The following is a 115,343-nucleotide window of genomic DNA, read 5'->3' on the forward strand; positions in this document are numbered from 1 at the left end:
ACAGCGCTTTCCGGGAATGACCCCGGCCGCCATCGCCCGCTATGCTCGCCGCTGGCAGCCGATGCGATCTTATGCGCTGTTGCATATCTGGTATACCGATGACTGGGCGCCGGCGGCGGAATAGCCGTCCGGGGCGCATACCACTGGTATCGGGGCGCTGAAATCCCTATAATTGCCGCGTTTGGCGGTCCGCCGCCACCCTCCATCTCTATCCAGGTTAATCAGGTCGCAAAAATTTATGACTGATATGTCCCATCAGTGCGTCATTGTAGGCATCGCCGGCGCATCGGCTTCTGGCAAAAGTCTTATTGCCAGTACTCTCTATCGCGAATTGCGTGAACAAGTTGGCGACGAACATATTGGCGTCATTCCGGAAGACAGCTATTACAAAGATCAAAGTCATCTGTCGATGGAAGAGCGCGTCAAAACTAACTATGACCACCCGAGCTCAATGGACCACAGTCTGTTGTTCCAGCACCTGCAGATGCTGAAAAGCGGCCAGCCGATTGAACTGCCGGTCTACAGCTACGTCGAGCATACCCGCACGCCGAACACCATTCACGTCGAGCCGAAGAAGGTGATTATTCTTGAAGGGATCCTGCTGCTGACCGATGCGCGCCTGCGTAACGAGCTCAACTTCTCTATTTTCGTCGACACCCCGCTCGATATTTGCCTGATGCGCCGCATTAAGCGCGACGTTAACGAGCGCGGCCGCTCCATGGACTCGGTGATGGCCCAGTATCAGAAGACCGTGCGTCCGATGTTCCTGCAGTTTATTGAGCCGTCGAAGCAGTATGCCGACATCATCGTGCCGCGCGGCGGCAAAAACCGCATCGCGATTGATATTCTGAAGGCCAAAATCAGTCAGTTCTTTGAATAACCTGGCCGAATTGTGTAACGTGCAAAGAGTAGCCCTGTTGCCCTCTCCGCCGCGAAGCGTGCGGGAAACAGCCTTATAAGGAGAAAGCCCATGCGTCTGTGTGACCGAGATATCGAAGCCTGGTTGGATGAAGGGCGACTGGCCATCAATCCGCGCCCGCCCGTTGAGCGTATTAATGGCGCGACGGTTGATGTACGGCTGGGTAATAAATTCCGCACCTTCCGCGGCCACACGGCGCCGTTTATCGATTTAAGCGGCCCGAAGGCCGAGGTGAGCGCCGCGCTGGACCGCGTGATGAGCGAAGAGATCGTTCTGCCGGAAGGGGAGGCCTTTTTCCTGCATCCGGGCGAACTGGCGCTGGCGGTGACCTATGAGTCGGTCACCCTGCCTGCCGACCTGGTGGGCTGGCTTGACGGGCGCTCCTCGCTGGCGCGCCTGGGGCTGATGGTGCATGTGACCGCGCACCGCATCGACCCGGGCTGGTCCGGCTGCATCGTGCTGGAATTCTACAACTCCGGCAAGCTGCCGCTGGCGCTGCGGCCGGGGATGCCCATCGGCGCGCTGAGCTTTGAACCATTATCGGGCCCGGCGGCCCGACCGTATAACCGCCGTGAAGACGCCAAATATCGCGACCAGCAGGGCGCGGTGGCGAGCCGAATCGACAAGGATTGATAACGTCAACGGGGTGTTGCTGAGGGTGCCATGAGACGAATACTGACAACGCTGATGATCCTGCTGGCGGTCATTGTCGCCGGGCTTACCTCGTTGGTATTGCTGGTCAATCCCAACGATTTTCGCGCCTATATGGTGCATGAGGTGGCAGAGCGCAGCGGTTATCAGCTTGAACTCGATGGCCCGCTGCGCTGGCACGTCTGGCCGCAGCTCAGCATTCTCAGCGGGCGCATGACGCTGACCGCCAGAGGCGCTGAAGAGCCGGTGATCCGCGCCGACAACATGCGCCTCGACGTGGCGCTGCTGCCGCTGCTTTCGCACCAGCTGCAGGTGAAGCAGGTGATGCTCAAGGGGGCGGTGATCCAGCTGACCCCGAAAACCGAGGCGGTTCGCGACAGCGCGGCGCCGGTGGTGCCGCATGACAACACCCTGCCGCTGGCCCCGGAGGACCGCGGATGGTCCTACGACGTGCGACAGCTGCAGGTGGCCGACAGCGTGCTCTTCTTCCAGCATGAAAACGGCGAGCAGGTGACCGTGCGCGATATCCGCCTGCAGATGGAGCAGGATGAGAACCACCGGGCCACCGTCGATTTCTCCGGCCGCGTCAACCGCGACCAGCGCGACCTGGCGCTGAACTTCTCCGCCATCGTGCAGGGCGGCGACTATCCGCATTCGTTAAAAGCCGACTTTAGCCAGCTCAGCTGGCAGCTGCGCGGCGCTGAGCTGCCCCCCGACGGCATCAATGGTCAGGGGAGCCTGCAGGCCAGCTGGCAGGAAGATAGCAAAACCCTGCGCTTTGATAATCTGAACCTGATGGCCAGCGGCAGCACCCTCACCGGCAACGGCAGCGTGGTGCTGGGAGAGCGCCCGGACTGGTCATTGGATCTGCACGCCACCACCTTGAATCTCGACAGTCTGCTGGCGTCCTCTTCGCCGGCGACCGACAGCAGCGCCAGCCAGCAGGGCCAGAGCCAGACGCGCCCGCTGCGTCCGGTGATCGCCGACAGCGATGAGCGCGAAGATTACCAGAGCCTGCGCGGCTTTACCGGCCGGATGGCCCTGAGCGCCGACCAGCTGCAGTGGCGCGGCCTGAACTTCACCCAGGTGCAGAGCGAGATCAGCAATAAGCAGGGGCTGCTGACGGTCAGCAAAATGCAGGGCAGCCTCGACGGCGGCCAGCTTTCCCTCCCCGGCACCCTTGATGCCCGCGGCGACACGCCGCAGGCGACGTTCCAGCCGGCGCTGCAGAACGTGGAGATCGGTTCGCTGATCAAAGCCTTCAACTATTCCTTAAGCCTGACCGGCAAGCTGTCGCTGACCGGCAAGTTTTCCGGAGCGCGCATTGACGCGGATGATTTCCGCCGTCGCTGGCAGGGCCAGGCGCAGATCCAGATGACGGATACCCGTACCGAAGGACTTAACTTCCAGCAGCTGGTGCAGCAGGCCGTGGAGCGCAGCACCAACGTCCGGTCGCAGGAAAACTATGACAACGCCACCCGACTGGATGCCGTGAGCAGCCAGCTGACGCTGGATAACGGGCTGGTGACGCTGAACCGCGTGCAGGGGCAGTCCGACGTGATGGCGATGACCGGCGAAGGACAGCTCGATCTGCAGAAAGAAAACTGCGATATGCGCTTTAACGTGCGCGTGCTCGGCGGCTGGAAAGGTGAGGGCAAGCTTATCGACCGCCTGAAGCAGACCGCCATCCCGCTGCGCATCTATGGCGACTGGCAGTCGCTGAGCTACAGCCTGCAGGTGGACCAGATCCTGCGTAAACAGCTGCAGGATGAAGCGAAGCAGCGCCTCAACGACTGGGTCGAACGTAATAAAGGCAGCAAAGAGAGCAAAGACGCTAAAAAGCTGCTCGATAAGCTGTAATCGTCCAGACCAGCAGCCCGGGACTTCCGGGCTGTGAGCATGTCGTCAAAGTGTGAAGTCACGTTGATGCCGGGCGGCGGCTACGCCTGACCCCCCCTGGGTTGTGCGGCGGGGGTAATCCCCCGGTTTGCGTCGCCATCCCGTAGGCCTGATAAGCGAAGCGCCATCAGGCAGTGTGGCGGCTGTAGAGCATCAATTCCCTGTGATGTGAGCATGTCGTCAAAGTATGATGTCACGTGGATGCCGGGCGGCGGCTACGCCTGACCCCGCCTAGGTTGTGCGGCAGGGGTAATTCCCCTGTTTGCGTCGCTATCCTGTAGGCCTGATAAGCGAAGCGCCATCAGGCATGGGTTTGATTAGCCTTCTCACCGCCCGGGATACCCCGGGCCGTTTTATGCCTGACGATTACACCTCATAATCCAGCTCATCCTGCTTTGCCGGCGGAACGATCTGCACCTTCTGCACCCGATGGCTGTCGACCTGCAGCGTGCGCAGGGTATAACCGTCAATCTTAATGGTTTCTCCCACCTGCGGCACATGCTGCAGATACTCCATCAGCAGACCGGCAACAGTGTGGTACTCACGTTTATCATCCAGCGGTAGCGGAACATACTGCACCAGGTCCTCCAGCGGCATATGGCCGTTGACCGTCCACGAACCGTCCGGATGGTGCTGAATATCGTGCCGGGCGTCGATCTCCTCCACCTCGTTGGGCAGATTGCCGGCAATGGTCTCCATCACGTCGCTGAGGGTCACAATCCCCTCGACGGAGCCAAACTCATCCACCACAAAGGCAAAATGGGTGCGGGCCTGACGAAACTGCTCAAGGGCGGAGAGGAGCGGTAACCCCTCCGGAAAGACCAGCGGCTGGCGCACCAGCGCCTGCAGATCCAGCGGCTCCTGGCGCAGGGACTGCTGGAGCAGGTCGATAACATGCACCACCCCCAGCAGGTCTTCATTATCCTTTCCGCCGGTGACCACCAGGCGGGTGTGCTGATTTTTTTCCACCAGGCTGCGGATCTCTTCCTCCGGTGCGCTAAGGTCGATGCGCTCGATATCATGGCGGGAGGTCATAATACTGCTGACGCTGCGCTGATTCAGGTTCAGCACCCGCTCAATCATCAGCCGTTCCTGCGGATTAAACAGCGGATGATGATCCTGATCGGCGACCAGCGACGCCGTGTCAGCATCCAGTTCAGCTTTTTCTTTCTGCCCGCTCAAAAGATTCATTACCGCCTCGGTAGTGCGCTGACGCAGCGTCATATTGGCGGAGAGAAAGCGACGGCGGTTAAACAGCGCCAGCTGGTTAAGGGCTTCAATCATCACCGAGAAGCCAATTGCCGCATATAAATAGCCTTTCGGAATAATAAAGCTGAAGCCTTCAGCAATCAGGCTGAAGCCGATCATTAGCAGGAAGCTCAGACAGAGGATCACGATGGTCGGGTGGCTGTTAACGAAGCGCGTCAGCGCCTTGCTGGCCATCAGCATCAGGCTGATAGCGATGATCACGGCGGCCATCATCACCGCCAGGTGATCGACCATGCCGACCGCGGTGATCACCGAGTCGAGCGAGAAGATGGCGTCAAGCACCACGATCTGCGCCACCACGGCCCAGAATTTGGCCCCTCTGCGCTGGGTGGGGTTATCGCTGTCTTTTCCCTCCAGCCGCTCATTAAGCTCAACGGTTGCTTTAAACAGCAGGAACAAGCCGCCGAACAGCATAATTAAATCGCGGGCGCTGAAGCTGAAGTCGTGAAAAACAATCAGCGGTTTGGTCAGGGTGACGAGCCAGGAGATAGAGGCCAGCAGCAGGAGACGCATCACCATCGCCAGCATCAGGCCAGTGATCCGCGCGCGGTCGCGCTGGGAGGGCGGGAGCTTCTCAGCGAGGATAGCGATAAAGACCAGGTTATCGATACCTAACACCAGTTCGATAACGACCAGCGTGACGAGACCTGCCCAGATTGACGGATCGGCAATCCATTCCATATGTATTAAAACCTGTACGACTGCGGTATGTGTTACCCCGATCATGGATAAGATGGGTATAAAATGCAATAACGACGCGGATAACGCCCTGCCATGGGTGGATATATTTCCAGCAGATTAAGCGAACCGATAAGAATTATGTTCCGGTAAAGAACAGTGAAAAAATAACACTATGGCGGTTGCCTGGAATAAGCGGGCCAATATCAGAACGTCTGCCGCTGGGTTTCCGCCAGGGCGCAAAAGCGGCGCTGTGACACCGCTCGTCGTAGCGATAGGTGATGCCCACGCTATGGGGGAAGAGCGTAATCCCTCGCAAAATCGGCATAATTCAGCTCATAAAGGGGGCGCAGAATAGGGCGGCTCCTGGTTTTATTCCGCCGATTATGGCTTGTATGGCTACCTGTCCAGCGGTAAATGCTGAAATATATTGCCTGGATAAATTTATTATCTATACCTATTCTTTGCGGGCATAGGTGCGGCACGGCAGCCCTGGCGTGCTGGCGCGCCCTGTGGACGGGGATTTCGGCCACTTTGCACGGCGCAGAGAAATGCGCCGCTGAATAACCTGATCGAGAATAAGATTATTCTCACTTCTAACTGTTGGTAAAAGGGAGTTATGTGTATTCTTTTACGTGACAGTGAATTTAAGAATTTGGCGGGCAGATGCCCGGGCAGTATCCGTGTATTATCAGTTTCAATGGATTTGTGACATGTACAATTTTGCAAAACCGCGTGTTTTGCAACCAAACAGGTGAAGATGAATATGGCGAATTTGAAAGCGGTTATTCCGGTCGCAGGACTAGGCATGCATATGCTGCCGGCCACAAAGGCAATTCCAAAGGAGATGCTGCCGATCGTTGATAAGCCAATGATTCAGTACATTGTTGACGAAATCGTCGCCGCCGGGATCAAAGAGATTGTTCTGGTGACGCACTCCTCGAAGAACGCGGTGGAAAACCACTTTGATACCTCCTACGAGCTGGAAGCCCTGCTTGAGCAGCGCGTGAAGCGCCAGCTGTTGGCGGAAGTCCAGGCCATTTGTCCGCCGGGCGTAACCATCATGAACGTGCGCCAGGCGCAGCCGCTGGGTCTGGGCCACTCTATCCTCTGCGCCCGCCCGGTCGTCGGGGATAACCCGTTTGTGGTGGTGCTGCCGGATATCATCCTCGACGGCGGTACTGCGGACCCGCTGCGCTATAACCTCGCCGCCATGGTCGCCCGCTTTAACGAGACCGGCCGCAGCCAGGTGCTGGCGAAACGCATGCCGGGGGATCTCTCCGAATACTCCGTGATCCAGACCAAAGAGCCGATGGTGGCGGAAGGGCAGGTCGCACGTATCGTCGAGTTTATTGAAAAACCGGACGAACCGCAGACTCTGGACTCCGACCTGATGGCGGTGGGCCGCTACGTACTGTCGGCAGATATCTGGGCCGAACTGGAGCGCACCGAGCCGGGCGCCTGGGGGCGTATCCAGCTGACCGACGCCATTGCCGAGCTGGCGAAGAAGCAGTCTGTCGACGCGATGCTGATGACTGGCGAAAGCTATGACTGCGGTAAGAAAATGGGCTATATGCAGGCCTTCGTCACCTACGGAATGCGTAACCTGAAAGAGGGCGCCAAATTCCGCGAAAGCATCAAAAAACTGCTGGCCTGAACGCCAGCCTGAGACCGAGCGGCAGGCTCTGAACATCCGTCCTGCCGCTCATAACGTTATGCAGAATTTATTCATAACGTGAATGTTATAACGATTGTAAAGAAACGTATGGCTTCGGAGACTTCTGGTAGTTTGTCTCTGGCCTCTGTGGTGCAATGGTCGGAGTAGCGGCAATAATGCTTTATGAATAGTCACTTAGTGCGACAATTCCTAAAGTGCAGGGAAAGCGGTCAACGTCAGCCAAAAATAAAACTTGACTGCGATCATGTTTCCGCTTTAAACATCTCACTTGCATGCATAAAAATGTGAAATGAATTGGCATGCGAGCTGGTACAGACATTATGGATAATCCCTGAGCACGGCAGTGGACATCATCGAAGGATCACAGGTATATGAACTGGCAACTCATCTCATTTTTTGGCGATAGCACCGTTTTGCTGCCCAGCGCAGCGGCGCTGTTTATTGTCCTGATGCTGCGTAAAACGTCGCGGTTGCTGGCGTGGCAGTGGAGTTTGCTGTTCGGCATCACCGGCGCCATCGTCTGCGCCTCCAAACTGGCCTTTATGGGCTGGGGACTGGGTATTCGCGAGCTGGATTATACCGGCTTCAGCGGCCACTCAGCGCTCTCCGCAGCCTTCTGGCCTATCTTCTTATGGCTGCTTAGCGCCCGTTTTTCGGCGGGTGTGCAAAGAGCAGCGGTCGCCACAGGCTATGTTTTAGCCGCAGTGGTGGGGTATTCACGACTGGTCATCCATGCGCATTCCGTCTCGGAAGTGATCGCTGGCCTGCTGCTGGGTGCTGCCGGCAGCGCACTATTCTTACTACTACAAAAGCGCACTACTCATTCCGAATATATGTATATTCCCTGGGGAGGACTTGCATGTTTGGTGATGGTTCCGCTTATCCTGTTACATAGCGGCAGTAAAGCGCCGACTCAGTCGCTGCTGGGGCAGATCGCCACTACAATTGGTCCGTTGGACAAGCCCTTTACCCGCAACGATCTGCACAAGCAGGCTTGGTAATTGCCATTTGTTTTACAGGGGAAATTAAGTTTTCGCTGGTTAATTAGTCAAATAAGAAAATAATCTACTATATGCCGGGCAATTGATAATTCATATTTATGAAATAATGAAGTGCTACTACATTGATATTGCATATTTGTCTGGATATAGCCGTGATCAGACGTTTCTTAAATGCGCTGAGCCAGGAGCTGGAGCATGTCTACTGAATATTCCGTTACCAGGAAACTATTAGAAATTGTAGTTGACTTAGACGCCATCATCTGATTTTTGAATGACGCAACCTTAACATAAAAGATCTTGTTTTACAGATGGTTAGCTTCAATCTTGATAGGTTTGCAACAACGGGGCACTGTCTGGCCGTTTAACTTAGTGAATAATCTTAAGTGTTGATCTCTTATTTTTGCCAATAAAAGGGCAGGCGGTATTAATTGGCAGATATTCGGTAACAAGACTCCCAATTGTGACCGAAATCCCGTAAACTTAACGCCGCAAAAAATAAAGGCCTGACCAATTATTCATCCACAGGTCGATAAAATAAGTCGTTCAGGTAGTCAGTGCGCTGGTAGCTGTTAAGCCAGGGGCGGTAGCGTAGCTGAATCCACCAACTGCAACACAAAACACCTTTCTTGAACAACTATAAAAATCGACGCACGCTGGGTGATTAACACCATAGGATATCCCAGATATCCGCATAAATGGGTCAGGAGCGGCTGCTAAAATCGCCTGTATACCAACTTTCCCGTCTCATCGATAGCCTGTACGGTAAAATTCGCCTACATTGTGAGCTGGGTGGATGTGATAATGGTTACGAGCAGCTTAGGGTAACTGTACTTGCCTCGCCGGTGTTGCACAGTGAAGTCAGCTGGTGCCGCGAGCGCTTTCTATCTTGCTATTCCCCTCATTCTCATTGAGATACGACAGCGGGGCTGAAAATGGATCTTGTACAATGATAAAAATTGCGCGCATTGCCGTGACGCTGGGTTTACTTTCCTCACTGGGAGCCCAGGCTTTCGCGGCCGGGTTAGTGGTAAATGATAACGATCTGCGTAACGACCTTGCCTGGCTTTCCGATCGCGGGGTCATCCATCTGAGCCTGTCGACCTGGCCGCTGAGTCAGGAAGAGATCGCCCGGGCGCTAAAAAAGGCCAAACCGTCCTATTCTTCTGAGCAAGTGGTTCTGGCTCGTATCAACCAGAGACTGTCTGCTTTAAAAGCCGATTTCCGGGTCACCGGCTACACTTCGACCGACCAGCCGGGTACCCCGCAGGGGTTTGGTCAGACGCAGCCGGCAGATAACTCGTTAGGTTTGGCGTTCAATAACAGCGGCGAGTGGTGGGATGTCCACCTCCAGGGCAACGTTGAAGGGGGAGAGCGGATCAGTAACGGATCACGCTTCAACGCCAACGGCGCCTATGGCGCGGTGAAGTTCTGGAACCAGTGGCTCTCCTTTGGCCAGGTACCGCAGTGGTGGGGGCCGGGCTATGAAGGCAGCCTAATTCGTGGGGATGCCATGCGGCCGATGACCGGCTTCCTGATGCAGCGAGCAGAGCAGGCGGCGCCAGAGACCTGGTGGTTACGCTGGATAGGCCCATGGCAGTACCAGATCTCTGCCAGCCAAATGAATCAGTACACTGCTGTCCCACACACTAAAATTATCGGCGGTCGTTTCACCTTTACGCCGTTCCAGTCATTGGAATTAGGTGCATCGCGGATAATGCAGTGGGGAGGGGAAGGGCGACCGCAATCCCTTAGCAGCTTCTGGGATGGTTTTACTGGGCAGGATAATACCGGTACCGATAATGAGCCGGGGAACCAGCTGGCCGGATTTGATTTTAAATTTAAACTCGAACCAACTCTCGGCTGGCCGGTCAGTTTCTACGGGCAAATGATCGGTGAAGATGAGGCTGGTTACCTGCCATCGGCAAATATGTTCCTCGGCGGGATTGAAGGGCACCACGGCTGGGGAAAAGATGCCGTAAACTGGTACCTGGAAGCGCATGATACGCGTACAAATATGAGCCGGACCAATTACAGCTATACCCACCACATCTATAAAGACGGTTACTACCAACAAGGGTATCCGCTGGGTGATGCGATGGGGGGGGATGGTCAATTGTTCGCTGGCAAGGTTGAACTGATTACTGAGGATAACCAACGCTGGAGCACACGTCTGGTTTATGCCAAAGTCAATCCTAAAGAGCAAACAATTAACAAAGCATTTCCTCATTCTGACACGCTTAAAGGTGTTCAGCTTGGTTGGAGTGGAGACGTTTATCAGTCGGTACGTCTGAATACCTCCCTGTGGTACACCAACGCTAACAACAGTGACAGCGACGACGTTGGGGCCAGTGCAGGGATAGAGATACCGTTTAGTTTATAAGGCTGAATGCTGAAAACAGGGGAGAGGGAGTGGTAGCGCTGCAGGATGCAGTCAGCTTTTTTCTCTCCATAAGCCGGCACGGAAGCAACGGCGATGACAGCTGCTCAGGAATTGGCAAATCTTGTTTTACTGATGATGTGACATTATGAAGAAAAAACTTGTTAGATTTTCGGCATTAGCGTTGGCAATTGGGTTTTTATCGGGTTGTACCATTATTCCAGGACAAGGATTAAATAGCCTGCGTAAGAATGTGGTTGAGCTTCCGGACAGTGACTACGATCTGGATAAACTGGTCAATGTGTATCCTATGACTCCGGGGCTGATCGATCAGCTTCGTCCAGAGACCGTTCTTGCTCGTCCAAACCCACAATTGGATAATTTACTGCGCAGTTATGAATATCGCATTGGTGTTGGCGATGTATTGATGGTTACTGTTTGGGATCACCCGGAGCTGACAACGCCTGCAGGGCAATACCGTAGCGCCAGCGACACTGGTAACTGGGTCAACTCCGATGGCACCATTTTCTACCCATATATCGGTAAGGTGCAGGTGGCGGGGAAAACACTGAGCCAGGTACGCCAGGATATCGCAAGCCGGTTGACCACCTATATTGAAAGTCCGCAGGTGGATGTAAGCGTTGCCGCGTTTCGGTCCCAGAAAGTATACGTTACAGGAGAGGTTGCAAAATCAGGACAGCAGCCTATTACCAACATCCCATTAACTGTGATGGATGCGATTAATGCTGCAGGTGGTCTCGCTCCTGATGCCGACTGGAGAAATGTTGTATTAACGCATAACGGAAAAGACACTAAAGTCTCATTGTATGCATTAATGCAAAAAGGGGATTTAAGCGAGAATCATTTACTTTACCCTGGGGATATACTTTTCGTACCACGTAATGATGATCTTAAAGTATTTGTTATGGGCGAGGTTGGTAAACAAAGTACATTGAAAATGGATCGCAGCGGAATGACTGTTGCTGAAGCTTTGGGAAATGCTGAAGGTATTTCTCAAGAAATGAGTGATGCAACTGGTATATTTGTGATTCGACAATTGAAAGATGATAAACAAGGTAAAATTGCTAATATCTATCAATTAAATGCACAGGATGCATCTGCCATGGTTCTAGGAACAGAGTTCCAATTACAACCATATGATATTGTATATGTAACAACTGCACCTATCGTTAGGTGGAATCGCGTGATTTCGCAATTGGTTCCAACAATTACCGGAGTTCATGATATTACTGAAACTGGAAAATTTATTAGGACTTGGTGATATATATGTTTGAATCTATATTGGTGGTTTGTACAGGAAATATTTGTCGTTCGCCGATAGCAGAAAGACTTTTAAGAAATCATTTGCCATTAAAAAAAGTTGACTCTGCTGGTACTGGCGCTCTTGTCGGGCACGAAGCAGATGAAACAGCAGCTTTGATCTGCGAAAAAAATGGCTTTACATTAGATGGGCATAAAGGACAGCAATTTACATCGTCTCTTGCTAGGAAATATGATCTTATTCTCGTAATGGAAAAAGAACATATCGAGAAAATTTCTGAAATTGCACCCGAAGCAAGAGGTAAGACAATGTTACTAGGATATTGGATTGGGCAGAAGGAGATCCCTGATCCATATCGTAAAAGTTATGAAGCATTTGAATCTGTCTTTGGAACTATCAATCACGCTTGTAAAAGCTGGATTGATAAACTGAATAAATGATCAGGATATAAAGTATGGGATCCGAGGTAAAGAAGAATAATCTATTCTCTGACACAGATGAACTCAATATTGGGCGTCTGATTGGAGAACTAATCGATCATACGAAAATCATTATAGCTATAGTATCTTTTACAACGCTTCTGGCTGTGATGTACGTATTTTTTTCCACTCCTATATACCAAGCTAGTTCGTTGATCCAAGTGGAACAAAAGCAGGGAAATAGTATATTAAATAGTCTAAGTCAAGTGCTACCCGATACAGCACCTCAATCAGCTCCAGAAATTTCATTATTACAGTCAAGAATGATACTTGGTAAAACTGTTGATGATTTGAATCTGCAGTTAATTGTAAAAAGGAAATATTTTCCACTTTTTGGAAAGGGATGGGCGCGGCTAACAGGCGGAAATGAAGGGAAAATTTCTGTCAGTAATTTGAATTTTTTGAACCAAAGCGATGATCCAAATATAATTTCAGTTACAGTATTGTCTGAAAGTGCTTTTAGAGTCGAAGGTGAGGGGTTTGAATATGAAGGTCACGTCGGCAAGCCTTTAAATAACAACAATATTCAGTTATTGATTTCTGGAATTGAAGCAGAACCTGGTTCTGTATTTGACGTCCAAAAGGTATCAAAACTAGAAGCGATAAATAATTTGTCAAAAGCTTTTGCTGTGAATGAGCAAGGCAAAGATACAGGTATGTTAAGTCTAACTTTGATTGGTGAAAACCCTAAGTTAATCACTGATATACTTGATAAAATTAGTGATAATTATCTACGCCAAAATATTGATAGGCAGGCTGCTCAAGATGCAAAAAGCTTAGATTTTCTTAATCGCCAATTACCGATTGTAAGAGAAGACCTTGATTCTGCTGAAGATAAGTTAAATGCTTATAGAAGGCAAAAAGATTCAGTGGATTTGTCTTTGGAAGCTAAGTCTGTATTAGATCAAATAGTCAATGTTGATAATCAGCTTAATGAATTGACTTTCAAAGAAGCAGAGATCTCACAACTTTATAAGAAAGAGCATCCAACTTATAAAGCGCTACTTGAGAAACGAAATACCTTAGAAAAAGAAAAAGGGCGTCTGAACAAACAGGTTTCAGCAATGCCATCTACTCAACAAGAGATATTAAAGCTCAGTAGGGATGTGGAATCTGGTCGTGCTGTCTATATGCAGTTATTAAATAGGCAACAAGAATTAAGCATTGCCAAGTCGAGTGCAATCGGTAACGTAAGAATTATTGACCAAGCTGTAACAGAACCAAAACCGGTACAACCTAGAAAATTATTAGGGATTTTAATTGGTATATTGTCCGGTGCGTTCTTATCAGTTGCATTAATAATTCTTAAAATCTCATTGCGCAGAGGCATAGAATCTCCAGAAGATTTAGAGAACATCGGTATTAATGTTTATGCTAATGTGCCTGTTTCTGAATGGTTGAATAAAAAATCTTTCAAAAATACAACATCTATTGATGGAAATTCGAAAAATACACTTTTATCATTAACTAATCCCGCTGATATATCTATTGAAGCTATACGCGGATTAAGAACAAGTTTACATTTTGCAATGATGGAAGCACAAAATAAAGTGCTAATGATTACTGGTGCAAGTCCGAACGCAGGTAAAACATTTATAAGTTCTAACCTTTCAGCGATTATTGCTAATTCAGGAAAGAAAGTTTTATATATTGATGCCGACATGCGTAAAGGGTACGTGCATAAGGTATTCGGTATTTCAATTAATAATGGTCTTTCTGATTATTTATCTGGGAAAAGTACAAAAGAAGATGTTGTAAAGAAAATTGATGAAGCTGGTTTTGACTTTATATCTAGAGGCCAGATCCCACCTAATCCTGCAGAATTATTGATGCATCCACGGATGCAAGAATTGTTGACATGGGCCGATCGCTTTTATGATCTAATAATCATTGACACACCACCGGTGTTAGCAGTAACGGACCCGGTAATTGTCGGTTCATATGCGGGTACTACATTATTAGTCGCACGATTTGAAGAGAATACCGCTAAAGAAATTGAAGTAAGTATACGCCGGCTTGAACAAAGTAATGTAAAAGTTAAAGGATGTGTACTAAATGGAGTGGTAAGAAGAGCAAGTAGCCAATATGGGTATGGTTATAACCACTATGGTTATTCATATACTGAAAAAAATTAATTGTTTTAATTATAAGGCCGGCTTTTTAGCCGGCTAAGAAATCATATGATAAAATTCAAAATTAAAATAGATGAGTTAGTCTGGTTTACCTTTCATTTATTTATATTTGTTAAAGCTTTTACGGGGCCATTGACACTTTATCTTGCATATATCCGATTCGCACCTATAGCTTTGATGATATTATTAGTAGGCTATAAATTATGTATAATAATTCCTAAGAAATTAAGTTATATATTACTAATGGTCTTTCTATCAATCTATGTTCTAATTGGTATAAATAACAATTCATTAGTTAGTTCTGTTTTCGGTATTTATATTTTTATTCCATTTTTATTCGCGTTTTTGTATTCAACAGAATTGTATCAAAGGATATTTGTAAATAATTTTAAGTTCAATTTGTTTTATTTCCTTAGTTGTGCAATAGGTATTTTTTATGTAAATCAATTTGGGGCAGAATGGATAGGTGCGGAACAGGAGATAGCTGGGGTTACGAAAGTTGTTTCGCGTGATTGGATCTCCGATGGAATGATGCGAAACCCTGGATTTACGGGGACATCGGTTAGTTCCGCTACGTTAGTAATTATCACTTGTACATTTTTGGGATATACGCTTCTTGAAAAAAGAAGGTTTATCAGTCTGTTAGTGATTTTTGCAGTTTCTGCATATTTGATATACCTAACAACAACTAAGACAACGATGGTAACGTTAGGTTTTGTGTTTATTTTGATATTTTGTTCATCGTTTATAACAAAATATATTGTGAAAACAATCTTTTTATTCCTGACGTTGTTCTCATATTATTGCATGTTCAATATTAGTAACGTATCAACGGGGATGTTGACAAATACAATGCTAATAAGAATGTATCAAACATGGCCAAATGCAATGTTGTTACTTGAAACACCTCTGCAATATTTTTTCGGGAAAGGCTTTGGTTCAATAGGCGTTCCAACATATTACTTCACGCCAGCATTGGCAAATTCAGCCGATAATATGTATGTATATTTGTATGTCATATTTGGTGTATTTAGTATTTTGTTCTCATTCTTTTTTATAATGAAGTTTTTAAGCTTTGGATTAACCCTGTCAAAATCGACAAAACAATTCTTAATAATATCGTTAGTTATTTTAACAGGTGGTATAACTTCTAATCTCTTTGAAGCATCTTTTTATTCAGTATATGGTGGTGTTATTATAGGCATGATAGTTTCTGAAAAAAAAGAACGAGATATTAAGTTAAATCCTAACTATCAATAATATACTTAGGAGGTGTTATGAAAAAAAGAAAAACATTAATCTCATTAATTTATTGTTTCGCTTTTTTTTATACAAATGCTTTTGCAAGTGAACAAACAATTGGTATTGGAATCCATGCAAATAAGTATGACTTAGAAAATGACAATCTTCTTCAGCTTATAAAAAAAAGTGGTTTTGACTCATTTAGACAGGATTTAACGTGGGATTCTGTAGAAAGAACTAAAGGTGTATATGCCATACCGCCAAAGCTCAAACTAGTTGATGAAATAATTCGTGAAGCGAAAAAATATAATATATCCCCTCTGGTTATTCTTGACTATGGAAATAAAAATTACAATAACGGTGGGTATCCTACTAATGAACAAGACATTGCAGCTTTTGCCAAATATGCAAAATGGGTCGCCTCAAATTATAAGGGGCAGGTCAAGTATTATGAGATTTGGAATGAATGGACGGTTGGAACTGGAATGAAAGGGAAGGGGGAGATACCTCCACCGCAAATATATTTAGAGTTGGTAAAGAAAACAAGTCAGGCGATTAAATCTGTAGATCCTTCTGCAATCATACTCGCTGGGTCATTTAATCCTCTAAGTCCGACAGGAAGACGCTTAAATATATCTGATAGTGATTGGTTCATGATTCTTATAAACGAGGGCATATTAAATTATATCGATGGTATTTCAATACATCCATATTCATTTCTAAATGCAAATAAGAAATTAAGAAATCCTGAATATAATATTAATAAAATTGATCAATTTTATAACAAAATTAAAGACCAAAATATTAAAAAGGTTCCTCTTTATATTACAGAGATCGGAATTCCAACACACGCTGGTCTAGGTGGAGTAGATCCAGTTGAAGCCGCTGATTACGTTGTTAAATATTCCTTATTGGCTAAAAGTAAAAGCTATATAAAAGGTATATGGTGGTATGATTTAAGCAACGATGGTGGGGATATGAAAAACCAAGAGCATAACTTTGGTTTCTATGATTCTAATTTCAATCCAAAACCAGCAGCGAAGGCATTTATAAATTTACAAAAATTTTTAAACAATAAAAGAATTGACAAAATATCGACAACTAACACTAACAACGCACAGCAATTTAACATAGAAGTAAAAGATTCACTAACACAAAAAGATTATACAATTCATTGGAATGAAAAACAGCTTGAGCAAAATGGACGAATACCATATTTAGCAATAAAAAAACTTAGTACACAGAATTCAGAAAATTTTGATCAAAATAATTTAAGTCGAGACGTTTCTGTAAAATAAAATGGTATATTTATGAAAAATCTCTATATAGTGGTGCGTTCTATATCCTTCGGAAAAGGTGTTGGGGGTATGGAAAAAGCTGCTGAACAGCATATTTATGAAATGCACAGTAAAGGATACTGTATTCATCTAGTAGCACCTAAGACAAGAGTTGTGGGTAATATACCATCATTTATAAAGCATATTGATGTTCCATGGCCAATTTGGGATAAATATAAAGTACTCATGACTATGGGGGCTGCATACTATATCTGGTGTAAGAAGGTAGCTAAAAAATTAGTTGTATATAGTAATAATATTGATATTATACACTTTCATGGGGCATCGGCTGGCGTTTTAGCTTCGCTAAACACAGAGCTTATTAAAAATAAGGCTACGATTGTTAATCCACATGGTATGGAAGAATTTGGCACAGGTTCCATTCTACGTATAATTAATCGTGGATTCACTAAACATTTACTGCGCAAGGCCTATTTAGCAGATACCGTTATAGCCACGGATAAAAAGTTGGTTGAAATAGTTAGAAAAAATTTAAACACAGAAAAAATAACTGTAATTCCAAACACTATTGACATAAATACTTTAAGACGGTTAGTAAAGGAAAAAAAACAAGCGACGGATTATAAAATAGTGAGTGTTGGGAGAATTGAATATAACAAAGGCTATGATATTCTTGCTGAAGCACTTGCTAATTTAACGAAAAAAGAGTGGTCTAAAATTAAATTTTCTTGGGATCACTATGGGCGTGGAAAAAATAAAATTGATATTGAAAATTTTTGTAGAAAAAACAACGTCAAACTTAATATCATTTCCGCAGCATCTGATGAAGAAGTACAAACTGCAATAGCATGTTCCAGTTTGTTTGTTCAACCCTCCCGCTATGAGGGCAGCAGTTTAACGACATTAGAAGCGATGACGCATGGTGCTCTTATAGTTGCAATGCCTGTTGGTGGTATACCTGATAAAATTTTCGATAAATATACAGGTTTTTTATGTAAAGAAGTTAGTAGCCTTGCTTTAGAGAAGAGTTTGATAGAAGCAATGGAATCAGAAGAACCAGAAGTGATCCGGAAAAACGCTAGGCACTATGTAGAAGAGAATTTTGACATCCATATTTCAACTGAAAAATATGATTGTATATATAAAAAATTTTTAGCTGAAAAGGAAATCAAATGATTTTTTACTGTGAGGCAAGAATCTTTAGTGGGCAAGAACGCATGTATTTAATTGCTGCATGTGCAATGTCTTATGCCGAAAAGTCCATTATCATTATTAATGAATCAAACTTTATTGCAATAGATTATTGTAAAGAAAATGGAAACTTCTCAGAAATTATTACCATCAAAGATTTCGATCCAAAATTTTCATCATTATATGTTTGGTTTCGATGGAAAAGAATATATTCATTTATTAAACTGCTTAAAGCCAAACACCCTGTTTATAAGACTCTATGCGTATCTCAAGGTAGAATTGAATCTGGGAACATAGCTATAATAGCTGCAAGGTTATTAAGAAAAAAAATTATCTCTTACATTCCTATGGTCCATTATCATTTTCAAATGGAGCAAAGGAGCATATCCACGATGATCAAAGATATGTTATGTGTTCCTCTTTATAAATTACCTAATTCTTTTATTACTATAAGCAATGCCGTTGCTAATGATCTTAAGAAGAAGACTTCTGCAAATGTGCTAGTAGTTGAAAATTTCATTGATAAGAAGAATTATCAAAAAATTGACAACCCGCCCCCTTCATTTAATGAAAAAAATGTTATTAAAATAGTATTGCCAGGCAGGTTATTAAACAAACAAAAAGGTCAATTAGATTTCGTTGAAGCTATTAATTATCTTAAAAACGAAAATTTCAAAGATATTGTTTGTTATATTGTTGGTGAAGGTCCGGACAAGAAAATCATTAATGAACACATTAAACAATATAAACTTAGTGAGACAATTCACCTATTAGGCAACCGTAACGACCTAGTAAGTATTATGGATGGATGTGATTTAGTAGTACTACCTTCAAGATTTGAAGGTGTTCCTCTCGTATTGCTAGAAGCAGCTCTACTACAAAAACATATTATTGCATCTGACATAGTTGGCTTTAATGATTATTTGCATTCTGGATGTTTATTTAAACCATCGAACCCTATAAGTTTAGCAAATAAAATCAAAGAATATATTAAATCTGATGGTAAATCCACATGCTATAAAGCAACTTTGGGTAATGTGTTAATGCGTGATGAAAATCAGTTTAAAAATGATTTCATCACCGCTTTGAAAAAATTATCTTAATAAAACTTACAAGCTAAAAAGGGTTACTAATGGAAAACAAAGATATCGTATTATTATCTACTGCCGACTGGGATAATCCTTTCTGGACAAACAAACAACATGTTGCGGTAGAATTATCCAGACTTGGCTATAAAGTATTTTATATTGATTCCCTTGGTCTTAGAGCTCCTTCGCTTAATAAAAAAGATTTAACTCGAGCAATAAAACGAATATTCAAGATGTTTAAAGCTCCACGCCATGTACGAGAAAATCTATGGGTTTGGTCGCCAGTAACTCTCCCATGGAATAAGTATAAACTAATCAGGGGTTTTAATAGACTATATTTGAAAGGGATGATAGGTTTTTGGACAAAGTATCTTAAATTCAGAGATAAGGTTTTATGGACGTATAATCCACTTACTAAAAGACTACTTAATTTAAAAGATTATAGTTATGTTGTTTATCATTGCGTTGATGAGATTAAGGCTCAACCAGGAATGCCGGTTTCAATTTTAGAAGAATCAGAAAATGAGTTAATAGTTAATTCTGATATAGTATTTGTCACTGCCCCGAAGTTATATGAATCTCGTAAGTTATTAAACGACAACACCTATTATCACTCAAACGTAGCTGATTTTAATCATTTCAATACGAGCATTACTGAAGGTTACGAGAGACCAAAAGATTTGAAAAATATTGAAGGACCGATTCTTGGATTTATCGGTGCAATTAGTAGTTATAAAGTTAATTTCGAATTACTATCTTCGCTGGCAAAAAACAGACCACAATATCATATTGTACTAATAGGTTTGGTTGGAGAGGGTGATCCTAATACAAGTGTTTCAATTTTAGAAAATCATAAGAATATTCACCTCTTAGGACCAAAGGAATATGATGAGTTGCCATCATATCTGAAGTATTTTGATGTTGCACTTTTACCTAATATGATTAATTCTTACACAGATAACATGTTTCCAATGAAGTTTTTTGAGTATCTTGCAGCAGGTAGAAAAGTTGTATCAGTTAATTTAAAGGCTATTCAAGAATTTAAGGACTATGTTTATATTAGTACCACGAATGAAGAATTTATAGAAAGTGTTGATAAAGCTTTAGACGGTGATGCTATTCCATTAGAGAAAAGATTAGAACTAGCTCGACAATATACATATCAATCGAGAACAAAAAAAATGCTAGATTTAATTGAGAATAACGATAATTCTATTTATAAAGGATAAATAAATTGTCGACAGATAAAAATAAACGTATAGCAAAAAACACTATAATGCTATACTCGCGGATGATCATGATTATGATCGTTTCGCTATATACATCAAGAATTTTACTACAAGCTTTAGGTGTTAAAGATCTAGGTATATATAGTATTATCGCAGGAGTAATTGTACTTTTTGGGTTTATTCAAAATGTTACTACTCTCGCAACTCAAAGATTTCTATCAATGGGATTGGGGCGAAACGATTATGTTTGGACAAACAGAGCATTTAATACAAGTGTCGTAGTGCATTTTGGTATAGCAATTATTATTTTATTTTTAGGTGAAACAATTGGCCTTTGGTTTGTAAATTCACATTTAAGTATTCCTTCTGATCGGGTAAAAGATGTAGCATGGATTTTCCATTTCTCACTTTTAGCTCTATCTGTACAAATATTACAAACACCTTTTATTGCGTCAATAATAGCCTGTGAAAGGATGGAGGTTTATGCAAAGATTGGTGTATTGGATGCTTTTCAACGATGGTTCATTGTTTTTCTTTTAGGAGCATTTAGTTTTAATGACAATTTAAAGGCATATGCTGTTCTAGTATTATGTGGGTATTTGTTTATTTTTCTTTGTTATTTTTTATTTTGCATTATTAAGTTCGAAATATGCAAAATGGATTTGAAAGTTGATAAAAAAATACTTATTGAGATGTTTTCGTTTTCCGGTTGGACACTTCTCGGTTCAATTAGTGTTGTTGCATTGTCTCAAGGAATTGCGATATTAGTAAATATATTCTTTGGTGTTGTTGCTAATGCATCTCTTGGTTTATCAGATCAAGTATTGGCTGCTATTAATAGAGTTACTGGAAATTTTCAAACTGCATTTAATCCTCAGATAATTAAATCTTATGCTGCGGGTGATTTATCTTATCTTAATAAATTACTCACACAAGCAAGCAAATTATCGTTTGGACTTGTTTTACTTGCAGTAGTTCCATTATTCACGGACACCCATTTTATTTTATCAATTTGGTTGAATACTGTACCCGAGTATTTAGTTTCACTTGTAAAAATTGTAGTGTTATATGTCTTGATTGATTGTCTTTCTGGACCTTTTGTAACAGTAATCTACGCTGTTGGAAAACTAAAACGTTATCAAATAACAATCAGTTGTATCATTCTTCTCAATTTACTTTTTGCAGTTGTTTTGGTATATAGCCGATTGCCATTATATGTTGTCGTATTTGCTCGTGTAAGCTCTACTTTATTATTATTATTCTATCGGATGAAAATTGTAAGTGGTGTAATAGATTATGACATAAGAGGGTATATATTAAATGTTTTGATAAAGTTATTCATCGTTGCAACCGTTTCTTTTATAAGTGCTTATTGGATTGATATATTCCTTCCCGAAACATATATTGGACTATTGGCTTTAACTTTACTATCAAGTTTGTTTGTTTTGATTCTTTTTTACTTTTTTGTATTATCAAAAGATGAGAAAAACTTTTGCAATCAGAAAGGTAAGAAAATTTACAGTAAGATATTTAATTGATTTTTAAGGTGAGAACATGAGTAAGTATGGTGTTATCGTTTATGAGGGTGGGAAATTTGAAGAGCAAAATCTCCTTAACCTGGGTGACTATGTTCAAAGTACAGCGGCTAAACAATTTCTACCTTCAGTAGATCATTACATCACGCGTGAAGGAATGCATCAATACAACGATGAAACTGTAAAGATGATAATGAATGCGTGGTATATGGCCAATCCAGAGAATTTTCCCCCATCAACAAAAATAGAACCATTATATGTATCAGTGCATCTGAATTCTTCAATAGTAGACAGAATTTTTAGACCAGAAGTTATTGAACATTTTAAAAAGCATGAACCAATTGGTTGTAGAGATAATCATACTAGAGATCTACTATTAGCTAAAGGAATTGATGCCTACTATTCAGGATGTATGACTTTAACACTTGGCCATTCATATAAACGTACAAAAATTACCGATGAAGTAATTTTTGTCGATATCATGCATGACTCATTATCAATGAAGCAGTTAATCAAACAACCACTTCGTTTAGGAAAAAGAATCCTTAATGGAAGGATTAAAGAGCTTGCGATCAAAAGAGATATTCTCCAAAAATATTTTGAAGAGGATGTTTTAGACAATGCTGTCTATATTGATCAAATGGTTCCTTATATTTCTGCTGAAGTTGGATTCCAAAAAGCTGACGCTTATTTGAAACGATTATCTGCTGCACGCTTTGTTGTAACATCGAGAATCCATACTGCCCTGCCTTGTTTGGCAATGGGCACACCAGTTATTTTTGTTAATGGTGGATTCAAAACTAAAGTTGATAATTGTAGATTTGATGGACTATTTGATTTCTTTAACCGTATCGATGTTGAAGCATCTGGTAAATCTCATTGTAACTTCAATTTCGATGGAAATAAAATTGGTATGTATACTACTCTTACCAATAAAGATTTACATGTCCCATATGCTAATGATCTAATTGAGAAGTGTCTCTCCTTTGTTAAGGATTGAATATAACCTTATATAATGCTGCCGGCTACTAGCCGGCAAAATAAATTATTAAGCATATCGATGAAATTAATTTTTAAAAAAGAACATTTTATTAAACAAACAATAGCAATGGTTTACCAAAAGTAATTTTAACTTTGACGATTGTACTAAGTAAAATTTTAAGGGATAAATTATGTCGCAGGATATTAATGTTGGTATTGTAGCTGATTGGCTAGTAACATATGCTGGCGCAGAGCGAGTTATTAAAGAATTCATTGAACTCTTTCCAAGTTCTGAATTATACGCTCTTGTCGAATATCTTTCAGATGAAGATAGAATTTTTTTTCAAGGAAAAAAAGCTACCACTAGCTTCGTCCAAAATTTACCCTTTGCAAAAAAGAAATATCAAAAATATTTACCATTCATGCCTTTTGCGGTAGAGCAATTAGATGTGACCAAGCATAATGTTGTTATTTCTAGTAGTCATGCCGTTGCAAAAGGTGTATTGACGGGACCAGATCAGTTGCATATTAGTTACGTACACTCGCCAATTAGATATGCTTGGGATATGCAATTTCAGTATCTTAAAGAGTCTGGTCTTGATAAAGGTATCAAAGGATTGTTAGCTAAATGGATTCTTCATAATATCCGCATGTGGGATTATCGAACTTCTAATGGTGTAGATCATTTTATTGCTAACTCTCATTTTATTGCCCGTCGTATCATGAAGGTATATGGAAGGCAAGCTGATGTAATTTATCCTCCTGTTGATGTTCATCGTTTTGAGTTAGTAGAGCAGAAAGAAGATTTTTATCTCACAGCATCGCGATTAGTTCCTTACAAAAGAATCGACTTGATTGTTGAGGCATTTAGCAAAATGCCCAATAAGAAATTAGTTGTTATTGGTGATGGTAGTGAAATGATAAAAATAAAAAATAAAGCTAAAGGTAACGTGGAGATATTAGGATATCAGCCGAATAGTGTCATGGAGGATTATATGAAAAAAGCGAAAGCTTTTGTTTTTGCTGCAGAAGAGGATTTTGGAATTACTCCAGTTGAAGCTCAAGCATGTGGTACTCCTGTAATTGCTTTTGGTAAAGGCGGTTCACTGGAAACGGTCAGGCCATATGGTGTAGCTCAAGCAACCGGTTTCTTTTTTGAACAACAAACAATAAGTTCTTTGATCAATGCCGTAAATAGTTTCGAAGAAAATTCTCATAATATTAACCCTAGTGATTGTCGAAACAACGCCTTAAAATTTTCTGCAGAAAGATTTCGCGAAGAATTTAATTCTTATGTATCAACAAAATGGTTGGATTTTAATATCTCAAAAAGTATTGAGTATTAATTATGTTGTTTTTATCAACTGTAACATACGTTTGTATTTATTGTTGTTAGTCAGTTGTGAATATGAGTAAAATACATATGATAACATTTTCCCATCGTGTTCGTGCGAATGCTAATGCATCAATAATCTCTTTAGTGCAAAGGTTTTCTGATATTGCTATTATTTTTTTAGGTTTGTATACAACTTGCTTGTTTTATAATTTCAATATTTCTTATAAAGCAAATTTAATCGGTCTAACGGCTCTTGTTGTATTTCAAATGATCGGCGGAATTACTGATTTCTATCGCTCATGGAGAGGTGTGAAGATCTCTGCCGAACTTATTATGATAATCAAAAACTGGACACTAAGTATAATACTTACATCTGGATTAATTTCACTTTTCCCAGATTTCGATATTAGTGTGAAAGTGTTTATATTTTGGTATTTCTTTGTTGTGTTGGGTTTCATTTTTTGCCGTACTTTTATACGTCTTGGTGCTGGAGTGTTACGCAAGTTAGGTTACAATACACGGCGAGTTGCTGTCGTCGGCTCTTCCCCTGCTGCTATTAGTTTACTTCAGAGTTTTTTAGAGGAACCGTGGTTAGGGTTCGTTGTTAAAGGTATTTATGATGATAAGCCACAGATCGAATATGGTAATGTACCTTATGGTGGTTCGTTGTCTACATTAATAGCCCAAGCTAGGGCAGGTGAAATTGATCGTATATATATTGCACTGAGTATGAAAGATGAGCAAATTATAAAAGATCTTGTGTCAAAACTTACAGATACTACCTGTTCAGTGTTACTTATACCGGATGTGTTTACGTTTAATATTTTGCAATCTCGAACTGAAGAAATCAATGGCGTACCTGTAGTACCTCTTTTTGATACGCCATTGAGCGGTATTAATATGTTGTTTAAGAGGTTAGAAGACATTGTTGTCTCTAGTATTATTTTAGTACTAATTTCTCCTGTGCTTATTGGTATTGCTTTAGCAGTAAAATTTTCTTCACCTGGTCCAATTATTTTTCGCCAAATACGATATGGTATGGATGGTAAACCTATTAAGGTTTGGAAATTCCGTTCGATGACTGTTATGGAAAATGACGATAAAGTAATACAAGCTACAAAAAATGATGTACGAGTGACAAAGGTTGGACGTTTCCTTAGAAGTACCTCACTAGATGAGTTACCTCAGTTTTTTAATGTATTATTTGGTCAGATGTCTGTTGTTGGCCCACGCCCGCATGCTGTTTCTCATAATGAACAATATAGATCTCTTATTCAAGGTTATATGCTTCGACATAAGGTTAAACCGGGTATTACTGGTTTAGCTCAAATCAACGGTTGGCGTGGAGAGACAGATACATTAGAGAAAATGGAGAAGCGAATTGAATACGATTTGCTATACATTCGTGGTTGGAGTATATGGCTAGATTTGAAAATTATTTTCCTTACTATCTTCAAAGGCTTTATCAATAAGTCAGCTTATTAAGTAATATCTACCTTAACCTGCTATGTATTCTAAGTCTTACATGATGTTTTATAATATTTAAATTGAGGTCTAAATGGCTAATGATATTGGCTTTAACAAAAACTCTAGAATCCAAACACTGCGCGGTATAGCTGCGCTTTCAGTTGTTGTGGATCATACATTAACTCAATTTAATATATATTACCATCTTGAAGGAATAACCGGGGGAATATTACGTAATTTGCAGGGGGTTGGCACTATAGGTGTTTATGTGTTCTTTATTGTTAGTGGATATATAATGTCCTTAACGACTTTTAATAAAACATGGGATAAAAAAGCTTCTTCTGTTTTTTTAAAGAAAAGAATTATTCGTATCTATCCTATTTATTGGTTCTGGCTGACATTACTTCTCGTTGCTTGGTTTGCAGGCTTTGCTTTGAAACAACATCATTATTCCTTTGAGAAAATAGTTTCATCTTATTTGCTTTTACCATATTCCGATGAAGAACCCAGCAAAATAAACCCAGTCCTTGGCCAAGGGTGGACTCTTATATATGAAATGTTTTTTTATATTTTCTTTTCTATTTTGATTTTAATGAATATACCTAAGCGCAAGGTGTTAATTGTTTCCTTTTTGTTTTTTTCTTTAATAATAGTACTAGGCAAAGGCTCGATAACAGGAATTCCATATATCGATTTTTTTATATCATCAAAGTTATTTTATTTTTTTGTTTTCGGTATTTTTATTTATAATTATTGCGATAAGATTATTAATCTATTCTCTTCTGTTATTTCTGTGTGTTTAAGTTTATTAACTTGCTTTGTATTGTTTTTTGTTATCGCTTTGGGTGCTGTGCCCGAAGAGTTTAGTAAAGTGGCAATGGTCTTTTTTGCAATTATTTTCTTTCTTGTATGGTTTTCCAAAGGCTCATGCAATAAGTACTTAGTTATTTTAGGTGACTCCTCTTACTCTCTATATCTATGCCATACTTTTATTGTTATGGGATTTGGTGTTGTTTGTAAGAAATTTGACCTTTCAATGATAATGCTTTCTATAATAGGAACGTTAACTATCATTTTATCGGTCATTGTAGGGTTATTTAGTTACTTCTTACTTGAAAAGAAATTACATGCATTATTTATTCAAAAAAAAACTACAGCTAACAATGCCTTCTAAAGGCTTGTTTTAATAAAGGCTATTTTGCTTGTCTTTGTTACGCACCATTTTACCCTATGCACATAAGCACCATTGCGCTAATATGAACATCAAAATTAAGCTGCGAGTATGTCGCAGTGACCACACCTGACAGGAGTATGTAATGTCCAAGCAACAGATCGGGGTTGTCGGTATGGCTGTGATGGGGCGTAACCTTGCGCTGAACATCGAAAGCCGTGGTTATACCGTCTCCGTTTTCAACCGCTCCCGTGAAAAGACCGAAGAAGTGATTGCCGAAAACCCAGGCAAGAAACTGGTTCCTTACTACACAGTACAAGAGTTTGTTGAATCCCTTGAAACACCACGTCGTATCCTGTTGATGGTGAAGGCCGGGGCTGGCACCGACAGCGCCATCGATTCCCTGAAGCCTTACCTCGATAAAGGCGACATCATCATTGATGGCGGCAACACCTTCTTCCAGGACACCATCCGTCGTAACCGTGAGTTGTCTGCCGAAGGTTTTAACTTTATCGGTACCGGTGTTTCCGGTGGTGAAGAGGGGGCTCTGAAAGGGCCTTCCATCATGCCTGGTGGGCAGAAAGAAGCCTATGAGCTGGTTGCTCCTATTCTGAAGCAGATTGCTGCGGTTGCTGAAGACGGTGAGCCGTGTGTGACCTATATCGGTGCTGACGGTGCTGGTCATTATGTGAAGATGGTTCATAACGGCATCGAGTATGGCGACATGCAGCTGATTGCTGAAGCTTATGCGCTGTTGAAAGGCGGTCTGGCACTTTCCAACGAAGAGCTGGCGCAAACCTTCACCGAATGGAACGAAGGTGAACTGAGCAGTTACCTGATCGACATTACCAAAGATATCTTCACCAAGAAGGATGAAGAAGGTAAATACCTCGTTGATGTCATTCTTGATGAAGCTGCAAACAAAGGTACCGGTAAGTGGACCAGCCAGAGCTCACTGGATCTCGGCGAACCTCTGTCTCTGATCACCGAGTCCGTATTTGCTCGTTACATCTCATCGCTTAAAGACCAGCGTGTAGCTGCTTCGAAAGTGCTGAGTGGACCCCAGGCTCAGCCAGCTGGCGATAAAGCGGAATTTGTTGAGAAAGTGCGTCGTGCATTGTACCTCGGTAAAATCGTTTCCTATGCTCAGGGCTTCTCACAGCTGCGTGCTGCTTCAGACGAGTACAACTGGGATCTGAACTACGGTGAGATCGCTAAGATTTTCCGCGCTGGCTGCATCATTCGTGCGCAGTTCCTGCAGAAGATCACTGATGCTTATGCGCAAAACGCTGGCATTGCTAACCTGTTGCTGGCCCCGTACTTCAAACAGATCGCTGATGACTATCAGCAGGCGCTGCGTGATGTCGTTGCTTATGCCGTGCAGAATGGTATTCCGGTACCGACATTCTCTGCAGCAATTGCCTACTACGACAGCTACCGTTCCGCAGTTCTGCCAGCTAACCTGATTCAGGCTCAGCGTGATTACTTTGGTGCGCACACCTATAAGCGTACAGATAAAGACGGTGTGTTCCACACAGAGTGGTTGGAATAATTTTCTTCACACAGTCAGGCCATTTGGCCTGACTGTTTTAATTTTATATTTAATGTTGCAACCTGACTTTAAGCATTTCCTTTCTACAAATATTTCAAATATCTAATTTTTAACCTTTTTAAGAATTTGCCATATTTATTATCTTGTACACCTATATTAGTCTGCTTCTGGCCTCAGTGATTTACTGGGTGTTAAATAACAGGGTTTTAATTAAAGGATATTAATATGTTACTTCCTGTGATAATGGCTGGCGGTACCGGCAGTCGTCTCTGGCCGATGTCTCGCGAGCTTTACCCGAAACAGTTCCTCCGGCTGTTCGGGCAGAACTCCATGCTGCAGGAAACCATCACCCGACTCTCGGGCCTTGAAATCCATGAACCGATGGTCATCTGTAACGAAGAGCACCGCTTCCTGGTGGCCGAACAGCTGCGCCAGCTCAACAAGCTGTCCAACAACATTATTCTTGAGCCGGTCGGGCGCAACACCGCCCCGGCCATTGCTCTGGCGGCCCTTCAGGCCACCCGGCACGGTGACGACCCGCTGATGCTGGTCCTCGCCGCCGACCATATCATCAATAACCAGCCGGTCTTCCACGACGCCATCCGCGTCGCCGAGCAGTATGCTGATGAAGGCCACCTGGTCACCTTCGGTATCGTGCCGAACGCCCCGGAAACCGGCTACGGCTACATCCAGCGCGGCGTGGCCCTCACCGACAGCGCCCACACCCCGTACCAGGTGGCCCGCTTCGTGGAGAAGCCGGACCGCGAGCGCGCTGAGGCCTACCTCGCCTCCGGGGAGTACTACTGGAACAGCGGCATGTTTATGTTCCGCGCCAAAAAATACCTCTCCGAGCTGGCCAAATTCCGCCCGGATATCCTCGAAGCCTGCCAGGCCGCGGTGAACGCCGCCGACAACGGCAGCGACTTCATCAGCATCCCGCATGACATTTTCTGCGAGTGCCCGGACGAGTCCGTGGACTACGCGGTGATGGAGAAAACCGCCGACGCGGTGGTGGTCGGTCTCGATGCCGACTGGAGCGACGTCGGCTCCTGGTCCGCCCTGTGGGAGGTCAGCCCGAAAGATGAGCAGGGCAACGTCCTCAGCGGCGACGCGTGGGTGCACAACAGCGAAAACTGCTACATCAACAGCGACGAGAAGCTGGTGGCGGCCATCGGCGTGGAGAATCTGGTGATTGTCAGCACCAAGGACGCCGTGCTGGTGATGAACCGCGAACGTTCCCAGGACGTGAAGAAGGCGGTCGAGTTCCTCAAGCAGAACCAGCGCAGCGAGTACAAGCGCCACCGCGAGATTTACCGTCCCTGGGGCCGCTGCGACGTGGTGGTCCAGACCCCGCGCTTCAACGTCAACCGTATCACCGTGAAACCGGGCGGCGCCTTCTCGATGCAGATGCACCACCACCGCGCCGAGCACTGGGTCATTCTCGCCGGCACCGGTCAGGTGACGGTCAACGGCAAACAGTTCCTGCTGACCGAGAACCAGTCCACCTTTATTCCGATTGGCGCCGAGCACAGCCTGGAAAACCCGGGCCGCATTCCGCTGGAAGTGCTGGAGATCCAGTCGGGGTCGTACCTCGGCGAGGACGACATTATTCGTATTAAAGACCAGTATGGTCGTTGCTAATTTTTTCGGGACAAAACGCAGAATGACACAGTTAACATGCTTTAAGGCTTATGACATCCGTGGTGAACTGGGCGAGGAGCTGAACGAGGACATCGCCTACCGTATCGGCCGCGCCTACGGCGAATTTCTGAAACCCGGGAAGATAGTGGTGGGGGGCGATGTGCGCCTCACCAGCGAATCGCTGAAGCTGGCGCTGGCCCGCGGGCTGATGGACGCCGGCACCGACGTGCTGGATATCGGCCTGAGCGGTACCGAAGAGATTTACTTCGCCACTTTCCACCTCGGGGTGGACGGCGGTATCGAGGTGACGGCCAGCCACAACCCGATGAACTACAACGGCATGAAGCTGGTGCGCGAGAACGCGAAGCCCATCAGCGGCGACACCGGCCTGCGTGACATCCAGCGCCTGGCGGAGGAAAACCAGTTCCCGCCGGTGGACCCGGCGCGTCGCGGGACCCTGCGCCAGATTTCGGTGCTGAAGGAGTACGTTGACCATCTGATGGGCTACGTGGACCTGGCGAACTTCACCCGTCCGCTGAAGCTGGTGGTGAACTCCGGCAACGGGGCGGCGGGGCACGTGATTGATGAGGTGGAGAAACGCTTTGCGGCGGCCGGGGCGCCGGTGACCTTTATCAAGGTGCATCATCAGCCGGACGGCCATTTCCCGAACGGTATCCCGAACCCGCTGCTGCCGGAGTGCCGCCAGGACACCGCCGACGCGGTGCGTGCGCATCAGGCGGACATGGGGATCGCCTTTGACGGCGACTTCGACCGCTGCTTCCTGTTCGATGACGAGGCGTCGTTTATCGAGGGATACTACATTGTCGGCCTGCTGGCGGAAGCGTTCCTGCAGAAGCAGCCGGGGGCGAAAATCATTCACGACCCGCGCCTGACGTGGAACACGGTGGACATCGTGACCCGCAGCGGCGGGCAGCCGGTGATGTCGAAGACCGGGCATGCGTTCATCAAGGAGCGGATGCGCCAGGAAGACGCCATCTACGGCGGGGAGATGAGCGCGCACCATTACTTCCGCGACTTCGCCTACTGCGACAGCGGGATGATCCCGTGGCTGCTGGTGGCGGAGCTGCTGTGCCTGAAGAACAGCTCGCTGAAATCGCTGGTGGCGGACCGCCAGGCGGCGTTCCCGGCGTCGGGGGAGATCAACCGCAAGCTGGGTAATGCGGCGGAGGCGATCGCGCGCATCCGGGCGCAGTATGAGCCGGCGGCCGCACACATCGACACAACGGACGGTATCAGTATTGAATACCCTGAGTGGCGCTTTAACCTGCGCACATCCAACACGGAGCCGGTGGTGCGCCTGAACGTGGAGTCCAGAGCGGATACGGCGTTGATGAATGCAAAAACCAAAGAGATTTTAGCTCTTCTCAAGTAATGCATTATCCATAATGGAAGCCATAGGGTCAGATTTTAATCGTATTATTGACCTTATGGCTTATTCTTGACATCCCACTGGTCAAAGCGTAAAACCGCCCACAGCATTATTTAATTTCGTGGCTATCCGCCATTACCCAGTTAACTGATTAAAGTGTAATCGAATGAAAATTACTATTTCCGGTACAGGTTATGTTGGTTTATCGAACGGTATCCTGATTGCGCAAAACCACGAAGTGGTGGCCCTGGATATCGTACAGGCCAAAGTGGATATGCTTAACCAGAAGATCTCTCCGATTGTCGATAAAGAGATTCAGGAATATCTGGCAGAAAAACCGTTAAATTTCCGCGCCACCACGGACAAGCACGACGCGTACCGTAATGCCGACTACGTGATCATTGCGACGCCGACCGATTATGATCCCAAAACTAACTACTTCAACACCTCTACGGTGGAAGCGGTTATTCGCGATGTCACCGAGATCAACCCGAATGCGGTGATGATCATTAAATCGACCATCCCGGTGGGGTTCACCCGTGACATCAAAGAACGTTTAGGGATTGATAATGTTATTTTCTCTCCTGAGTTCCTGCGTGAAGGCCGTGCGCTGTACGACAACCTGCACCCGTCGCGTATTGTCATCGGTGAGCGCTCTGCGCGTGCCGAACGTTTCGCAAACCTGCTGAAAGAAGGTGCGATCAAGCAGGATATTCCGACCCTGTTTACCGACTCCACTGAAGCGGAAGCGATCAAACTGTTCGCGAATACCTATCTGGCGCTGCGCGTTGCCTATTTCAACGAACTCGACAGCTATGCTGAAAGCCAGGGGCTGAACAGCAAGCAGATTATCGAAGGGGTATGCCTGGATCCGCGGATCGGCAACCACTATAACAACCCGTCCTTTGGCTACGGCGGCTACTGTCTGCCGAAAGATACCAAGCAGCTGCTGGCGAACTACGAATCGGTCCCGAACAACATTATCGCGGCTATCGTCGATGCCAACCGTACCCGTAAAGATTTTATTGCGGATTCTATTCTCGCCCGTAAGCCAAAAGTGGTGGGTGTGTATCGCCTGATCATGAAGAGCGGGTCAGACAACTTCCGTGCCTCTTCTATTCAGGGCATTATGAAGCGCATCAAGGCAAAAGGTATTCCGGTTATTATCTATGAACCGGTGATGCAGGAAGATGAGTTCTTCAACTCCCGCGTCGTGCGTGACCTGGATGCCTTCAAACAAGAGGCGGATGTGATCATTTCTAACCGTATGGCGGAAGAGCTGGCGGATGTCGCCGATAAGGTTTATACCCGCGATCTGTTTGGCAACGATTAATTCTGCCTGTCTGACACTGGCGGCTCCCCGCCGCCAGTATGCTTCTTTATCTCCCCGCTATATCCCTCACTGCGCGTATTTCTCGCACATTCAGATTAACCTCAATAAATTGTGATGGACATTACGATCCTGCTCAAAACCCGTTGCGGGTTGAAAACAGGTCCGATAAGTTAAACTTACCTTGTGAAGAGCTACCGTCACTGTGATGTAGATGCCGGAGATAAGCGCCGGGAGGTAAAACGAAGCCTGCAACGCAGGCTTTTGTTATTTATGCCCTGAGGAAATATCTGGAACAGGGCGCGAGTAACGTTATTTTTTTCTTGCCTTAAGGCCACGCCAAAACGCAGAATGAGCGGTCATTCTGTCATATCATTTTTTTATCTCTTAATATAATCTTAATCTAAATGCAATATGGAGCGAGTCTTACCACTTGCGTTTATTAAACGTCAGTTTTGTTTTTTTTCTGTCTTTCAGATATGAAATTAAAAAGAAAACCGACACAGCAAGTAGTATGGCAGCGACCACTAAGAAAAATAGGTTTTCCATAATATCTACCACAGCTTTTTGTTGGTTGAATCATTAGCATGTTAAGCAACACGGCAGGCCGAAAGCGCTGAATTGCGATCTCTAACATATCCTGTTCTTAAGAAAATTCCTACAGAAAGTAATGTCTTTTATTTATCAGGAGAAAATGCTGAAGGATCCATTAAAAATAGTATTGAAAAGAGTGACAGCAGGTGACCAGGCTTAAAGTTGTTGGCTTTTTCGCTGGCGGGCAGATGAAACTGGTTTCAGCACCGTCGTTAAAACCAGTAAAAATTATTCTTTAGCACAAAAAAGTATAGCCTGTGCCAGGCTCGGGTAAAGAAATGAATGATAAAGGAAGACAATGCGGGATGCTTATCCGTTGCCGCAATCAGCGGATTGCGGCAGGGCAGAGACAGGTTAGATCTGATAGTAATCCTTATACCACTCCACGAAGTTCTTCACGCCTTCTTTCACTGATGTCTGTGGCTTAAAGCCCACCAGGTCATACAGCGGCTGGGTGTCTGCACTGGTGTCCAGCACATCGCCCGGCTGGATCGGCATCATATTCTTCTTCGCTTCCATCCCCAGGGCTTCTTCCAGGGCGGTGATATAATCCATCAGTTCCACCGGCGAGCTGTTGCCAATGTTATAGACCCGGTACGGCGCGGAGCTGGTGGCCGGGGAACCGCTCTCAACGGTCCAGTCGGCATTGGCCTGCGGGATCACATCCTGAACGCGCACCACCGCCTCGACGATATCGTCGATATAGGTGAAATCGCGCTTCATCTTGCCGTAGTTGTAAACGTCGATACTTTTCCCTGCCAGCATCGCTTTCGTGAACTTGAACAGCGCCATATCCGGGCGGCCCCACGGACCATAGACCGTAAAGAAGCGCAGCCCGGTGGTCGGGATGCCGTACAGATGGGAATAGGTATGCGCCATCAGCTCATTGGCTTTCTTGGTGGCGGCGTACAGGGAGACCGGATGATCGACGGAATCCTCCGTGGAGAACGGCATTTTGCGATTTAGGCCGTAAACCGAGCTGGAGGAGGCGTATACCAGGTGTTTCACTTTGGTATGGCGGCAGCCTTCCAGAATATTCAGGTACCCCATCAGGTTTGCGTCGGCGTAGGCATACGGGTTTTCCAGCGAATAGCGCACGCCGGCCTGGGCCGCCAGGTGGATCACGCGGTCAAACTGTTCTGCGGCGAACAGCGTCGCCATACCCTCACGGTCGGCAAGATCCAGCTGCTGGAAATGGAATGCCGGAGAGGACAGGCGATCCAGACGGGCCTGCTTCAGGCTGACGTCATAATAGTCGTTCATGTTGTCGATCCCGACAACGTCATGCCCTTCATTCAGCAGGCGCTGCGCGATATGAAAGCCGATAAAACCTGCGGCACCAGTGACCAAAAACTTCATATTTTTCCTCCGGGGTGTGGATATCCCGTTCTACATAAGGGCCGATTTTACACTGGCTTGCGGTTGGGATCACTTGCTTTGCCGCGTCTTATCCGCCAGGCGTGAAGTGAAGGGCGCTTTTATCTGGCAAAATCGTGGTGGCAAAGGCTGATAAATAACAACGTTTCTCATTTGACTGTTAGCTGTCGAATAATAACCTTGTGACCTGTCAGCGGTTTAGCGATTCATGGCGCAATCATAAAGGTCGCCAATCCCCCCGGTATGGCGTAATTTTGTTTAAAGATATATTTTCGTCAGCGGCTGATTTAGCAAATGGGCAAAATCTCTGTAGTGTTTTCTCTGGTTTTTTGATGAATATCAATGGATTAGATTGGTTTTGTTTGTTTAGTGAATGTTTATAATGTGTATTATTTGAGTAATCCATTAATCAGTAGGCTTTTTTATTTTTATTCCCCGCGACCAGCGCTATAATCTGCGGACGATTTTCTTTGTGGAATGTGCAGTGTAGAGCATGAGTCGTTTATCCCTCCTGTCGGAACAAAGCGCCGTCGCCATGTGCAAAGGGCCATCAAGCCTGGCCGCGCGTTGTCTCCCTGGCGGCGATAGCGATGTCTCTTCTTATCTTTCCCCGCATCGTGGACGCTCCTTTCTGACGCTTGCTGACACCGGCAGGCCGCCCGTTTCTCTTTCGTCGGTGGCGGAAAGCGCACGCGTGATACCCTGCGTAAATGAGAAAGTCCTGATGGTTAACCCGGCGGCAAATGCGGAAAGTGTGGGGCATTTCGCGGCCAGGTGAGGACAGATGCATATTAAAAGCAGAGATATGTCTCAGGACATATCTCTGCTTTTAGGTTTTCAGGACACCCGTTCCGTCAGGCTGGCTTTTCAGGCCGCTGAGTGAACGTTCTGCCGATAGCCTGAAGCGAAAGAGGGTGGCGTTTAGCCTGAAACACGGGAGCAGTACGTATTTTGGTTGCGACAGCCAATGGCGGTAGCGTGCCTGAAAAAGGCCATTCCACCCGACGGTCGATTGATTGATAGTAAAATAAAGCAATTATTTATTTAAGGATTTCATTATGTTACTTCCTGTAATTATGGCTGGTGGTACCGGCAGTCGTCTCTGGCCGATGTCTCGCGAGCTTTACCCGAAACAGTTCCTCCGGCTGTTCGGGCAGAACTCCATGCTGCAGGAAACCATCACCCGACTCTCGGGCCTTGAAATCCATGAACCGATGGTCATCTGTAACGAAGAGCACCGCTTCCTGGTGGCCGAACAGCTGCGCCAGCTCAACAAGCTGTCCAACAACATTATTCTTGAGCCGGTCGGGCGCAACACCGCCCCGGCCATTGCTCTGGCGGCCCTTCAGGCCACCCGGCACGGTGACGACCCGCTGATGCTGGTCCTCGCCGCCGACCATATCATCAATAACCAGCCGGTCTTCCACGACGCCATCCGCGTCGCCGAGCAGTATGCTGATGAAGGCCACCTGGTCACCTTCGGTATCGTGCCGAACGCCCCGGAAACCGGCTACGGCTACATCCAGCGCGGCGTGGCCCTCACCGACAGCGCCCACACCCCGTACCAGGTGGCCCGCTTCGTGGAGAAGCCGGACCGCGAGCGCGCTGAGGCCTACCTCGCCTCCGGGGAGTACTACTGGAACAGCGGCATGTTTATGTTCCGCGCCAAAAAATACCTCTCCGAGCTGGCCAAATTCCGCCCGGATATCCTCGAAGCCTGCCAGGCCGCGGTGAACGCCGCCGACAACGGCAGCGACTTCATCAGCATCCCGCATGACATTTTCTGCGAGTGCCCGGACGAGTCCGTGGACTACGCGGTGATGGAGAAAACCGCCGACGCGGTGGTGGTCGGTCTCGATGCCGACTGGAGCGACGTCGGCTCCTGGTCCGCCCTGTGGGAGGTCAGCCCGAAAGATGAGCAGGGCAACGTCCTCAGCGGCGACGCGTGGGTGCACAACAGCGAAAACTGCTACATCAACAGCGACGAGAAGCTGGTGGCGGCCATCGGCGTGGAGAATCTGGTGATTGTCAGCACCAAGGACGCCGTGCTGGTGATGAACCGCGAACGTTCCCAGGACGTGAAGAAGGCGGTCGAGTTCCTCAAGCAGAACCAGCGCAGCGAGTACAAGCGCCACCGCGAGATTTACCGTCCCTGGGGCCGCTGCGACGTGGTGGTCCAGACCCCGCGCTTCAACGTCAACCGTATCACCGTGAAACCGGGCGGCGCCTTCTCGATGCAGATGCACCACCACCGCGCCGAGCACTGGGTCATTCTCGCCGGCACCGGTCAGGTGACGGTCAACGGCAAACAGTTCCTGCTGACCGAGAACCAGTCCACCTTTATTCCGATTGGCGCCGAGCACAGCCTGGAAAACCCGGGCCGCATTCCGCTGGAAGTGCTGGAGATCCAGTCGGGGTCGTACCTCGGCGAGGACGACATTATTCGTATTAAAGACCAGTATGGTCGTTGCTAATTTTTTCGGGACAAAACGCAGAATGACACAGTTAACATGCTTTAAGGCTTATGACATCCGTGGTGAACTGGGCGAGGAGCTGAACGAGGACATCGCCTACCGTATCGGCCGCGCCTACGGCGAATTTCTGAAACCCGGGAAGATAGTGGTGGGGGGCGATGTGCGCCTCACCAGCGAATCGCTGAAGCTGGCGCTGGCCCGCGGGCTGATGGACGCCGGCACCGACGTGCTGGATATCGGCCTGAGCGGTACCGAAGAGATTTACTTCGCCACTTTCCACCTCGGGGTGGACGGCGGTATCGAGGTGACGGCCAGCCACAACCCGATGAACTACAACGGCATGAAGCTGGTGCGCGAGAACGCGAAGCCCATCAGCGGCGACACCGGCCTGCGTGACATCCAGCGCCTGGCGGAGGAAAACCAGTTCCCGCCGGTGGACCCGGCGCGTCGCGGGACCCTGCGCCAGATTTCGGTGCTGAAGGAGTACGTTGACCATCTGATGGGCTACGTGGACCTGGCGAACTTCACCCGTCCGCTGAAGCTGGTGGTGAACTCCGGCAACGGGGCGGCGGGGCACGTGATTGATGAGGTGGAGAAACGCTTTGCGGCGGCCGGGGCGCCGGTGACCTTTATCAAGGTGCATCATCAGCCGGACGGCCATTTCCCGAACGGTATCCCGAACCCGCTGCTGCCGGAGTGCCGCCAGGACACCGCCGACGCGGTGCGTGCGCATCAGGCGGACATGGGGATCGCCTTTGACGGCGACTTCGACCGCTGCTTCCTGTTCGATGACGAGGCGTCGTTTATCGAGGGATACTACATTGTCGGCCTGCTGGCGGAAGCGTTCCTGCAGAAGCAGCCGGGGGCGAAAATCATTCACGACCCGCGCCTGACGTGGAACACGGTGGACATCGTGACCCGCAGCGGCGGGCAGCCGGTGATGTCGAAGACCGGGCATGCGTTCATCAAGGAGCGGATGCGCCAGGAAGACGCCATCTACGGCGGGGAGATGAGCGCGCACCACTACTTCCGTGACTTCGCCTACTGCGACAGCGGGATGATCCCGTGGCTGCTGGTGGCGGAGCTGCTGTGCCTGAAGAACAGCTCGCTGAAATCGCTGGTGGCGGACCGCCAGGCGGCGTTCCCGGCGTCGGGAGAGATCAACCGCAAGCTGGGAAATGCGGCGGAGGCGATCGCGCGCATCCGGGCGCAGTATGAGCCGGCGGCCGCACACATCGACACAACGGACGGTATCAGTATTGAATACCCTGAGTGGCGCTTTAACCTGCGCACGTCCAACACGGAGCCGGTGGTGCGCCTGAACGTTGAGTCCAGAGCGGATACGGCGTTGATGAACGAGAAAACCGCCGAGCTGCTCAACCTGTTAAAAGAGGAATCGCTTTGAGTCCTATGTTTTCAGCGATCTATCGCTACCGTGGCTTTATTATTGACAGCGTTAAACGGGACTTTCAGTCCCGTTACCAGACCAGCTTTTTAGGCGCGGCATGGCTGATCTTGCAGCCGATCGCCATGATTTCCGTCTATACATTAATCTTTTCTGAATTAATGCGTGCCCGCCTGGCGGGCATGGACGGCCCTTTTGCCTATAGCATCTACCTCTGTTCCGGGGTGTTAACCTGGGGGCTGTTCACGGAAACGCTTAACAGTCTGGTCAACGTTTTTCTTACCAACGCCAACATTCTTAAAAAGCTCAGCTTTCCGCGGATCTGTTTACCGATCATTGTCACCGCTTCGGCGTTCATTAACTTTCTGATCATTTTCGGTCTGTTTGTGCTGTTTCTGATCGTCACGGGGAATTTCCCGGGCATGATTTTCTTTGAAATCATTCCGGTGCTGATCGTCCAGATGCTGTTCACCCTGGGCCTGGGGATTATCCTCGGCGTGCTGAACGTTTTTGTCCGCGACATCGGCCAGTTCGTCAATATTCTGCTGCAGTTTTGGTTCTGGTTTACGCCTATTGTTTACGTGTCCAAAACGCTGCCGGAATGGGTTTCAGGCCTGCTGGCCTATAACCCGATGGCGACCATTATCGGTTCCTACCAGAATGTGATGCTCTATCACCAGAGCCCAGACTGGATGGCGCTGCTTCCGGTCACGGTGGTGTCGGTCATTCTGTTTTTATTTGCCTGGCGTTTATTTAAAAAACATGCCGCTGATATTGTGGACGAGATTTAATCATGAGTATCAAAGTTCAGCACGTCGGCAAGGCGTATAAATATTACCCATCCAAATGGAACCGGGTCATTGAGAAACTGCTGCCGGGCAATAAGCCGCGGCACAGCAAAAAATGGGTGTTAAAAGACATCAATTTCAGCATTGAACCCGGTGAAGCAGTCGGTATTGTCGGGGTGAACGGCGCAGGTAAAAGTACGTTGCTGAAGCTGCTGACCGGCACCACCCAGCCCACCAAAGGCAGCATTGAGATCCAGGGGCGCGTCGCTGCGCTGCTGGAGCTGGGCATGGGGTTCCATCCCGACTTTACCGGCCGGCAGAACGTGTATATGTCCGGGCTGATGATGGGCCTGAGCCGGGAAGAGATCGAGCGCTTAATGCCTGAGATCGAAGCCTTTGCGGATATCGGCGACTACATTGAAGAGCCGGTGCGCATCTATTCCAGCGGCATGCAAATGCGCCTGGCGTTCGCCGTGGCCACCGCTTCTCGCCCGGATATTCTGATCGTCGATGAAGCGCTCTCCGTTGGCGACTCCCGCTTTCAGGCGAAGTGCTATGCCCGTATTGCGGACTTCAAAAAGCAGGGCACCACGCTGCTGCTGGTTTCCCACAGCGCCGGGGATATCGTCAAACACTGCGACCGCGCCATCTTCCTCAAAAATGGTGACATCTGCATGGACGGCACCGCCCGTGACGTGACCAACCGTTACCTGGATGAGCTGTTTGGCAAACCTGATAAAGACAGCGCCAAGAAAAGCGAAACGGCTACCTCGTCAGCCAGTGGCGAAAGCCAGATGTCGCTCGATGAGATTGAAGATGTGTACCACACGCGACCAGGCTACCGTCCGGAAGAGTACCGCTGGGGGCAGGGGGGCGCGAAAATCATCGATTACCATATTCAGAGCGCCGGGGTTGATTTTCCGCCTTCGCTGACGGGCAATCAGCAGACCGATTTTCTGATGAAGGTCGTGTTTGAATACGATTTTGATTGCGTGGTGCCAGGCATCCTGATTAAGACCCTCGATGGCTTATTCCTCTACGGAACCAACTCTTTCCTCGCCTCAGAAGGGCGCGAGAATATTTCGGTTTCCCGCGGCGATGTTCGGGTGTTTAAATTTAGCCTTCCGGTGGATTTAAACAGTGGCGATTACCTGCTGTCATTTGGTATCTCTGCCGGCAACCCGCAGACAGATATGACGCCGCTGGACAGACGTTACGACTCCATTATTTTACATGTGACCAAGAGCATGGATTTTTGGGGTGTCATCGATCTTAAGTCGTCCTTTACTAGCTACCAATGACGTTGAGAAAAACGATTCCATGACTAAAAACTTAAACACGCTGGTTAGCGAATTACCTGAGATTTATCAAACTATTTTTGGCCATCCCGAGTGGGATGGCGACGCCGCTCGCGATTGTAATCAACGTCTCGATTTGATTACCGAACAGTACGATAACTTATCCCGCGCGCTGGGCCGCCCGCTTAAAGTTCTCGATCTGGGCTGCGCTCAGGGCTTTTTCAGCCTGAGCCTGGCAAGCAAAGGCGCGACTATCGTTGGTATCGATTTCCAGCAGGAAAACATTAACGTGTGCCGCGCGCTGGCCGAAGAAAACCCCGACTTTGCCGCCGAATTCCGGGTAGGCAGAATTGAAGAGGTGATCGCCGCGCTGGAAGAGGGCGAGTTTGATCTGGCCATTGGCTTAAGCGTGTTTCACCATATTGTTCATCTTCATGGTATCGATGAAGTTAAACGTCTGCTTTCGCGCCTGGCGGATGTCACCCAGGCGGTGATCCTTGAGCTGGCGGTGAAAGAAGAACCGCTCTACTGGGGCGTTTCTCAGCCGGACGATCCACGCGAACTGATTGAGCAGTGCGCGTTTTATCGCCTGATTGGCGAGTTTGATACCCATTTATCCCCCGTTCCGCGCCCGATGTACCTGGTCAGCAACCACCGGGTGCTGCTCAACGATTTTAATCAGCCGTTCCAGCACTGGCAAAATCAGCCCTATGCCGGGGCCGGCCTGGCGCATAAGCGCAGCCGTCGCTACTTCTTTGGCGAAGATTATGTGTGCAAGTTTTTCTATTACGACATACCCCACGGCATCCTGACGGCGGAAGAGAGCCAGCGTAATAAACATGAACTGCATAATGAAATAAAGTTCCTGGCGCAACCGCCAGCGGGCTTTGACGCGCCGGCATTACTGGCCCACGGCGAAAACGCCCAGTCTGGCTGGCTGGTGATGGAAAAGCTCCCGGGTAGCTTGCTGAGCGATATGCTGGCGGCCGGGGAAGAGATCGATCGTGAAAAAATCCTTGGCACCTTACTCCGTTCCTTAGCGGCGCTGGAGAAGCAAGGGTTCTGGCATGACGATGTGCGCCCATGGAACGTGATGGTCGATGCCCGGCAGCATGCCCGTTTAATCGACTTCGGCTCTATCGTCACCACCCCACAGGACTGCAGCTGGCCGACAAACCTTGTCCAGTCGTTTTTCGTGTTTGTGAACGAGCTGTTTGCCGAAAACAATAACATAAACGGTTTCTGGCGCTCGGCGCCCGTGCATCCGTTCAACCTGCCGCAGCCGTGGTCAAACTGGCTGTATGCGGTCTGGCAGGAGCCGGTTGACAGCTGGAACTTTGCCCTGCTGTTAGCGCTGTTCGACAAGAAAGCGAAACTGCCGTCAGCTGAACAGCAGCGTGGGGCGACGGAGCAGTGGATCATCGCTCAGGAGACGGTGCTGCTGGAGCTCCAGTCCCGGGTGCGCAATGAAAGCGCCGGCTCGGAGGCGATGCGTGGGGAAATCCATGCCCTGGAGCAACAGATCGTTCAGCTGCAGGCGGCACAGGATGCGTTAGTCGAGAAAGCGCAACAGCCAGTGGAAGTCAGCCATGAGCTGAGCTGGCTGACTGAGAATATGGCGCAGCTGACCGCGCTGCTGGAGTCGGCACAAGCGCACGCCCAGGCTGACATTCAGCCCGAGCTGCCGCCGGAAACCGCTGAGCTCCTCCAGCGACTGGAAGCCGCTAACCGGGAGATTCACCATTTACATAACGAAAACCAGCAGCTTCGCCAGGAAATTGAAAAAATCCATCGCAGCCGTTCCTGGAGAATGACCAAGGGTTATCGTTATCTGGGACTGCAGATCCATTTGCTGAGGCAGTATGGTTTCGTGCAGCGTTGTAAACATTTTATTAAACGCGTCCTGCGGTTTGTTTTCTCGTTTATGAGAAAACATCCGAAGGTAAAACATACCGCGGTAAATGGGTTACATAAGCTGGGCCTTTATCAGCCGGCCTATCGTTTGTATCGTCGTATGAATCCGCTGCCGCACAGCCAGTATCAGGCTGATGCGCAAATTTTATCGCAGACTGAGCTGCAAGTGATGCATCCGGAGCTTTTACCTCCGGAGGTTTATGAAATTTATCTCAAACTAACGAAAAATAAATAAGGAGATTAACTTGCATATTTTGATTGATGTCCAGGGTTACCAGTCGGAAAGTAAATTCCGCGGTATCGGTCGCAGTACCCTGGCCATGAGCCGCGCCATTATTGAAAATGCCGGCGAGCATCGCGTCAGTATTCTGATCAATGGTATGTATCCCATTGACAATATTAATGATGTAAAAATGGCCTATCGGGACCTGCTGGCGGACGAGGATATGTTCATCTTCTCCGCCGTTGCGCCAACGGCCTATTGCAATATTGATAACCACGGCCGTAGCAAAGCCGCCCAGGCGGCCCGCGATATCGCTATCGCCAATATCGCGCCTGATATTGTCTATGTTATTAGCTTCTTCGAAGGCCATGGGGATAGTTATACCGTGTCCATTCCGGCGGACAATGTGCCGTGGAAGACAGTGTGCGTATGCCACGATCTGATCCCGCTGTTAAATAAAGAGCGTTATCTCGGCGATCCGAATTTCCGCGAGTTTTATATGAACAAGCTGGCGGAGTTTGAGCGGGCGGACGCGATCTTCGCTATTTCGCAGTCGGCGGCCCAGGAAGTGATCGAATATACCGACATCGCCAGCGATCGAGTGCTGAACATCTCCTCGGCGGTGGGTGAAGAGTTTGCGGTTATCGACTATTCCGCCGAGCGTATTCAGTCTTTAAAAGACAAATACAGCCTGCCCGATGAGTTTATTCTGACGCTGGCGATGATCGAGCCGCGGAAAAACATCGAAGCGCTTATTCACGCCTACAGCATGCTGCCTGCCGAATTGCAGCAGCGCTATCCGATGGTGCTGGCGTATAAGGTGCACCCGGAGGATCTGGAGCGGATTCTGCGTCTGGCGGAAAGCTATGGCCTGTCACGCAGCCAGCTTATCTTTACCGGCTTCCTGACCGACGACGATCTGATTGCTCTGTACAACCTGTGCAAACTGTTTGTGTTCCCGTCGCTGCATGAAGGTTTCGGCCTGCCGCCGCTGGAAGCGATGCGCTGCGGGGCGGCGACCTTAGGTTCAAACATTACCAGCCTGCCGGAAGTCATTGGCTGGGAAGATGCCATGTTCAATCCGCATGACGTGCAGGATATTCGCCGGGTGATGGAGAAGGCGCTGACCGATGAGGCGTTTTACCGTGAGCTGAAGGCGCATGCTCTGACGCAGTCGGCCAAATTCTCCTGGGCCAACACCGCCCATCTGGCGATCGATGGTTTCACTCGCCTGCTGCAGTCGTCCAAAGAGGCGCATGCCGGGCAGGCGGAAGGCGTGACCGCCTCGCGCATTCAGACGATGCAGAAAATTGATGCGCTGAGCGAAGTCGACCGTCTGGGGCTGGCGTGGGCGGTTGCGCGCAACGGCTTTAAGCGCCATATCCGCAAGCTGCTGGTGGATATTTCGGTTCTGGCGAAGCATGACGCGAAGACCGGGATCCAGCGCGTCTCGCGCAGTATTCTTAGCGAATTACTGAAATCCGGCGTGCCGGGTTATGAGGTTTCCGCCGTCTACTACACCCCAGGCGAGTGTTATCGCTACGCCAACCAATATCTGTCCAGTAACTTCCCGGGCGAATATGGTGCCGACGAGCCGGTGCTGTTCAGCAAAGATGATATTCTGATCGCCACCGATCTGACCGCGCATCTCTTCCCGGAGGTGGTGACGCAAATTGACAGCATGCGCGCCGCCGGGGCGTTCGCCTGCTTCGTGGTGCATGATATTTTGCCATTACGTCGCCCGGAGTGGAGTATCGAAGGCATTCAGCGTGAATTCCCGATCTGGCTGTCCTGCCTCGCAGAGCATGCCGACCGGCTGATCTGCGTCTCTGCCAGCGTCGCCGAGGATGTGAAAGCGTGGATTGCGGAAAATAGCCATTGGGTGAAACCGAATCCGCTGCTGACCGTCAGCAACTTCCATCTGGGCGCCGACCTCGATGCCAGTGTACCGTCCACTGGTATGCCGGACAATGCACAGGCGCTGTTAGCCACGATGGCCGCAGCCCCGTCATTTATCATGGTTGGCACCATGGAGCCGCGCAAAGGCCACGCCCAGACGCTGGCCGCCTTCGAGGAGCTGTGGCGCGAGGGCAAAGAGTACAACTTGTTTATCGTCGGCAAACAGGGCTGGAACGTTGACAGCTTGTGCGAAAAATTACGCCATCATCCGCAGCTGAACAAAAAGCTGTTCTGGCTGCAGAATATCAGCGACGAGTTTTTGGCCGAGCTATATGCTCGTTCACGCGCACTGATCTTTGCCTCGCAGGGCGAGGGCTTTGGCCTGCCGTTGATTGAAGCGGCGCAGAAAAAGCTGCCGGTGATTATCCGCGATATCCCGGTGTTTAAAGAGATTGCTCAGGAACATGCCTGGTATTTCTCCGGGGAAGCGCCGGCCGACATCGCGAAGGCCGTCGAAGACTGGTTAGCCCTGTATGAGCAAAACGCGCATCCTCGCTCAGAAAATATCAACTGGTTAACCTGGAAGCAGAGCGCGGAATTTCTCCTGAAAAACCTGCCGATTATCGCGCCAGCCGCGAAGCAATAATCGCTATCAACAGGGCCGCCCCGGTGGCCCTTGTGATGAGTTCGTTATGAAAATTATTTTTGCTACTGAGCCAATTAAATACCCATTAACGGGCATCGGTCGGTATTCCCTGGAGCTGGTTAAGCGGCTGGCGGTCGCTCGCGAAATCGAAGAGCTGAAGCTGTTTCACGGCGCGTCGTTTATCGATCAGCTCCCCCAGGTTGAGAATAAAAGCGATACCAAAGCCAGCAATCATGGTCGTCTGTCAGCGTTTCTGCGCCGCCAGCCGCTGCTGATTGAGGCGTATCGCCTGCTGCACCCGCGGCGCCAGGCATGGGCATTGCGCGACTATAAAGATTACATCTACCATGGTCCCAATTTTTATCTGCCGCATCGCCTGGAACGCGCCGTGACCACGTTTCATGACATCTCCATTTTTACCTGCCCGGAATATCATCCAAAAGATCGGGTTCGCTATATGGAGAAGTCCCTGCACGAGAGCCTCGATTCGGCAAAGCTGATCCTGACCGTCTCTGACTTCTCGCGCAGTGAAATCATCCGCCTGTTCAACTATCCGGCGGATCGGATCGTCACCACCAAGCTGGCCTGCAGCAGCGACTATATTCCGCGCAGCCCGGCGGAGTGCCTGCCGGTCCTGCAAAAATATCAGCTGGCGTGGCAGGGCTACGCGTTGTATATCGGCACCATGGAGCCGCGTAAGAATATCCGCGGTTTGCTGCAGGCCTATCAGCTGCTGCCGATGGAGACCCGCATGCGCTACCCGCTGATCCTCAGCGGTTATCGCGGCTGGGAAGACGATGTGCTGTGGCAGTTAGTCGAGCGCGGTACGCGAGAAGGGTGGATCCGTTACCTGGGCTATGTCCCGGATGAAGACCTGCCTTATCTGTACGCGGCGGCCAGAACCTTTGTTTATCCCTCCTTCTATGAGGGATTCGGTTTACCTATTCTTGAAGCGATGTCTTGCGGTGTGCCGGTAGTATGTTCCAATGTCACTTCTTTGCCTGAGGTGGCTGGCGATGCCGGCCTCGTTGCCGATCCTAATGATGTAGACGCGATTAGCGCGCATATTTTGCAGAGCCTGCAGGATGATAGCTGGCGGGAAATCGCCACCGCGCGCGGTCTTGCCCAGGCGAAACAGTTTTCGTGGGAGAACTGTACGACCCAGACCATTAACGCCTATAAATTACTCTAAGGGTGTCAGTTGAGAGTTCTACACGTCTATAAGACCTACTATCCCGATACCTACGGCGGTATTGAGCAGGTCATTTATCAGCTCAGTCAGGGCTGCGCCCGCCGGGGAATCGCAGCCGATGTATTTACTTTTAGCCCGGACAAAGAGACAGGACCTGTCGCCTACGAAGACCATCGGGTCATTTATAATAAGCAGCTTTTTGAAATTGCCTCCACGCCGTTTTCGCTGAGAGCGTTAAAGCGTTTTAAGCAGATTAAAGACGATTACGACATCATCAACTACCATTTTCCGTTTCCATTCATGGATATGTTGCATCTCTCGGCGCGGCCTGACGCCAGAACGGTGGTGACCTATCACTCTGATATTGTGAAACAAAAACGGTTGATGAAGCTGTACCAGCCGCTGCAGGAGCGATTCCTCGCCAGCGTAGACTGCATTGTCGCCTCGTCGCCCAACTACGTGGCCTCCAGCCAGACCCTGAAAAAATATCAGGATAAAACCGTGGTGATCCCGTTTGGTCTGGAGCAGCACGACGTGCAGCACGATCCGCAGCGGGTGGCGCACTGGCGGGAAACCGTCGGCGATAACTTCTTCCTTTTCGTCGGCGCTTTCCGCTACTACAAAGGGCTGCACATTCTGCTGGATGCCGCCGAGCGTAGCCGGCTGCCGGTGGTGATTGTCGGGGGCGGGCCGCTGGAGGCGGAAGTGCGTCGTGAAGCGCAGCAGCGTGGGCTGAGCAATGTGGTATTTACCGGCATGCTCAACGACGAAGATAAATACATTCTCTTCCAGCTCTGCCGTGGCGTGGTCTTCCCCTCGCATCTGCGCTCCGAGGCGTTTGGCATTACGTTACTGGAAGGCGCGCGCTTCGCCAGGCCGCTGATCTCCTGCGAGATCGGCACCGGGACCTCGTTCATTAACCAGGACAAAGTGAATGGCTGCGTGATCCCGCCGAATGACAGTCAGGCGCTGGTGGAGGCGATGAATGAGCTCTGGCATAACGATGAAACCGCCAGCCGCTATGGCGAAAACTCGCGTCGTCGCTTTGAAGAGATGTTTACTGCCGACCATATGATTGACGCTTACGTCAATCTCTACACTACGCTGCTGGAAAGCAAATCCTGAGGCCAGCTACCCCCGCCGTTGCGGCGGGGGTCAACGCGTTAGTGACGACTCTTCAGATTATCAATCACTTCCCCGAGATCCAGCCCCTGGTCCTGCAGCAGCACCAGCAGGTGATACATCAGGTCCGACGCCTCATTCTTCAGCTCGAAGCGGTCGTTCACCGTGGCGGCCAGCGCGGTCTCCACGCCTTCTTCCCCCACTTTCTGCGCAATACGCTTGGTACCGCTGGCATACAGCTTCGCCGTGTAGGAGCTCTCCGGGTCGGCGTGCTTACGCTCGGCCAGCAGCTGCTCCAGCTGATAGAGGAACAGCCACTGGTGGCCGGCGTCGCCGAAGCAGCTGGTGGTGCCTTTGTGGCAGGTCGGCCCGATCGGATTCACCAGCACCAGCAGCGTATCGTTGTCGCAGTCCGGCGTGATGCTCACTACGTTGAGGACATGGCCCGAGGTTTCACCCTTGGTCCACAGCCGCTGTTTGGTGCGTGAGTAAAAGGTGACCTTGCCGGTGGCTTCGGTTTTCTCCAGCGCCTCCTTGTTCATGTAGCCCAGCATCAGCACTTCGCCGGATACGGCGTGCTGCACGATGGCCGGCATCATGCCGTCCGTTTTTTCCCAGTCCAGCTGTTCAGTCAACATACCCTTATCTCCACGCCCTGTGCCGCCAGGTACGCTTTCAGTTCGCCAATATTAATAATCTGTTTGTGGAATACCGAGGCCGCCAGCGCGCCGTCAACGTTGGCGTCGCGGAAGGCTTCGAGGAAGTGTTCCATGGTGCCCGCGCCGCCGGAGGCGATCAGCGGCACATGGCACACCGCGCGAACCTTCGCCAGCTGCTGCAGATCGTAGCCGTTGCGCACCCCGTCCTGGTTCATCATATTGAGGACGATCTCGCCCGCGCCGCGCTTCTGCACTTCCTCCACCCAGTCGAGGGTTTCCCACTGCGTCACCCGGGTGCGGCTCTCGTCGCCGGTGTACTGATTGACGTGATATTTGCCGGTCTCTGCATCAAACCAGGTATCAATCCCCACCACAATGCACTGCACGCCAAAGCGGTCGGCAAGGCGGGTGATCAGCGTCGGGTCGGCGAGGGCAGGGGAGTTAATCGAGATCTTATCGGCGCCAAAGGAGAGGATCTGCGCCGCGTCTTCCAGCGACTTGATCCCGCCCGCCACGCAGAAAGGAATATCAATCACTTCCGCCACCCGCGACACCCAGCTCTTGTCGACCACCCGGCCGTCGCTGGAGGCGGTGATATCATAGAACACCAGCTCGTCGGCGCCTTCGTCGGCATAGCGCTTGGCCAGCGGGACGATATCGCCGATGATCTCGTGATTACGGAACTGCACGCCTTTCACTACCTGGCCGTCGCGGACGTCGAGGCAGGGGATTATCCGTTTTGCCAGCATTGAATGGCCTCCGTTACGTTGAATTTACCTTCCAGCAGCGCGCGACCGACAATCACGCCGCGCACCCCGGTGCCGCGCAGGGCGGCAATATCATTGAGATCGCCGATGCCGCCGGATGACTGAAACGCCACCTGCGGGTAGCGGGCGCAGACTTCCTCATACAGCGAGACGTTGGAGCCCGCCAGCGTGCCGTCACGGGAGATATCGGTGCACAGCACATGCTGCAGGCCGACCGGCAGATAGCTCTCCACCAGCTCCTCCAGGGTCACGCCGGAGTTCTCCTGCCAGCCGCTGACCGCCACCTGCTTATTGCCGTCGGCGTCGATACGCACGTCGAGCGCCAGCACCAGCCGTTCAGGGCCAAAGCGTTTAAACCAGCCTTTCACTTCCTCCGGGGATTTCACCGCGGTGGAGCCGACCACCACGCGGGCGACGCCGGCGTCAAGCAGGGCCGCGACATCCGCCTCGGTCCGCACGCCGCCGCCGACCTGCACCGGGACGTCAACGCCGGCGACCAGCGATTTCAGCAGCGGGATCTGGCGCTTCGCCGGATCCTTCGCCCCGGTCAGGTCGACCAGGTGCAGGACTTCCGCCCCCTGAGCGGCATAGGACTGCAGGCGCGGCAGCGGATCGCTGCCGTAGTCGCGCTGCTGGCCGTAATCGCCCTGGTGGAGACGAACGACGGTGCCGTCGATTAAATCTAACGCAGGAATAATCATCACATCTCCAGGAAGTTTTTCAGCAGCTGCGCCCCGGCGCTCCCGGAGCGCTCCGGGTGGAACTGCACGCCAAAGAAGTTATCTTTCTGCACCGCGGCGGTAAACGCCTCGCCGTAATTGCACTGGGCGATGGTGTACGGGTTGACCGGCATGGCGTAGCTGTGGACGAAGTAGAAATACGCGCCTTCTTCAATGCCGCGGAACAGACGATCGCCCGCTTTGGCATACACCCGGTTCCAGCCCATGTGCGGCAGCGGCAGGCCGTGGTCGGTCATCTTCGGCACCTCTTCCTCGATAATGCCCAGCAGATCGACGCCGTTGTTCTCTTCGCTGCGCTTGCCGAGCAGTTGCATGCCCAGGCAGATACCCAGCACCGGCTGGGTACAGGCTTTGATCAGATCGATCAGCTCGCGGTCGCGCAGCTGGTCCATCGCCGCCTGGGCGGTGCCGACGCCGGGAAGAAACAGTTTATCGGCACGCAATACCACCTCTGGATCGCGGCTGACCACCGGCTCATAGCCGTGGCGGCCAATCGCCGATTTCACCGAATTGAGGTTGGCGCACCCGGTATCAAGGATCACCACATTCATTACAGCACCCCTTTGGAAGACGGCAGGGCATCGCCCTGGACGCGGATCGCCTGGCGCAGCGTACGGCCAAAGGCTTTGAACAGGCTCTCCACGCGGTGGTGATCGTTCTTGCCCTTGGTTTTCAGGTGCAGCGTCACCGCCATGGTGTAAGAGAGCGAGCGGAAGAAGTGTTCCACCATCTCGGTGCTCAGATCGCCGACGCGCTGGTAGGTGAAGTCCGCCTTATACTCCAGGTGCGGACGGCCGGAGATATCCAGCGCGCAGCGGGCGAGACACTCGTCCATCGGCAGCACGAAGCCGAAGCGGTTGATGCCGCGCTTGTCGCCGAGCGCCAGCTTCAGGGCTTCGCCGAGGGCCAGGCCGGTATCTTCCACCGTGTGGTGATCGTCGATGTACAGATCGCCGCCGACGTTGACCTCCATGCGGAAGCCGCCATGGGTGGCGATTTGGTCGAGCATATGGTCAAAAAAGCCGACGCCGGTGTGGATCTTGCTGCCGCCTTCGCGGTCCAGCCACACTTTCACATCCACCTGGGTCTCTTTGGTGATGCGCTCGACGTGGGCATAGCGGTCGCGGCGGGTCAGCTGCTCGCAGATGGTCGGCCAGTTCAGGGTCTCGCGGTCATAGCGCAGACCGATAATCCCCATGTTATCCGCCAGCTCAAGGTCGGTGGCCCGGTCGCCAATCACGTAGCTGTGGGCTTTATCCAGCACGCCTTCTTCCAGCCACGGCAGTACCAGCTGGGTTTTCGGCTTGCGGCAGGCGCAGTTGTCGCCCGGGAAGTGCGGACAAATCAGCACTTCCTCAAAGTTAACGCCCTGCGAGGCGAAGATCTGCATCATCAGGTTGTGTGGGCCATCAAACGCCTCCTGCGGCAGGCTGTCGGTACCCAGACCGTCCTGGTTGGTGATCATCACCAGCTTATAGCCTTCCTGCTGCAGCTTCAGCAGCGCCGGGATCACCTGCGGCTCGAACGCCAGCTTGTCGAAACGGTCCACCTGGAAATCTACCGGCGGTTCGGAAATCAGGGTGCCGTCACGGTCAATAAAGAGATACTTCTGGGTCATACATTCTCCGCAGTCAAGGCGTCAATCACGCGCTGGCTCTCGGCACGGGTACCGATAGTGATACGCAAACAGCCGCTCAATGAAGGTTGTTTATTCTGGTCACGTAAGATAATGCCCTGATCCCACAAAGATTTAAACACTGCGCTGGAGGCGGTTATCCGCGCCAGGACGTAGTTGGTCTCGGAATCGAAGACCTGCTCCACGCAGGCGATGCCGCGCAGCTGTTCCACCAGGTAGCGGCGCTCGTCGAGGATCTGCGCCACGCGCTGACGCATCGCGGCGATCCCTTCCGCGCTCAGCGCCTGGGCGGCGATATCGGCCACCGGCGTGGAGAGCGGGTACGGCGCGATCACTTTCAGCAGCACGTTAATCACCTCGGCGTTGGCGAGGGTGAAGCCGCAGCGCAGGCCGGCGAGGGCAAAGGCTTTGGACAGCGTGCGCAGCACCACCAGGTGCGGGTAGTCGCTGAGCCAGCCGGCGAGCGTCGCCTGCGGGCAGAATTCAATATAGGCTTCGTCGGCCACCACGATGGCTTTGCCGCGGGTCATCTCCAGCAGGTCGCGCATCGACTGCGGGTCGATAATCTGCCCGGTCGGGTTGTTCGGGCTGCAGACGAAGACCACTTTCACCCCGTCCAGCTTTGCCTCAATGCCCGGCAGGTCGAGCTGCCAGTCGGCCAGCGTCGGCACGGTGCGGCATTCGACGCCGATGGTCTCGGCGCTGACGCTGTACATGCCGTAGGTGGGCGGGCAGTAGAGCACCGCGTCTTCGCCTGGCTCGCAGAAGGCGCGGATCAGCAGCTCAATGCCTTCGTCGGCGCCGCGGCTGACCAGCACCTGCTCCGGTTTAACCCCGGCGTAGCGGGCGTAGTTCTCAATCACCGCCTTCGGCTGCGGCTCCGGATAGCGGTTCATCGTTTGCTCGGTCAGCTGGAAAGCCACGGCGGTCGGGAATTCGTTGGCGTTCAGCCAGACGTCGCCTTTGCCGCCCAGACGGCGAGCGGATTGATACGGGGTCAGCGCACGGACGTTGGCGCGGGCTAAATCTTCAATGCTCATGCTTGCTCCTTCAGGGCGGCAACGCGCAGCGTTACGGCGTTTTTGTGGGCGTCAAGGCGCTCGGCGGCGGCCAGAATCTCAATCGTCGAAGCGAGGGCGGCAAAGCCGTCGCGCGACAGCTCCTGCACGGTCATCCGCTTCTGGAAGTCGGCCAGGCCGAGGCTCGAACAGGTGGCGGTATAGCCATAGGTCGGCAGGACGTGGTTGGTGCCCGAGGCGTAGTCGCCCGCGGATTCCGGCGACCAGTCGCCAAGGAAAACCGAACCGGCGCTGGTGATGCTGTCCACCAGCTCTCGGGCCTGACGGGTCTGAATGATCAGGTGTTCCGGGCCATACTGGTTGGAGATAGCCACGCACTGCGCCAGGTCGCGGGCCACGATGATGCGGCTGGCGGAGAGCGCCACGCGGGCGGTTTCGGCGCGCGGCAGGGCGGCCAGCTGGCGCTCCACGGCCTCGGCGACGCGGCTGCCCATCCCGGCGTCCGGGGTCAGGAGGATCACCTGCGAGTCCGGGCCGTGTTCCGCCTGGGACAGCAGGTCAGAGGCGACAAAGTCCGGGTTGGCGCCGCTGTCGGCGATCACCAGCACTTCCGACGGGCCGGCCGGCATGTCGATGGCCGCGCCGTCCAGACGCTGGCTGACCTGGCGTTTGGCTTCCGTGACGTAAGCGTTACCCGGGCCAAAGATTTTATCCACCTTCGGCACCGACTCGGTACCGAGGGCGAGGGCGGCGATGGCCTGCGCGCCGCCGACGTTAAAGATGGTTTTCACGCCGCACAGCTGCGCGGCGTAGAGGATCTCATCGGCGATCGGCGGCGGCGAGCAGAGCACCACCTGCTGACAGCCGGCGATGCGCGCCGGCGTCGCCAGCATCAGCACCGTGGAGAACAGCGGCGCCGAGCCGCCCGGAATATACAGCCCGACGGAGGCGATAGGGCGGGTCACCTGCTGGCAGCGCACCCCCGGCAGCGTTTCGACATCCACCGCCTGCAGCTGTTGCGCGTTGTGGAAGGTCTCGATGTTTTGCACCGCCACCGCCATCGCCTGCTTCAGCTCGTCGCTGAGGCGCTCGCCGGCGGCGGCGATCTCCGCCTCGCTCACCTGCAGCGCGGCGACGGTGGTTTTATCAAACTTCGCGCTGTATTCGCGCAGCGCCGCGTCGCCGTTGGCTTTGACGTTATCGAGGATCGCCGCCACCGTTTTACTGATGCTGTCGGAGGCGGAAATCGCCGGGCGCGTTAAGAGTTGTTGCTGTTGGTCTGCGCTACAGCCGTTCCAGTCGATGATTGTGTTGAAGCTCATGATTGTTTTCCCCTGTGTGTCCCGTGACCGGCTGGCCGATTACTCCATCATCTTCTCAATCGGCAGCACCAGAATGGAGCTGGCGCCCAGCGCCTTCAGTTTTTCCATGGTCTCCCAGAACAGGGTTTCGCTGCTGACCATGTGCATCGCCACGCGCTGCTTGTCGCCCGCCAGCGGCAGAATGGTCGGCCGCTCGGCGCCCGGCAGCAGGGCAACCACTTCTTCCAGACGTTCGGTCGGGGCGTGCATCATGATGTATTTCGACTCGCGGGCCTGGATCACGCCCTGAATACGGGTCAGCAGGCGGTCAATCAGCTGCTGTTTGGCGTCGTCCATTTCGCCGTCGCGCTGGATCAGGCAGGCTTTGGAGCGGTAGATCACTTCCACTTCACGCAGGCCGTTGGCTTCCAGGGTGGCGCCGGTGGAGACGAGGTCGCAGATGGCATCGGCGAGGCCGGCGCGCGGCGCCACTTCCACGGAGCCGTTCAGCAGACAGGATTTAAAGGAGATACCTTTTTGATCGAGGTAACGCTTCAGCAGGTGCGGGTAAGAGGTGGCGATACGTTTGCCGTCCAGCGCCGCCGGGCCGTTCCAGGCTTCATCCACCGGTGTCGCCAGCGACAGGCGGCAGCCGCCGAAGTCCAGACGACGCAGGGTGAAATAGCGCGGGTCTTCGCCCTGGGCGCGGCGGCTGAGCAGCTCTTCTTCCAGCACGTTTTCGCCGATAATGCCGAGGTCGACAACACCGTCCATCACCAGGCCCGGGATATCGTCATCACGCACGCGCAGAATGTCGATTGGCATATTTTCCGCCAGCGCAATCAGACGCTGGGTGTGCAAATTGACTTTAATGCCGCAGCGGCTGAGTAATTCGCGTGAATCTTCGCTTAAACGGCCTGATTTCTGAATAGCTATGCGTAAACGGGTGTTGTCTAACATTGTTCTTTTCCTCTGAATACCTGTCTGAATCTGTCCGAATTTGGTCCAAAAAAAAGCCCCCGGAAGTGAATCTTCCGGGGGCTCTCTGCGCGTTCATACACCACTGGAAGATCCAAATGTCTTCCAGCACACATCGCCTGAAAGACTAGTCAGGATGATGGTGATGATGGTGGTGTTTAAATTGAACGCGGTTCATAAAAATTCTCTGTGAATGACTATGCATTTGATGTCCTTTAACCTAAACCACTTTCGCCGCAGAAAGCAAGGGCTTTTTTCTATCATTAATTCATTTCACATTGAGCGAAGAAATTGTCAGTTGCCGCTGGCTGGCGTAGCCTGTAATCAGCACAGCGAAAGAGTCAGGAGCCTGGGATGAAAAAGGTCGCGATAGTCGGTTTGGGATGGCTGGGGATGCCGCTGGCGCTGTCGTTGACGGCGCGAGGCTGGCAGGTCACCGGCAGTAAAACCACGCAGGATGGCGTGGAGGCGGCGCGGATGTGCGGGATCGACAGCTATCCGCTGCGCCTGGAGCCGCAGCTGGTCTGTGATACCGAGGACCTCGACGCGCTGATGAACGTCGATGCGCTGGTGATCACGCTGCCGGCCCGGCGGACCGGGGCGGGGGAAGGGTTTTATCTGCAGGCGGTGCAGGAGATCGTCGATACCGCGCTGGCGTACCATATTCCGCGGATCGTCTTCACCAGCTCCACCTCGGTGTATGGCAACGTCAACGGTACGGTGAAAGAGAACTCCCCGCGCCTGCCGCAAACCGCCAGCGGGCAGGTGCTCAAGGAGCTGGAGGACTGGCTGCACAATCTGCCGGGGACCTCGGTGGATATTCTGCGCCTGGCCGGGCTGGTGGGGCCGTCCCGCCATCCGGGGCGTTTTTTCGCCGGCAAGTCGGCGCCGGATGGCCAGCACGTGGTCAACCTGGTGCATTTGCAGGATGTGGTGGCCGCCATCGAACTGCTGCTGCAGGCTCCGAAGGGCGGGCACATCTATAATCTATGTGCGCCCCGCCATCCGGCGCGCGGCCTCTTTTATCCGCAGATGGCCCGCGAGCTGGGGCTGCCGCCGCCGGTCTTCAGCGACAGCCCGGACGGCGGCCAGGGCAAGATTGTGGATGGCAATCGTATCTGCAATGAGCTGGGGTTTGAGTACCAGTACCCCGATCCGCTGGTGATGCCGATGGAGTGATCCGCCAGCGGTGATTCGCATACCGTAAGGGGGTAGCGATGAAACCACTGCTGGATGTCCTCGTGATCCTCGACGCGCTGGAAAAAGAAGGGAGCTTTGCCGCGGCGTCGGCAAAGCTCTTTAAAACGCCCTCGGCGCTGAGCTACACCATTCACCGGCTGGAAAGCGATCTCAATATTCAACTGCTCGACCGCAGCGGCCACCGCGCGCGCTTTACCCCCACCGGACAGATGCTGCTGGAGAAAGGGCGGGAAGTGTTGCACATCGCCCGCGAACTGGAGATCCGGGCGGTTAAGCTGCAGCAGGGGTGGGAACATACCCTCCGCCTGGCGGTGGACAGCACCTTTCCCGTGGCGCAACTCTCGCCGCTGATCGCCGCCTTTTATCAACAGCAGCCGCTGACCCGGCTGCGCTTCACGCTGACCCCCTCGCTGCTGGACTGGCGGCCCTTGACGGAAGGGCAGGCCGATCTCCTGCTGGGGGCGCTCGGCGAGCCGCCGCCGCTGAGCGGCTATGATTATCTTCCCCTTGGCGAGCTGGAGCTGCTGCTGGTGGTCTCCCCGCAGCATCCTCTGGCGGCGCGCCGCGCCCCGTTGAGCTGGCGAACCCTGCGGCGTTACCGCGCGGTGGCCACCGGCGAGGGTGGGGCGCTGCTCGCCGATCAGGAGACCCTGACGGTGTGTGACGCCGCGGGGCAGCTGGCGCTGCTGCGCATGGGGCTGGGGTGGGGTTGCCTGCCGCGTTATCAGGTGCAGGGGCTGCTGGAGAGCGGCGAGCTGGTCAGCCTGGCCGTGCGCGGGCTGTCGCCTCGTCAGCGCGCGTGGATCGCCTGGAATGACGCCGCCTGCGGTTTGGCCGGGAAATGGTGGCGCGAAGCGCTATTAGCAAATAGTGCTATTTTTACAATTTATCATACAGAAATCGTATAGATATTAGCATGTTAAAAATTATGCTCACGCAATGAACTTCATAACATCTTGTCAACGCCGTTGATATTGTTGCAAAATATGCGGCCTGAAAACCAGAGACTAGCCGACGCTTTTTTTAAAGTGTCGGTTATTTTTTTGGTCGAAAGACACATCATTCAATACCAAGAGGCCGGGCTTCGTACCGGATAGATATTTACTAAAAACCGACAGTCGTTGTCGCTGAGGAATAGAAAGAAATGGGGCAATTTTTTGCTTACGCGCTGGCGTTCACCGTAAAAGGGGATAACTATGTCGCATAACGCTACTCCAAATACCTCTCGCGTGGAATTACGTAAAACACTTACGTTAGTTCCGGTTGTAATGATGGGCCTGGCCTATATGCAGCCGATGACGCTGTTCGATACGTTTGGTATCGTCTCTGGTATGACCGACGGTCACGTGCCGACGGCCTACGCCTTTGCGTTAATCGCTATCCTGTTTACTGCCCTGAGCTATGGCAAGCTGGTACGTCGTTACCCGTCCGCCGGCTCGGCGTATACCTATGCGCAGAAATCCATCAGCCCGACCGTTGGCTTTATGGTGGGTTGGTCCTCGCTGCTCGACTACCTGTTCGCGCCGATGATCAACATTCTGCTGGCGAAAATCTATTTTGAAGCGCTGGTGCCTTCGATTCCGTCGTGGGTGTTTGTTATCGCGCTGGTCGCCTTTATGACCGCCTTTAACCTGCGCAGCATTAAATCCGTAGCCAACTTCAACACCGTGATCGTGGTGCTGCAGGTGGTGCTGATTGCCGTTATCCTCGGCATGGTGATTTATGGCGTGTTTGGCGGCGAAGGCGCCGGTACGCTGGCCAGCAGCCGTCCGTTCTGGTCCGGTGACGCGCACGTGATCCCGATGATTACCGGGGCGACGATCCTGTGCTTCTCGTTTACCGGCTTCGACGGCATCAGCAACCTGTCTGAAGAGACCAAAGATGCAGAGCGCGTCATTCCGCGCGCGATCTTCCTGACCGCGCTGATCGGCGGCCTGATCTTCATCTTTGCCACCTACTTCCTGCAGCTGTACTTCCCGGATATCTCGCGCTTTAAAGATCCGGATGCGTCACAGCCGGAAATTATGCTCTACGTGGCAGGTAAAGCCTTCCAGGTTGGCGCGCTGATCTTCTCCACCATTACCGTACTGGCGTCCGGTATGGCGGCGCACGCTGGCGTGGCGCGTCTGATGTACGTGATGGGCCGTGACGGCGTGTTCCCGAAAAGCTTCTTCGGCTATGTGCACCCGACCTGGCGCACCCCGGCGATGAACATCATCCTGGTCGGCGCTATCGCCCTGCTGGCGATTAACTTCGACCTGGTGATGGCGACGGCGCTGATTAACTTTGGTGCGCTGGTGGCGTTTACCTTCGTTAACCTGTCGGTGATTTCGCAGTTCTGGATCCGTGAGAAACGCAACAAGACGCTGAAAGACCACTTCCAGTATCTGTTCCTGCCGATGTGCGGCGCCCTGACCGTCGGCGCGCTGTGGGTCAACCTGGAAGAGAGCTCGATGATTCTGGGCCTGATCTGGGCCGGTATCGGTCTGGTCTATCTGGCCTGCGTGACCAAAAGCTTCCGCAACCCGGTGCCGCAGTACGAAGACGTGGCGTAAGGCGTAGCGTGATGTGAATGAGAAAAGCCGGAGGGAAACCTCCGGTTTTTTTTCGTCTGCTGTCTGCGTCTGGGGCTGCTTTTTTGCCCGGCGGCGCGGCGCTTGCGCGGGCCTACGGTGATGGTTAACCTTCTGAAATTTAATGGTTATGTAGGCCGGGTAAGCGAAGCGCCACCCGGCAACATATTGGGCACGGAGCCTGATGTATTGCCCGGCGGCGGTGGAGACTGTTATCGGTTTACCACGTTCTCAGACTCCGTAGGCCGGGTCAGGCGCAGCCGCCACCCGGCAATATGTTGGCCACGGAAACGATGGCCGGACAGTTCCGTCTCCCTTGGGGAGAGGGCCAGGGTGAGGGGAAGCAACGCCGTGTGGTCATTTATGTTATCTGTGGCTTCAGCGCACATTGCGCTCCCGGTTAATTTTCTGCGTTATGTCTCTTACGGCGCAGGGAGCGCACAGGGGGCGGCCAGTCGCCGCCGCCCCCTGTACCCCCGGGCTCCGGCCAGCAAAATCGCCGCTACGCGGTCCCTTCGACTTATCCCTGCAGGCTTCGGGTCGGGCCGAGGCAGCGTCCGTGCAAAACACGGCCCTCAGCCCGCATCCATGCGGGCTGCCCCGGCCTTCCGGGAACGTCTCAGCGATTTTGAGGCCGCCAGCACCGGCAGTTTCAGCAAGGCTGGTGAAAAAATTAACGACAGGTCGCACGAACTCCAGGCCGGGTAAGGCGTAGCCGCCACCCGGCACACAAGCGGCTCCGCGCCCGCTGTCCTTGCCCGGCGGCGCGGCGCTTGCCGGACCAGGGGTGTTGAGTAACCTTCTAATAGGTAGATGACTTTGTAGGCCGGGTAAGCGAAGCGCCACCCGGCACACAAGCGGCACTGCGCCCGCTGTCCTTGCCCGGCGGCGCGGCGCTTGCCGGACCTGGGGTGTTGAGTAACCTTCTGATAGGTAGATGACTTTGTAGGCCGGGTAAGCGAAGCGCCACCCGGCACACAAGCGGCTCCGCGCCCGCTGTCCTTGCCCGGCGGCGCGGCGCTTGCCGGACCTGGGGTGTTGAGTAGCCTTCTGATAGGTAAATGACTTTGTAGGCCGGGTAAGCGAAGCGCCACCCGGCACAGAAGCGGCTCCGCGCCCGCTGTCCTTGCCCGGCGGCGCGGCGCTTGCCGGACCTGGGATGTTGAGTAACCTTCTGATAGGTAGATGACTTTGTAGGCCGGGTAAGCGAAGCGCCACCCGGCAGAAATCCGCGTAAAGCGGTTAAACAGGGGCATTTTTGGGGCAGCCGCAGGGGCACCTGCGGGGTGTTTATTGCGGTGGCGGTTCGAAGCAGAGGCTACGCTCCAGGCATTCGTCGCAGCTCGGCGAGCGGCAGACGATCTCACCCTGCGACTGCAGGCAGCGCTGGCGATAAAAGAACTTCTTCCAGCGCATATGATGGACATTCTGCGCCACCAGCTGCGGAAAGCAGTCGCTCATCAGCCGGCCCAGTTCCGCCCGCGAATCCAGACCCAGATCCTCCCATAGATGATTAAACGCCAGCGCCGCCCCGGCGACGATCGGCGCCATCGGTTCGGCTCCCGGCGCGATCCACTCCGCCAGCCATCGCGCCAGCTGGCGGCGCTCTTCGTCGCGGGTGGCATTCAGCTCCGTCATCAGCCGGCGACGGCTCAGCGCCTCGCTGTCCAGCGGCGTCGCCACCTCGCCCAGCCGCTGCTGCAGGGCCAGCCACGCCTCGACGCTCAGCCCCATGCGCAGCGGAAAGCAGCCTTTTCCGGCGTGATACCGTCGCCACAGGCGGGTCAACCAGTCGACCGGCGCCATCAGGCGACCCCCTGACGCAGGCGCGATGCCGCCAGGCTCTGTCGTCGCCGCTGCCACCAGGCGGGCAGCACCTCGGCGACCGACCGCCACGCGCCGTCCACCTGCGGCTCAATGCCCTGTCGCTCGAGCTGTTGCCATGGCGTATGGCCGATACGCACGCAGAACACCGCTTTCACGTCGGCGAGCAGCGCGAGAAGCGCCGCCAGTCTGGCTTCGTTCTCCTGCGGCCCGCACTCCTCCGCGCCGCGGCAATATTTTGGCGTAAAGCGCTCGCCCACCAGCACCATGCCGGCGGCAGACAGGCTGTAGATCGAGAAGCGGTCGGCATGGCCAAAATGACAATCAATCACCTCGCCGCGGCTGGAGGCCACTGCCACCAGACAGGCATCATCGGCCTCCGACTCTCCCCGGGTGGCGAGGCTGGCATGAAGTTCGGCGCGCTGATGGAGGATGGGCAGCCAGTCGGGGAGGCTGTCCGGGTCCGGCAGCTGGGTAAACTGCTGGCTGCGGTCTTCGCCCAGCATGCCGATGGCGTCGGCGCGGCACTGGTGGCAATGCGTCATCTGCGGCATCGCGGCCCCGCACTGGCTGCGGATCGCGGCGAGCATCCCGGCGTCCGGCTCTGGCTGGCCGTTGAGGCCAAAGACCGTGCCGTGCTCCGGTCTGGCAATCAGCGGCATAATATTGTGAATAAACGCGCCGCTTTCCCGCAAACAACGGCTGACCTCGGCCATGCCGCTGTCGTTGATCCCCGGGATCAGCACCGAGTTTATCTTGACCAGCACCCCGGCGTTGGTCAGCCTGCGGACCCCCTCCAGCTGGCGGGCTATCAGGATCTCCCCGGCTTCCCGCCCGCGGTAGCGTTCGCCGTCGAGCCACAGCCAGGCGTAGATTTGTCCGGCGATGCCGGCATCCAGCGTATTGATGGTCACCGTAACGTGATCCACACCGACCTCCAGCAGGCGATCCACCGCGTCGGGCAGCATCAGCCCGTTGGTCGACAGGCATAATTTCAGGTCCGGAAGCTGATCGCGGACCAGCTCCAGGGTGCGGAAGGTGCGGGTCATATTGGCCAGCGGATCGCCGGGCCCGGCAATGCCGACCACCGACAGCTGCGGGATGGCCTGGGCCACCTGGCGCACTTTCAGCACCGCCTGCTCGGGGGTCAGCAGCGTCGAAGACACCCCGGGGCGGGATTCATTGCTGCAGTCGAATTTACGGTTGCAGTAGTTGCACTGCAGATTGCAGGCCGGAGCGACCGGGAGATGCATCCGGGCGAAACGGTGGTGCCCGCTGCGGGAGTAGCAGGGGTGCGCGGCGACCTTATCGGCCACCCGCGGCGCTAACGCGCTGGCGTCCGCCGACTGACAGGCGTTGCCGCCGGAAAAAGAAGAGCAGGAAGTCATGGTCGTACCTTCTTGGTTGGGCGATACCTTCCTGCTGCAAAGGGCATACCAGAGAGGGATTTTTTATCATGCTGAAAAGAAAGGTGTTATTCCGCATCCCTGCGGCAAAATATTGTCGCGTTCCCGCCGCGCAGGCGACAATGTCCTGAACCTGACACCGTGGCTTACAGACGCGGCAGGGTGATATCCATGATCTGGATCCGGTAGGCGACCTGGCGCGGCGTCATCCCCAGCAGCCGCGCTGCCTTGGCCTGCACCCAGCCGGCTTTTTCCAGCGCGGCGATCAGCCGCTGGCGTTCGTCCAGGCTGTTGTCCAGCCAGCTGTCTTCCGCCGGCCCGCTGGCGGGCAGGGCTTTGGCCGGACGTTCCTGGTGGGTGAAGAGGATCACGTCGCGATCGATCAGGCCGCTCTCGGACATCACCGCCGATCGTTCGAGGCAGTTCTCCAGTTCGCGAACATTGCCCGGCCAGCTGTACTCCATCAGCAGACGGATCGCCCCCTCGCTGATCCGCAGCGTGCGCCCCTGATGCTGGCCAATTTTGCGCACCAGAAAGTGCGCCAGCTCGGCGATGTCCTCCTGACGCTCGCGCAGCGGGGGCAGGGCGATGGGCATCACGTTCAGGCGATAGTAAAGATCCTCGCGGAAGTGGCCCAACCGGACCTCCTCCTCCAGGTGGCGGTTGGTGGCGGCGATGATGCGGACATTCACCCGCAGGGTCTCATCGCCGCCGACCCGCTCCATCTCTCCCTCCTGCAGGATGCGCAGCAGCTTAGCCTGGAACGAGGCGCTGCTTTCGCCAATCTCGTCGAGGAACAGGGTGCCGCCATCCGCCAGCTCAAAACGCCCCTTACGCTGGCGCACCGCGCCGGTAAAGGCGCCTTTTTCATGGCCGAACAGTTCGCTTTCCAGCAGGTTGTCCGGCAGCGCCGCGCAGTTAAATTTGACGAAGGCGGCGCCAGCCCGCGGGGAATGGTGGTGGATGGCATTGGCGATCAGCTCTTTCCCGGTGCCGCTTTCGCCGCGTACCAGCACAGTGGTGTCCCAGCGCGAAACCTGGCGGATCACCTCCACGATCTGGCGCATCGCCGGGCTCTTGCCGACCATATTGTCAAGGCCCACCCCGCGCGACGACGAGCAGGCCGGCGGCCGTTCCACCTTCGGCGGCTGGCGGCCCGGCAGGGTGGCGGAGGCCGGGAGGATCATCAGCCGGATGGTCTGGGCGATGAGGTTGGCGACGGTTTCGAGAAAGCGGGTGCAGGCCGGCAGCCGCTCTTCCTGGCGCGCCATCGGCTGGGCCGCCAGCACTCCCATGGGCCGGGCGTTGGGCCCCATTAGCGGCACGGCGATAAACGGCAGCTCGTAATCGTAGAGGCTCAGGCGGTCGAGAAAACGCTGATCGTCGGCGACCCGGGGCAGCACCAGCGATTGCCCCTGGGCCAGCACCGTCCCCACCAGCCCCTCGCCGGGACGATAGCGGATCTGCGCGCTGCCGGGGAGAGTCTGCTGCTCGGTTTGCTGCAGCGCTTCGATACTGAGGATCTCCTGCTCGCTGTCGTACAGACAGATCATCCCGTGCTGCATAAAGGCATCGTTGTGCAATACGCTGAGCACCTCCTGCAGCGTTTTGCTGGCCTCGGTGGCGCGGCTCAGCACCACGCTTATCCGCTGCATGGCGGTGAACTGCTGAGAGAGGTCGAAGCGTCTGACGGTGGTGTCCGGGTCGGATTCGGGGATCATGCTTCACCTCCGGTCAGGGTGTTAAACAGCGGGAAACGCAGGGTCAGGCAGGTGCCGCCCTGCGGCCGGGAAGTCAGCTCGATGGCCCCGCGATGGTGCGCCACCAGGGTCTGGATCAGCCGCAGCTCCATGCCTTTGCCCGGCGAGTTCAGCGCGTCGGGGGAGTGGGCGTAGCGCACCTGCAGCAGCGGCACGTTGTCGGTCAGGTACAGCGCCAGCCAGCCGTCGTTTTCCTCGGCATAGAGCTGCATCGCCAGCGGGACGGAAGGCAGCTCGGCGGCGAGGGCCAGGGTGCGGTCGAACCACAGGCTTAAGCACGCCAGCAGCTGAGTGCGCTGGCCAAAGCCGATCAGATGCGGCGAGGCCATGTCCAGCTGCAGCCCCTCGGCATCGAAGCGGGTGCGGTAGAGGGCGCACAGGTCGTCGAAAAAGGGCTGCAGCGGCCAGACGGCGGGGTTTTCGAGATCCAGCGACGGACGACAGCGCTGGAGCCGGGCCATCGCCTCTTCCCCTTCGCGCCAGGCGGCCTCCAGCGCCACGTTGCCGCTGCTCTCGCCGTTCAGCCGACGGGCCGCCGCCAGCATGTTAATCGGGCAGTTCAGCTGGATCAGCGCGGCGTCCAGCGACTCGCGGATCGCCGCCAGCAGCTTGCCGGCGGTCATTTGCTGCTTCAGCCGGTCGAGGCGGCCCTGCTCCTGCTGCTGGCGCTGCTGGGTACAGTCGGCGATCACCACCAGGGTTCGCGCCAGCGCGCTGTCGATAAAGTAGCGGCTGGCCTCTTCGCTGACGCCGGGCAGCGGCCAGCAGGTCACCGACAGCCAGCGCGCGGCCCCGCGGATCGCCACCGGCAGGATCTGCTCCACGCCGGGCGTCATCCGGCCTGGGGAGACCTGCAGCTCGGTGAGCAGCTCCCGGCCGCCGCAGTCGGCGCAGAAGGTTTTATAGGCAAGGTTGTCCATCACCACCCGATCCTGCTCGTCCACTACCACCACGGCGGCGGGAATATTATTCAGCACCGCCTCCATCAGGGTCATATGGTTGCGCAGCCGCTGCTCCAGGGTATAGCTGACGCTGATATCCCGCTGCATCGCCAGATAATGCTCCAGTTCCCCTTGCGGACTGAGCACCGGAGTGATGTCAATCTCCACCAGGTACAGGCCGCCGTCCCGCCGCTGGTTAATCAGCTGGCCGCGCCACGGCTGACGCTGGAGCAGGGTATGCCACATCTCCTGATAGATCTCGCGCGGCGTCTGGCTGCTGGCCAGCAGGCGCGGGTTCTGATTTAACAATTGCGCCAGCGAATAGCCGGTCTGGCGGCAAAACGCCGGGTTGGCGTAGATGATCCTGGCGCTGGCGTCGGTGAGGGAAATCGCCACTGAGGCCTGTTCCACCATGGTAAAAAACAGCCCCGGATGTTGTTGAGTCAGCGCGCCGGCGATGGCTTCCGGCGCGGCGTTATCGAGCATCATATTCAGGGTCATCGCAAACTCCTGTGTCGCAGTTATGACAAATTGTCCGACACCCTGCGCGGATCGCGGCGGGCTGAGCCGAACCCGGATAACCATGCAAACGGTGCGCCCTTATCGAAACGACCGAACGAAACATTGATCCGACAGGGGGAAAATCCGCTGATTTTTACCTTTCGGCCCGCCGGGGGCGCCTTGCGCGGGCGCTGCGGCGGCGGGAAGCGATCCTGATGGGGCAGGGATGAGCCGTCACGGTGCAGGGCAACCTGGCACAGCCTTCGCAATACCCCTGCGGTAATCCCTATTTCCGACACCATTCCGACAGGAGCGTACTATGGCGAACATTGGCATTTTCTTTGGCACCGATACCGGTAAAACCCGCAAGATCGCGAAACTGATCCACAAGCAGCTGGGGGAGGCCGCCGCTGCCCCGGTCAATATTAACCGCGCCACGCTGGCGGACCTGCTGGCCTACCCGGCCCTGCTGCTGGGCACGCCGACGCTGGGCGACGGCCAGCTGCCTGGCCTTGAGGCCGGGGGCGAGAGCGAGTCGTGGGCCGAGTTTATCCGCAACCTCGGCGACGTCAGCCTGCAGGGAAAAACGGTGGCGCTGTTTGGCCTCGGCGATCAGCGCGGCTATCCCGATAACTTCGCCAGCGGGCTGCGGCCGCTGTACGACGCCCTGCGCGCCCGCGGGGCGACGATGATCGGCAGCTGGCCGAACGAGGGGTATGAGTTCAGCGCCTCATCGGCGCTGGAGGGGGAGCGGTTTGTCGGGCTGGTGCTGGACCAGGATAACCAGTTCGACGAGACCGAAACGCGTCTGGCGACCTGGCTTGAGGAGATCAAACCGCAACTGCTGTAGACGCTGGCGGGTGGCCTGTCGGCTACCCGCATAGCCCCGGCTGGCGCGCTAACATCTCAGCCAGCCACTGGCGCTGGTGGCGGCGCTGGCTCTGTTGAATAAGGTAATCGCGGGCGCTTTCCAGCGCCTGTTCAGGCGTCATCGGCGCGGCGGGGCGGATGGCTTCGCACCATACCAGGTGCCAGCCCAGCTCGCTGGCCACCGGCGCGCTCAGCGCATTTTCCGTCAGCGCAAACAGGGCCTCCTCCAGCTGCGGATAGAGCAACCCCCGCCCGATCCACCCCAGTCGCCCGCCGTCCAGCGCGCTCGGGCAGTGGGAGTGTCGCTGGGCCAGCGGCGCAAACGCCTCGCGGGAGGCCGCGATTTGCCCATGAAGCGCCTGGATGCGCGAGTAAACCGCCTGCTCATCGCCATCGACGGTGAGCAGCAGATGGCGGGTCAACCGCTGTTCCGGGCGCATAAACTGCGCCTGATGCCGCAGATACCAGGCCTGCACCGCGGCGGGATCCGGCTGCGGCGCCTGGCTGGCAATCCCGGCGAAGGCGGTTTCCAGCCGGGCATGATGCAGGACGATCGCCGCCCGCTCCGGCGGCGTAAATCCGCCCTCATCCAGCCAGAGGCGCAGCGAAGCGGCGAGGCCTTCCCGTAGCGCGGCGGGGATCGTCTCCGCCGCGACCTCGGCGATCAGCGCCTGCTCCACGCGGGCCTGACGCTGCCAGGCCGCCTCGAAGGCCTCCCGGTCCGCCGCGGCGATGGCCGACGGTTCGCAGTTCCAGCGGCTCTGCGCCAGCCGCCGCCGGCCAAATCGTTGCCATGGCTGCATTATTCTTCCTCCTCTGCCAGGGCCAGCGCGGTCACCGGAACCTGGAACCAGCGGCCGCCGAAGTCGACGATATAGCCGTCCCCGCGCTCGCCCCGATCGGTGGCCTCAATACGCCCCTGCTGACCGACGTTGACCACCACTTCGCCCTGCAACGTCAGCGCCGTCTGGCAGGTGACGTTATCGCCATACTGCAGATTCCCCGCCAGCCAGGGACGATCGCCGGCAATCAGCTCCTGTTCGCGGCAGCCGACGATCCGGTCGCTCTCCGGGAAGTGGACCTGGTAGATGACCTGGTCCTGCAAGAATACCCCCCAGTCGCGGACATAGCCGATGCTGCCCCGGCGCACCAACAGGGCGCCGGACGGCAGGCCCGCATAGGTGCCATCGTTACGGATGGCGCGCACGACGCGGACCGCTTCGCTAAAGGTAAATGTGGGTCTCATGGCGTGTTCTCCTCGAACTGCTGCTGATAACTCTCCGCCAGCAGCCGGCGCGCCAGCAGCCAGTGCGCGCGCGGGTTCTCCTCCAGCTGGTTGAGCAGGGGCACTTCCGCCCGTAGCTTGCGGTGAAAGGCGGCCAGCACCGGCAGGCTGCAATGGGCCAGACGCTCGGGCTGGTAGGGAACGGCGAAAAACTGAAAGAAGGCGTCGGCGGAGCGCAGGTCGTCTACGCCGGGGATCTGATAAAACCACTCCATGCTTACCCCCTGGCCTGCAGCGTTTCGGCGCCGCAGAGCGCGTGATAGATTGCCGCCAGCTCATCATCCCGCGGGCTGCGTTTGCCGGTTTCCGCAAAGTGGCGGAGCGCCGGCAGCAGCTGGTCAATTTGCGCTGACGTCAGGTGATAGCCCATCCGGTCGAAGACGCCGTTAACCGCCTGGCGACCGGAGTGTTTGCCCAGCACCAGCCGATAGCCGCGGCCCAGCAGGGCGGGGTCGATCGCCTGATAGCTCTCGCTGTCGCGCAGTAGCGCCGCGACGTGCACGCCGGACTCATGGGTAAAAACCAGCTCGCCCACCAGCGGCTGCTGGGGATCGACAGGGCGGCGGGTGGCGAGGGCCACCTGTTCGCACAGCGCCGGCAGGGCGGTGAAACGCACCCCGGTCTCGACGCCCAGGCAGCGCTCCAGCCCAAGCGCCACCGTTTCCAGCGCCGCGTTGCCCGCCCGTTCGCCCAGGCCCAGCACGGTGGTGTTCACGCTGGTGGCCCCGGCGCGTACCGCCGCGAGGGTGTTGGCGGTGGCCAGCCCGAGATCGTTATGGGCGTGCATCTCGAGTTCGCCGGGCCAGACGTTACGCAGGGCGGCGATCTGCGCCGCGGTGGTAAACGGGTCGAGGATACCGACGGTGTCGGCATAGCGCAGACGGGCAGCCCCCGCCTCGCCGGCCTGCCGGGCAATATCCCGTAGCGTCGCGTCGCTGGCCCGCGAGGCGTCCTCACAGCCAATGCAGACCTTCAGGCCAAGGGTATGGGCGAGGTGGATCAGACCCGTCAGCCGCTCCAGCAGCAGCGGTAAGCTCTCGCGCAGTTTGTACTGCCGCAGCTTGTCGGAGGCGGGGATGGAGATATCCACCCAGTCCATGCCCAGCTCGGCGCTCAGGCGAATTTCGCCGGCCTGCATCCGGCACCAGGTCATCAGCGTGGCGCCAGGGAGCTGACGGCGCACCAGCCGGATACGGGCGCACTCCTCCTCGCCCATCGCCGGGGTGCCGACCTCCAGCGCCTCTATCCCCGCCGCGTACAGCGCCTCGGCGATGGCGATTTTTTCGCTGGCCTGGAAGGCCACGCCGGGACTCTGTTCGCCATCGCGCAGGGTGGTGTCATTGATCAGTACGCGTCCCATTGTCGTCTCTCCGTCTTAACCGAAGACCGGCGCGAAGGCGCCATCCTGCAGGAGCGGCTGGCCGTTTCGCCAGTAGGGCGACAGGGCGCGCAGCCGGTCGATAACAGGAGGCAGGGCGGCGATGACGTAGTCGATCTCTTTTTCCCGGGTGTAGCGCGAGAGGGAGAAGCGAACGGTGCCGTGGGCCGCGGTGTAAGGAATATTCATCGCCCGCATGACGTGCGACGGCTCCAGCGAGCCGGAGGTGCAGGCGCTGCCGCTGGAGGCGGCGATCCCGGCCTGATTCATCAGCAGCAGGATCGCCTCGCCTTCAATGCACTCGAAGGCCAGATTAAGCGTGCCGGGCACCCGCGGCTGGCTGCCGCCCATCACCGTTACCGCCGGAATGGCGCTCAGGAGATGATGTTCAAGGCGATCGCGCAGCTGGCTAATCTGCGCCATGCCCGGAAGGTGGACCTGCGCCAGCTCGCTGGCGGCGCCCATGCCGACAATGCCGCTGATATTTTCCGTCCCGGCCCGCCGGCCATGCGCCTGGTGGCCGCCGCGCAGCAGCGGGCGAAAACGCGTTCCCCGCCGCAGCCAGAGGCAGCCCACCCCTTTGGGGCCGTGGAATTTATGCGCCGAGCAGGAGAGCATATCGATCCGCGTCTGGCTGAGCGCCATCGGGATTTTGCCCACCACCTGCACGGCGTCGCAGTGAAACAGCGCGCCCTGCTCATGGGCCAGCTCCGCCAGCTCGGGCACCGGGAACATGACGCCGGTTTCGTTATTGGCCCACATGATGCTGACCAGCGCCACGCGTGGGCTAAGCGCCGCCCGAAACTGCGCCATATCCAGAGCGCCCTGCCGATCCACGGCGATACGGTGGATCAGGTATCCCTGGCGCTCCAGCTGTTCGCACACCGCCAGGGTGGCGGGATGTTCGACCGCGCTGGTGATGATCTCGCGCCGCTCCGGCATCAGGGCCACCGCTGAGGCGATGGCGGTGGTCGTGGCCTCGGTGGCGCAGGAGGTAAAAATGATCTCGCTGGGGTAGTCGGCCCCGAGCAGAGCGGCCACCTGCTGGTGCGCCCGTTCAAGGGCGGCCTGCGCCGGCAGACCAAAATCGTGAATCGACGAGGGATTGCCGTAAAAGTCGGTCAAAAAGGGCATCATCGCGTCGAGAACCATCGGGTCGAGACGGGTGGTGGCGTTGTTATCGAGATAAACAGGTTTCATTGTGTCCCCCTGGGGTTAGTTAACCGCGGCCGGGGCCGCCACCACGTCCATGTAACTTCCGGTGCGCTCCATCAGCTTTTGCTGCAGCCAGGCGAGGGTCATGTCGGTCATCATGCAGCCGCTGCAGCTGCCGGAGAGGCTGACGGTGACCTGGCGCGGGGTGACGCTCACCAGCGTCATGTCGCCGCCGTCGGCCTGAATGTGCGGGCGCAGCTCGTTGATGGTATCGACCACGCTTTGCCACTGCGCATCGTGGGCCGTCTCCGCCGGCAGGGGGGCGGGCGGCTGTTGGGCGAGGATCGCCGCCAGCGCCAGCTCAATTTTTTCATGGCAGGCGGTACAGCCCCCGCCGGCCTTGGTGTAGTTGATCACCTCCTCGAGGGTGGTCAGGCCGTTGTTCACCACGGCCCGGCGAATATGTCCTTCGTCGACGCCGAAGCATTTACAGATCAGCTTGCCCTCCTCATGCTCCTCCTCAAGGCTTTCGCCGCGAAAATGGGCGATAGCCGCACGCAGCGCCTCCTGGCCCATCACCGAGCAGTGCATTTTCTCCGGCGGCAGGCCGTCGAGGTAGTCGGCGATCTGCTGGTTGGTGATCTGCCCGGCTTCGGTCAGGGTGTGGCCGATAATCAGCTCCGTCAGCGCGGAAGAGGAGGCGATGGCGCTGCCGCAGCCGAAGGTCTGGAAGCCGGCCTCCTCGATGATCTCGGTGTGCGGATCAACCCGCAGCATCAGGCGCAGCGCATCGCCGCAGCTTAATGAACCCACATCGCCCACCGCGTTGGCGTTGTCGACCACGCGCGCGTTGCGGGGATGAAAAAAATGGTCTTTCACTTTCTCGGAGTAGTTCCACATGCTGTCAGCTCCAGGGATGATGACGAAAACGCCGGGGCGCGGTGCACCGCAGACTGGCGGTGGTACTGTTCCCCAAGCAATTGCGGTACCAACGCATAAAAACCTTATTTGTTAATGACCTGGCGGGTTAACCGCCCCCGACAGAGCCGACACTGTTGTGGCGTTTTGTGGGCTTTGTCACATAAACGACAGGCTCAGGGCTGCGGGTCGGGCTCCTCCCGCCACGTCTGCTCTTCCAGCAGGCGGTTAAAGCGCTGCGGATCGCGTTGCCGAGCGCTGCGGCGCTGCGCTTTTTCATACCAGGAGAGCTGGATCTCCTGCAGTAAGCCGAGGATGGTGGTCTGATCGGGAACCCGTTCGGCGCGGACGCCCACCTGCAGCAGCTGGCGAAAAACCGCCTCGCCAATCGCCACGCAGAACAGGGTGACGCAATCCTCCAGGGCGTGGATGCGCTCGGCAATTTTCTCGGTCTGATGGCCGCTGACGACCGGGAACTCCACCACCCGCAGCAGGGTGACCCGATCCGCCTTGACGCCGTAGACCACCAGCCGCGGCGTGGCGCCAAAATGCTGATCGACATGGCGGTAATCGGAGCTGGCGAAGGCGACTTTCATCGACCACTCGTCGGCGTGGACCATCTCAAACTGACGGTTAATGGGCGGCATAATCGTCTCCTGAAGCTTGCTGGGGGTCGGCGCCCTGGCGAAGCGGCGATCGGTAGAGGGCGGTGTGGTGATGGCGGTCGCGCAGCAGATTGGCCAGCTCAAACAGCGTGTCGCGCATGCCGGCGTACCCCTGGCGAACCCGGCGAAACTCGCCGAGCCGATCGAAAAGAGGAAAGCCGACGCGGATCAGCGGCAGGGCAAACTGCTCCGCCAGATCGCGGGCGTGTGAGTTAGCCACCAGCAGATCGGCGGGTTGCTGGCTCAGCAGCTGCTGGAGATCCTCCAGATCCCCCGGCACCACCTGCTCGACCGGCAGCTGGCGCAGGCTGGGGTGGCTGGTGGGGGCGACCAGCGGGCCGGGCTGTATCCCCTGGCTGCGGGCGAAATCACACCAGGCCGCCAGCAGGTCGCCCTCCGCGGCCATCGCCATGCGCTGGCCCTGCAGCCACATATGGCAGTCGATCATCGCGTCCTGCAGCTGGCCGCGCTGGCGCTCAATCCAGGCCGGTACGCGGCGCCCGGACAGCTTCGCCAGCTGATGAATAAAGGTATCGCAGTGGCCGAGGGTCATCAGGTGCGGCAGGGCGATCACCTCTCCGCGGCTGCGCTGGCTCAGCAGCGATGCCGCCCGCTGCAGCGACACGCCGATGGCGAAGCTGCCCAGACTCTGGCCCATCTGCGCAATCTGGCGCAGCGAGGCGCCGCCCTGGGTCAGGGGCGTAAAATCCCCCTGACCCAGGTGGCCATCCATCGACAGGGAGAGGTCCGGCAGGACCACCGGCTGCAGGCCAAAGGCCTCCACGCAGCGGCTCAGCCATTCGATATCCCCTGGCGAACAGAGGTGGCTGACCAGCAGGTTGACCCGCCGGGGCCGCTGCCCCGGACGCGGCGTCGGCGCCACCCACTGCTCGATGATGCTCTCGATCACCGCGCTGTAGCCGTTTTCCATGGAGCCAAAAAAATCCGGGGTGTTGACGGTGAGGATCGCCACGCCGTTATGGCGGGGATGCGCCTCGCGAAACTGGCGTACCACCCGGGCGATATCGCTGCCCTGCGCCTCCGCCAGTCCGGTGCTGAGCAGCACAATGGCCTGCGGACTGTGGCGCTGGCAGAGGGTGTCGAGCGCGGTGAAGATATTGCCGTCGGCGCCCATGATCGTGGCGGTCGGATCCATGGCCGTCGACTGCAGGGGCACCGGGTCATGAAAATGCTGAATAAAGAAAACTTTGGCGAAGGCGCTGCAGCCCTGGGCGCCATGGACCAGCGGGATGGCCTGGGCCAGCCCAAGGCTGGCGAGGATCGCCCCGAGCGGTTGCCCGGTTTTAATCGGGCTCACCGCCAGCGGTTTTTCGCTACGGATAAGGTCTGCCATGGTGTTCTCCTAGCGCCACGGGGCGCGGGCATGCGTTTGCGGCCAGACGGGGCTGGCGAGGGTCAGACAGAGCTGGCGGGCGAGGGTGATGATGCCCTGGTAGCCAGCGTAGGCGTGCTCCCGCTCCTGATTGATATCGAGGAACGGCAGCCGGGCTTTCCAGGCGGTGTACATATTGCGTCCGCCGGCGATCATCAGATCCGCCTGATAGCGGTACACCACGTCGAGCAGGGTGCGGGCGTTGCCCTCCTCAAGCATCACCGCCTCGTCGCCCATCAGCTCCCGGATCCGCTGTTTGTCCTCCTCGGTGGATTTCCGCGTGCCGGTGGCCACCACGGTCATGCCGAGATCCTGCAGGGCCGAGACCACCGACCAGGATTTCACGCCGCCGGTGTAGAGCAGCACTTTGCGCCCGCGGAGCTGCTCGCGCCACGGCGCTAGCGCCTGCTCCGCTGCTCGCTCCTCGCGGGCGATCAGTGCCTCGGTGCGGCGGCACAGGTCGTCATCCCCCAGCAGCGCCGCCAGCTGGCGCAAGGCGTCGGAGGTGGCGCGGATCCCGTAGAAGCTGCCCTCAAACCACGGCGTGCCGTAGCGTAGCTCCAGCCCCCGGGCGACGTTGATCAGCGCTCGCGAGCACACCAGCATATTGGCCTGCGCCCGGTGCAGGGTCTGGATCTCGGCAAAGCGGCCGTCGCCGGAGAGGCTGCCGAGGACGCGGATCCCCAGCTCGTCGAGCAGCGGCTGGACCTGCCAGAACTCGCCGGCGATATTGAATTCGCCAATCAGGCCGATATCGTGGCGCTGGGCCGGGGCAAAGGGCGTGTTATCCGGCCATGGGGCGGGTTCGCGCTGGCCAATCACCTGCCTGAGCATTACGTCGCCCGCTATCCGGTTGCCAAGATTTTTGCTGCCGTAGAAGCCGGCGGCGTCAATGGCGATGACCGGGACGCCGGTGGCGGTCTGCGCGGCCTGGCACACCGCCTCAATGTCATCGCCTTCCATCGCCGGTACGCAGGTGTTGTAGATAAAGACCGCCGCCGGGCGATAGCGGTCGACGATGTGACGCACGGCATGGAACAGGCGGCGTTCGCCGCGGCCCATAATCACATCCTGTTCGTTGAGATCGGTGGTAAAGCCGAGCCGGTTGAGGGCCGGGCCGGCGCTGACGCTGCCGCGGTTATCCCACGAGCTTCCCGCGCAGCCGATAGGGCCGTGCACCAGGTGCGCGACATCGGCGATGGGCAGGAGCGTTATCTGCGCGCCGTCGAAGGCGCAGCCGCCGGCGGTGGCGCCGGGCTTAGGGGCGCTGCAGCCGGATTTTTGCTTCTGGTTGTGCTCGCAGGCGGGTTCGTCCAGCAGCGCCAGAATTTCCTTTCCCTTCATAGTGACCTCGTTGACGGTGGGAGACCGGGGAGGTGATGCAATTCGCGCTCCAGGGAGAGGGGGGTTGATTTTTAAGGAAAAAGGGTTGTGGGCTTTGCGACAAAGGCAACAATCAAACAGGGGGAAGGCGTGGATTATCCCCTGATGACTGGATTTACCGTGACAGTATTGCCGCATATTGGCGAATGACGGGAAGCGTCGATAAGGTGGAATATTCCGTTCACCAACCTTCCTCTCTATTTCATCGCGCCCTCTGCGGGTGAACGGCATGGGGGGCGTTTCGCCCGCCCCCCATGACCCCCCGCATGGCGCTGAAAATTGCCGCTGCGCGGTCCGCTCCACTCCGGCTTCATCTGGCGGAACGGGCGGACTCGACATCCCTGTCTCGACCGCCCTCTGGCCGCCGTCCTGGCGGCCAGTCCTGGATGCGCGCCTGCGTTCTCGCCAATTTTCCTGATGCGCCTAACCCCCCGCTGTCACTTTTGTCCCTGTCCTGCGGCGCTTGCCTTGCTGAAAGAAAGGATGTCCCTGTCCTCAGGCGCTTGCCTGGCTGAAAGAAAGGATGTCACCTGCAGGGGCAAAAAAAGGCCCGCGGGGTCGGCGGGCAACAAGCACAACACAACGATTAAAAAACACGTTCCTCCAGAGGGTTATCCCGGTTGAGGTGCTTCGCCAGCCACGGCGGCAAACGGCCGGCCAGCAGCGTATTGATCGCCTCGCACTGGGCCTGGATCGTCGTGCCCGGCGGCGCTTTCATCGGGTGGATCCGGTGGCGGATCAGCCGGGCGGCGGCGGGCCCGCCGATCTCCTGGCAAAACAGCAGCTGACAGTCCTCTATAAGCCGGGCGCGCACTTCGTTGGCCTCCTGCTGGTGGGGCGCGGAGGGGTAGCGGCGCAGATCCGCCAGCCAGCCGCCCTGGTCATCGAAGGCATAGATAAAAAACAGCCGGTTCTGGCCAAAATGACCATTGATGACCAGGCCATCCTGCGAACAGAAGGCGACCCGCAGCTGCGGCGTCCGCTGGGGTGACCGGGCGATGCGCAAATGGCCGGGCAGCGCCCCCTGCAGGCAGGCGATGACCCGCGCCCAGCGGGCCGGGGACATCACCGCCGTCGCCGAAGGAAAGCTGGCGGCCAGCTGAGGCTGCGTCAGGGTGGTTAACCGTGCCGGGGTCAGGGTTTCGCCGCACTCCTGCGCCAGCCAGTCGACGACTTGCACCGGCTGCAGCTCCGGCAGCGTCTGGAATAGCGCCAGCAGACGCCAGAAAAGGGTATCGTTATCGGACATTTCCAGCTCCTTATAGCAGCGTGCTGCGGGTGGCGCGCAGGCTTATCGGAAAGACCGGCCGCCCCGGCTGCGGATTGACGTAGTAGCGACGTCCCCCTTCAAGGGCAATCGCGCCGCCCCAGCGGTCCGTCTCGTCATGTTCGACCTGAAGCACCCGGGCCTCCAGATCCTGTTTGGCGATATAGGCATACAGCGCCTCGCCGCGCTCACGGAAAATCACGATGGGCATACTCCCTCCTGGCCCCGCCTGCGGCGGGGCGCCTGATGGTTAACGAACGAGGTCGAAGCTGTAATCGGTTTTGCCCAGCTGGCTGGTGTCGTGGTCCAGTTTTTCCAGCACGGCGTTCACCAGCGTCGTGACGATGTTCATCGCGCCTTCATAGCCCCAGGTGGTCTGGCGGTGCAGATGATGGCGGTCGAACAGCGGAAAGCCGAGACGGATCAGCGGCACTTCGAAGGCTTTGCCCTTCGCCAGGGTATCGCGCTGGATAAACTTGCCGTAGGAGTTACCGATCATAAAGTCCGGCTGACGGGTGAACATCAGCGACCGGAAGTGCCACAGGTCGCAGTTGATGAACACTTCGCTGTCCTGGCCGTAGGGCGAGGCGTCGAGCATTTTCTTCATCGCCTTTTGCCAGCGTTTATTGGCGTTATGGCTGAGGATCACCGTCGGCTCGCAGCCCAGCTCCAGCAGGAAGCGCGTCAGGCCCATCACGAAATCCGGATCGCCGTAGAGGCCGAATTTTTTGCCGTGCAGCCAGGTGTGGGAGTCCAGCATCATGTCCACCAGCCGGCCGCGCTCAAGGGTCAGGGCGTCGGCGATCGGTTTGCCGGTCAGCTGACTGACGGTCATCAGCAGCGCGTCGGTAGCGGCCAGACCCAACGGAACGGCCACCTCCGTGGCGGGCTGATTCCACATCTCCTGAACCACCTTTTTGCTTTTCACCAGCTGCCATGGCTGCAGCAGCAGGGTGTCAATGGCGTCCGGCGCGGTTTTGATCTCCTGCTGGCTGGTGCCGCCGGCGTACATCCGGTAATGGCCGTCGGCGGGGGTGTCGAGCACCTCTGAAGGGTCGGAGAGCAGGCTGCAGGGGACATCCATCTGCGCCATCATCCGCTTCAGCACGCGGAAGTTGCCGAGATAGGTCTCAAATCCGGTCACCAGATTGAGCTTTTGCAGTTTGCCCGGCTGCCCGGCGTAGTCAGCGGTAAAGGTCTTCGCGAACCCTTCGAACATATTGTCCCAGCCGGTGACATGGCTGCCGATAAAGCTGGGGGTATGGGCGTAAGGAATGGCGATACTGTCGTCAACAAATCCCTCTTTTTTGGCGTTGGCGATAAACGCCTGCAGATCGTCGCCGATCACCTCGGCCATGCAGGTGGTGGAGACGGCGATAATCTCGGGTTTATACAACGCGCTGGCATTCTGCAGGCCCAGATTCATGTTGTTGTTGCCGCCGAACACCGCCGCGTCCTCGGTCATCGAGTCGGAGACGCAAGCCACCGGCTCCTTAAAATGGCGGTTAAAGTAGGTGCGGAAATAGGCGACGCAGCCCTGAGAGCCGTGGACGTAGGGCAGGGTGCCGGCGAACCCCAGCGCGCAGAGTACGGCCCCGAGCGGCTGGCAGGCTTTGGCCGGGTCGACGGTCAAAGCCTCGCGCTGGAAGTTCAGCGCTTCATACTCGGCGGTGGTGGTCCAGGCAAATACCTCCTGGACGCGCTGCGCGTCGTGCGCCTCTTCAAGGCTCTTTTTGTTCTGGAACAGGGTCTGGTATTCATCCTGTTCAAACAGCGGATAACAGCTGTGAATTTTATCGATCGTTTGGCTCATGGTGTTCTCCTCCCGCGCCACAAATCGGTGGACTGACGGGACAGTGAAGGGGCAATCACGCAGACTTCAGCCACGGGGCAGTCAGTTCGTTCCACGCCGGATTGTTCAGGGTCATATCCATATCGCGGGCAAAGATGGCGAAGCCGTCATAGCCGTGATAGGGGCCGGAATAGTCCCAGGAGTGCATCTGGCGGAACGGCACCCCCATTTTCTGGAAGATATATTTCTCTTTGATCCCGGAGCCGATGAGGTCGGGCTTCAGCGCTTTGACGAAGGCCTCCAGCTCATAGCTGCTGGCATCGTCAAACAGCAGAGTGCCCTCTTTCAGGTCCGGCAGGGTGCGGTCGTAATCATCGTTATGGGCAAACTCGTAGCCGGCGGCGATGATCTCCATCCCGAGATCCTCATAGGCGCCGATGACGTGGCGCGGCCGCAGCCCCCCCATGTACAGCAGCACTTTGCGCCCCTCCAGCCGCGGGCGATATTTGGCGATGATGGCCGCCATCTGCCCCTCATATTTGGCGATCACCGCTTCCGCATTGGCGCGAATGGCGTCATCAAATTGATCGGCGATTTTGCGCAGCGATTCGGCGATTTTGGTCGGGCCGAAGAAGTTATATTCCATCCACGGGATCTGATGTTTCTCCTCCATATGGCGGGCGATATAGTTCATCGAGCGGTAGCAGTGGACGAGGTTTAGCTTAACGAACGGGGTGTTCTCCATCTCCACCAGGGTGCCGTCGCCGGACCACTGCGCCACTACCCGCAGCCCCATCTCTTCCAGCAGAATGCGCGAGGCCCAGGCGTCGCCGCCGATGTTGTAATCGCCAATGATGGCGACATCATACGGGGTGCTGGCAAACGGCTGCCCTTCGCGGTTGTTCAGCACCCAGTCGCGCACCACGTCGTTGGCGATATGGTGGCCCAGCGACTGCGAGACGCCGCGAAAGCCTTCGCAGCGCACCGGGATCACCGGTTTATCCAGCGCCTTGCTGCTGGCGTTGGCCACGGCGCTGATGTCATCGCCGATCAGGCCCACCGGACACTCCGACTGGATAGTGATCCCTTTGGTCAGCGGGAACAGCAGCTCCATCTCTTCAATCAGTTTGCTCAGCTTTTTATCGCCGCCGAAGACAATATCGCGCTCCTGAAAATCTGAGGTGAAGTTCAGGGTGCCGAAGCTGTCGACGCCGCTAACGCCGGTATAGTAGTTGCGCCGTCCGGCGCGCGAGTACTGGCCGCAGCCGATGGGGCCGTGCGAGATATGGGCCATGTCTTTAATCGGCCCAAACACCACCCCTTTCGAGCCGGCGTAGGCGCAGCCGCGCACGGTCATCACCCCGGGCTGCGATTTACGGTTCGAGATAATGCACTTGCCGACGCTCTCCATCTGCGGATCGCTGATCATCATGTGCTTTCTGCGCTCTTTGCGCGCGGTTTCGGGAAACACCTCCAGGACTTCCTGGATGAGCGCAAGGTTACGTTCGCCTGTTGCGTTGGTCATGGTGAGGATCCTGTGCTCAGGCCGCGTTTTCTTCAGCGGCGGTTTTACCAATGATGCTGGTGTCTTCTTCTTCCATGATGCCGAACTCCATCAGCAGCGACTCCAGCTCGTCCATGGTGCAGGGGGTCGGCACCACTTTTTTGGTGTTATTGACGATCTTCTGCGCCAGCTGACGATATTCGTTGGCCTGCTGACAGGTCGGGTCGTACTCGATCACCGTCATCCGGCGGATCTCTGCGCGCTGCACAATATTGTCGCGGGGAACAAAGTGGATCATCTGGGTGCCGAGCTTCTCCGCCAGGGCGATGATCAGCTCGTCTTCGCGGTCGGTTTTGCGCGAGTTACAGATCAGGCCGCCGAGGCGTACCTTGCCGGATTTGGCGTACTTCACGATCCCCTTGGAGATATTGTTGGCGGCATACATCGCCATCATCTCCCCGGAGCAGACGATGTAGATCTCCTGGGCTTTGTTTTCGCGGATCGGCATGGCGAAGCCGCCGCAGACCACGTCGCCGAGGACGTCATAGAAGACGAAATCCAGATCTTCTTCATAGGCGCCTTCTTCCTCGAGGAAGTTGATGGCGGTGATCACCCCGCGCCCGGCACAGCCGACGCCTGGCTCCGGGCCGCCGGATTCGGCGCAACGTACATCGCCATAGCCGATTTGCAGCACGTCTTCGAGCTCCAGATCCTCGACCGAGCCCACTTCCGCCGCCATCTCCATAATGGTGTTCTGGGCTTTCGCGTGGAGGATCAGACGGGTGGAGTCCGCCTTCGGATCGCAGCCGACGATCATCACTTTCTTACCCATCTCGGCGAGGGCCGCGACGAGATTCTGGGTGGTGGTGGATTTACCGATACCGCCTTTACCGTAGATAGCGCATTGACGCATGGTCATGGTGACTTCTCCTGTTGTTGAGTGTTTGCCAGCAGAGAAGTGCAGGGAACATACCAGCTGTGATTTTTTATTCAGTCTTTTGATAAATAAGTGTTTTCTGTAAACCGGCCGCGCCGGGGGCCTGCGCAAACGGCACAATAACGCCACCAAATGTGCGAAACAGAACAATTTCCCGCCACCGGCCCGGCGCGGCGATTTGTCGCCTGTTCAACAGCTTGTCGCGCCCTGTGTCTTATTCCCCGCAATTCCGCCGGACGGACCTGCGCCTTTCTTCCCTTAACCTGTTGAATTAATAAGCGACAGGCGGCAATCCGCGAGCTGGCACAGGCTGTGCTTGAAGAGGAAACAGGGTTTGCCGCGGGCTGTCGCGGTAAAGAGAACGCTCACCTTCGAGGATTGAACGATGTCCGGAAACATGAAAACAATGGATGGCAACGCGGCGGCGGCCTGGATCTCCTACGCCTTTACCGACGTGGCGGCCATCTATCCCATTACCCCCTCCACCCCGATGGCGGAGAATGTCGATGAATGGGCCGCTAAGGGGAAAAAGAACCTCTTTGGTCGGCCGGTGCGCCTGATGGAGATGCAGTCTGAAGCCGGCGCCGCCGGGGCGGTGCACGGCGCGCTGCAGGCGGGGGCGCTCACCACCACCTACACCGCGTCGCAGGGACTGCTGCTGATGATCCCCAATTTGTACAAAATTGCCGGGGAGCTGCTGCCGGGCGTCTTTCACGTTAGCGCCCGGGCGCTGGCGACCAATTCGCTGAATATTTTTGGCGATCATCAGGATGTGATGGCGGTGCGCCAGACCGGCTGCGCCATGCTGGTGGAGAATAACGTTCAGCAGGTGATGGACCTGTCGGCGGTGGCGCATCTGGCGGCGATCGCCGGGCGGATACCCTTTATCAACTTCTTCGACGGCTTTCGCACTTCGCACGAAATACAGAAGATCGAGGTGCTGGAGTATGAGCAACTGGCGGCGCTGCTGGACCGCCCGGCGCTGGAGCGCTTTCGTCGTCAGGCGCTGCATCCGGATCACCCGGTGATCCGCGGCACCGCGCAAAACCCGGATATCTACTTCCAGGAGCGGGAGGCCGGTAACCGCTTCTACCTCGCGCTGCCCGATCTGGTGGAAAGCTATATGGCGAAGATCACCGCGCTCACCGGGCGGGAATATCACCTGTTTAATTACCACGGCGCGCCGGACGCCGAGCGGGTGATTATCGCCATGGGCTCAGTGTGCGACACCGTCCAGGAGGTGGTGGATGCGCTGAATGCGGCGGGGGAGAAGGTGGGGCTGCTCAGCGTTCATCTCTATCGCCCGTTCTCGCTGGCGCACTTTTTCGCGCAACTGCCCGCCAGCGTGCAGCGCATTGCCGTCCTTGACCGCACCAAAGAGCCGGGGGCGCAGGCGGAACCGCTGTGCCTCGACGTCAAAAACGCTTTCTATCAACGCGACGATGCGCCGCTGATTGTCGGCGGCCGCTACGCCCTCGGCGGTAAGGATGTACTGCCCAACGATATCGCCGCGGTGTTTGACAATCTTCGGCAGCCGCTGCCGAAGGACGGGTTTACCCTGGGCATTGTCGATGACGTCACCTTTACCTCGCTGCCCGCCCGGCAGGTGCCGCTGGCGGTCTCCCACGCCGGGATCACCGCCTGCAAATTCTGGGGCATGGGCTCGGATGGCACCGTCGGGGCGAACAAAAGCGCCATTAAGATCATCGGCGATAACACGCCGCTCTATGCTCAGGCCTACTTTTCCTACGACTCGAAAAAGTCGGGGGGGATCACCGTCTCGCACCTGCGCTTTGGCGACCGGCCAATCACCTCGCCCTACCTGATCCACCGGGCCGATTTTATCGCCTGCTCTCAGCAATCCTATGTCGACCGCTACGACCTGCTGGAGGGGCTGAAGCCGGGAGGCACCTTTTTGCTCAACTGCAGCTGGTCCGAGGCGGAGCTGGAGCAGCACCTGCCGGTCAGCGTCCGGCGCTATCTGGCGCAGGAAAAGATCGACTTTTATACCCTCAACGCGGTGGACATCGCCCGCGAGCTGGGCCTCGGCGGGCGCTTTAACATGCTGATGCAGGCGGCGTTCTTTAAGCTGACGGCGATTATCGATCCGCAAACCGCGGCGGACTATCTCAAACAGGCGGTGGAGAAAAGCTATGGCAGCAAAGGGGCGAGCGTCATTGAGATGAACCAGCGGGCGATCGAGCTGGGGATGGCGGCGCTGCGTCGGGTGACGGTTCCCGCCCACTGGGCGACCCTCGAGGCGCCGGCGCCGCAGGCGACAACCCTGATGCCGGACTTCATCCGCGATATTCTGCAGCCCATGAACCGCCAGCGCGGCGATCTGCTGCCGGTGAGCGCTTTCGCCGGGATGGAAGACGGCACCTTTCCCTCCGGCACCGCCGCCTGGGAGAAGCGCGGCATTGCCCTGGAGGTGCCGGTCTGGCAGCCCGACGGCTGCACCCAGTGTAACCAGTGCGCCTTCGTCTGCCCACATGCGGCGATCCGCCCGGCGTTGCTGAACGCTGAAGAACAGGATACGGCGCCCGCCGGGCTGCTGAGCAAACCGGCCCAGGGGGCCAAAGACTACCACTATCATCTGGCTATCTCGCCGCTGGACTGCTCCGGCTGCGGCAACTGCGTGGAGAGCTGCCCGTCGCGCGGCAAGGCGCTGCAGATGGCCTCCCTCGACAGCCAGCGCGCGATGGCCCCGGTCTGGGACTACGCGCTGGGGCTGGCGCCAAAAGACAACCCGTTTCGCAAAACGACGGTCAAAGGCAGCCAGTTCGAAACGCCGCTGCTGGAGTTTTCCGGCGCCTGCGCGGGCTGTGGCGAAACGCCCTATGCCCGGCTGATCACCCAGCTGTTTGGCGACCGGATGCTGATCGCCAACGCCACCGGCTGCTCTTCGATCTGGGGCGCCAGCGCGCCTTCGATGCCCTATACCACCAACCACCGCGGCCACGGGCCGGCCTGGGCAAACTCGCTGTTTGAGGACAACGCCGAGTTCGGGCTGGGCATGATGCTCGGCGGCCAGGCGATCCGCCAACAGATCGCCGGGGAGATGACCCGCGCCCTGGCGCTGCCGGTCAGCGACGCGCTTCACGCTGCGATGCGGCAATGGCTGGCGCAGCAGGACGAGGGGGAGGGGACCCGCGAGCGTGCGGACCGCCTCAGTGCGTTGCTGGCGGCGGAAAAAGAGGGGGTTCCGCTGCTGGAGCAGCTCTGGCAGAACCGTGACTATTTCGTCCGGCGTTCGCAGTGGATCTTCGGCGGCGACGGCTGGGCCTACGATATTGGCTTCGGCGGTCTCGATCATGTGCTGGCCAGCGGGGAAGACGTCAATATTCTGGTGTTCGATACCGAGGTCTACTCCAACACCGGCGGCCAGTCGTCCAAATCGACCCCGGTGGCGGCGATCGCCAAGTTTGCCGCCCAGGGGAAACGCACGCGGAAAAAAGATCTCGGCATGATGGCGATGAGCTACGGTAATGTTTACGTTGCGCAGATCGCCATGGGCGCTGATAAAGATCAGACCCTGCGGGCCATCGCCGAGGCTGAAGCCTGGCCGGGACCGTCGCTGGTGATCGCCTACGCCGCCTGTATCAACCACGGCCTGAAAGCTGGGATGCGCTGCAGTCAGCGCGAGGCGAAGCGGGCGGTGGAGGCGGGATACTGGCACCTGTGGCGCTACCAACCACAGCGCGAAGCCGAGGGCAAAACGCCGTTTATACTGGACTCTGAAGAGCCGGAAGAGAGTTTCCGCGACTTTCTGCTTGGCGAGGTGCGCTATGCCGCGCTGCACAAAACCACCCCGGATCTGGCGGACGCGCTGTTCCGGCAAACGGAGGAGGATGCCCGGGCCCGTTTCAGGCAGTACCAGCGGCTGGCGGGGGAGTAGCAGGCAGCAGGTTAGCGATTCACGACTGCTGCATCACGTTCAGCAGCGTATCCAGCAGGCCGGGAAAACGGGCGTCCAGATCTTCCCGGCGCAGCGAAATCATATTCTCCCGTCCCTGAGGCCGCTGCCAGATCACACCGCTGTCGCGCAGGACGCGCCAGTGGTGGGTCATGGTGGACTTGGCCACCTCTTCCTGACGCAGAGCGTTACAGCTCTGCTCGCTGCCGTCGGCCAGCGTGCGGATGATCTCCAGTCGCAGCGGGTTGCCGAGCGCGGAAAGGACATTTTCCAGGCGAATTTGTTCTCGTTCAGGGTGATTGGCGATCATAATAATCCTGTGTCGGCGGTGGCGCGGCGCATGGCGGTCGCAGCCCGTATCGGCGGCTGGCGGCTACTATACCCAAACTCCTGTTCTCATGCCACGCGCGCCGCCGCAACCTGACCAATCATAATAATAGTAAAAACAGTTCGAATATACTCGTACAATTGTACTATCATAAGCGGCAGTGAAATGAACTGCGGATCATTCCGACCGCAGACTGACAGTCAAAACGACTAAGGACGCATCATGCCCCGACCCATCCCCCTCGAACGTTATCGCAACATCGGTATCTCCGCGCATATCGATGCCGGTAAAACCACCACCACCGAGCGCATCCTGTTTTACACCGGGATGAGCCATAAGCTGGGTGAAGTACACGATGGCGCGGCAACCACCGACTGGATGGCCCAGGAGCAAGAGCGCGGGATCACCATTACCTCGGCGGCGGTGAGCTGCTTCTGGCCGGGTATGGACCGCAGCTTCGAGCCGCACCGGATCAATATCATCGACACCCCGGGGCACGTGGATTTCACCATTGAGGTGGAACGTTCCATGCGCGTGCTCGACGGCGCGGTGATGGTGTATGACTCCGTCGGCGGGGTGCAGCCCCAGTCGGAGACCGTCTGGCGCCAGGCGAATAAATACCATGTCCCGCGGCTGGCCTTCGTCAACAAGATGGACCGCCCCGGCGCGGACTTCTTCCGCGTGGTGCAGATGATGATCGACCGCCTGAAGGCCAACCCGGTGCCGATTGTCATCCCCATTGGCGCTGAAGAGCATTTCACCGGCGTCGTCGACCTGGTGAAAATGCGCGCCATCCTGTGGGATGACGCCACCCAGGGCATGACCTTCAGCTACGGGCCGGTCCCTGACGATCTGCTGGCGACTGCCCGCGAGTGGCGGGAGAAAATGGTCTCGGCGGCGGCGGAGGCCAGCGACGCGCTGATGGATAAATACCTCGAAACCGGCGAGCTGGACGAGGCGGAGATCGTCGCCGGTCTGCGCCAGCGCACGGTGAAGGGTGAAATCCAGGCGGTGCTCTGCGGTAGCGCCTTTAAAAACAAAGGCGTGCAGCGCATGCTCGACGCGGTGGTGGAGCTGATGCCGTCGCCGCTGGATATTCCGGCGATACAGGGCGTGGATGAGAAAGGCCAGCCGGCGGAGCGCCATCCGAGCGACGATGAGCCGCTGTCGGCGCTGGCGTTCAAACTGATGACCGACCCCTACGTCGGCCAGTTGACCTTTATCCGCGTCTACTCCGGGACGCTGAAGAAAGGCGATGCGGTGTGGAATCCGGTGAAGGGCAAGAAAGAGCGCATCGGGCGTATCGTCCTGATGCAGGCCAACGATCGCCACGAAGTGGACGAACTGCACGCCGGGGATATCGCGGCCTGCGTTGGGCTGAAAGATGTCACTACCGGCGATACGTTATGCGACCCGGATGCGGTGATTACCCTTGAGCGGATGGAGTTTCCGGAGCCGGTGATTTCGCTGGCGATTGAGCCGAAGACCAAAGCGGACCAGGAGAAAATGGGCATCGCGCTGCAGCGGCTGGCGGCCGAAGATCCGTCGTTCCGTTTGCATACCGATGAAGAGTCCGGCCAGACGATTATCTCCGGCATGGGCGAGCTGCATCTGGAGATCATTGTCGACCGGATGAAGCGCGAGTTTAACGTCGAGGCCAACATTGGTCGTCCGCAGGTCACCTACCGCGAAACCCTGCGCAAGAAAGTGACGGACGTGGAGGGCAAATTTGTGCGCCAGTCCGGCGGTAAAGGACAGTACGGGCACGTCGTGCTGACCCTTGAGCCGCTGGAGCCGGGCAGCGGTTTCGTCTTCGAGGACGCCACCAAAGGCGGGGTAGTGCCGCGCGAGTACATCCCTTCCGTGGAGAAAGGGCTGCGCGAAGCGATGGGCACCGGCGTGCTGGCGGGCTATCCGGTGGTTGACGTGAAAGCGACCCTGACCTTCGGATCGTACCACGATGTGGACTCTTCGGAGATGGCGTTCCGCATGGCGGCGATCTTCGGCTTCCGGGAAGGGGCGCGCAAAGCGGACCCGGTGATCCTTGAGCCGGTGATGCACGTGGAGGTGGAAACGCCGGAAGAGTACGCCGGGAATATCATGGGCGATCTCTCTTCCCGTCGCGGGATGGTGCAGGGGATGGAAGAGCGCTTCGGCAGCCAGATCATCCGCGCCGATGTGCCGCTGGCGGAGATGTTTGGTTATTCCACCACGCTGCGCTCGATGTCTCAGGGACGAGCAACCTATAGCATGGAGTTCCACCACTACGCGGAAGCGCCGCGCAACGTAGCGGATGAAATCATCGCCAGCCGCGCGAAAAGTTAAGCCAGTCATCCCGGGTAGCGGCTTCGCCTTACCCGGGCTACTCTGGTACCAGCGCCCAGGCCCGGTAAGGCGAAGCCGCCCCCGGGCAAAAAGGTAAGCACGAACCGGGGATGCAATGCCCGGCGGCGCTGCGCTTGCGCGGGCCTACGGTCAGGTGTCCTCCCCGGTCATCGTTTGTATCCCGGGTAAGGCGGTAGCCGCAACCCGGGAATTTCAGCCAATCAGACAATATCCTGCGCGTACTGCCACAGCGCCTTCAGCTGCGCCAGCTTCTCTTTATCATCCGCATACAGCTGATACAGTTTGTAGCCCGGGTAAGGCGTTAGCCGCAACCCGGGAATTTCAGCCAATCAGACAATATCCTGCGCGTACTGCCACAGCGCCTTCAGCTGCGCCAGCTTCTCTTTATCATCCGCATACTGCTGATACAGCATCTGCAGCTCATCGGCATAGGCCTGCAAAAACTCAGGCGTAAATACCTGACGACGGTGCTCTAACCAGCGCTGCTGCTCGGCTTCATCGAGCGTGCCGGGGAAGTTGCGCGCCCGGTAGTTAAACAGCAGGCGTTCGATGCGCTTGTCGGCGAAGGTGATATCCAGCGCCGGCAGATTGCGCGGTTCCGTTTCCAGCACGATTTTCATCGCCGCGCGGTCGGCATCGCTAAAGAACCCATTGTAAAGCTGGGCGTCGACGTTTTCGGACGGCACGAACGGCTCGGCTTCGGCATACACCGCCACCACTTTCTCCCGCACCTGCGGATTCGCCCGCAGCAGCTGGGCATTCTCCAGACAGCGCTGAATGGAGATCCCCAGCCGGTCGGCATCCTGCGGGCGCAGGGTATTGGCCTGAGCCAGCACCGGACATTTGTTCAAATGCACCAGCTTAATCGGCGCCGCCGGCAGATCGCCAAGCTCGGCGCGCGGGGTGTAAAGCCGCTCGCGCAGGGCGTCCGCATCCAGCTCCAGCAGCGGCGCCATATCCCCCGCCAGATCGACCATAATCACCGCATTGCGGTTTTCCGGATGCCAGGCCAGGGGCGCCACCAGGCTGGTGTTGCCGCGCGCGGCGCCGAACATGCCGGAGACATGCACCAGCGGCTTCATCTGCGGTACGTCGATGAGCGTCGCCAGCTTGCGCTTATTGCGGTGGCTGTAGAGATAGTCAAACAGCCGCGGTTGCCGGGTTTTCACCAGCTTCGCCATGGCGATGGTGGCGTAGACGTCGGCCATCGCGTCATGGGCGTTCTGGTGTTCAATACCGTTGGCGACGGTCAGATGTTCAAGGCGGAAGCTCGGCAGACCCTCGTCATTTTCCGGCCAGGCGATCCCTTCCGGACGCAGGGCATAGCAGGCGCGCATCACGTCGAGCAGATCCCAGCGCGAGTTATCGTGCTGCCAGCTCCAGGCATAAGGGTCATAGAAGTTGCGATAGAAGATATTCCGCGTCACTTCGTCATCAAAGCGCACATTGTTATAGCCGACGATGCAGGTTTGCGGCACCGTGAACAGATCGTGGATGCGGCGGGCAAACGCGGCCTCGTTATCCCCTTTGGCCAGCGCTTCCTGCGGGGTGATCCCGGTGATCATTACCGCCTGCGGCTGCGGCAGGTAATCGTCAGCGGGCTTGCAGTAAAACACCTCGGGCTCGCCCAGCACGTTCAGCTCCGCGTCGGTGCGGATGGCGGCGAACTGCGCCGGCCGGTCAAGGGAAGGGCTGGTGCCGAAGGTTTCATAATCGTGGAATAAAAATCCGGGCTGGTTGACGCTGTCTTGCATAGTCTGTTCATTATCCGTGGTGGCGTGCGACCGGTATGGTAAACGATTTGCCCGGTCATCAGAAGGGTAACGGCAAGCAACATCCTCCGCCGTGTCATATTTTCTTGCAATTAAACCCTGATATGAAACGCGAAGTTCCGTAAAAAGGACGGCGGATCTGTAAATCTAGAGGATATGCCGTTGAAAGGCCGTTTGTTTATTGCTGTATCTTTGCTCGCTTCGAGCGTTTCCTGCGCATTTGCCGTCGACTTACCTGCTACGGTCGCGCCGCCTTCCATTCAGGCTGGCTCCTGGGTGCTGATGGATTACACCACCGGTCAGGTACTGACCGCGGGTAACGAACATCAGCAGCGCAATCCTGCCAGCCTGACCAAATTAATGACCGGCTACGTGGTCGATCGCGCCATCGACAGCCATCGTATCACCTTTGACGATATCGTCACCGTGGGGAAAGACGCCTGGGCGAAGGGCAACCCGGTGTTCGACGGGTCATCCCTGATGTTCTTAAAGCCAGGGGATCGCGTCAGCGTCCGCGACCTCAGCCGCGGGCTGATTGTCGACTCCGGCAACGACGCCTGCGTCGCGCTGGCCGACTATGTCGCCGGCGGTCAGCCGCAGTTTGTCGCCCTGATGAATCAGTATGTCGAAAAACTGCATCTGCAGGATACCCATTTCGAAACCGTCCACGGCCTCGATGCCCCGGGCCAGCATAGTTCGGCCTATGACCTGGCGGTGCTGTCGCGGGCGATTATCCATGGCGAGCCTGACGTCTACCACATGTACAGCCAGAAAAGCCTGACGTGGAACGGCATTACCCAGCAAAACCGTAACGGTCTGCTGTGGGATAAAACCCTGAACGTCGATGGCCTGAAAACCGGCCACACGTCGGGCGCCGGGTTTAACCTGATCGCCTCGGCGGTGGATGGCCAGCGTCGGCTGATCGCCGTGGTGATGGGGGCCGACAGCCCGAAAGGCCGCGAGCAGCAGGCCGCGAAACTGCTGCACTGGGGGCAGCAAAACTTCGACACCGTGCAGGTGCTGCAGAAGGGGCAGAAGGTCGGCAGCGAGCGCATCTGGTACGGCGATAAAGAGCAGATTAAGCTCGGCACCGATCAGGATTTCTGGTTAGCGCTGCCGAAGGCGGAAGTGTCGCGGATTAAGGCGAAATACGTGCTGGATAAAAAGGATCTGGAGGCGCCGATCGCCGCCAACCAGCGGGTCGGCGAGATTTCGCTGTATGACGGCGACAAGGTCGTGGGCCACTATCCGCTGGTCACCCTCGAAAGCATTAATAAAGGCGGGGTGTTCTCGCGAATGAGCGATTACCTGCACCACGAGCTGTAACCACGCCAACCGCCTCTTTGCAGGCGGTTTTTTTTCGCCTGCCGCCCGGCAGACGCGGTGACAACATCGCCGTTTTTTTCATCAGCCGCAATGGCGACTCTGTGAATTCGCGCACATACTGAGGGGGGATCTCCTGTTAAATTAACTGTATATCCATACAGTCATTTATCTCCAAAGGAGGCAAAATGAACTACAGCGTCACCCCCCTCGGCAAGAAAACCATTGCCGGTTTCCATCTGGTCGGGCCCTGGGATCAAACCGTCAGGCAGGGGTTTGAGCAACTGATGATGTGGGTTGAGGGCCAGCAGGTGCCCGCCCGCGAGTGGCTTGCCGTCTACTACGATAACCCGGAGGACGTGCCGGCGGAAAAACTGCGCTGCGCCACCGTGGTCGCCGTTGACGAGGATTACGTCATTCCCGCCAACAGCGAAGGGGTGATCATAACGGCGATTGCCGGCGGGGATTACGCCTGCGCCCGCGCGCGGGTGGTGGATCACGACTTCGCCACCCCGTGGAGGCAGTTTTTCGACAGCCTGCTGCAGAGCACGGCGTATCGCATCGCCCCCCAGCCCTGCTTTGAGGTCTATCTTAACGACGGCAACCACGACGGCTACTGGGATATCGACATGTATGTTCCCGTCGCCCGCGTCGCGTCGTAGCGATTTACCCCTGTTCCGGACAAGGATTTTTACATTCCCGGCACGCTCCGGGCGAAAAAGCAGTTACAATTGGCCTTTTCGTTTTGCCGGAGAGGGTTGTGCGCGCTGATAAATCACTCAAGCCATTTGAGATCCGCTTGTATCGCCATTATCGGGTGGTGCATGGTGTGCGGATTGCGCTGGCCTTTGTGCTCACCTTTTTGCTGGTGCGGCTGCTGAACGTGCCTGAGGGGACCTGGCCTCTCATCACCCTGGTGGTGGTAATGGGGCCGATCTCCTTCTGGGGCAACGTCGTGCCGCGGGCGTTTCAGCGCATCGGCGGCACGATCCTCGGCTCGGCGCTGGGGCTGGTGGCGCTCAAGCTTGAGCTTATTTCCCTGCCGCTGATGGTCCTCTGGTGCGCGGCGGCGATGTTCCTCTGCGGCTGGCTGGCGCTGGGCAAGAAACCCTATCAGGCGCTGCTGATCGGCATCACCCTGTCGGTGGTGGTCGGGGCGCCGCCGGGCGATATGCATACCGCCCTGTGGCGAAGCGGCGACGTGATCTTCGGCTCGCTGCTGGCGATGCTGTTTACCGGTATCTGGCCGCAGCGGGCGTTTATCCACTGGCGCATCCAGATGGCCAGCTATGTCACCAACTTCAACCGCCTCTACCAGGCCGGCTTCTCGCCAAATCTGGTGGATCGGCCGCGGCTGGAAAAGCATCTCCAACAGGCGCTCAACGACGTCGTCAAAATGCGCGGGCTGATCACCCCCGCCAGCAAAGAGACGCACATCCAGAAGGCGATCTTCGAGGCTATCCAGACCGTCAGCCGCAACCTCGTGTGCATGCTGGAGCTGCAGATCAACGCCTGGTGGGCAACCCGTCCGGGCCACTTCGTCATGCTCAATGCGCACACCCTGCGGGAGACGCAGCAGATGACCCAGCAGACGCTGTTGGCCATCGCCCACGCGCTGTACGAAGGGAACCCTCAGCCTGTGCGCGCCAATAATGAAAAGCTGAATGAAATCGTCCTCGAACTGCGCCAGCTGATGAAAGAGCAGGGTGACGATAGCCTGGCGGAAACCCCGATCCATGGCTATGTTTGGCTCTCTATTGAACTGGCGCGCCAGCTGGAGCTGCTGTCGCATCTGATCTGCCGCGCGTTGCGCAAATAAGCACCAGATGCACCGGGTAACTGCACGGGTTGTTTCGATTCAGCAGCGTTTAGGGTTATGATAAACGCAAAGGAAAAAACATTGTCATCAGCGACTGCTAGCAGTTATGTTAGCCCTATAACGCAGTCGCTTTACGAATCCGAATCTCAATTATTAGGGGTGTAAAAATGGAAACAACTAAGCCTTCTTTCCAGGACGTACTGGAGTTTGTTCGTCTGTACCGTCGTAAGAACAAACTGCAGCGTGAAATTCAGGACGTTGAGAAAAAGATCCGTGATAACCAGAAGCGCGTTCTGCTGCTGGACAACCTCAGCGACTACATCAAACCGGGCATGAGCGTGGAAGCCATCCAGGGCATCATCGCCAGCATGAAGAGCGATTACGAAGACCGCGTTGATGACTACATCATCAAGAATGCCGAGCTGTCCAAAGAGCGCCGCGACATCTCTAAAAAACTGAAAGTGATGGGTGAAGCCAAAGTCGAAGGTTAATCCCAGCTGTCCGGCGGCGGTCAGCGTCGCCGGGCTGTTCTGCACTACCACCTCCCGTCTCTTTTTCTGCGAAAACTTTGTCCCGGCAACTGCCTCTCTGCACCGACTCTTTGCTATACTGCCCCGCGAAAACGTATTGATATCGGAAAGGTTTCTCTCATCCTGGCCGGGCATCTGACGCAGCGGCGTCAGGGCGATATCTCAACACCTCTCACCTCTCCGACGAGCGATTCGCCAGAAGACAAACTCAGGTGCTGACCGGGCGCGACAGAATCTCTTCCGCTGCTTTCGCCGACAGGAGTCAACACCACGTGATTAAGTCATTCTTTGCCGCACTCTCGTTTATCAGCCGTCTGCCGGTCCCGGCGCGGTTATCTCAGGGCCTGGAGATCGAACAGTACCAGCGCAGTATCGTCACCTTCCCGCTGGTCGGTTTATTGCTCGGCGCCATCGCCGGCGCGGTGGTGTACCTCCTGCAGCCGTGGTGCGGTGTCCCGCTGGCGGCGCTGTTCGGCGCGCTGGCGCTGGCGCTGCTCACCGGCGGATTTCACCTTGACGGGCTGGCCGATACCTGCGACGGCATCTTCTCCGCCCGCACCCGCGATCGAATGCTGGAGATCATGCGCGACAGCCGGCTGGGTACTCACGGCGGGCTGGCGCTGATTTTTGTGCTGGTGGCGAAGGTGCTGGTGGTCGGCGAACTGCTGCTGCGCGATGTCAACCCCATCGCGGCGCTGGCGGCGGCCTGCGCCGTCGGTCGCGGAATGGCGGTGCTGCTGATGTATCGCCATCGCTATGCGCGGGAAAAAGGGCTGGGCAATCTGTTTATTGGCAAAATTAGCCTGCAGCAGACGCTGGTGACGATGGCGCTGGCGATCGCGCTGGCCACCACCCTGCTGGGGCTGCATGGGCTGCGCGCCGCGCTGATCGCCCTGGTGCTGATCTGGGGTCTGGGGTGGGCGCTGAAGCGAACCCTCGGCGGGCAGACCGGGGATACCCTCGGAGCGGCGATCGAGCTGGGTGAATTACTCTTTTTACTGGCGCTACTGTAAGGCCTGGCATCAACGGTGAGGAACAGAATGGAAACACTTTCGGCGTTACTGGCTGCCATTCCGCAGCCCGATGTGACGGGCATGGCGCGCGCGCAGCAGCATATTGATGGCCTGTTAAAGCCGCCCGGCAGCCTTGGCCGTCTGGAGAGCCTGGCGGTACAGCTGGCCGGTCTGCCGGGGCTGCAGGGGCAGCTGGCGCTGACTGAAAAAGCCATCGTGGTCATGTGCGCCGACCACGGCGTCTGGCATGAAGGCGTGACCCCTTCCCCGCAGGCGGTGACGGCCATTCATGCCGGCAATATGGTGCGGGGCAATACCGGCGTCTGCGTGCTGGCGGCGCAGGCCGGCGTGAGAGTGGAGGTGGTGGATGTCGGCATCGACGCCGAGCCGCTGCCGGGCCTGATCAACCTCAAGGTGGCCCGCGGTAGCGGGAATATCGCCCGGACGGCGGCGATGAGCCGTCAGCAGGCGGAGACGGTGCTGCTGGCCAGCATGCGTTTCGCCCGCCAGCTCGCCGCCGACGGGGTGAACGTCTTTGGCGTGGGGGAGCTGGGGATGGCCAATACCACCCCGGCCGCTGCGACGATCAGCGTCCTGACCGGCAGCGACCCCGACGCGGTGGTGGGCTGCGGGGCCAATCTGCCGCTGGCGCAGCGGGGCCATAAGGTGGCGGTGGTGCGCCAGGCGATCGCTCATAACCAACCGAACCCGGCGGACGGGCTGGACGTGCTGGCTAAGGTGGGCGGTTTTGATCTGGTGGGTATGACCGGGGTGATCCTCGGGGCGGCCTCCTGCGGCCTGCCGGTGGTGCTGGATGGCTTCCTCTCCTACGCTTCGGCTCTGGCGGCCTGCCGCATGGCCCCGGCGGCGCACCCGTATCTTATCCCTTCGCACCTGTCGGCGGAGAAAGGGGCGCGGATCGCCCTCGACGCGCTGGGTCTGCGCCCGTATCTCGATATGGACATGCGCCTGGGGGAGGGCAGCGGCGCGGCGCTGGCCATGCACCTGCTGGATGCTGCCAGCGCGATGTACCACCAGATGGGGACCCTGGCGCAGAGCAACATTGTGCTGCCCGACAGCGCGCCAGCGTCCTGATGATAAAGCGCATCGTCTCGAGGAAGGGGGACGGTGCGCCGGGTTTACAGCGCCTGCTGCCAGACCGCCTGCGGCAGCAGGTAAACCTGCGCCGGGGCGCGCATACCGTCGCTGACAATATGGCCGATACCGCTGGCCATCACCGCCAGGGTGACGTCAAAGGCGTTAAGGCTGTCGCCGAAGCCGGCGGTCAGGTTGAGCATCGAGCCATTGGCCATCAGGTAGACGGTTTTGTCAGCCATGCGGTAGGCGTTGATATACGGCATCACCTCTTCCTGAGGGTACTGGCGCAGGTACTCGCCGTCGATCTCTTCCGCCACGTGGCCGACGTTAAGGATAAACACGCCCGCTTTCGCCCGGTCCAGCGCCTGGCGATTAACCACGTTTTTACCGCCTGTCGCGGTGGCTACCACGTCCGCCGAGGCGATAGCCTCCTGCAGATCGACCACGTGCCAGCCGTCATAGGCCGCCTGCAGCCGACGGGCAGGATCGATCTCCGCCACCATCACCTGGCCGCCAAAGGCTTTTGCCGCCGCCGCGACGCCCTGGCCAACCAGGCCGTAGCCGATCACCAGCACTTTTTTCTCATGCAGGGTGAGATGAGTGGTCTGGAAGAAGGTGTGCCAGGCGGTGAGACCGACCATATGGCGGTTATGCAGCCCCTCTTTGACCGGCAGATCGTCCCAGTTAAAGATCGGATAGCCGGGCTGAATATCCCCCAGCCGATTGACGCCGGAGCCGGTGGCTTCCAGACCCGCCACGATGTTGCCGAACTCGCCGCGCTGATGGAGGAGGGTGGTGATATCGGCCCCCATTTCGCACAGGTGAGTGGGCTGCCAGGCGATCGCTTTTTCCCATGACTGTTGCCAGTCGGCATCGCTCATATTGCGCCAGGCGCAGGCCTCGGCGCCGCGCTCCACCAGCCAGGCCACCACGTCGTCCTGCACGGTGGTGGGGTTACAGGTGGTTAAAAAGACCTGAGCGCCCTTGTCGAGGATCCCCTGCACCAGCGGGATCATTTTCATGTCGAGGTGCATACAGCAGGCAAGGCGGACGCCGCTGAGGTCGGGCAGGGCGGCGACCTGACGCAGGGTACGCGGCATATTCTGGCTGGCCCATGTCACTTCTTTCGCTAAAGAGATTTTATTATTCACTGGGTTATGACCTTCAGTTCGCAAAAGGGGTATCCCCCTGACAGAAAAGGGATTCTATCAGCCCGGGCGAGAATTCACAGCCCTGCGCCGCCCGGAAATCGCCGCCCGCGCGATCCCCTGCTAAATACAGGGTTGTTAATGTAAGGTTAAAAAAAGAAAATAAAATATAAGTAACTCCTATGATCTGAGCGATAAAGTGATGTTGAGCGTTATTCCCGCAGGCCTGTTTTCACGGCTGCGGATTTTCCTTGGGCGGCTGAAGCCGCACGCGCTGCCGGTGGCTCGTCGGCATATTGTGCTGGGCTCCATCGGCGCCGGCACCGGGCTGGCGGTGACCAGCATGTTCAGCCACTGGCTGCTCGGCGAAGTCAACCTGTGGTTTATTGCCCCCATGGGCGCATCGGCGGTACTCCTGTTTGGCGTGCCGAGCAGTCCGCTGGCGCAGCCGTGGTCGATTGTCGGCGGCAATGTGCTGTCGGCGCTGATCGGCGTCACGGTGGGTATGCTGGTGCCCGACCCGGCGCTGGCCTGCGGGCTGGCGGCGGCGCTGGCCATCGCCGGGATGTATTTTCTGCGCTGCCTGCATCCTCCCGGCGGCGCGGTGGCCCTGACGGCGATCCTCGGCGGCGCCGCGGTGCACAGCGAAGGCTATCACTTTGTGCTGACGCCGGTGCTGCTCAACTCGCTGATGCTGGCGCTGTTGGCCATCGTGTTTAACAATCTGGTTGGCCGCCGCTACCCCCATCCGCTGGCGGCGGAGGAGGTCAAATCCCGTGCGGTGCCGCTGGGCATTTCGGTTACCCGGGAAGATATTCACGCCGCCCTGCTGGAAGGCCAGTTCCTCGACATTGACGAAGACGATGTCCAGGAACTGCTGGAAAATATCGAACAGCAGGCGCGCCAGCGCATCGCGGCGGCTGGCCGCCGCTGACAGCGCCCTCCCGGCCGCGGGTTAGAGATCGCCGGTTAGATACTGCGCGACCCCGCGGCCAAAACTCCAGTCGCCTTTCTGGTTGCTGATAATCGACACCATCACATCATCCCCGCTCAGGCCGCAGTGTTCCGCCAGCTCCTCCTGCAGAATGGCGAAGAAACGCTGCTTCTGCGCGTCGCTGCGCGGGCTGGTATAGACCCGCACCACCACCTGATCCCGCGTGCGGGTCAGTCCGAGGCCGGTATCTTCAATCACCATATGATGGGCTTTGTTTTCGTGAACAATCTGGTATCGGTCGCGTTCCGGTACCTCGAAGGCGCGCAGCACGGCGCGATGAGCGGCATCCAGCAGGGTTCTGATCTCCTGTTCCGTACGGCCTTCAATCAGGTCAAATGTCAGTAATGGCATGCAGGTGGTCCTTATCGTTAGGGAATAATCGCTGTCTGATATGGATGCTAGCCGATGCCGTCGCGGGCAAAAACCGCTATAGTTGAATACATTGTTTTTACTGGTGAACAATCAATATGAGCGAGAGTCGTCCGGAGAGTTACTGGGCCCATCTCTACTGGCTGACGGTGCTGGAAGAGCAGAAAAGCTATACCCGGGCCGCGGAAAAGCTGGGGATCAGCAAGTCGGCCATCAGCCAGAAAATCAGCGAGCTGGAGCGGGTGACCGGTAAAACGCTGGTCCATCGCACCACCCGCAGCGTCAGCCTCAGCGACGACGGGCTGCGGCTGGTGGCGGAGCTCAGTGAGCCGTTTGGCCAGCTGCGGGATATTTTCACCGGCGCCTGCGATGAGGGCGGACCGCTGCGGGGGACGTTGCGCCTGACCGCGCCGGTGGCCTTTTCCCGTCAGCAGCTGGTGCCGGCGATCGCGCCCTTTTTACATCAACATCCCCAGCTGCATCTGCAGCTGGAGGTGACCGACCGGCTGGTCTCTCTCGGCAGCGAAGGGTTCGACCTCGCCATCCGCCACTGTCGGCGCGAGGCGCTCCCGGACACCCACGTCGCCTGGCCGCTGTGCCACACGGCCACGCTGATCGTCGCATCCGCCGACTATATTCGCCGCCATGGCCGCCCGGAGACGCCTGACGATCTGCGTCAACACCAGTGCCTGACCTATCCCCGTGGGCCCCAGCGCCCGCAGTGGACGTTCGCCTCCCGCCAGACGCCCGATGAGCGGGTGACCATCAACGTGCAGGGGCCGTTCGCCACCAACAACAGCGAGTCGCTGCGCGATGCGGTGCTGGCGGGGTTGGGGGTGGCGCTGCTGCCGGATTTTAGCGCCCGGGAGGCTATCGGCCGCGGGCTGGTGCAGGAGCTGCTGCCGGCGTGGCAGCCGGTGGAGGTGTTCGCCGATCGGCTGTACTTCATCCGGCCCTATACTCCGCGGGTGTCGCGCGCGGTGGAGACCTTTAGCCGCTACCTGAAAGCGACCTTCAGCGAGCCGCGTCCAGCTCCCGGGCCAGCGCCTCGCTGAAGCGGGGGAGCAGATGGCGCTCGCCGGGAAGCAACTGCGCCAGGGTGACGGTTTTGTCGGCGCGGTAGACCCGCCCGCTGCCGAGCTGCGCTTCGAAGGCGTTCGCCGCCTGATGCGCCGCGCTAAGGTCGGCGTCAATAAGGATCACCGCATGGGCCAGCACCACATGGCCGCCGCTCGCCGTCTGCGGCCGCCAGTACTGGGCGGTACCGACAATCTTGCGCGCCTCCTCTCCCTCTCCGCAGGCGAGGTTATACCGGCCATCGCAAAAGGAACCGCTCACCGCCCGGGCGTGGCTGGCAACGCCGAAGCGCGCGAGGGTGCGCTGCAGCACAGCGCACAGCGAGTGATAGATGGGTTCGGCGGCCTCGCCGAGCGGCTGCTGCACCGGCCAGGCGAGGCTGAGGTTGATAATCCCCGGCCCCTGGGGCACCAGACCGCCCCCGGAGCGGCGGAGCCATACCGGCCAGCCCCGCGCGGCAAAACGCGCGCTGACCGCCGGCAGGTCCGCAAACTGACGATAGCTCCCCGGCACCACGAATCCCTGCGGCGCCTGCCAGAGCTGGGCGACGGCCTCGCCGGCGCCGGCTTTGGCAAACAGCGGTGGTTCCGCCTGGGTGGGGTCCTCGCAAAACTGCAGCGCCAGCGAGGCGGGGGTAAAGCGGCGTGGCCAGCAGTCGGCCAGGGGCAACAGAGACATGCGTTCTCCTTACCGGAGGGCGCGGGTCGCGCCCTCCGAAGGCTGGTCAGTCGACGGTATGCTTTTTCATCAGCAGCGCGGTGAGGGCTGACAGCAGGCATCCCGCGGTCAGATAGAGGGCCACGCTGTGCCAGGAGCCCCCGGAGAAGGTGACCAGCGCCGCGGCGATAAAGGGCGTAAAGCCGCCGCCGACCACGCTCGCCACCTGGTAGCCGACGCCGGCGCCGCTGTAGCGATAGCTGGCGCCGAACAGCTCGGTAAACATCGGCTGCTGGACGCAGACCACCATATCATGGGCGATATTGGCCAGCATCAGGGCGAAGAACAGGATCCAGAAAACGGACTGACTCTCCAGCGCCATAAAGAACGGAAAACCGCTCAGCGTGCCGATCAGCGCCCCGGTAATATAGATCCGCCGACGGCCAAAGCGGTCTGCCAGCCAGGCGAAGCAGGGGATAGTCAGACAGCTGAGGCCGCCCACCAGCAGGCCGATGTTGAGGAACAGCTCGCGCGGCAGGCCGAGGTTTTGCGTCGAGTAGTTGAGGGCGAAGGCGGTGACGATGTACATGGTCAGCAGTTCGCACAACCGCAGGGCAATAATCAGTAAAAACGCCCCGGGATGGCGAAGCAGGGCTTCCACCACCGGCAGTCGCTTTTTCACCTGCGGCGCGTTGGCCTGGCTCTGCTGGGCTTCAAACTCCTGCGATTCGGCCATACCGTTACGGATCCACAGCGCAATCAGGACCAGCGCCACGCTGAACAGGAAGGGTAAACGCCAGCCCCAGCTGAGGAACTGCTCGTCGGTGGTCAGGCTGCTGATCAGCGATACCAGCCCGGTGGAGAGCAGCAGGCCGACGCCGTAGCCTACCTGCACCCCGCTGCTGTAAAAGGCTTTTTTTCCCTTCGGCGCGTTCTCCACCGAGAGCAGCGCTGCGCCGCCCCATTCGCCGCCGACGGCAAAGCCCTGAACTGCCCGCAGAAACACCAGCAGCACCGGCGCCCACCAGCCGATCTGGCTGAATGAGGGGAGCAGGCCGATGCAGGCGGTGGCGATACCCATCATCCAGACGGTCATCATCAGCATCCGCTTGCGCCCGAGACGGTCGCCGAAGTGGCCAAAGATAATCCCGCCCAGCGGGCGAAAAAGAAACCCGACGCCGAAGGTGGCAAACGCGGCAAGGGTGCCCATCGCCGGGCTGATTTGCGGGAAAAATTCGCGGTTGAACACCAGCGCGGCGGTAATGCCATAGAGAAGAAAATCGTACCAGTCGACCACGGCGCCGGCAAAGCTGCCCCATGCCGCCCGCCGGGCCCGATGCAGCGAATCCGGCGCCTCGCCGGGCTGCACGCTTATTGTTGAATCCATACCCTGTCCTGTCAGTCACGTAATTCGTTGTTATTGGAATGAGACGCTTTTAGCGTAGCGTCTGCACTGAGACTACCGCGCAGCGGCCGTGGAGGAAAGTAGTTTGCCTGCTAAGCGGCGAGCTGGTGCAAAAATAAGCGACCGGAAAGGCGGGCGAAATCACACCCTTTACTCAACATTCTGGCAATTTGCCAGCAAGCTTATACTTTTAATTAAATCAACGGATAACAAAGAGGAGCACCTTTTAAGAATTGACGTAAATGGTTTACACTTAACATGTCTCCTTCTCTGGAATGGTGAGTTAAATGCGTCTACTTCTTGCAGTTTTATTTTGTTCTGTCATGTTGCCTTCTGCTTATGCTGAAAAACTGCCTGCGCCGACAGGAAAACCTGTACTGACCATTTCCGGCAAAATCGGAAATACGAACGTCGGTGACAAGGCGGTTTTTGATCTCGCGATGCTGGAAAAGCTGGGCATGAAGACGGTGGAAACCACCACCCCCTGGTACACCGGCAAGGTCCGTTTTGACGGCATTCCCCTTAATAAACTCATGGATTTAGTCGGCGCTAAAGGCCAATCCGTCCGCGTGCTGGCGCTTAACGACTACACCACCATTATCCCGATGGACGATTTTTATAAATTCCCGGTCATTATGGCGTTAAAAATGAACGGCCAATATATGCGCGTTCGGGATAAAGGCCCGTTATTTATCGTCTACCCTTACGACAGCAGCGCTGAATTACAGAACCAGATCTATTATTCCCGATCGGCCTGGCAAGTTTCTAAGATTATAATAGAGTAAGGGTCGGATCTTGAATCGAATACTCACGGCTATTATTTTGTCGTTGTTTATTGTGACTGGATATATTACTTATCTGGTGCATGAGCGACAAAGTGAGTTGCAAAAATTTACCCGCTATACGGACTCGTGGTCAATGTCGCAGATGGTATCGGAATATATGCGACTGGAGTCTCGTCTGGCGGGAATGGCGATTGGGGCCGAAGGGGCGGACCACGATGAGGTGCGCCTGCGCCTCGAGATCATGATGAGCCAGATCGAACTCCTGCAGGAGGGCGATCTGGGTCGCTTTATTAATAAAAGCGAACAGCGGAAGGCGGTGGTCGCCACGCTGATCCGCAATCTCCATTTGCTTGATAAACAAGTTGATACCATGACGCCGGCGCAGGTGAAAGCGATCCTGCCGGTGTTAAGCGAACTGGATGGCCCCCTGACCTCAATGGCGGCCGCCACGCTGACGCAAGATATTAATATCGTTAATATCACCCATGATAAAATTCAGCATCTCTATTATATCTACTCGGTGATCTCCATTCTGCTGATCGCCATGTGTATTTCACTCGGGCTGCTGATGCTGCGGCAGAATAATAACCTGCGGCGCGCCCACGTTCGTATGAAAACCCTGGCCAACGATCTGCAGGCCTCGAAAGAGAAACTGCAGGTGCAGAACCGTCGACTGCAGTACGATGCCTACCATGATTCGCTGACCGGTATGCCAAACCGTCTCTCTTTCTGGCAGCGTCTGCAGGAGATCGTCAATCAGGTGCGCCCCTATAATGGCTGCGCCGTGGTGATGCTTTTCGACCTCGACAGCTTTAAGGATGTAAACGATACCCTCGGGCATGACGCCGGCGATAAGTTGCTGCAGGATCTGGCCAGCCGCCTCTCTTTTTTCCGTAAAACCTCAGAGACGCTGTATCGTCTCGGCGGCGATGAGTTCGCGATGCTCTCTTACGATCTGACCGAAGAGATGGCGCTCGAGCGGGCCAATGTTATCCGGGAGAAGATCAGCCAGCCCTATCAGATCTACGATGCGCAGATTAATATCGACGCCTGCATCGGGATCGTGATCTCTGATGGCGAAAGCCGGACTGATTATCTGTACAAGTGCGCCGACCTCGCCCTGTATGAGGCGAAAAAAGAGGGCAGCGGCCATGTGCAAATCTTCCGGCCCGGAATGCTGCAGCGTCTGCAGGAGAATAAATCGTTTGAAGACGATCTGCTGCAGGCCCTGGCCCATGACGAATTCAAAGTCTACTACCAGCCGATCGCCGATACCGTTACGCGCGAAATCTACGGTTATGAAGCGCTGGTTCGCTGGTTCCATCCGGTGCGCGGCGCCGTGCCGCCGACGGTGTTTATCCCGGTGGCAGAGAAAATCGGCCTTATCAATGCCCTCGGCGAGTGGGTGCTGAAAACCGCCTGTGCCGAAGCGGCCAGCTGGGCGACGCCGCTCAAGGTCTCGGTCAACGTTTCACCGATTCAGCTGATGAACACCTCGCTGACCGACACCATTATCAGCGTATTGCAGCAGACTGGCCTCGACCCGCGACGGCTGGATCTGGAGATCACCGAGTCGGATGTGTTCAATGAGAACACCCGTTCGCTGGAAATTCTCAGCCAGCTGCGCGAGCAGGGCATTCAAATCTCCATCGATGACTTTGGTACCGGCTATTCTTCGTTGTCGCGTTTAAGCTACTTCCCGTTCGATAAAATCAAAATCGACCGCTCGTTTGTTATCAATATTCCGGAGCAAAAAGACGATCTGGATATCGTGCGCCTGATTATCAGCATGGGAAAGAGCCTGCATATGCGCATTGTGGCTGAAGGCGTGGAGACCGAAGAGCAGTTGGCCTCGCTGCAGGCGCTGGGCTGCGACCTGGTGCAGGGCTATTTAATCGGCAAACCGAGTCCGCTGCGCTAAATGAAATATGAAGGCCCTTAAAGATATTATTCCGGGCGATTTCAGCAAGCTGGAAACGCCTTTTTTATTTTCTCTTAGCGCTAATCCCAGAGGGGTATAAAAAGGAGTAGAGATAAAATTCGCCAGGAAAATAATATCCTTCACCTTTGAAAGAGGTATATGATATGCATCATATAGGCTATTTCTGACCGTATCCTTTGCGACGGTAAAGTGAGGCGCAATCATGCAGCGAATTATTATTCCCACCCATTACGTTCATACCCGCAGCACGCCGCTGTGGACTAAGGAGACCGCTCCGGCCTCTATCTGGCGCCGCCATCTGGACGCTGGCACCCGCCAGGGGGTCTATCCCCGGCTGTCGGTGATGCAGGGGGCGATCCGCTATCTCGGCTATGCCGATGAAACCAGCCCCGAACCGGTTGAAACGCTGACCATTGAAGCCGGCCAGTTTGGCGTTTTTCCGCCAGAAAAATGGCACTGCATTGAGGCCCTCTCGGAGGACACGGTATTTAATGTCGACTTCTATGTTGATCCGAAAATTCTCATCGAGGGATAAAATTATGAACAGTGAAAATAAAGGTTATACCTTAGCGGTAGAGAATGGCCGGCTTCAGCGGAAACAAGAAAAAATATTCCTCAAACCGATGGTCTTGTATATTCCGCAGCAGGCGGTAGAGGCCGTTAATGGGCTGCTGAGCGCTCTGCCGGACGACAATTTAGAGGGGGAGTTTGTGCTGACGGTCACCAATAACAATAACGGCGTCTCGGTCGATAAAAGCTTTTCCTCGCTGGCGGCGCTGCGAGACCCGCTTACCGCGGCCGATGCGGTGAAGGAGCTGATCAATATCGTCCGCGGCTATGAGTCCGACGAAGAGACCAACGTTTGCGGCTGGTAAGGCCGCTATCCCGCTGCCGGCTGGCCGCTGACGCCCTGGGCCATCTGACCCACCAGCCACTCCCGCAGCGCGATAATATCCGCCCGCTGCGCTGCCGCTTCGGTGGTGACCAGACAGTAGCTGGCGCCCGGCAATGCGCCGCTGAATGGCGCGGATAACACCCCGCGCTGCAGCAGATCCCGCGCCAGCAGTTCGCTGGCGATCACCGCCCCCTGGCCGGCCACCGCCGCCTGCAGGGCATGGGTTTCATCGCTAAAGGTTAACCCCGCGTCAATATTCAGCGTCGGCGGTCCATAGCGGCGACGCCAGTTCTCCCAGCTCGGCGAATCGGCCGGTACGTGCCGGTTGGCGACGTGAAACAGCGTCACCTGCGCCAGATCGTCAGGCCGGCTGAGGGCCAGCGTCGGGCTGGCGACCACGATAAAGCGATCCTTATGCAGCAGGGTACAGCACAGATCCGGCTCGGGCGTTTCGCGATAGCGAATCGCGGCGTCCACCGTGCCCAGATGCAGATCCACCCGTTCGACGCTGGTGTGCAGACGCAGGTCGATAGCCGGAAAGCGGGCGGTGAAGTCCGCCAGCCGTGGCACCAGCCAGTGGGTGAGAAAATTGGAGGTGGTGGTGACGGTTAAGGATGGCGGCTGGCGGGCCTGGGCTATCTGGACGACAGCCTGCTCCAGGGCGCTGAAGGCGCGCTGGGTGGCGGCGTAGAGGATCTCGCCATCGGCGGTCAGGCTGACGCCCTGCGCGCTGCGTTCACAGACCCGGCACTCCAGGACCGATTCCAGCAGTTTGATCTGATGGCTGACCGCCGTCGCGCTGACGCCGAGCGCCCCGGCGGCCAGTTTAAAACTACGCTGGCGGGCGACGGCGTGAAAGGCGCGCAGGGCGCCCAGCGGTGGCAGGCGAGGGGGTCTCATGGCTGAGTTTTTCTCATCTATGGCTGAAAACTATGCGTTTGTGTGTCCCTGTATAGTGGCGATAGGCTACGGGCATGTAAAGACGATGACATGAGTTTTTTTCATGCCGTTTAATGTGTCAGGAGCTGAATATGCACGTTTTACACCACCATGCCGCCGCGAACGCTGCGGGAACCATCGACCCGCGCGGTCGCGCCATCGCCCTCAGCGTAGTCTTCGCCGCCGGGGCCTTGCTGTTCATCATGGCCCCCGTTATCGGGGCGAGCGGCACGCTGGGTCTGCTGGCGCTCCTGATCGCGGCCTTCGGCGCCGGATGGGGATTCGCGCGCGCGCAGCCCTGGCTCTATCGGGCGCCCCTGACGGCGACGCGCTGGGCCTTCCTGGTGTCGGCGGCCGGCTGGCTGCTGGCGCTGGTGGCCTGGTATGGCGGCCAGGCCTGGCCGTCGCTGCTCCCCGGCGTGATGTTCGGCAGCGCGGGGGCGGCTGTCGCCTGGCGCGTTGCCGCGGGACGGGCGGCACTGTCGGGTCGCCGCGTCAGCGGCGCCACGGCGCTGAGCGTGGCTGTCGCTATCGCGGCGACGCTGCTGACCTGGCACACCGCCGGGGCAGGACGCGGCGGCGTGAACTTTGCCTTCGCCGTGCTGCTGGACTGGGCGCTGCTCGGCGCGCTGATTGTGCGCATCCGCCAACAGGAGAGTGCGGCGTAGTAGCCGCCGCTTGCCGGGTTCAGGCGAGCCGATCAAGCGAAACGGGATAAGTCGTCCGGCGGGGTGATAAATTTCTTCTACACTGTTACTGGCATCACATTCCTTCGCGGCTGGCTTCTCAGCCGGCCGCCGTCGGCATTCAGTCCAGGCATGGGCCTGCAGGCTGGTTATCCTGAAAGAGGAGTCTGTAACATGGCATTTGTCACCACCCAAGACGGCGTCAATATTTACTTCAAAGACTGGGGTCCAAAGGAAGCTCAGCCGATTGTTTTTCATCACGGCTGGCCGTTAAGCGCCGACGACTGGGATAACCAGATGTTGTTTTTCCTTGCCGAAGGCTTTCGGGTCATCGCCATCGACCGCCGGGGCCATGGCCGCTCCGATCAGGTCAGCGAGGGGCATGATATGGACCATTATGCGGCAGACGTCTCGGCGGTAGTGGAGCATCTGGATCTGCACAATGCGGTCCACGTCGGGCACTCCACCGGCGGCGGCCAGGTCGCCCGCTACGTGGCCCGCTACGGCCAGCCGCAGGGGCGGGTGGCGAAGGCGGTGCTCATCAGCGCCGTTCCGCCGCTGATGGTCAAAACCGAACAGAATCCTGGCGGCACGCCGATCGAGGTGTTTGACGGTTTCCGCAAAGCGCTGGCGGCTAACCGCGCCCAGTTCTATCTCGACGTCGCCTCTGGCCCGTTCTATGGCTTTAATCGTGAAGGAGCGGAGGTGTCGCAGGGGACGATCCAGAACTGGTGGCGACAGGGGATGATCGGCAGCGCCAAAGCCCATTATGAAGGTATTAAGGCGTTTTCAGAAACGGACCAGACCGAAGATCTTAAGTCGATTACGCTGCCGGTGCTGGTCATGCAGGGCGATGACGATCAGGTGGTTCCCTATAAAAATGCCGCTATCCTGCAGGACCAGCTGCTGCCCAACAGCCAGCTGATCGTTTACCCTGGCTTCCCGCACGGGATGCACACTTCCCACGCCGATACCATCAACGCCGATCTGCTGGCGTTTATCCGCGCCTGATCTTCTCTTTCGCCGGGCGGAATGCCGCAATGGCCTTCCGCCAGCGCCCCGGCCGCCCGTCGCCGGGGCGCGCCGGTTGACGAGCAGGGGAAATCTGCTTAACTCATGGGATACCTGACGACTATTTTTCCCCTGGCAGGATAAAACGCCGGGTTTCCCGCGGGAAGCCCGGTGGAATTCTGCGCAAGAGACAAGAGAGAGACAATGAAATTAGCCGGACTTCATCCCGACGAGCAGCGTCGCCTGCAATCGCTTCGCTCTTCCGGGCTGTTGAATAGCGGAAAAGAAGAACGCTTTGATCGCCTGACCAGGCTTGCCCGTTCGCTGTATAACCTGCCGGTGGCGTCCATCAGCCTGGTAGGGGAAGATCTGCTGCATATCAAATCCTGTGCCGGTCTGGATGTGGACACGGTGCCGAGAGACATTTCATTTTGCGCCCATACCATTTTGCAAACTGACCCGCTTATCGTTAACGACATGCAGCAGGACGAGCGTTTTCACGACAACCCGCTGGTGATCCAGGCGCCGTTTATCCGCTTTTACGCCGGGTACCCGGTGCAGCTGCCGGATGGCGCGACGGTGGGGTCTTTTTGTCTGATGGACCATCAGCCGCGTTCGTTTTCCGCGCATGAAATGCAGATCTTAAGCGATCTGGCGGCGATCGTGGAGGATGAGTTCAAGGTGCTGGATGCGGCAACCTCTGATGAGCTGACGGGACTGTTTAACCGCCGGGGATTCCTCACCCTGGCCGAGTATGCCCTGCTGACGGCCCAGCGCCGTCATGAGCCGGTCAGCCTGGCGTTTGTCGACCTCGATCGCTTTAAGCACATCAACGATACCTGGGGGCATGAAGAGGGCGATCGCGCGCTGATCGCCATCGCCGATTTGATGAAAGCCGCCTTCCGTGAATCCGATATCCTCGCCAGGCAGGGGGGCGATGAGTTTATTATTCTGTTCGCCAATACCAGCCGCCACGATGCCGCGGCGGCGATGGAGACGCTCAGCCACAACGTGGCGCGTTTCAACCAGCAGGCGGCTCACCCCTGGCAGCTGGCGTTCTCCTGGGGCTGCGTGGAGTACGATCCCGCCAGCCACCCCAGTCTCAACGCGCTGGTGGCCACTGCCGACCGCCTGATGTATCAGGCGAAGCAGAAACAGGGGCGCGAGCGCCGTTAATCCTTTGCGGCGGCGGCATTCAGCAGGTACTCCTGCGCCTGCTGCCGCTTCTGCGCATAGTCACCGAGCAGCGCCTGCTGCGATTTCCCCGCGTTGTCATAAAACAGGCCGTCCTGATCGGCGATAAAGTGATAATGCTGTTCCAGCTGGCCTATCACCCAGTCGATACGTTGCAGGGTGAGCAAGGTGCAGGACTGGCCATGCAGGTCGTCTTCAATATCCAGCACGTGTGAGCGGAAGGCCTCCAGGGCAAACAACCGGCTCAGCGCGGCAGGGTCCGCCAGCCCCGTCTCCCAGCGCGCCGTTATCTGCTGAAAATGAGCCTGCACCTGCGGGGATGCCCGCCGGGCGCGAAGCCAGACCAGCTTGCGCCGGTAGCTTTCGACCGCCAGCCGCTTCATCTCGCGATACTGCGCCAGCTGCTGTTCGGCATCGGGCACCCGGGTCATCAGCCAGCTAAAAAAGAAGCGGGTCTCAAAGCGCTCGACAAAGTGAAACAGGGGATCGGCCAGACCGTTGCTGTTGAATTCTCTCAGCGGGTCGAAGGGATACATATAGCCAAAATCGAACAGCCACAGCTGCTCCTCCCGGTCCACCAGCAGGTTCCCGCTACAGAGATCCCACTCCATCAGCCCCTGCTCCTCACAGGCTTCCAGCGTGGTGAACAGCTGAGCGATCAGCGGCGGGGTCAGCTGGTGAATCGCCTCGCCATCGATCCAGGGGGAGAGGAGGATGCCGAGGCGATAATCGGCATACAGCGTCGGGACGATGTGGGTGAAGCGCGGCGCGGTATTAGGGTCATCCTTCAGCCGTTGCAACGCCTGCCGGCGCTGTACCTCGTTTAAAAACGACAGCTGGCCGTTAAGGTTGGCAACGCCGGCGACGGCGCGTCGTTTCTTTAAATTGTACTCCTTGCCGGCGATGCGCAGCCGGTAAACCTCGCCGGTCAGCCCCGAACCGTATACCTGCACCACATAGGGTGAATCCGCAGCCAGCGCGGCGAGGGTCTCCGGCGGCAGTGGACAGTGATTGACGTCGCCGACGATAAGAGGTTCTCCGCTGCGATCGAACGCCTGCTGCTGCTGTTGTCTGAGGTTCATGGCGCCTCCTTAAAAGTCATAGGACAGAGTGATTCATCCACGCTATCTCACCCGCAAGCGTCAGCAAAATCATCCTACCGCCGGGCGTTTTTTCAGGCTGAGCGGTGGCGCGTTCATGGAGGATACCTGGGGCGTAGGGCGGCGGCCCTGACGCCGTTGTCAATGAGGTGTTTGCCAGGCTGGGTGCGATTCAGAGTTAACGCCAGAGACGCAAGAAAGCAAAAAGCCTGCTCGAAAGCAGGCTTTTTAAATTTGGCTCCTCTGACTGGACTCGAACCAGTGACATACGGATTAACAGTCCGCCGTTCTACCGACTGAACTACAGAGGAATCGTGTGGAGTCGTATCTTAGCGGCGAAAAATCTTTTGTCAAACATCAATTCGCCCGTTCAGGTGCAACTGCCGCTTCCATCAACAATTTGTTGTCATTTCCGACAATGATTACGGAAAAATACTTTGCAGGATATCCATTTCTCGATCATCATTTGAAATGTTGTTTCAACATCTCTCACTAAGGTCTCTCTTGAACGTCACCTCCGCCGTACGCCAGGCCGTCGAACGGACATCCTGGTTTAAAAAACGTCAGCGTTATCGTGTGCTGTACTGGCGCGAAATCAGCCCTCTCGCTGTGCCCATTCTGCTGGAAAATGCCTGTGTGCTGTTGATGGGGGTGTTGAGCACCTTCCTTGTCAGCTGGCTGGGCAAAGAGGCCATGGCCGGGGTGGGCCTGGCCGATAGCTTTAACATGGTGATCATGTCGTTTTTTGCCGCTATCGATCTGGGTACCACGGTGGTGGTGGCCTTTAGCCTCGGCAAGCGAGATCGGCGGCGGGCGAGAGCGGCCGCGCGCCAGTCGCTGGCCATTATGACCCTGTTTTCCATTGTGCTGGCGGGAGTGATCCACGCTTTTGGTCAGGAGATTATTAATTTTGTCGCCGGCGATGCCACCCCGCAGGTGAAGGACCTGGCGCTGACCTATCTCGAGCTGACGGTGCTGAGCTATCCGGCGGCGGCGATTGCGCTGATCGGCAGCGGGGCGCTGCGCGGCGCCGGGACCACCAAAATCCCGCTGTTGATCAACGGCGGGATGAACATCCTCAATATCCTAATCAGCAGCGTGCTCATCTATGGCCTCTTCTCCTGGCCGGGGCTGGGCTTTGTCGGCGCCGGTCTCGGGCTGACCATTGCCCGCTATATTGGCGCCATCGCCACTATCTGGGTGCTGATGGTGGGCCTCAATCCCGCGCTGCGGCTGTCGCTGAAGGGCTACTTCAAACCCTTTAACTTCGCCATTATCTGGGAGGTGATGGGGATCGGCATCCCGGCCAGTATCGAATCGGTTCTGTTCAATGGCGGTAAGCTGCTGACCCAGATGTTTGTCGCCGGGATGGGCACCAACGTTATCGCCGGCAATTTCATTGCTTTTTCGGTGGCCTCGCTGATTAACCTGCCGGGCAACGCCCTCGGCTCCGCCTCGACGATCATTACCGGCAAGCGGCTGGGGAAAGGGCAGATTGGCCAGGCGGAATTCCAGGCCTGGCATGTGTTCTGGCTGTCGACCATTATTCTGACGCTGATTGCCTGGGGCAGCGCCCCGTTCGCGGGCTTTATCGCCTCGTTCTATACCCATGAAGATGACGTAAAAGAGGTGGTGAAGCAGCTGCTGTGGCTCAACGCCCTGTTTATGCCGATCTGGTCGCTGTCGTGGACTTTACCCTGCGCCTTAAAAGGCGCCCGTGACGTACGTTATACCATGTGGGTGTCGATGCTCGGCATGTGGGGCTGCCGGGTGGTGGCGGGCTATACGCTGGGTATCGTGCTGGGGATGGGCGTGATCGGCGTCTGGTTAGGGATGGTGCTCGACTGGGCAGTGCGCGGCGCGCTGTTTTACTTCCGCATGGTGAGTGGCCGCTGGCTGTGGAAGTACCCGCGGGTGAAGGCCTCAACGCCGGAAACCTGATCCGTTTGCCGGATAAACGCCATTTTTTGTGCAAAGTGAGGAATTATTCGGCAAACGATTCATTTTATTAAAAACAGGCTTTACAGCGTCCGGCGTCATCGTTAATATGCGCCCCGTTCACACGATTCCTCTGTAGTTCAGTCGGTAGAACGGCGGACTGTTAATCCGTATGTCACTGGTTCGAGTCCAGTCAGAGGAGCCAAATTTAAAAAGCCTGCTTTCGAGCAGGCTTTTTGCTTTTCTGTCTGTCCGTTTCCTTGCGGACTCAACATCCGCAGCCACCGCCGGGACGTTTGTGTCGCTCACCCGGCCACTGACGCTCCCCTGCGGGGAACGCCAGCGTTTTCCTCTCTCTTCCCCCGTCGCCGGTTAGCGGAACGGCGGTTCGTTGAAGGTGCGTAGCTTACGCGAGTGCATGTGATCCCCCTCGGCGCGCAGCAGGTCGATGGCCCGAATGCCGATCTGCAGATGCTCAGAGATGGCCCCCTCATAGAAGCGGTTGGCCTGACCGGGGAGCTTGATCTCACCGTGCAGCGGCTTGTCCGAGACGCAGAGCAGCGTGCCGTAGGGGACGCGGAAGCGATAGCCCTGGGCGGCGATGGTCGCGCTCTCCATATCGATAGCCACCGCGCGGCTGAGATTAAAGCGCAGCGCGGAAGCGGAATAGCGCAGCTCCCAGTTACGGTCGTCGGTGGTGACCACCGTCCCGGTACGCAGCCGCTGCTTCACTTCCTCGCCCGGCATCCCGCTCACCTGCTTGGTGGCGTCGTACAGGGCGCGCTGCACTTCGGCAATGCTGGGGATGGGAATATCCGGCGGTAGCACCGCATCCAGTACATGGTCGTCGCGCAGATAGGCGTGGGCCAGGACATAGTCGCCGATGGCCTGGCTTTCACGCAGGCCGCCGCAGTGGCCGATCATCAGCCAGACATCCGGGCGCAGTACCGCCAGGTGGTCGCAGATGGTTTTGGCGTTGGCCGGGCCGACGCCAATGTTAATCAGGGTGATCCCTTTGCCGTCGTGGGTGATCAGATGCCAGGCTGGCATCTGGTGCTTCTTCCACGCCAGATCGGAAATGGCCTGCTCCGGCGCTTCGGTTTCGGCGGTGATCCAGATCCCGCCGGCGCAGGAGAGGGCGATATAGGGGCTGTCAGGATCGAGGATCTGGCTGCAGCCCCAGCTGACAAACTCATCCACGTAGCGGGTATAGTTGGTGAACAGCACATAGGGCTGGAAGTGTTCCGCCGGGGTGCCGGTATAGTGCCGCAGACGCGCCAGCGAAAAATCGACGCGCCGGGCGTCAAAGTGCGACAGCGGATAGAACTCGGTAGGATGGAACAGGCCGTCCGCGGTCTCATCGCCAATCTGCGACAGCTCGGTGGTGGGGAAATAGCGCGTCAGACCGGCGCTCATCGAACGGTCAAGGGTCAGAGTGGAACCGTCTATCACGTAAGGGTAGGGGATTTCATGCTGCGACAGCTCGACGCTAATATGGGCGCCATAGTCCTGATACAGCAGGGTCAGCTGTTCGAGCAAATAGTGGCGGAACAGTTTCGGGTTGGTGATGGTGGTGGTATAGCACCCTGCATGGGTGAAACGTCCCCAGGCGCGCGTTTTAAGGGCTTTATGATCGGCGCCGTCCCAGGAGACCGACAGCTGCGGATAGACAAAAAGGCCTTCCGCGCGGGCTTCGGTATCAGGGAGCGTATGATGGTCAATATAGTCGCCGATGGCTTTGCGCAACGCCGTGACCGAGGCTTCATAACGCGCTTCCAGCTCGGCAAGCGCTTGTTCCGGGGTCAGACTGGCGGCCTTGTTATTCATGATTCGCTCCTTGTTTCAGGTCTGCTGACATTCCCGATAGTATGTCACAGCGGGAAAAGGGCGAAGGGGAATTTATCTGTCAGTTGCGAAGATACTCAGATCAATACCGGCACAGGGGCCGGACTCGATTTATTTACCGGCGTTTGCCCAGCGCGCGCTGCTATAATGGCTGGCGTTGCGGATCTTCAATGTCTGCGCCGGATTATTATTCAGACAATAGCGCGCATCGGCCAGCGGTGTGAGTTTATCCCCTTCCCGCAGGCGGAGGCGACAGGCTTCAATCTCAGCGATCATCTCCAGTGCGCCGCTCTGGAGCACGACGCGGCAGGGGCTGGACGGAGAATTATCCTGGACTTTTTTTACCCACCACTCCATCTGTTTTTTTCCTCTCCTGGTGACACATCCGCCGATAATTCATGTTTCTTAAAAATCTGACAATAAGATTATCCCGCTGGTTTATGCAGTGTTTAAAAACAGGCGACCAAACGTTGATCTCAGCGGTAGGTTTTTTTTCGCCGGCAGGGAATGATCTGCCGGGTTTAATTTGCCGGAAGCGATGACTATGCTGAAAAGCAGATCGTGAGAAGCGCCTGTCAGGAATAGGGCAGAACGCGTTCGGCTACGCGATAAATATCAGAGAGAGCGTTATGAAGCATCTATTACGACACTGGCGAACGTCGGGCGCCGTTATCGGCTCACTGCTGAAAAAAGGGAGCATTGCGGTGCTGGCGCTGCTGGTGGTGTTTCTCGCCGGACGGATCTATGAGTCGCAGCGCGGCCCGGCGCTGCATCGCTGGCATACCTGGCGCGGCAATGAGATGGCGGCCAAAGAGATCGACCAGGCGACCTTTGCCCAATATCTGGCGCGGGAGAAGACCATTTTCGCCGATCTCCAGCGCGAGGTGACGGATGCTTTACCGGAGGAAGATAAAACCCCCGTCAACCGCTTTTATCGCCACAGCCGGGTCTGGCCGGGACAGTTTACACAGGACTGGAACCGTTCTTTTATACTGTTGCCGCAGGGCAAGCCGCGCGGCAGCGTGGTGCTGTTCCATGGCCTGACCGATTCGCCCTACAGCGTGCGCTATCTGGCGCAGCTCTGGCGGCAGCGGGGCTATGTGGCGGTGGCGCCGCGTTTGCCGGGCCACGGCACCGCGCCGGGAGCGTTAACCGCCGTTGACTGGGAGACCTGGCTGGCGGCAACGCGTCTGGCGGTGCGGGAAGCGACGCGCCTGGCCGGGGCGGACGTGCCGCTGCATCTGGTCGGCTACTCAAACGGCGGCGCGCTGGCGCTCAAGTATGCCCTCGATAGCCTGGAGGACAGCCACTTGCGCCAGCCGCAGCAGATTATCCTGCTGTCGCCGATGATCGGCGTGACGGCGTTTGCCCGTTTTGCCGGTCTCGCCGGGCTGCCGTCCATCTTCCCGGCGTTTGCCCGCGCGGCCTGGCTGAACGTGGCGCCTGAGTTTAATCCGTTCAAGTACAACTCGTTTCCGGTAAAAGCGGCAAGACAGTCCTGGCTGTTGAGCCAGGCGCTGCAGCAGCAGATTATTCGCGCGTCCCGTCAGGGGGCGCTGAAAGCGCTGCCGCCGGTCCTCACCTTTCAGTCGGTAATGGATTCCACCGTCAGCACCCGGGCGGTGGTGGAGTCCCTGTATCGCTACCTGCCGGACAACGGCAGCGAGCTGGTGGTGTTCGACATAAACCAGGCGGCGGATCTCCGGGTCCTGTTCCGTCCCGCGCTTTATGCGGCGGTGAATATGCTGTTGCCGCCGGCGTCGCGGGCCTATACCACGACGGTGGTGACCAACGCGACGGCGCACACCCTGCAGACCATCGCCCGTACCACGCTGGCGCAGGAACGGGAAGAGCATCGTTATCCCTTACACCTTGCCTGGCCGGCGGATATGTACTCCCTGTCGCATGTGGCAGTGCCGTTTCCCCTGAGCGACTCGCTGTATGGTCGTGAGCCGGACGAGAAGAACCGCTACGGCATTAGCCTGGGCACCATTTCACTGCGCGGAGAGACCGGGACGCTGAGCGTGGGGCTGGAGACGTTAATGCGCGTCACCTCCAATCCTTTCTTTCCGTGGATGCTGGCCCGCGTCGATGAGCATATCGCCTGCGGCGAGCAGGCGGCGGTGGTGGCCTGCCTGAAGGCGCAGGCCAGCGCGGAGGCGTTAAAAGAGGATCAGGTGCAGGACGGTGCGCAGCAGAATGCCGACGATCGCCGCGGGAGCCACGAAGCGAAACAGGCGGACAAACCGTGAGCTGATGCCGAGGAAAATACCGATTCCGGGCAGATCGAAGGTCTGGATCAGCAGGCCTGCCGAGGCGTTGACCTGGCTGACGGTGACTTTGCCCTGCTGGATCAGCTCGGAAATGACGCCAAAATAAGCGGTGCCCCCGGCGACGCACTTCACCAGCGCCGGTAGCACAAAGTTCTGCGGAATATGCAGCCAGCCGAGCACCGGTTTCAGCAGCTGCTGCAGCAGGTCGATGACGCCAGCGCCCTGCAGCAGTCCGACGATGGTTAACGACAGGATCAGCATCGGCACCGCGCCGAGCGCCAGGCGGATGGCGTCGGAGCCGGCGCTGTTGATCACCGCCAGAATGCCCTGACTGTTCTGCTCGGCGTTGGGCAGCGCTTCCGCGCGAGGGTTCTCGGCGACCGATAGGCGCTGTCCGGTGACGTGCCAGGCGACCGCCGCCGCGCACAGGCCGCCGACCACTGAGATAACGATCGAGGCCAGCCAGTGCAGGCCGAAAGGGGTGAGGGGATAAAAGACGTTGCCTTGCCCCATGGCGAAGACCATGGCCAGGGTGGCGGCCATTTGCCGGTCAGAAACGCCGCGTTTGTCCATAATCGACAGCGTGGCCAGCGGGGCGGCGAAGCTGACAAAGTTAATCTGGATCAGGGCGAAGGCGCTCATCCCGGTTAAGCCGAAGGGCTTCAGCAATGGCGCAACCCAGCGCACAATCACATCGAGGATGCCGCGGACCTCCAGATATTTCATGATAATCAGCATGATCACCATGATCGGCAACAGCGTATACAGCGCGACGTCAACGGACGATTTGCCCGCCGCCATAATGATGCTTATGACATCCATTTACGTTCTTTACCACTCGCAAAGCCATTCGTTCGCGTCATCATAATCCCGTGGGGAAGGAAATGATATGTCAGGATCGCCCCGGGGACCGGCGCCGTGGGGCGCCGGGAGGAGAGGATTACTGGCCGATGTTGACCAGCGTGCGGCCATGAATATTGTTGCTGAGGAAATCTGCGGCATACGCTGGCGCCTGCTCCAGCGTGATTTCGGTGGCTGCCTGTTGGTAGTAGCTTTCCGGCAGCAGCTGGGCCAGACGCTGCCACACCGCGTCGCGTTCTGCGGTGGGCACCATCACCGAATCCACCCCCTGCAGACGCACATTGCGCAGAATAAACGGCATCACGGTGGTTGGCAGATCGAAGCCCCCGGCCAGACCGCAGGCGGCGACGCAGCCGCGATAGTGCGTTTGCGCCAGCACTTTGGCCAGCATCGTGCCGCCAACGGTATCCACCGCGCCCGCCCACAGCTGTTTCTCCAGCGGGCGGGTCTCTGCAAAGTCGCTGCGCGGCAGGATGGCG

99 protein-coding genes, 2 tRNA genes, 2 pseudogenes and 1 other annotated feature (2 of these 104 cut by a window edge) are annotated in these 115,343 nt (G+C 56.0%); of the genes and pseudogenes, 58 read left to right on the forward strand and 45 right to left on the reverse strand.

Annotated elements, in window-relative coordinates; all coding sequences use genetic code 11:
* The 4 genes from alkA to asmA form a co-directional block, all read left to right on the forward strand.
* Positions 1-124 carry the 3' portion of a DNA-3-methyladenine glycosylase 2 gene (alkA, locus tag LGM20_RS08245; RefSeq protein WP_044524160.1) on the forward strand. 725 nt of this gene lie to the left of the window's left edge, so only the last 124 of its 849 coding nucleotides appear in the window; its start codon lies off the left edge, out of view; the stop codon is at positions 122-124.
* Between the two features lie 114 nt (positions 125-238).
* Entirely contained in the window at positions 239-880 is a 642-nt protein-coding gene (gene udk / locus LGM20_RS08250; RefSeq protein ID WP_002912442.1) for a uridine kinase, read from the forward strand.
* 90 nt (positions 881-970) lie between these two features.
* Positions 971-1,552: a dCTP deaminase gene (gene dcd / locus LGM20_RS08255; RefSeq protein ID WP_004151145.1), complete on the forward strand. Its 582-nt coding sequence runs from the start codon at positions 971-973 to the stop codon at positions 1,550-1,552.
* 30 nt (positions 1,553-1,582) lie between these two features.
* Positions 1,583-3,430, forward strand: coding sequence for an outer membrane assembly protein AsmA (asmA, locus tag LGM20_RS08260; RefSeq protein WP_044524157.1), 1,848 nt, complete (start codon positions 1,583-1,585; stop codon positions 3,428-3,430).
* Between the two features lie 405 nt (positions 3,431-3,835).
* On the opposite strand, the gene LGM20_RS08265 is transcribed toward asmA, so the two are convergent.
* The gene (locus LGM20_RS08265) at positions 3,836-5,419 is read right to left on the reverse strand and encodes a TerC family protein (RefSeq protein WP_044524155.1); all 1,584 of its coding nucleotides are present in this window, start codon (positions 5,417-5,419) and stop codon (positions 3,836-3,838) included.
* Positions 5,420-6,176: 757 nt separating this feature from the next.
* Between LGM20_RS08265 and galF the strand changes: the two are divergent.
* The 20 genes and pseudogenes from galF to ugd all read left to right on the forward strand — a co-directional run bounded on the left by galF (position 6,177) and on the right by ugd (position 32,819).
* Positions 6,177-7,105 (forward strand): annotated as a pseudogene (galF, locus tag LGM20_RS08270) (GalU regulator GalF).
* A 360-nt stretch (positions 7,106-7,465) separates the two neighbouring features.
* A complete protein-coding gene (locus LGM20_RS08275; protein ID WP_044524150.1) occupies positions 7,466-8,095 on the forward strand; it encodes a phosphatase PAP2 family protein in 630 nt (209 codons plus the stop codon).
* A 946-nt stretch (positions 8,096-9,041) separates the two neighbouring features.
* Positions 9,042-10,475: a capsule assembly Wzi family protein gene (locus LGM20_RS08280; protein WP_044524149.1), complete on the forward strand. Its 1,434-nt coding sequence runs from the start codon at positions 9,042-9,044 to the stop codon at positions 10,473-10,475.
* Between the two features lie 145 nt (positions 10,476-10,620).
* Positions 10,621-11,754 carry a polysaccharide export protein gene (locus tag LGM20_RS08285; protein WP_044524148.1) on the forward strand — a complete coding sequence of 378 codons (1,134 nt, stop codon included), beginning with the start codon at positions 10,621-10,623 and terminating at the stop codon, positions 11,752-11,754.
* Between the two features lie 5 nt (positions 11,755-11,759).
* Positions 11,760-12,194 (forward strand): arsenate reductase/protein-tyrosine-phosphatase family protein, encoded by a 435-nt coding sequence (locus LGM20_RS08290; protein ID WP_072013427.1) that lies wholly within the window; start codon positions 11,760-11,762, stop codon positions 12,192-12,194.
* Positions 12,195-12,208: 14 nt separating this feature from the next.
* Entirely contained in the window at positions 12,209-14,368 is a 2,160-nt protein-coding gene (locus LGM20_RS08295; protein ID WP_044524147.1) for a polysaccharide biosynthesis tyrosine autokinase, read from the forward strand.
* 45 nt (positions 14,369-14,413) lie between these two features.
* Complete coding sequence (locus LGM20_RS08300; protein ID WP_044524146.1) at positions 14,414-15,625, forward strand: hypothetical protein; 1,212 nt, start codon at positions 14,414-14,416, stop codon at positions 15,623-15,625.
* A gap of 17 nt (positions 15,626-15,642) precedes the next feature.
* Entirely contained in the window at positions 15,643-16,905 is a 1,263-nt protein-coding gene (locus tag LGM20_RS08305; protein WP_115660914.1) for a family 1 glycosylhydrolase, read from the forward strand.
* 12 nt (positions 16,906-16,917) lie between these two features.
* Positions 16,918-18,081, forward strand: coding sequence for a glycosyltransferase family 4 protein (locus LGM20_RS08310; RefSeq protein WP_077255381.1), 1,164 nt, complete (start codon positions 16,918-16,920; stop codon positions 18,079-18,081).
* A complete protein-coding gene (locus tag LGM20_RS08315; RefSeq protein WP_044524142.1) occupies positions 18,078-19,199 on the forward strand; it encodes a glycosyltransferase in 1,122 nt (373 codons plus the stop codon). The genes LGM20_RS08310 and LGM20_RS08315 overlap by 4 nt, the downstream gene beginning before the upstream one ends.
* A gap of 29 nt (positions 19,200-19,228) precedes the next feature.
* Positions 19,229-20,413 (forward strand): glycosyltransferase, encoded by a 1,185-nt coding sequence (locus tag LGM20_RS08320; protein ID WP_072013426.1) that lies wholly within the window; start codon positions 19,229-19,231, stop codon positions 20,411-20,413.
* Between the two features lie 68 nt (positions 20,414-20,481).
* The gene (locus LGM20_RS08325) at positions 20,482-21,951 is read left to right on the forward strand and encodes a lipopolysaccharide biosynthesis protein (RefSeq protein ID WP_130952852.1); all 1,470 of its coding nucleotides are present in this window, start codon (positions 20,482-20,484) and stop codon (positions 21,949-21,951) included.
* A gap of 16 nt (positions 21,952-21,967) precedes the next feature.
* Positions 21,968-22,948: a polysaccharide pyruvyl transferase family protein gene (locus tag LGM20_RS08330; protein WP_044524140.1), complete on the forward strand. Its 981-nt coding sequence runs from the start codon at positions 21,968-21,970 to the stop codon at positions 22,946-22,948.
* A gap of 172 nt (positions 22,949-23,120) precedes the next feature.
* Complete coding sequence (locus LGM20_RS08335) at positions 23,121-24,275, forward strand: glycosyltransferase family 4 protein (protein ID WP_044524139.1); 1,155 nt, start codon at positions 23,121-23,123, stop codon at positions 24,273-24,275.
* 77 nt (positions 24,276-24,352) lie between these two features.
* Positions 24,353-25,750 (forward strand): undecaprenyl-phosphate glucose phosphotransferase, encoded by a 1,398-nt coding sequence (gene wcaJ, locus LGM20_RS08340; protein ID WP_044524137.1) that lies wholly within the window; start codon positions 24,353-24,355, stop codon positions 25,748-25,750.
* Positions 25,751-25,823: 73 nt separating this feature from the next.
* The gene (locus LGM20_RS08345; RefSeq protein WP_044524136.1) at positions 25,824-26,906 is read left to right on the forward strand and encodes an acyltransferase family protein; all 1,083 of its coding nucleotides are present in this window, start codon (positions 25,824-25,826) and stop codon (positions 26,904-26,906) included.
* A gap of 142 nt (positions 26,907-27,048) precedes the next feature.
* Positions 27,049-28,455, forward strand: a complete 1,407-nt coding sequence (gene gndA / locus LGM20_RS08350) for an NADP-dependent phosphogluconate dehydrogenase (RefSeq protein WP_044524134.1) — start codon at positions 27,049-27,051, stop codon at positions 28,453-28,455.
* Between the two features lie 225 nt (positions 28,456-28,680).
* Complete coding sequence (locus LGM20_RS08355; RefSeq protein ID WP_004180506.1) at positions 28,681-30,096, forward strand: mannose-1-phosphate guanylyltransferase/mannose-6-phosphate isomerase; 1,416 nt, start codon at positions 28,681-28,683, stop codon at positions 30,094-30,096.
* A 22-nt stretch (positions 30,097-30,118) separates the two neighbouring features.
* Complete coding sequence (rfbK, locus tag LGM20_RS08360; RefSeq protein WP_115660764.1) at positions 30,119-31,489, forward strand: O9 family phosphomannomutase RfbK; 1,371 nt, start codon at positions 30,119-30,121, stop codon at positions 31,487-31,489.
* 163 nt (positions 31,490-31,652) lie between these two features.
* Complete coding sequence (gene ugd / locus LGM20_RS08365; protein ID WP_044524125.1) at positions 31,653-32,819, forward strand: UDP-glucose 6-dehydrogenase; 1,167 nt, start codon at positions 31,653-31,655, stop codon at positions 32,817-32,819.
* Between the two features lie 423 nt (positions 32,820-33,242).
* Here the strand turns inward: ugd and LGM20_RS08370 are convergent, their stop codons facing one another.
* The gene (locus LGM20_RS08370; protein ID WP_000429184.1) at positions 33,243-33,365 is read right to left on the reverse strand and encodes a small membrane protein; all 123 of its coding nucleotides are present in this window, start codon (positions 33,363-33,365) and stop codon (positions 33,243-33,245) included.
* A 399-nt stretch (positions 33,366-33,764) separates the two neighbouring features.
* Positions 33,765-34,769 (reverse strand): NAD-dependent epimerase, encoded by a 1,005-nt coding sequence (locus LGM20_RS08375; RefSeq protein WP_044524123.1) that lies wholly within the window; start codon positions 34,767-34,769, stop codon positions 33,765-33,767.
* A gap of 1,076 nt (positions 34,770-35,845) precedes the next feature.
* On the opposite strand from LGM20_RS08375, the gene LGM20_RS08380 reads away from it, so the two are divergent.
* Genes LGM20_RS08380 through wbdC form a run of 8 tightly spaced genes read left to right on the forward strand, consistent with a single transcriptional unit; the run spans position 35,846 to position 47,751 of the window.
* The gene (locus LGM20_RS08380; RefSeq protein ID WP_004180506.1) at positions 35,846-37,261 is read left to right on the forward strand and encodes a mannose-1-phosphate guanylyltransferase/mannose-6-phosphate isomerase; all 1,416 of its coding nucleotides are present in this window, start codon (positions 35,846-35,848) and stop codon (positions 37,259-37,261) included.
* Between the two features lie 22 nt (positions 37,262-37,283).
* The gene (gene rfbK / locus LGM20_RS08385) at positions 37,284-38,666 is read left to right on the forward strand and encodes an O9 family phosphomannomutase RfbK (RefSeq protein WP_012967600.1); all 1,383 of its coding nucleotides are present in this window, start codon (positions 37,284-37,286) and stop codon (positions 38,664-38,666) included.
* A 5-nt stretch (positions 38,667-38,671) separates the two neighbouring features.
* Positions 38,672-39,457: an O9 family O-antigen export ABC transporter permease subunit gene (gene wzm, locus LGM20_RS08390; RefSeq protein ID WP_004203602.1), complete on the forward strand. Its 786-nt coding sequence runs from the start codon at positions 38,672-38,674 to the stop codon at positions 39,455-39,457.
* Between the two features lie 2 nt (positions 39,458-39,459).
* Complete coding sequence (gene wzt / locus LGM20_RS08395) at positions 39,460-40,755, forward strand: O9 family O-antigen export ABC transporter ATP-binding subunit (RefSeq protein ID WP_044524115.1); 1,296 nt, start codon at positions 39,460-39,462, stop codon at positions 40,753-40,755.
* 19 nt (positions 40,756-40,774) lie between these two features.
* The gene (locus LGM20_RS08400; RefSeq protein ID WP_044524113.1) at positions 40,775-42,901 is read left to right on the forward strand and encodes a methyltransferase domain-containing protein; all 2,127 of its coding nucleotides are present in this window, start codon (positions 40,775-40,777) and stop codon (positions 42,899-42,901) included.
* A gap of 10 nt (positions 42,902-42,911) precedes the next feature.
* Positions 42,912-45,434: a polymannosyl GlcNAc-diphospho-ditrans,octacis-undecaprenol 2,3-alpha-mannosylpolymerase WbdA gene (gene wbdA, locus LGM20_RS08405; RefSeq protein ID WP_044524111.1), complete on the forward strand. Its 2,523-nt coding sequence runs from the start codon at positions 42,912-42,914 to the stop codon at positions 45,432-45,434.
* Between the two features lie 46 nt (positions 45,435-45,480).
* A complete protein-coding gene (locus LGM20_RS08410; RefSeq protein ID WP_044524109.1) occupies positions 45,481-46,626 on the forward strand; it encodes a glycosyltransferase family 4 protein in 1,146 nt (381 codons plus the stop codon).
* A 9-nt stretch (positions 46,627-46,635) separates the two neighbouring features.
* Complete coding sequence (gene wbdC, locus LGM20_RS08415; RefSeq protein ID WP_044524108.1) at positions 46,636-47,751, forward strand: N-acetyl-alpha-D-glucosaminyl-diphospho-ditrans,octacis-undecaprenol 3-alpha-mannosyltransferase WbdC; 1,116 nt, start codon at positions 46,636-46,638, stop codon at positions 47,749-47,751.
* Positions 47,752-47,789: 38 nt separating this feature from the next.
* On the opposite strand, the gene hisIE is transcribed toward wbdC, so the two are convergent.
* From hisIE to hisL, 9 genes are all read right to left on the reverse strand, one after another.
* On the reverse strand, positions 47,790-48,386 hold the full coding sequence (gene hisIE, locus LGM20_RS08420) for a bifunctional phosphoribosyl-AMP cyclohydrolase/phosphoribosyl-ATP diphosphatase HisIE (RefSeq protein ID WP_023290360.1): 597 nt from the start codon (positions 48,384-48,386) through the stop codon (positions 47,790-47,792).
* Complete coding sequence (gene hisF, locus LGM20_RS08425; RefSeq protein ID WP_032453444.1) at positions 48,380-49,156, reverse strand: imidazole glycerol phosphate synthase subunit HisF; 777 nt, start codon at positions 49,154-49,156, stop codon at positions 48,380-48,382. Before hisF ends, hisIE begins: the two co-directional genes overlap by 7 nt.
* Positions 49,138-49,875, reverse strand: coding sequence for a 1-(5-phosphoribosyl)-5-[(5-phosphoribosylamino)methylideneamino]imidazole-4-carboxamide isomerase (hisA, locus tag LGM20_RS08430; protein ID WP_032453443.1), 738 nt, complete (start codon positions 49,873-49,875; stop codon positions 49,138-49,140). Before hisA ends, hisF begins: the two co-directional genes overlap by 19 nt.
* A complete protein-coding gene (hisH, locus tag LGM20_RS08435; RefSeq protein ID WP_002912227.1) occupies positions 49,875-50,465 on the reverse strand; it encodes an imidazole glycerol phosphate synthase subunit HisH in 591 nt (196 codons plus the stop codon). Before hisH ends, hisA begins: the two co-directional genes overlap by 1 nt.
* Positions 50,465-51,532: a bifunctional histidinol-phosphatase/imidazoleglycerol-phosphate dehydratase HisB gene (hisB, locus tag LGM20_RS08440; RefSeq protein WP_017899706.1), complete on the reverse strand. Its 1,068-nt coding sequence runs from the start codon at positions 51,530-51,532 to the stop codon at positions 50,465-50,467. The genes hisH and hisB overlap by 1 nt, the downstream gene beginning before the upstream one ends.
* Positions 51,529-52,590: a histidinol-phosphate transaminase gene (gene hisC / locus LGM20_RS08445; RefSeq protein ID WP_044524105.1), complete on the reverse strand. Its 1,062-nt coding sequence runs from the start codon at positions 52,588-52,590 to the stop codon at positions 51,529-51,531. Before hisC ends, hisB begins: the two co-directional genes overlap by 4 nt.
* Complete coding sequence (hisD, locus tag LGM20_RS08450) at positions 52,587-53,891, reverse strand: histidinol dehydrogenase (protein WP_023290357.1); 1,305 nt, start codon at positions 53,889-53,891, stop codon at positions 52,587-52,589. The genes hisC and hisD overlap by 4 nt, the downstream gene beginning before the upstream one ends.
* 39 nt (positions 53,892-53,930) lie before the next feature.
* Complete coding sequence (gene hisG / locus LGM20_RS08455) at positions 53,931-54,830, reverse strand: ATP phosphoribosyltransferase (RefSeq protein ID WP_023290356.1); 900 nt, start codon at positions 54,828-54,830, stop codon at positions 53,931-53,933.
* 47 nt (positions 54,831-54,877) lie between these two features.
* Positions 54,878-55,000, reverse strand: a sequence feature (His leader region).
* On the reverse strand, positions 54,976-55,026 hold the full coding sequence (hisL, locus tag LGM20_RS08460) for a his operon leader peptide (RefSeq protein ID WP_004899375.1): 51 nt from the start codon (positions 55,024-55,026) through the stop codon (positions 54,976-54,978). (Overlaps the previous feature by 25 nt.)
* 176 nt (positions 55,027-55,202) lie before the next feature.
* Between hisL and LGM20_RS08465 the strand changes: the two genes are divergently transcribed.
* The 4 genes from LGM20_RS08465 (at position 55,203) to plaP (ending at position 58,603) form a co-directional block, all read left to right on the forward strand.
* On the forward strand, positions 55,203-56,027 hold the full coding sequence (locus LGM20_RS08465; protein WP_004152513.1) for an SDR family oxidoreductase: 825 nt from the start codon (positions 55,203-55,205) through the stop codon (positions 56,025-56,027).
* 38 nt (positions 56,028-56,065) lie between these two features.
* Positions 56,066-56,956, forward strand: coding sequence for a LysR family transcriptional regulator (locus LGM20_RS08470; RefSeq protein WP_032453438.1), 891 nt, complete (start codon positions 56,066-56,068; stop codon positions 56,954-56,956).
* A gap of 236 nt (positions 56,957-57,192) precedes the next feature.
* Complete coding sequence (yoeI, locus tag LGM20_RS26615) at positions 57,193-57,255, forward strand: membrane protein YoeI (RefSeq protein ID WP_096335043.1); 63 nt, start codon at positions 57,193-57,195, stop codon at positions 57,253-57,255.
* Positions 57,245-58,603 carry a putrescine/proton symporter PlaP gene (gene plaP / locus LGM20_RS08480; protein WP_004203583.1) on the forward strand — a complete coding sequence of 453 codons (1,359 nt, stop codon included), beginning with the start codon at positions 57,245-57,247 and terminating at the stop codon, positions 58,601-58,603. The genes yoeI and plaP overlap by 11 nt, the downstream gene beginning before the upstream one ends.
* A 1,308-nt stretch (positions 58,604-59,911) precedes the next feature.
* Here plaP and LGM20_RS08485 read toward each other — a convergent pair.
* From LGM20_RS08485 to nifL, 4 genes are all read right to left on the reverse strand, one after another.
* On the reverse strand, positions 59,912-60,427 hold the full coding sequence (locus LGM20_RS08485) for a nitrogen fixation protein NifQ (RefSeq protein WP_023290352.1): 516 nt from the start codon (positions 60,425-60,427) through the stop codon (positions 59,912-59,914).
* Positions 60,427-61,833: a nitrogenase cofactor biosynthesis protein NifB gene (gene nifB / locus LGM20_RS08490; RefSeq protein WP_044524063.1), complete on the reverse strand. Its 1,407-nt coding sequence runs from the start codon at positions 61,831-61,833 to the stop codon at positions 60,427-60,429. The genes LGM20_RS08485 and nifB overlap by 1 nt, the downstream gene beginning before the upstream one ends.
* Before the next feature lie 164 nt (positions 61,834-61,997).
* Positions 61,998-63,572 carry a nif-specific transcriptional activator NifA gene (gene nifA, locus LGM20_RS08495; RefSeq protein ID WP_044524062.1) on the reverse strand — a complete coding sequence of 525 codons (1,575 nt, stop codon included), beginning with the start codon at positions 63,570-63,572 and terminating at the stop codon, positions 61,998-62,000.
* Positions 63,569-65,053 carry a nitrogen fixation negative regulator NifL gene (gene nifL, locus LGM20_RS08500; RefSeq protein ID WP_023290350.1) on the reverse strand — a complete coding sequence of 495 codons (1,485 nt, stop codon included), beginning with the start codon at positions 65,051-65,053 and terminating at the stop codon, positions 63,569-63,571. Before nifL ends, nifA begins: the two co-directional genes overlap by 4 nt.
* Positions 65,054-65,372: 319 nt before the next feature.
* On the opposite strand from nifL, the gene LGM20_RS08505 reads away from it, so the two are divergent.
* Entirely contained in the window at positions 65,373-65,903 is a 531-nt protein-coding gene (locus tag LGM20_RS08505; RefSeq protein WP_044524061.1) for a flavodoxin, read from the forward strand.
* A 22-nt stretch (positions 65,904-65,925) separates the two neighbouring features.
* On the opposite strand, the gene nifM is transcribed toward LGM20_RS08505, so the two are convergent.
* From nifM to nifH, 14 genes are all read right to left on the reverse strand, one after another.
* Complete coding sequence (nifM, locus tag LGM20_RS08510; RefSeq protein ID WP_044524060.1) at positions 65,926-66,726, reverse strand: nitrogen fixation protein NifM; 801 nt, start codon at positions 66,724-66,726, stop codon at positions 65,926-65,928.
* Complete coding sequence (locus LGM20_RS08515) at positions 66,726-67,169, reverse strand: nitrogen fixation protein NifZ (protein WP_023290347.1); 444 nt, start codon at positions 67,167-67,169, stop codon at positions 66,726-66,728. Before LGM20_RS08515 ends, nifM begins: the two co-directional genes overlap by 1 nt.
* Positions 67,166-67,423 (reverse strand): nitrogenase-stabilizing/protective protein NifW, encoded by a 258-nt coding sequence (locus LGM20_RS08520; RefSeq protein ID WP_023290346.1) that lies wholly within the window; start codon positions 67,421-67,423, stop codon positions 67,166-67,168. Before LGM20_RS08520 ends, LGM20_RS08515 begins: the two co-directional genes overlap by 4 nt.
* A gap of 2 nt (positions 67,424-67,425) precedes the next feature.
* On the reverse strand, positions 67,426-68,568 hold the full coding sequence (nifV, locus tag LGM20_RS08525) for a homocitrate synthase (RefSeq protein WP_023290345.1): 1,143 nt from the start codon (positions 68,566-68,568) through the stop codon (positions 67,426-67,428).
* A 15-nt stretch (positions 68,569-68,583) separates the two neighbouring features.
* Positions 68,584-69,786, reverse strand: coding sequence for a cysteine desulfurase NifS (gene nifS, locus LGM20_RS08530; RefSeq protein WP_044524059.1), 1,203 nt, complete (start codon positions 69,784-69,786; stop codon positions 68,584-68,586).
* Positions 69,787-69,801: 15 nt separating this feature from the next.
* Positions 69,802-70,641, reverse strand: a complete 840-nt coding sequence (gene nifU, locus LGM20_RS08535) for a Fe-S cluster assembly protein NifU (RefSeq protein WP_032454927.1) — start codon at positions 70,639-70,641, stop codon at positions 69,802-69,804.
* 194 nt (positions 70,642-70,835) lie between these two features.
* Complete coding sequence (locus tag LGM20_RS08540; RefSeq protein ID WP_023290342.1) at positions 70,836-71,306, reverse strand: NifB/NifX family molybdenum-iron cluster-binding protein; 471 nt, start codon at positions 71,304-71,306, stop codon at positions 70,836-70,838.
* Entirely contained in the window at positions 71,293-72,678 is a 1,386-nt protein-coding gene (gene nifN, locus LGM20_RS08545) for a nitrogenase iron-molybdenum cofactor biosynthesis protein NifN (RefSeq protein ID WP_044524058.1), read from the reverse strand. Before nifN ends, LGM20_RS08540 begins: the two co-directional genes overlap by 14 nt.
* A gap of 9 nt (positions 72,679-72,687) precedes the next feature.
* Positions 72,688-74,061 (reverse strand): nitrogenase iron-molybdenum cofactor biosynthesis protein NifE, encoded by a 1,374-nt coding sequence (nifE, locus tag LGM20_RS08550; protein WP_044524056.1) that lies wholly within the window; start codon positions 74,059-74,061, stop codon positions 72,688-72,690.
* 625 nt (positions 74,062-74,686) lie between these two features.
* The gene (locus LGM20_RS08555) at positions 74,687-75,349 is read right to left on the reverse strand and encodes a NifB/NifX family molybdenum-iron cluster-binding protein (protein WP_044524054.1); all 663 of its coding nucleotides are present in this window, start codon (positions 75,347-75,349) and stop codon (positions 74,687-74,689) included.
* A 10-nt stretch (positions 75,350-75,359) separates the two neighbouring features.
* Positions 75,360-75,578, reverse strand: coding sequence for a putative nitrogen fixation protein NifT (gene nifT, locus LGM20_RS08560; protein WP_004203557.1), 219 nt, complete (start codon positions 75,576-75,578; stop codon positions 75,360-75,362).
* 39 nt (positions 75,579-75,617) lie between these two features.
* Positions 75,618-77,180 (reverse strand): nitrogenase molybdenum-iron protein subunit beta, encoded by a 1,563-nt coding sequence (gene nifK / locus LGM20_RS08565; RefSeq protein WP_023290338.1) that lies wholly within the window; start codon positions 77,178-77,180, stop codon positions 75,618-75,620.
* Positions 77,181-77,235: 55 nt separating this feature from the next.
* Positions 77,236-78,684 (reverse strand): nitrogenase molybdenum-iron protein alpha chain, encoded by a 1,449-nt coding sequence (nifD, locus tag LGM20_RS08570; RefSeq protein ID WP_023290337.1) that lies wholly within the window; start codon positions 78,682-78,684, stop codon positions 77,236-77,238.
* A 16-nt stretch (positions 78,685-78,700) separates the two neighbouring features.
* Positions 78,701-79,582 (reverse strand): nitrogenase iron protein, encoded by an 882-nt coding sequence (nifH, locus tag LGM20_RS08575; RefSeq protein ID WP_004203553.1) that lies wholly within the window; start codon positions 79,580-79,582, stop codon positions 78,701-78,703.
* 403 nt (positions 79,583-79,985) lie between these two features.
* On the opposite strand from nifH, the gene nifJ reads away from it, so the two are divergent.
* Positions 79,986-83,498, forward strand: a complete 3,513-nt coding sequence (gene nifJ, locus LGM20_RS08580) for a pyruvate:ferredoxin (flavodoxin) oxidoreductase (RefSeq protein ID WP_044524052.1) — start codon at positions 79,986-79,988, stop codon at positions 83,496-83,498.
* A gap of 19 nt (positions 83,499-83,517) precedes the next feature.
* Here nifJ and LGM20_RS08585 read toward each other — a convergent pair whose 3' ends face one another.
* Entirely contained in the window at positions 83,518-83,826 is a 309-nt protein-coding gene (locus LGM20_RS08585) for an ArsR/SmtB family transcription factor (protein WP_023290335.1), read from the reverse strand.
* Positions 83,827-84,066: 240 nt separating this feature from the next.
* Between LGM20_RS08585 and fusA the strand changes: the two genes are divergently transcribed.
* A complete protein-coding gene (gene fusA, locus LGM20_RS08590; protein ID WP_032453436.1) occupies positions 84,067-86,169 on the forward strand; it encodes an elongation factor G in 2,103 nt (700 codons plus the stop codon).
* Between the two features lie 221 nt (positions 86,170-86,390).
* Here the strand turns inward: fusA and LGM20_RS26465 are convergent, their stop codons facing one another.
* Positions 86,391-86,519 carry a hypothetical protein gene (locus LGM20_RS26465; protein WP_256555546.1) on the reverse strand — a complete coding sequence of 43 codons (129 nt, stop codon included), beginning with the start codon at positions 86,517-86,519 and terminating at the stop codon, positions 86,391-86,393.
* On the reverse strand, positions 86,520-87,944 hold the full coding sequence (gene sbcB / locus LGM20_RS08595) for an exodeoxyribonuclease I (RefSeq protein ID WP_023290333.1): 1,425 nt from the start codon (positions 87,942-87,944) through the stop codon (positions 86,520-86,522).
* A gap of 180 nt (positions 87,945-88,124) precedes the next feature.
* On the opposite strand from sbcB, the gene dacD reads away from it, so the two are divergent.
* The 6 genes from dacD (at position 88,125) to cobT (ending at position 93,742) form a co-directional block, all read left to right on the forward strand.
* Positions 88,125-89,288, forward strand: a complete 1,164-nt coding sequence (dacD, locus tag LGM20_RS08600; RefSeq protein WP_023290332.1) for a serine-type D-Ala-D-Ala carboxypeptidase DacD — start codon at positions 88,125-88,127, stop codon at positions 89,286-89,288.
* 185 nt (positions 89,289-89,473) lie between these two features.
* Positions 89,474-89,947, forward strand: a complete 474-nt coding sequence (sbmC, locus tag LGM20_RS08605; RefSeq protein ID WP_023290331.1) for a DNA gyrase inhibitor SbmC — start codon at positions 89,474-89,476, stop codon at positions 89,945-89,947.
* A 98-nt stretch (positions 89,948-90,045) separates the two neighbouring features.
* Positions 90,046-91,104 carry an FUSC family protein gene (locus LGM20_RS08610; RefSeq protein WP_004203544.1) on the forward strand — a complete coding sequence of 353 codons (1,059 nt, stop codon included), beginning with the start codon at positions 90,046-90,048 and terminating at the stop codon, positions 91,102-91,104.
* A 167-nt stretch (positions 91,105-91,271) separates the two neighbouring features.
* A complete protein-coding gene (locus LGM20_RS08615; protein WP_002911883.1) occupies positions 91,272-91,595 on the forward strand; it encodes a DUF496 family protein in 324 nt (107 codons plus the stop codon).
* Between the two features lie 311 nt (positions 91,596-91,906).
* Complete coding sequence (cobS, locus tag LGM20_RS08620; protein WP_044524051.1) at positions 91,907-92,647, forward strand: adenosylcobinamide-GDP ribazoletransferase; 741 nt, start codon at positions 91,907-91,909, stop codon at positions 92,645-92,647.
* Positions 92,648-92,674: 27 nt separating this feature from the next.
* On the forward strand, positions 92,675-93,742 hold the full coding sequence (cobT, locus tag LGM20_RS08625) for a nicotinate-nucleotide--dimethylbenzimidazole phosphoribosyltransferase (protein WP_044524049.1): 1,068 nt from the start codon (positions 92,675-92,677) through the stop codon (positions 93,740-93,742).
* A gap of 44 nt (positions 93,743-93,786) precedes the next feature.
* Here cobT and LGM20_RS08630 read toward each other — a convergent pair whose 3' ends face one another.
* Positions 93,787-94,896, reverse strand: a complete 1,110-nt coding sequence (locus LGM20_RS08630) for an adenosylhomocysteinase (RefSeq protein WP_044524048.1) — start codon at positions 94,894-94,896, stop codon at positions 93,787-93,789.
* A 199-nt stretch (positions 94,897-95,095) separates the two neighbouring features.
* Between LGM20_RS08630 and LGM20_RS08635 the strand changes: the two genes are divergently transcribed.
* Complete coding sequence (locus LGM20_RS08635; RefSeq protein WP_044524045.1) at positions 95,096-95,827, forward strand: HPP family protein; 732 nt, start codon at positions 95,096-95,098, stop codon at positions 95,825-95,827.
* A gap of 21 nt (positions 95,828-95,848) precedes the next feature.
* Here the strand turns inward: LGM20_RS08635 and LGM20_RS08640 are convergent, their stop codons facing one another.
* Complete coding sequence (locus LGM20_RS08640) at positions 95,849-96,238, reverse strand: tautomerase family protein (RefSeq protein ID WP_023290327.1); 390 nt, start codon at positions 96,236-96,238, stop codon at positions 95,849-95,851.
* A 116-nt stretch (positions 96,239-96,354) separates the two neighbouring features.
* On the opposite strand from LGM20_RS08640, the gene LGM20_RS08645 reads away from it, so the two are divergent.
* Positions 96,355-97,311, forward strand: a complete 957-nt coding sequence (locus tag LGM20_RS08645; protein ID WP_044524044.1) for a LysR family transcriptional regulator — start codon at positions 96,355-96,357, stop codon at positions 97,309-97,311.
* On the opposite strand, the gene LGM20_RS08650 is transcribed toward LGM20_RS08645, so the two are convergent.
* Both LGM20_RS08650 and shiA read right to left on the reverse strand, forming a co-directional pair.
* Positions 97,271-98,011 carry a lipoyl protein ligase domain-containing protein gene (locus tag LGM20_RS08650; RefSeq protein WP_044524043.1) on the reverse strand — a complete coding sequence of 247 codons (741 nt, stop codon included), beginning with the start codon at positions 98,009-98,011 and terminating at the stop codon, positions 97,271-97,273. The two genes, LGM20_RS08645 and LGM20_RS08650, sit on opposite strands and share 41 nt — an antisense overlap.
* Before the next feature lie 46 nt (positions 98,012-98,057).
* A complete protein-coding gene (gene shiA, locus LGM20_RS08655; RefSeq protein WP_023290324.1) occupies positions 98,058-99,377 on the reverse strand; it encodes a shikimate transporter in 1,320 nt (439 codons plus the stop codon).
* A gap of 305 nt (positions 99,378-99,682) precedes the next feature.
* Here shiA and LGM20_RS08660 point away from each other — a divergent pair, with 305 nt between their 5' ends.
* Complete coding sequence (locus LGM20_RS08660) at positions 99,683-100,180, forward strand: putative pterin-binding protein (RefSeq protein ID WP_032428930.1); 498 nt, start codon at positions 99,683-99,685, stop codon at positions 100,178-100,180.
* A gap of 10 nt (positions 100,181-100,190) precedes the next feature.
* Positions 100,191-102,101: a putative bifunctional diguanylate cyclase/phosphodiesterase gene (locus LGM20_RS08665; protein WP_032428929.1), complete on the forward strand. Its 1,911-nt coding sequence runs from the start codon at positions 100,191-100,193 to the stop codon at positions 102,099-102,101.
* On the opposite strand, the gene LGM20_RS26530 is transcribed toward LGM20_RS08665, so the two are convergent.
* Positions 102,072-102,326 carry a hypothetical protein gene (locus LGM20_RS26530; RefSeq protein ID WP_044524041.1) on the reverse strand — a complete coding sequence of 85 codons (255 nt, stop codon included), beginning with the start codon at positions 102,324-102,326 and terminating at the stop codon, positions 102,072-102,074. The genes LGM20_RS08665 and LGM20_RS26530 overlap by 30 nt on opposite strands.
* On the opposite strand from LGM20_RS26530, the gene LGM20_RS08670 reads away from it, so the two are divergent.
* Both LGM20_RS08670 and LGM20_RS08675 read left to right on the forward strand, forming a co-directional pair.
* On the forward strand, positions 102,325-102,657 hold the full coding sequence (locus LGM20_RS08670) for a TehB family protein (protein WP_002911866.1): 333 nt from the start codon (positions 102,325-102,327) through the stop codon (positions 102,655-102,657). The two genes, LGM20_RS26530 and LGM20_RS08670, sit on opposite strands and share 2 nt — an antisense overlap.
* 4 nt (positions 102,658-102,661) lie before the next feature.
* A complete protein-coding gene (locus LGM20_RS08675; protein WP_023290321.1) occupies positions 102,662-102,997 on the forward strand; it encodes a DUF1869 domain-containing protein in 336 nt (111 codons plus the stop codon).
* Positions 102,998-103,002: 5 nt separating this feature from the next.
* Here LGM20_RS08675 and LGM20_RS08680 read toward each other — a convergent pair whose 3' ends face one another.
* Positions 103,003-103,917 carry a LysR substrate-binding domain-containing protein gene (locus LGM20_RS08680; RefSeq protein WP_044524039.1) on the reverse strand — a complete coding sequence of 305 codons (915 nt, stop codon included), beginning with the start codon at positions 103,915-103,917 and terminating at the stop codon, positions 103,003-103,005.
* A 131-nt stretch (positions 103,918-104,048) separates the two neighbouring features.
* Between LGM20_RS08680 and LGM20_RS08685 the strand changes: the two genes are divergently transcribed.
* The 3 genes from LGM20_RS08685 (at position 104,049) to LGM20_RS08695 (ending at position 106,829) form a co-directional block, all read left to right on the forward strand.
* Positions 104,049-104,624 (forward strand): hypothetical protein, encoded by a 576-nt coding sequence (locus LGM20_RS08685; RefSeq protein ID WP_044524037.1) that lies wholly within the window; start codon positions 104,049-104,051, stop codon positions 104,622-104,624.
* A gap of 192 nt (positions 104,625-104,816) precedes the next feature.
* A complete protein-coding gene (locus LGM20_RS08690) occupies positions 104,817-105,653 on the forward strand; it encodes an alpha/beta fold hydrolase (RefSeq protein ID WP_044524034.1) in 837 nt (278 codons plus the stop codon).
* 204 nt (positions 105,654-105,857) lie between these two features.
* Positions 105,858-106,829, forward strand: coding sequence for a sensor domain-containing diguanylate cyclase (locus LGM20_RS08695; RefSeq protein WP_023290317.1), 972 nt, complete (start codon positions 105,858-105,860; stop codon positions 106,827-106,829).
* Here the strand turns inward: LGM20_RS08695 and LGM20_RS08700 are convergent.
* Together LGM20_RS08700 and LGM20_RS08705 are read right to left on the reverse strand one after the other, a co-directional pair.
* Complete coding sequence (locus LGM20_RS08700) at positions 106,826-107,929, reverse strand: AarF/UbiB family protein (protein ID WP_044524032.1); 1,104 nt, start codon at positions 107,927-107,929, stop codon at positions 106,826-106,828. The genes LGM20_RS08695 and LGM20_RS08700 overlap by 4 nt on opposite strands.
* Before the next feature lie 253 nt (positions 107,930-108,182).
* Positions 108,183-108,258 (reverse strand) — tRNA-Asn (locus LGM20_RS08705).
* Positions 108,259-108,263: 5 nt separating this feature from the next.
* Between LGM20_RS08705 and LGM20_RS26620 the strand changes: the two are divergent.
* The 3 genes and pseudogenes from LGM20_RS26620 to LGM20_RS08720 form a co-directional block, all read left to right on the forward strand.
* Positions 108,264-108,323 (forward strand): annotated as a pseudogene (locus tag LGM20_RS26620) (DUF5951 family protein); the annotation flags it as partial.
* A 128-nt stretch (positions 108,324-108,451) separates the two neighbouring features.
* Entirely contained in the window at positions 108,452-109,888 is a 1,437-nt protein-coding gene (locus LGM20_RS08715) for an EmmdR/YeeO family multidrug/toxin efflux MATE transporter (protein WP_044524030.1), read from the forward strand.
* A 126-nt stretch (positions 109,889-110,014) separates the two neighbouring features.
* Positions 110,015-110,090, forward strand: a tRNA-Asn gene (locus LGM20_RS08720).
* A gap of 167 nt (positions 110,091-110,257) precedes the next feature.
* Here the strand turns inward: LGM20_RS08720 and LGM20_RS08725 are convergent.
* Positions 110,258-111,712, reverse strand: a complete 1,455-nt coding sequence (locus LGM20_RS08725; RefSeq protein ID WP_023290306.1) for an AMP nucleosidase — start codon at positions 111,710-111,712, stop codon at positions 110,258-110,260.
* A 129-nt stretch (positions 111,713-111,841) separates the two neighbouring features.
* Positions 111,842-112,087, reverse strand: a complete 246-nt coding sequence (gene pmrD / locus LGM20_RS08730; RefSeq protein WP_023290305.1) for a signal transduction protein PmrD — start codon at positions 112,085-112,087, stop codon at positions 111,842-111,844.
* Between the two features lie 272 nt (positions 112,088-112,359).
* On the opposite strand from pmrD, the gene LGM20_RS08735 reads away from it, so the two are divergent.
* Complete coding sequence (locus LGM20_RS08735) at positions 112,360-113,982, forward strand: alpha/beta hydrolase (protein ID WP_044524027.1); 1,623 nt, start codon at positions 112,360-112,362, stop codon at positions 113,980-113,982.
* On the opposite strand, the gene LGM20_RS08740 is transcribed toward LGM20_RS08735, so the two are convergent.
* Positions 113,893-114,825, reverse strand: coding sequence for a nucleoside recognition domain-containing protein (locus tag LGM20_RS08740; RefSeq protein ID WP_044524026.1), 933 nt, complete (start codon positions 114,823-114,825; stop codon positions 113,893-113,895). The two genes, LGM20_RS08735 and LGM20_RS08740, sit on opposite strands and share 90 nt — an antisense overlap.
* Positions 114,826-114,943: 118 nt before the next feature.
* Positions 114,944-115,343, reverse strand: the end of a protein-coding gene (gene acuI / locus LGM20_RS08745; RefSeq protein WP_044524025.1) for an acrylyl-CoA reductase (NADPH). Its footprint extends 578 nt past the window's final position; 400 of the gene's 978 nt are visible here — the last part of the coding sequence; its start codon lies beyond the right edge, outside the window; it ends in the stop codon at positions 114,944-114,946.

The organism is Klebsiella quasipneumoniae subsp. quasipneumoniae, assembly GCF_020525925.1.
Classification (GTDB): Bacteria; Pseudomonadota; Gammaproteobacteria; order Enterobacterales; family Enterobacteriaceae; genus Klebsiella; species Klebsiella quasipneumoniae.

Excerpts from the sequence above, each read along its gene's own strand:
- udk (WP_002912442.1), top strand. The coding sequence starts at position 239 with ATGACTGATATGTCCCATCAGTGCGTCATTGTAGGCATCGCCGGCGCA.
- dcd (WP_004151145.1), top strand. The coding sequence starts at position 971 with ATGCGTCTGTGTGACCGAGATATCGAAGCCTGGTTGGATGAAGGGCGA.
- asmA (WP_044524157.1), top strand. The coding sequence starts at position 1,583 with ATGAGACGAATACTGACAACGCTGATGATCCTGCTGGCGGTCATTGTC.
- LGM20_RS08265 (WP_044524155.1), bottom strand. The coding sequence starts at position 5,419 with ATGGAATGGATTGCCGATCCGTCAATCTGGGCAGGTCTCGTCACGCTG.
- LGM20_RS08275 (WP_044524150.1), top strand. The coding sequence starts at position 7,466 with ATGAACTGGCAACTCATCTCATTTTTTGGCGATAGCACCGTTTTGCTG.
- LGM20_RS08280 (WP_044524149.1), top strand. The coding sequence starts at position 9,042 with ATGATAAAAATTGCGCGCATTGCCGTGACGCTGGGTTTACTTTCCTCA.
- LGM20_RS08285 (WP_044524148.1), top strand. The coding sequence starts at position 10,621 with ATGAAGAAAAAACTTGTTAGATTTTCGGCATTAGCGTTGGCAATTGGG.
- LGM20_RS08290 (WP_072013427.1), top strand. The coding sequence starts at position 11,760 with ATGTTTGAATCTATATTGGTGGTTTGTACAGGAAATATTTGTCGTTCG.
- LGM20_RS08295 (WP_044524147.1), top strand. The coding sequence starts at position 12,209 with ATGGGATCCGAGGTAAAGAAGAATAATCTATTCTCTGACACAGATGAA.
- LGM20_RS08300 (WP_044524146.1), top strand. The coding sequence starts at position 14,414 with ATGATAAAATTCAAAATTAAAATAGATGAGTTAGTCTGGTTTACCTTT.
- LGM20_RS08305 (WP_115660914.1), top strand. The coding sequence starts at position 15,643 with ATGAAAAAAAGAAAAACATTAATCTCATTAATTTATTGTTTCGCTTTT.
- LGM20_RS08310 (WP_077255381.1), top strand. The coding sequence starts at position 16,918 with ATGAAAAATCTCTATATAGTGGTGCGTTCTATATCCTTCGGAAAAGGT.
- LGM20_RS08315 (WP_044524142.1), top strand. The coding sequence starts at position 18,078 with ATGATTTTTTACTGTGAGGCAAGAATCTTTAGTGGGCAAGAACGCATG.
- LGM20_RS08320 (WP_072013426.1), top strand. The coding sequence starts at position 19,229 with ATGGAAAACAAAGATATCGTATTATTATCTACTGCCGACTGGGATAAT.
- LGM20_RS08325 (WP_130952852.1), top strand. The coding sequence starts at position 20,482 with ATGATTATGATCGTTTCGCTATATACATCAAGAATTTTACTACAAGCT.
- LGM20_RS08330 (WP_044524140.1), top strand. The coding sequence starts at position 21,968 with ATGAGTAAGTATGGTGTTATCGTTTATGAGGGTGGGAAATTTGAAGAG.
- LGM20_RS08335 (WP_044524139.1), top strand. The coding sequence starts at position 23,121 with ATGTCGCAGGATATTAATGTTGGTATTGTAGCTGATTGGCTAGTAACA.
- wcaJ (WP_044524137.1), top strand. The coding sequence starts at position 24,353 with ATGATAACATTTTCCCATCGTGTTCGTGCGAATGCTAATGCATCAATA.
- LGM20_RS08345 (WP_044524136.1), top strand. The coding sequence starts at position 25,824 with ATGGCTAATGATATTGGCTTTAACAAAAACTCTAGAATCCAAACACTG.
- gndA (WP_044524134.1), top strand. The coding sequence starts at position 27,049 with ATGTCCAAGCAACAGATCGGGGTTGTCGGTATGGCTGTGATGGGGCGT.
- LGM20_RS08355 (WP_004180506.1), top strand. The coding sequence starts at position 28,681 with ATGTTACTTCCTGTGATAATGGCTGGCGGTACCGGCAGTCGTCTCTGG.
- rfbK (WP_115660764.1), top strand. The coding sequence starts at position 30,119 with ATGACACAGTTAACATGCTTTAAGGCTTATGACATCCGTGGTGAACTG.
- ugd (WP_044524125.1), top strand. The coding sequence starts at position 31,653 with ATGAAAATTACTATTTCCGGTACAGGTTATGTTGGTTTATCGAACGGT.
- LGM20_RS08370 (WP_000429184.1), bottom strand. The coding sequence starts at position 33,365 with ATGGAAAACCTATTTTTCTTAGTGGTCGCTGCCATACTACTTGCTGTG.
- LGM20_RS08375 (WP_044524123.1), bottom strand. The coding sequence starts at position 34,769 with ATGAAGTTTTTGGTCACTGGTGCCGCAGGTTTTATCGGCTTTCATATC.
- LGM20_RS08380 (WP_004180506.1), top strand. The coding sequence starts at position 35,846 with ATGTTACTTCCTGTAATTATGGCTGGTGGTACCGGCAGTCGTCTCTGG.
- rfbK (WP_012967600.1), top strand. The coding sequence starts at position 37,284 with ATGACACAGTTAACATGCTTTAAGGCTTATGACATCCGTGGTGAACTG.
- wzm (WP_004203602.1), top strand. The coding sequence starts at position 38,672 with ATGTTTTCAGCGATCTATCGCTACCGTGGCTTTATTATTGACAGCGTT.
- wzt (WP_044524115.1), top strand. The coding sequence starts at position 39,460 with ATGAGTATCAAAGTTCAGCACGTCGGCAAGGCGTATAAATATTACCCA.
- LGM20_RS08400 (WP_044524113.1), top strand. The coding sequence starts at position 40,775 with ATGACTAAAAACTTAAACACGCTGGTTAGCGAATTACCTGAGATTTAT.
- LGM20_RS08410 (WP_044524109.1), top strand. The coding sequence starts at position 45,481 with ATGAAAATTATTTTTGCTACTGAGCCAATTAAATACCCATTAACGGGC.
- hisIE (WP_023290360.1), bottom strand. The coding sequence starts at position 48,386 with ATGTTGACTGAACAGCTGGACTGGGAAAAAACGGACGGCATGATGCCG.
- hisF (WP_032453444.1), bottom strand. The coding sequence starts at position 49,156 with ATGCTGGCAAAACGGATAATCCCCTGCCTCGACGTCCGCGACGGCCAG.
- hisA (WP_032453443.1), bottom strand. The coding sequence starts at position 49,875 with ATGATTATTCCTGCGTTAGATTTAATCGACGGCACCGTCGTTCGTCTC.
- hisH (WP_002912227.1), bottom strand. The coding sequence starts at position 50,465 with ATGAATGTGGTGATCCTTGATACCGGGTGCGCCAACCTCAATTCGGTG.
- hisB (WP_017899706.1), bottom strand. The coding sequence starts at position 51,532 with ATGACCCAGAAGTATCTCTTTATTGACCGTGACGGCACCCTGATTTCC.
- hisC (WP_044524105.1), bottom strand. The coding sequence starts at position 52,590 with ATGAGCATTGAAGATTTAGCCCGCGCCAACGTCCGTGCGCTGACCCCG.
- hisD (WP_023290357.1), bottom strand. The coding sequence starts at position 53,891 with ATGAGCTTCAACACAATCATCGACTGGAACGGCTGTAGCGCAGACCAA.
- hisG (WP_023290356.1), bottom strand. The coding sequence starts at position 54,830 with ATGTTAGACAACACCCGTTTACGCATAGCTATTCAGAAATCAGGCCGT.
- LGM20_RS08465 (WP_004152513.1), top strand. The coding sequence starts at position 55,203 with ATGAAAAAGGTCGCGATAGTCGGTTTGGGATGGCTGGGGATGCCGCTG.
- LGM20_RS08470 (WP_032453438.1), top strand. The coding sequence starts at position 56,066 with ATGAAACCACTGCTGGATGTCCTCGTGATCCTCGACGCGCTGGAAAAA.
- plaP (WP_004203583.1), top strand. The coding sequence starts at position 57,245 with ATGTCGCATAACGCTACTCCAAATACCTCTCGCGTGGAATTACGTAAA.
- LGM20_RS08485 (WP_023290352.1), bottom strand. The coding sequence starts at position 60,427 with ATGGCGCCGGTCGACTGGTTGACCCGCCTGTGGCGACGGTATCACGCC.
- nifB (WP_044524063.1), bottom strand. The coding sequence starts at position 61,833 with ATGACTTCCTGCTCTTCTTTTTCCGGCGGCAACGCCTGTCAGTCGGCG.
- nifA (WP_044524062.1), bottom strand. The coding sequence starts at position 63,572 with ATGATCCCCGAATCCGACCCGGACACCACCGTCAGACGCTTCGACCTC.
- nifL (WP_023290350.1), bottom strand. The coding sequence starts at position 65,053 with ATGACCCTGAATATGATGCTCGATAACGCCGCGCCGGAAGCCATCGCC.
- LGM20_RS08505 (WP_044524061.1), top strand. The coding sequence starts at position 65,373 with ATGGCGAACATTGGCATTTTCTTTGGCACCGATACCGGTAAAACCCGC.
- nifM (WP_044524060.1), bottom strand. The coding sequence starts at position 66,726 with ATGCAGCCATGGCAACGATTTGGCCGGCGGCGGCTGGCGCAGAGCCGC.
- LGM20_RS08515 (WP_023290347.1), bottom strand. The coding sequence starts at position 67,169 with ATGAGACCCACATTTACCTTTAGCGAAGCGGTCCGCGTCGTGCGCGCC.
- LGM20_RS08520 (WP_023290346.1), bottom strand. The coding sequence starts at position 67,423 with ATGGAGTGGTTTTATCAGATCCCCGGCGTAGACGACCTGCGCTCCGCC.
- nifV (WP_023290345.1), bottom strand. The coding sequence starts at position 68,568 with ATGGGACGCGTACTGATCAATGACACCACCCTGCGCGATGGCGAACAG.
- nifS (WP_044524059.1), bottom strand. The coding sequence starts at position 69,786 with ATGAAACCTGTTTATCTCGATAACAACGCCACCACCCGTCTCGACCCG.
- nifU (WP_032454927.1), bottom strand. The coding sequence starts at position 70,641 with ATGTGGAACTACTCCGAGAAAGTGAAAGACCATTTTTTTCATCCCCGC.
- LGM20_RS08540 (WP_023290342.1), bottom strand. The coding sequence starts at position 71,306 with ATGCCGCCCATTAACCGTCAGTTTGAGATGGTCCACGCCGACGAGTGG.
- nifN (WP_044524058.1), bottom strand. The coding sequence starts at position 72,678 with ATGGCAGACCTTATCCGTAGCGAAAAACCGCTGGCGGTGAGCCCGATT.
- nifE (WP_044524056.1), bottom strand. The coding sequence starts at position 74,061 with ATGAAGGGAAAGGAAATTCTGGCGCTGCTGGACGAACCCGCCTGCGAG.
- LGM20_RS08555 (WP_044524054.1), bottom strand. The coding sequence starts at position 75,349 with ATGTCCGATAACGATACCCTTTTCTGGCGTCTGCTGGCGCTATTCCAG.
- nifT (WP_004203557.1), bottom strand. The coding sequence starts at position 75,578 with ATGCCCATCGTGATTTTCCGTGAGCGCGGCGAGGCGCTGTATGCCTAT.
- nifK (WP_023290338.1), bottom strand. The coding sequence starts at position 77,180 with ATGAGCCAAACGATCGATAAAATTCACAGCTGTTATCCGCTGTTTGAA.
- nifD (WP_023290337.1), bottom strand. The coding sequence starts at position 78,684 with ATGACCAACGCAACAGGCGAACGTAACCTTGCGCTCATCCAGGAAGTC.
- nifH (WP_004203553.1), bottom strand. The coding sequence starts at position 79,582 with ATGACCATGCGTCAATGCGCTATCTACGGTAAAGGCGGTATCGGTAAA.
- nifJ (WP_044524052.1), top strand. The coding sequence starts at position 79,986 with ATGTCCGGAAACATGAAAACAATGGATGGCAACGCGGCGGCGGCCTGG.
- LGM20_RS08585 (WP_023290335.1), bottom strand. The coding sequence starts at position 83,826 with ATGATCGCCAATCACCCTGAACGAGAACAAATTCGCCTGGAAAATGTC.
- fusA (WP_032453436.1), top strand. The coding sequence starts at position 84,067 with ATGCCCCGACCCATCCCCCTCGAACGTTATCGCAACATCGGTATCTCC.
- sbcB (WP_023290333.1), bottom strand. The coding sequence starts at position 87,944 with ATGCAAGACAGCGTCAACCAGCCCGGATTTTTATTCCACGATTATGAA.
- sbmC (WP_023290331.1), top strand. The coding sequence starts at position 89,474 with ATGAACTACAGCGTCACCCCCCTCGGCAAGAAAACCATTGCCGGTTTC.
- LGM20_RS08615 (WP_002911883.1), top strand. The coding sequence starts at position 91,272 with ATGGAAACAACTAAGCCTTCTTTCCAGGACGTACTGGAGTTTGTTCGT.
- cobT (WP_044524049.1), top strand. The coding sequence starts at position 92,675 with ATGGAAACACTTTCGGCGTTACTGGCTGCCATTCCGCAGCCCGATGTG.
- LGM20_RS08635 (WP_044524045.1), top strand. The coding sequence starts at position 95,096 with ATGTTGAGCGTTATTCCCGCAGGCCTGTTTTCACGGCTGCGGATTTTC.
- LGM20_RS08640 (WP_023290327.1), bottom strand. The coding sequence starts at position 96,238 with ATGCCATTACTGACATTTGACCTGATTGAAGGCCGTACGGAACAGGAG.
- LGM20_RS08645 (WP_044524044.1), top strand. The coding sequence starts at position 96,355 with ATGAGCGAGAGTCGTCCGGAGAGTTACTGGGCCCATCTCTACTGGCTG.
- LGM20_RS08650 (WP_044524043.1), bottom strand. The coding sequence starts at position 98,011 with ATGTCTCTGTTGCCCCTGGCCGACTGCTGGCCACGCCGCTTTACCCCC.
- shiA (WP_023290324.1), bottom strand. The coding sequence starts at position 99,377 with ATGGATTCAACAATAAGCGTGCAGCCCGGCGAGGCGCCGGATTCGCTG.
- LGM20_RS08660 (WP_032428930.1), top strand. The coding sequence starts at position 99,683 with ATGCGTCTACTTCTTGCAGTTTTATTTTGTTCTGTCATGTTGCCTTCT.
- LGM20_RS08670 (WP_002911866.1), top strand. The coding sequence starts at position 102,325 with ATGCAGCGAATTATTATTCCCACCCATTACGTTCATACCCGCAGCACG.
- LGM20_RS26530 (WP_044524041.1), bottom strand. The coding sequence starts at position 102,326 with ATGATTGCGCCTCACTTTACCGTCGCAAAGGATACGGTCAGAAATAGC.
- LGM20_RS08675 (WP_023290321.1), top strand. The coding sequence starts at position 102,662 with ATGAACAGTGAAAATAAAGGTTATACCTTAGCGGTAGAGAATGGCCGG.
- LGM20_RS08680 (WP_044524039.1), bottom strand. The coding sequence starts at position 103,917 with ATGAGACCCCCTCGCCTGCCACCGCTGGGCGCCCTGCGCGCCTTTCAC.
- LGM20_RS08685 (WP_044524037.1), top strand. The coding sequence starts at position 104,049 with ATGCACGTTTTACACCACCATGCCGCCGCGAACGCTGCGGGAACCATC.
- LGM20_RS08690 (WP_044524034.1), top strand. The coding sequence starts at position 104,817 with ATGGCATTTGTCACCACCCAAGACGGCGTCAATATTTACTTCAAAGAC.
- LGM20_RS08695 (WP_023290317.1), top strand. The coding sequence starts at position 105,858 with ATGAAATTAGCCGGACTTCATCCCGACGAGCAGCGTCGCCTGCAATCG.
- LGM20_RS08700 (WP_044524032.1), bottom strand. The coding sequence starts at position 107,929 with ATGAACCTCAGACAACAGCAGCAGCAGGCGTTCGATCGCAGCGGAGAA.
- LGM20_RS08725 (WP_023290306.1), bottom strand. The coding sequence starts at position 111,712 with ATGAATAACAAGGCCGCCAGTCTGACCCCGGAACAAGCGCTTGCCGAG.
- pmrD (WP_023290305.1), bottom strand. The coding sequence starts at position 112,087 with ATGGAGTGGTGGGTAAAAAAAGTCCAGGATAATTCTCCGTCCAGCCCC.
- LGM20_RS08735 (WP_044524027.1), top strand. The coding sequence starts at position 112,360 with ATGAAGCATCTATTACGACACTGGCGAACGTCGGGCGCCGTTATCGGC.
- LGM20_RS08740 (WP_044524026.1), bottom strand. The coding sequence starts at position 114,825 with ATGGATGTCATAAGCATCATTATGGCGGCGGGCAAATCGTCCGTTGAC.